Raw genomic sequence first — 113,535 nt, 5'->3', positions numbered from 1 at the left:
AGACTTCGGACAGCGCCCGCAATTGCGAATTCGATCCGAAGGCAAGGTCGGTGCGGGTGGCGGTCCATTTCTGGGCGCCTGTCGCCCGGTCGCTGCCGGCATAGACTTCGTCGGCACTGTCATCGACCTGTTTCCACGCCGTGTTCATGTCGAGCAGGTTGACGAAGAAGTCGTTGGTCAACTGGCCCGCGCGCTTGGTCAGCACGCCATGCGGCGATCCGCCCGCATTGGCGCCCAGCACCCGCAGGCCGCCGACGAGCACGGTCATCTCCGGCGCGCTGAGCCCGAGCAGCTGGGCCCGATCGACCAGGAGTTCCTCGGTCGGCACGTTGAACCGCACCTGCAGATAGTTGCGGAAGCCATCGGCCCGCGGCTCAAGCGGATCGAAGCTGGCGGCATCGGTCAGCGCATCGGTCGTGTCCACGCGCCCGGCCGCGAACGGCACGGTGATGCGCGAACCGGCGTCCGCCGCCGCCTTCTCGATCGCGGCGCTGCCACCCAGCACGATGAGGTCGGCCAGCGACACCTTCTTGCCCTTGGCGGCGCCGTCGAACTCGGCCTTGATCTCGCCCAGCTTGGACAGGACCGTCGCCAGTTCGGCGGGATCGTTGACCGCCCAGTCCTTCTGCGGGGCCAGCCGAACACGCGCGCCGTTGGCGCCGCCGCGATGGTCCGATCCGCGATAGGTGGCGGCCGATGCCCACGCCGCCTTGACGAGTTGGGAAACGGAGAGGCCGCTGGCGAGGATCTTGCCCTTGAGCGCGGCAACATCCGCATCGTCGATGGCCGGATAGTCGGCCTTGGGCAGCGGATCCTGCCAGATCAGGTCCTCGGCCGGAACATCGGCGCCCAGATATCGGACCTTCGGCCCCATGTCGCGGTGCGTCAGCTTGAACCAGGCGCGGGCGAAGGCATCGGCGAATGCGTCGGGATTGTCGCGAAAGTGTTCGGACACCTTGCGATAATCCGGGTCGACCTTGAGCGCCATGTCGGCCGTCGTCATCATCGTCGGCACCCGCTTCGACGGATCGTGCGCGGCCGGCGCCATGTCTTCCGGCTTCTGGTTGACCGGCTGCCACTGGCGCGCGCCGGCGGGGCTCGTCACCAGTTCATAGTCATAGTCGAGCAGCATCCGGAAATAGTTCATGTTCCAGGTCGTCGGCGTAGGCGACCAGGAGCCTTCGAGCCCGCTGGTGATGGTGTCGTCGCCAAAGCCGCTCTTGTGCCCGCTCTGCCAGCCAAGGCCCTGCATCGCGATGTCCGCGCCTTCGGGTTCGGAGCCGACGAGCGAGGCGTCGCCCGCGCCATGGCATTTGCCGAACGTATGGCCGCCGGCGGTCAGCGCCACCGTCTCTTCATCGTTCATCGCCATGCGGGCGAAGGTTTCGCGAATATCCTTGGCGGACTGCACCGGATCGCAATTGCCGCCGCGTCCCTCGGGATTGACGTAGATCAGCCCCATCTGGATGGCGGCGAGGGGGTTTTCGAAGACATTGCCGGGATCGTCGGTCAGGCGGGTCTTGTTGCCTTCCTCGCCCACCCAGGTCGTTTCAGTGCCCCAATAGACGTCCTTCTCGGGTTCGAAGATATCCTCGCGGCCGCCGCCGAAGCCGAAAATCGGGCCGCCCATGGATTCGATCGCGACGTTCCCGGCCAGGATCAGAAGGTCGGCCCAGGAAAGCTGCTGGCCATATTTCTGCTTGATCGGCCAGAGCAGGCGGCGTGCCTTGTCGAGATTGGCATTGTCCGGCCAGGAATTGAGCGGCGCGAAGCGCTGGTTGCCGGAACCCGCGCCGCCGCGCCCGTCGCCGGTGCGATAGGTGCCCGCGCTGTGCCAGGCCATGCGGATGAAGAACGGGCCGTAATGGCCGTAATCCGCCGGCCACCAGGGCTGGCTGTCGGTCATCAGCGCCGTCAGGTCCGCCTTCAGCGCTGCGAGATCGAGGGCGAGGAACGCCTTGCGATAATTGAAGTCCGCATCCATCGGGCTCGGGCTGGCGCCACCCTGTTGCAGGATGTCGAGCGAAAGCTGGTTGGGCCACCAATCGCGATTGGTCCGCCCCAGCAGGGACCGCAGAGCCTCGGATTCCAGCGCCGGGTCGGACAATGGGCTGCCGGTTACCGGGCAACCTGAGGTCTTCTGGTCCATATGCTCTCTCCTTGCGCAACGATGGATGTTTATAATGCCTATCCAACGGCCGAAGATGACATGCGTTCGATCAAATCATGGGCGCAGCCAGCAAAAATTCCGATCACGGCGACAAGGAAATCCAATCATGATCGTGTGACAATCGACGGCGCTCCCAAAGGACATTCCGGCTTGTCGGGCGCCACGCGCGGGCGCGGGGCGAGCTTAAGCCGGGCAGGCGTGTCACCGCAAGCCTGAAGCGGGGCCGGCGCGCCGGTGCGTTTGGCGCCGTGCCGCCCGCCTAGATCTCGATGAAGCCCCGCCTTGCCGCGATCGCCACGGCGTGCGTGCGATCGGATGCTTCCAGCTTGGCGAAGATGCTTTTCATATGCGCCTTCACGGTGTCCTCGGATATCGAAAGCTGCCACGCGATCTGCTTGTTGGCGTTGCCCCCGGCCGCGAGTTGCAGGACGGAAATTTCGCGCTCGCTCAGTTCCTCGTCGCCGATATGCGCGGCGATCTTGCAGGCGATCTCCGGCGGAATCCGCCGCTGCCCGGCATGCACCGCGCGGATCGTATCGAGCAGTTCGCGCCGCACCGCATTTTTCAGCAGATAGCCGACCGCCCCGGCCTTGAGCGCGCGGACCGCCTTGGCCTCGTCGGCATAGGTGGTGAGCACGATGATGCGTGCGGTGGCGAACTCGGCCCGGATCGCCCGGATCGCTTCATGGCCGCCGCCATCGGGCATTTGCAGGTCCATCAACGTCACGTCGGGCCGGAAACGGCGGAAATGATCGAGCGCTTCTTTGCCGTCGGCCGCTTCGGCGATCAGCTCGATATCGGGCTGCGGGCGGATCAGCGCGGCAAGGCCATCGCGCAGCAGCGGATGATCATCCACCGTCATCAGGCGGATCGGGGCGATGGAGGTCGGCGGCAGCATCAATCAATCCTCACCCGGCATCCATCGCCGGAACAGGCCCTTTCGCGGGCGTCGTTCCGCACCATAAGCGATCGACGCCGGCACGGTGAGCGTTACCTGCGTCCCGCCGCCCGGCCGGCTGGCGATCGAGAAATCGGCGCGGATCACCGCCGCCCGTTCGCGCATTCCGGTCATGCCGAAATGGTTGCGGCGGCCGCCGGCGATCATATCGGCACTGATGCCAATGCCGTTGTCGGCAATCTGCAACAGCAGTTCGCGGGCATGATAGACGATGTTCACCTCGATCTTCGTCGCCCGCGCATGGCGGATCGCGTTGAGGATCGCCTCGTCGCCGATGCCGGTGATTTCCGCGCGCACGACGGGGTGGAGGGTGCGCGGCTGTCCTTCGGTGATGACCCGGAAGGCCGATGCCCCCGGCGACCCGCTTTGCGCGGCGGTGTTCGCGAAATGCTGGGCCAGATCGTCGTCATCGCTGCCGCTGCGCAGATCGCGAACCCGGTCGCGCCCGTCGGCCAAGGCGGCATCGGCGAGGTCCAGCGCCTGCTCCAGATCGGTCCGCGCCGCGCTCGATGGCGGAAGCCGGTCGATCGCGGACTGGAAGCGATAGACGAGACCCTGAAAGCCCTGCAGCAATGTATCGTGGAGTTCGCGGGCGATGCGTTCGCGTTCGCGCAGGCGCTCCTCCAGCTGTCCGCGAATGCGCGACGCCAACTGGCGCATGCGCAGCGAATAGAGCAGCCAGCCGGCGGCGAGCAGCAGGCCGGCGATGATGATCTTGAACCACATGCTCTGGCCGAAGGTGGGCGGAATGACGAAATCGAGCGTCGCGCCTCGTCTGTTCCAGACACCGTCATTGTTCGCGGCAAGGACGCGGAAGCGATATTGGCCCGGGCCGAGGCCGGTATAGAAGGCCTGCCGCCTCTGGCCGGGATCGACCCATCCGCCGTCGACCGTTTCGAGCTGGTAGCGGAAGCGGACGCGTTCGGGGATCGACAGGCTGAGCGCCGTATAGTCGATCTGCAGGCTCCGCGTGCCGGCCGGCAGCGCGATCATGGCGGAGGCCGGATAGGCCCGGCCAGCCGCGACGAGCCGGGTGATCGATACCGGCGGCGGCAGGGGATTGCGCATCAGCCGGCGCGGATCGATCCACGCGATGCCATGGCTGGTGACCAGCCAGAGCCGGCCGTCCTTCGTGGTGAGCGCGGTTGGCGTATTGGCATCCTGCTGGGCCACGCCGGGCAGCCCGTCATCCAGATCGAGCAGCGTCGCGCGCAGCGGGCGGGCGGGATCGGCGAAGGCGGCGGCAAGGGCGGCGGATTCGATGCGCACGACACCCTCGATCCCGTTCAGCCATAGGGCGCCGTCCACGCCCCGGCTGATGCCCGACAGACGGCTCAACAGCGGATGGCGTTCCGATCGCAATGTGCGAAAGCGGTTGCCGTCGAATCGTGCAAGGCCGAAATCGCCCAGCGCGTAGATGTCGTCGCCGATCGCGGCGATCAGCTCGACACCGCCCACGTCCAGCCCCTCACGCCGGGCGAAGCGCGTCTGGCGCGCGCCATCGATCATCAGCAGGTGGTCTTCATAATTCAGCCAGAGACGGTGCTTGCTGTCGGCCGCCATCTGCACCGGCGCTTCGCTTAGCGTGCCGAGCGGCGCTGGCGCGCGCGACCATGTGGCGCCGTGCCGGCAGAAGACGCCCTGACCGGGCATGGAGGCGCAAAGCCGCCCATCGGCCAGTTCGATCCAGCCGGCGACACCGCCTTTGGCGCCGCCGGGCAATGCCACCGGCTGGAAACGGGCGCTGTCGAGCTGGGCGATGCCATGTTCGAAACCGGCCCAGACCATGCCGGAACGATCGACGTGGAGCGACCGTGGAATAGCGTCAAACCGTGCGATCGCATCCGCCGGCCGATCGGCATAAGCGCGAAACAGGGTGTCGCCGGTCAGCACATAGACGGCGCCATCCCGTTCGGCCGCGATCTGGAAGCCCTGTCGCGATGTCGGCGGCAGGCCGGGCGCGGCGACGGCATTCGCCTCGCGAAAGCGATCGAGGCCGAGATTGGTGCCGATCCAGATATTGCCTTCGCGATCCTCCAGCAGCGGATTGGCGATGTTGGAACTCAGCCCTTCGCTCAGCGTGAAACGTTCGACAGGATCGCGGTGCGCAGACGGCTTCGCGCTGCCGATGCGGAAGATTCCGCCCTTGCTGCGCGCGCCCCACAGCACATTGTCACGATCGATGAGAATCTTTTCGCCGCTGGGTTCGATGGCGGGCGGCACCGGCCCGATCCCCGCGCGGCCCGTTCCGCGTGGTTGCAGGTGTTCGGCGATGGCATGGATGGGGTGGGGCGCGCCGGGGGACAGCCAGATGCGCCCGTCGCGCGCCTGAACGATGCGCGCGCGCTGGGATATTGCCTCGGCCGTCCGCTCGAAGCGCGGCGCGCCCGGCCGGCGCACCCACAGCCAGCCGCCCGTCGCCGCCCAGATCGCGCCGTCATGCGCGGCGAGGACGCTGGAAACGCTGCCGGGCGGAAGGCCGGCGTTCGCGCCGACGACGGTCCAGCGATCGTCTGAAAAATGCGCAAGCCCGCCCTGCCGACCGGCCAGCGCCGCCCAGACGCCGCCGTTCCTGTCGCCCGCGATCTGGAGCACCGATACGCCGGGTGCGCCGGGCGTGAATGTTTTCAGCCGCCCGCGCCGCAGGCGCGATATCTGGCCCGCTTCGAAACCGATCCACAGATCGCCACGGACATCGGCGAACAGCGCGTTGACGTTGGCCGATGGCAGGCGATCGCCCGCCAGCGGCCGGAATTTTTCGAACCGCACGCCATCGAAGCGATAGAGGCCGGCGCCCGTGCCCAGCCAGAGATAGCCGTCGCTCGATTGCGCCAGCGCCCAGATATCGGGGGGCGCGCCGTCAGCGATGGTCCACGCGCTATGATGAAGCTGGCCGATGCCGCGCGCGGGGTCGAGGGCATGCGCCGGCGTGCCCGCCAGAAGCAGCGACGCGCCGATCATCCCGCTGATCGCCCCCAGGCATGATCGTCCGCCTCCACCCATCGCCTTGTCCTACTTTTCCTCCCGCTTCGTGTCGATTGGACGCGGCGATGCATCGGCGGCTGGCCTCGCGCAAACCCGAAAGGGGGATCGCGCGCCTACACCATCCGGCGTGGCGAAGGCGGGGCGACCTCCATAGCCTTGATGCGTGACGAAGAGCTTCTTCCAATATCCGACAGGCACGGTGGGATGGGCGCTTTTGCTCCTCCGCTGCTCGGTCGCGGCCGCGCTTGCGGCAGGGGCGGCCATCAGCGCCGTGCCCTGGATCGAGGCGCCCGTCTTACTGGTGGCGGCGGCGCTGATCCTGGGCGTGCTGACCCGCGCCGCAGGCCTCGCCGGCCTTGTCGCGGCCGGGCTGATCGGCGCGGAGATCGGTGGAACGGCGGGGCTTGCCGTGGGGTTGCACGGCATCGCCGCGCTCGCGCTCTCGATGATCGGGGCGGGGGGATATTCGATCGACGCGCGGCGGTTCGGCCGCCGGGTGATCACGCTTGATTAGGGCGCCGGGGCGAAGGCCGGTGGCGCCGCAATGGAACGCACATGACGGGCAGGCCGGCCGCGCCGGCTTCAGCAAGGAGATGCTTCGATGAGCCAGGATTTCGTCACCACCCGCGACGGCGTCGCCATCTTCTACAAGGATTGGGGCCCCAAGTCCGCGCCGCCCATCGTCTTTCACCATGGCTGGCCGCTGTCGGCGGACGACTGGGACAATCAGATGATGTTCTTCCTGCTGCAGGGATATCGCGTCATCGCCCATGACCGGCGTGGCCACGGCCGATCGACCCAGACCGATCTGGGCAACGAGATGGACACCTATGCCGCCGATGTCGCGGCGCTGACCGATCTTCTCGACCTGAAGGGCGCCGTCCATATCGGCCATTCAACCGGCGGTGGCGAGGTTGCGCGCTATGTGGCGCGGGCCACGCCGGGGCGCGTTGCCAAAGCCGTGCTGATCGGCGCGGTGCCGCCGATCATGCTGAAGACGCCGGCCAATCCCGGCGGCTTGCCGATCGAGGTGTTCGATGGTTTCCGCGCCGCGCTGGTCGCCAACCGTGCCCAGTTCTTCCTCGATGTGCCGTCGGGGCCGTTCTACGGCTTCAACCGCCCCGGGGCCCAGGTGAGCCAGGGCGTCATCGAAAATTGGTGGCGGCAGGGCATGATGGGCGGCGCGAAGGCCCATTATGATTGCATCAAGGCCTTTTCGGAAACCGACTTCACCGAGGATCTGAAGGCGATCACGGTGCCGACGCTGGTGATGCACGGCGATGACGATCAGATCGTCCCCTACGCCGATTCCGCGCCGCTCGCTGCCGCGCTGCTCAAGCACGGTACGCTCAAGACCTACAAGGGCCTGCCGCACGGCATGTGCACCACGCATCCCGAGATCATCAACGCCGACCTTCTCGCCTTCATCAAGTCCTGAACAGGAACAACGACATGACCGATCCCAGGCTCGAACTGCTCTTGCCCGCCAATTGCCAGCTGATCTTCATCGATCAGCAGCCCCAGATGGCGTTCGGCGTCCAGTCGATCGACCGGCAGGCCCTGAAGAACAATGTCGTCGCGCTGGCCAAGGCGGCGAAGCTGTTCGGCATCCCGACGACGATCACGACCGTCGAGACGCTCGGCTTTTCCGGCCACACTTATCCCGAACTGCTCGCGGTTTTCCCCGATCACCCGATCCTTGAACGGACGTCGATGAACAGCTGGGATGACCAGAAGGTGCGCGATGCGCTGGCCGGCAACGGCCGCAAGAAGCTGGTCGTTTCCGGCCTGTGGACCGAGGTGTGCAACAACAGCTTCGCGCTGTCCGCCATGCTGGAGGGCGGATATGAAATCTACATGGTCGAGGACGCGTCCGGCGGCACCAGCCAGGCTGCGCATGATTATGCGATGCAGCGGATGATCCAGGTGGGCGTCGTGCCGGTCACCTGGCAGCAGGTGATGCTGGAATGGCAGCGCGATTGGGCGCGCAAGGACAGCTATGACGCGGTCATGGCGGTCGTGCGCGAACATAGCGGCGCCTACGGCATGGGCGTCGATTATGCCTATACGATGGTCCATGGCGCGCAGGAGCGCGTGGTCCACGGGCCGCGGCTCGATCCCGTTCCGGCCTGATCGCCAGCCCCGCGCGGGCGCATGACGGAGGCCGTTTATGGCTGACTTCAAATCCTATCTGGTCGCGCTCGGCGTGGGGCTTCTCGTCGGCGGGATCTACGGTTTCCTCAACGTCCGCTCGCCCGCGCCGCCGGTGGTGGCGCTGGTCGGCCTGCTCGGCATCCTCGTCGGCGAACAATTGGTGCCGGTTGCCAAGCGGTTGATGCAGGGACGCGAGGTCGCCGCCGCCTTCATCCGCAATGATTGCGCCGAACATGTGCTGGGCCAGCTGCCATCGGCGGGCAGCCCATGCGCTGGCGCCGAAGCCGTTGAACGGGGGGCGCAGTCATGATCCGGCTCGATCGCCGCCAGACCATCGCCGGCGCCGCCGCGACTGCGATCACCGCACCGCTACTTGCCGCCAAAGGACATGCCGCGCCGATGACCGATCTGATCCTTATCAACGCCAGGATCACCACGCTCGACCGGGCGAATCCGCAGGCGCAGGCGTTCGCGATCCGCGACGGCAAATTCCTGGCGGTGGGCGATGAAGGCGAAGTCCGCGCGGCGGCGGCACCCGATGCGACGGTGGTCGACGCGCGCGGGCGGCGCATGATTCCGGGCCTGATCGACAGCCACATGCACATCATTCGCGGTGGCCTGAACTACAATATGGAACTGCGCTGGGATGGCGTGCCCAGCCTTGCCGAAGCGATGGCGATGCTGAAGCGGCAGGTGGACAGGACACCCGCGCCGCAATGGGTGCGCGTCGTCGGCGGTTTCACCGAACACCAGTTCGCCGAAAAGCGGCTGCCGACCATCGACGAACTGAATGCCGTCGCGCCCGCTACGCCCGTCTTCATCCTCCACCTTTATGATCGCGCGCTGCTGAATGGCGCCGCGCTCAGGGCGGTGGGCTATACCAGGGACACGCCGAACCCGCCGGGCGGCGAAATCGTGCGCGATGCCAAGGGCAATCCCACCGGCCTGCTGCTCGCCCAGCCCAATGCGACGATCCTGTATGCGACGCTGGCCAAGGGGCCGAAGCTGCCGCCCGAGTATCAGGTCAATTCCACCCGCCACTTCATGCGCGAAATGAACCGGCTGGGCGTCACCGGCGTGATCGACGCCGGCGGCGGCTATCAAAATTACCCGGACGATTATGCGATTATCGAGAAGCTGCACGCCGACGGCGAGCTGACGTTACGGATCAGCTACAATCTGTTCACCCAGAAGCCGAAGGAGGAGCTCGCCGATTTCGCCGGTTGGGCGAAGGCGGTGAAGCCCGGCGACGGCGACGACAGCTATCGCCACAATGGCGCGGGCGAGATGCTGGTCTATTCCGCTGCCGATTTCGAGGATTTCCGCGTCGCGCGGCCGGACATGCCACCAAATATGGAAGGCGATCTGGAACCGGTAGTGCGGCTGCTGGTGGAAAACCGCTGGCCGTGGCGATTGCACGCCACCTATGACGAAACGATCGGCCGCGCGCTGGACGTGTTCGAAAAGGTCAACCGCGACATGCCCTTCGATGGGCTGCACTGGTTCTTCGACCATGCCGAAACGATCAGCGACCGCAATATCGATCGGATCGCGGCGCTGGGCGGCGGCATCGCGGTCCAGCACCGCATGGCCTACCAGGGCGAATATTTCGTCGAGCGTTATGGGGCGAAGGCCGCAGAGCGGACGCCGCCGATCAAGCGGATGATGGCGGCCGGCCTGCCGGTGGGCGCCGGCACCGATGCGACGCGTGTCGCCAGCTACAATCCATGGGTCTCGCTGTCCTGGCTGGTAACGTCGCGAACGGTGGGCGGCCTCCGGCTCTACCCGCAGGCCAATCGCCTCGATCGCGAGACGGCGTTGCGGCTGTGGACCGAGGCGAACACCTGGTTTTCCAACGAACAGGGCAAGAAAGGCCAGATCAAGGTTGGGCAACTGGCCGATCTTGCGCTGCTTTCGGACGATTATTTCACCGTGCCGGAAGACGAGATCGCGCATCTGAACGCGGTGCTCACCTTGCTCGGCGGCAAGATCGTCCATGGGGAGGGCGATTTCGCGGCGCTTGGGCCTGCGCTGCCGAAGCCCATGCCCGATTGGTCGCCCGTTGCCACGTTCGGCGGCTATTACCGGCGGCCGGAACAGGCGGCAAAGATGGCATCCGCCTGCGGTTGCGCCAGCGCCTGCAACGTCCACGGGCACGATCATGCGGCGGCATTGGGTGCGAATGTGCCGACCGCCGATGTCCAGACGTTCTGGGGAGCACTGGGCTGCGGTTGCTGGGCGGTCTGAACCATGACGCCGCAATCCATTGCCCGGCTACTGCAGGAACGCCGGTTCGCCACGGGCGCGATCGCGCTGCTCACGCTGCCTTACTGGAGCAGCGGCTTGGCCAAGCTTGCCGATCTGCCGGGCGCGCTGGGCGAAGCGCGCCATTTCGGATTGGAACCCGGCTGGCTGGTCGTCGCCGCCACGATCCTGGTCCAGATCGGCGGGTCGGCGCTGCTCCTGCTGCGGCGTTCGGGCTGGCTGGGGGCAGGGGCATTGGGCGTCTTTACGGCGGCGGCAACGCTGATCGCGCATCCCTTCTGGCGCATCGCCGATCCGGTGGCGCGCTTTCACGAACGGAATATCTTCATTGAACATGCCGGGCTGATCGGGGGGCTGATGCTGGCCGCGATCCTGGCCGAACGGCGCGAAGCATGACGGAAGAGGCCACCCCGTCGCCACTCGCCAGCCGGGTGTTCCGGGCGTTGTGGGTCGCGACCATCGTCTCCAATGTCGGCACCTGGATGCACGATGTCGGCGCCGGCTGGCTGATGACCTCGCTGTCGGCCGAGCCGCTGATGGTGGCGCTGGTGCAGGCGGCAACCACGCTCCCGATGTTCCTGCTGGCGCTGCCCGGTGGCGCGCTGGCCGATATCGTCGATCGGCGCAGGCTGCTGATGGGCGCGCAATTGTTTGCGCTGCTGGCCACTGCTTTGCTTGCGGTGACGACCTTCAGTGGAGGGGTAACGCCCGTGCTGCTGCTGAGCTTTACCTGCGCCATCGCCTGCGGGGCGGCGCTGTCCGCCCCCGCCTTTCAGGCCATCGTGCCGGAACTGGTGCCGCGCGCGGCACTCCAGCAGGCGGTGGCGCTCAACAGCCTGGGCATCAACATCGCGCGCGCCATCGGCCCCGCGCTCGGCGGGCTGGTGATCGCGCTGGCGGGGCCGGCGGCGGTGTTCGCGCTCAATGCGGTGTCCGGCCTCGGCGTCCTGCTCGTCCTTGCCCGCTGGCGCCGGCAACCGGCCGGATCGGGCCTGCCGGCCGAACATTTTCTGGGCGCGCTGCGGGCAGGCGCGCGTTATGCGGCGCGGGCACCGGCACTGCAGGTGGTGCTTGTCCGCAGCATCGGTTTTTTCCTGTTCGCAAGCGCCTTGTGGGCCTTGCTGCCGATCATTGGCCGCCGCGAACTGGGGCTTGGCCCGGCCGCTTATGGCGGGTTGCTGACATTGATGGGGCTGGGGGCGGTGGCGGGCGCGGTGCTCTTGCCCCGGCTGCGCGGCCATGTTTCCGCCAACGGCATCACGGCCGGCGGTTCGCTGCTTTTCGCGGCGGCGATGTTCGGCCTGGGCCATGCGGGCGGCTTCGTCGCGGCGGGCGCCGCGCTGGCCGTCGCCGGCCTCGCGTGGATCGCCATGATGTCCTCGCTCAACGGCGCGGCGCAGATGTCGGCCCCGGCCTGGGTGAAGGCCCGGGCGCTCGCTATCTATCTCGTAACTTTCCAGGGCGCGATGACGGCGGGCTCGATGCTCTGGGGTGCGCTGGCCGGCAAGATCGGCATTCCGGCGACGCTGATGGTCGCCGCGATCGGCATGGCTGCGGTGCTACCTCTGCTCGGCTTTCGCTTTCGGCTGGGTGCGGAAGCCGCGCTCGATCTCTCACCCTCGCTCCATTGGCCAGCGCCGATCGTCGCGGGCGATGCGCCGGCCGATCGCGGCCCGGTGATGGTGACGATCGAATATCGCATCGATCCGGCACGTACGGCGGAATTCCTCGCGGCGATGCAGGACATGCGGCGGATTCGCCGGCGCGATGGCGCGATCCAGTGGCATCTGCTGCAGGACGCCGCGACGCCCGACGTGATCGTCGAAAGCTTCATGCTGGCCAGTTGGCTGGAACATCTGCGCCAGCATGAACGCGTCACCCATGCCGATCGCGAAAATCAGGCGGTGGTAAACGCCTTCCATCTCGGCCCCGAGCCGCCATTGGTGCGCCACCTGATCCAGCCGGCATGATCGGGCGGGCGATCCTCGCCTTCATCGTCGCGTTGCTGTTGCCCCGCGCGGCGGCCGCCCAGGTCGATCAGCTCAACTGGCGCTATGACGAGGACTGGACGGTCCTGCGCGATCGGCAGCAGCGGGATCATTGGTGGCAGGCGGCCAAATATCAGCCGCTCGATGGTGCGGGCGATGCCTATGTCAGCGCCGGGCTGGAGGCGCGTGCGCGCTACGAAGGGTTCGACAACAACCTCTGGGGCGGGGCCGACGCGCCCGACGACGGCTATCTCTGGCTGCGCCTGATGCCGCATGTCGACGTGCATGCCGGCCCGGCGCGGGGCTTCGTCCAGCTTATCGCCGGTTTTGCGCGCGGCGTGGCGGGCGGCGCGGGGCCAGCCGACGAAACCGGGCTGGATCTGTTGCAGGGCTTTGGCGACCTGCGCCTGCCGATCGGCGATCGTGGCGGGCTGACACTGCGTGGCGGGCGCGAACTGGTCGCGCTCGGTTCCGAACGGCTGGTCGGCCTGCGTTACGGCCCCAATATTCCCCAACCCTTCGATGGGGTGCGCGGCATTCTCCAGTCCGGCGACACCCGGATCGATCTGATCCGCCTGCGGCCGGTGGCGATCGGCCGGGGGGATTTCGACGACGAGACGTCGGACGTGAAGCGGCTGACCGGCGTTTATGCGACCACCAGCATCGCCGGTGTCACCGGGCTCGACATTTACATGCTGGATTATCGCAACCGCGCCGCGCGCTTCGTGCAGGGGGTGGCGCCGGAACATCGCCGCAGCATCGGCCTCCGCCTGTTCGGCAAGCGGGGCGATTGGGCGTGGAACTGGGAAGCGGTGCTCCAGCGCGGGCATTTCGGCAACGCGGATATCCGCGCCTGGACGGTGGCGACCGAAACCGCCTACCGCTTCGTCAGGGCCCCGTTGCAGCCGCGTTTCCGGCTGCGCGCCAATATCGCGAGCGGGGACGGCGACCCCGCCGATGATGTGCTCGGCACGTTCAATCCGATGTTCCCCAAGGGCAAATATTTCGGCGAACTCTCGCCCATCGGCCCCTATAACATCATCAACCTGCACCCCAGCCTCGATGCCGATCTCGGCCATGGCGTGGCGGTCGAGCTGTCGGCGGTAGCCTATTGGCGCGCGCGCCGGGGCGATGGGATCTATGATATTCCCGGCCAGTTGATCCGCGCGCCCAACGGCTCCCGCGCGCGCTTCATCGGCACGCAGGCAGAGGCGCTGATCGAATGGCAGGCCAACGAAACATTGTCCTTCGCGGGATCGCTGTCGATCTTCCGGCCGGGCGCGTTCATAGCCGAAACCGGCCCGGCCAAAACGATCCGCATGGCCGGGCTGGAGGTCATGTATCGCTTCTGAGCCCGCGCCCTCCGGCTACCGTCCCACGCTGGCCAGCGCGGATGGCGCTTCCGTCAGCGCCCACATGTCGAGGCCGGTGGGTCGTTGAAACAGGCGCAGGCCGAATTCGGGCAGGATGGCGATCAGATGATCGAAGATGTCCGCCTGAATGCCCTCATAATCGGACCAGGCGGTCGTCGTCGCAAAGGCATAGATTTCCAGCGGCAGGCCATATTCGCCGGGGGCGAGCTGGCGGACCAGCAATGTCTTGTCGTCGGCAATGTCCGGTCGGGCCTGCAGATAAGCGAGCACATAGGCGCGGAAGGTGCCGATATTGGTCAATCGCCGACGATCGACGATGTGGCACCCGGCTTTGCGCCCGTTCCAGCTGCGAATGTCGTTCTGCTTCGTTTCCAGATAATCGCGCAGCAGGCCGAAGCGCGACAGGCTGGCCGTGGCGTCGTCCGAAAGGAACTGCACGCTGTTCTGGTCGATCATCAGTGATCGCTTGATCCGTCGCCCGCCCGATTCCGCCATGCCGCGCCAGTTGCGGAAACTTTCGGTGATCAGCCGGTGGGTGGGGATGGTGGTGATTGTCTTGTCGAAATTCTGGATCTTCACCGTGTGGAGCGCGATGTCGATCACGTCGCCATCGGCGTTGAGCTGCGGCATCTCGATCCAGTCGCCAACGCGCACCATGTCGTTCGAACCGATCTGCACCGATGCGACGAGCGACAGGATGGTATCCTTGAACACCAGCATCAGCACCGCCGCCATCGCGCCCAGCCCGGAAAGCAGCAGCAGCGGCGATTGATCCATCAGCGCGGCGATGATCAGGATCGCGGCCGCGGCATAGACCAAGAGCTTGCCGACCTGCACATAGCCCTTGATCGGACGGCTCACCGCATCGGGGCGCCGTTGGTAAAGTTCGTTGAGCAGGTTGAGCCCGCCACTCAGTGCGATCGCGATCGTCAGGATGATGAACGCGGCGCACAGGCTTTGCACGAAGCCGGCCGCCCAGGCCGGCAGATGGGGCACCGCGCCGATGCCGATCTGGATCACCAGCGCCGGCACGATGTTCGACAGGCGCGCGACGATCGCGCCGATATGGCTTGCCCGGATGTCGAAGGGCAGGTGGCCCAGCACGCGCAGGATCAGGCCGAGCACGATCCGCTTGGCGATCCAGTTGGCGATCCAGCTGATCGTGGCGAGCAGCAGGATGGCGATCCCCGCCTGCATCCAGGGTTGCAGGCTATCGGCGCCGACCAGCGCGTCGATGCCGTGGGATGCCGTATCGAAACCGGGAATCATGGCCGCGTCTCCGTCGCGAAGGGATCGTCACGCAGCGAACGGCCGGCGGTTTCCGGCATGAAGCGCAGCGCCGCCAGCCCGATCATGCAGGCCAGCATCATGTAGAAGGCCGGCATCAGTTCATTGCCGGTGATGGTGATCAGCCCGCTGCCGATCGCGGGTGCCGTGCCCCCGAAGATCGAGGTCGAGACATTGTAGGCGATGGCGAAACCCGCGAAGCGCACCGACGTCGGGAACAGGGCCGGGAAGGTGGCGGAGATCGTCGCTAGCTGCGGCACATAAAGCAGGCCGAGCAGGATGAAGGCGGCGATCGCGCCGGGCAGCCCCGTCGCCATCAGCATGTAGAGCGGGACGACCGCGACGATCAGCCCGATCAGCGACCATCGCCACATCGGCCGGCGGCCGATCCGATCGGAAAGGGCGCCGGCAAAGGGCAGCAGCGCCATCATGAACAGCATGCCGATGATCGGCACGATCAGCGCCTCGTCCGCCGAAAGGCCGATGCGCCGTTGCAAATAGGTCGGCATGTAGCTGAGCAGCGTATAGTTGACGACGTTGAGCGCCACGACCAGCCCGCCGACGACGAGCAGCGGGCGCCAGTGGCGTTGCACCAGCAAAGCGAGCGACGGGCTCGCCGTGCCTGTCTTGTGCTGGTCCAGAAAGACGGGCGTGTCCTCCATCCGCGCGCGCAGATACATGCCGATCAGCCCCATCGGCGCGGCGACCAGAAAGGGAATGCGCCAGCCCCATTGGTGCATCGCGGCGTCACCCAGCAGCAGCGAGAAACCCAGCATCAGCAGCGCACCGAGCGAGAAACCCGCCAGCGTGCCGAATTCGAGGAAGCTGCCGTAAAAGCCGCGCCGGTCGTCGGGGGCATATTCGGCCATGAAGGTGGCCGCGCCGCCATATTCTCCGCCGGTCGAAAAGCCCTGCACCATGCGCAGCAGGATCAGCAGGATCGGCGCCCACATGCCGATGCTGGCATAATCGGGGATCAGCCCGACGCATAAGGTGGCGCCGGACATCAGCAGGATGGTGAGCGCGAGCACCGATTTGCGGCCCAGCCGATCGCCCATCGGCCCCCAGAACAGGCCGCCGAGCGGCCGGACGAGAAATGAAATGGCAAAGGTCGCCAGCGCGAACAGCACCGCATCGTCGACGTCGCCGGGAAACAGAGCCGCCGAGATATAGGTCACGCCATAAGCGTAGATCCCGTAATCGAACCATTCGGTGGCGTTGCCCAGCGCGGATGCCGTGATCGCCCGGCGCAGCGTGGCATGGTCGGTCGCGGGCCGTGGCGTGGCGGCGGGGGAGCGGGCGAGAGCGGTCATGTGGCTTGTCCTGCGGGCGGATCGCCGTCGGGCGTGTTGGGATCGAGCAGCGATGCCATCGGCGTGGTGCGCGGCACGATCTGGAAGTCCTGCTGGTCGGCGGGCGGCACCGCGTCCGTGGCGGTCTGCCGCCACAGGCCGAAGCCCAGCGCCGCGCCGGCGCATAATGCGATGAACAGGAAAAGCCCGCCGGTGCCCGCCACCGTCATGGCGAAGGCCGCGCCGACCGGGCCGATCGCCGCACCCACCGAATAAAGCAGCACCAATCGCCCGCTTGCGGCGACGCGTTCGGCGGCGAGCAGCCGATCGTTGCAATGGGCGACGCAGAGCGGATAGAGCGCGAAGCTCAACCCGCCGAACAGCGCGCCGAGCGCCAGCAGCGTCAGGCCGCCTTCCGTCAGCAACGCCAGCAGCAGGCTCACAACCAGCGTCGCAGCGAAGCTCAGCACGATCACGCGGCGGCGATCATAGAGATCGGAAAGGCGGCCCAGCGGCCATTGCAATGCGACGCCGCCCAGGATGACGATCGTCATGAAATGCGCGGTGCGCGGCAGATCGAGGCCGAGCCGGCGGACATGGACGGCGGCCAGCCCGTAAAAGGCCCCCAGCATCAACCCCGTGGCCACCGCGCCGGCGACGCCGAGCGGCGAAGCGGCGAGCAGCGCGCGGATCGAAAAGGCGCTGGCTTCGCCGGGGGCGGGGGCGGCGCTGCGGGTCAGGCACAAGGGGATGATCGCCAGCGAAATCAGGATGGACGCGATCTGGAAGGGGATGGCCGGCAGGCTGCCGCTGGCGCCCAGCAGCAATTGCCCGATCGCCTGGCCGGAATAGAGCGCGACCATATATGCGGCGAGCACGCTGCCCCGGCTGTGCGCGTCGGCGCGGTCGTTGAGCCAGCTTTCGAGGCACACGAACACGCCCGCCACGCAGACGCCGTCGATCAGCCGCAGCATCGCCCACAGCAATGGACGATCGAGCAGCACATAAGACAGGGTGCTCGCCGAAAGCAGCGCGACGAAGGCGGCGAAGGCGCGGATATGCCCGACCCGGCGGACGATGCCGCCCGCCCGCAGCGCGCCGATCACCAGCCCCGCGAAATAGCAGGTGGCAACCGCGCCGATCATCATCGTGCTGTTGCCCGCGCGCTCCAGCCGCAGGCTGATCAGCGTTGCTAGAAAGCCGCTGCCCGCCATCAGCATGAAGATGGCGAGCAGCAGGCTTTGGACGGGTTGGACGGCCGACAGCATAAGGGACGGGATAGGGGCGGCGGTGGCGTTCAGGCCGCGCGCCGGCCCTGCGCCATGGGTGCGTCTTCCACCAGCGCGCCGTGCAGCGCCTTGATGGCGGCATCGAACCGTTCGACATCGACGACGAACTGGATGTCGACGTTGCGGATCTGGTGCTGCATCGCGTTCACCGTGATCCCTGCGTCGTCCAGCGCTCGCAGCGCATCGGGCATCAGCCCCGGGCGGGCGATATCGCTGCCGATGGCGGACACCATGGCGACGGGATGGGCCGAAATCGCCGCATCGGGATAACGCGCCTGCAGATCGGCGATCACGCGCTTCATCGTCGCCACGTCGGTCGACAGATAATGGGTGATCGTATTGGCGTTGGATGATTTGCTGACGATCCACGCGCCATGCCGGGTCAGCGCTTCCAGGATCGCGGCGTCATAACCCTTCACGCCCACCATATCCTGTTCGAAGAACTGCAGTGCCTGCGCGTGGCGGATGCCGGTTACGATCTCCACGCGCGGGGTATCCGATACATAATCGCCGCAGATCAGCGTGCCTTCATCCTCGCGGTCGAAGGTGTTGCGCACGCGCAGCGGAATATCGGTCTGGCGCAGGCCGCGCCCGGCGCCGGGGTGGATCGCCTCCATGCCAAGATTGGCGAGCTGATCGGCGACGTCATAATTGGTGCGTCCGATCTTGCGCGCCTTGCCGGTGCCGACCAGCTTGGGGTCCGCGCTGGAAAGGTGGAATTCCTTGTGGATGATCGCCTCGCGCGCCTGCGTCAGCACGGCGATGCGCGAAAAGGTCATCTCCGAATAACCGCGCGCGTAACGGCGCACCATGCCCTCGCTGCACCCGGCATAGCCGGTCACGATCGGAAGCGTGGTGGCAAGGTCGATGGTTGCGAAGGCCTGCTCGATCCGCTCGTCCAGATCGCGCATGTCCTCCTGATTCCACAGGCTCAGGTCCACGAAGCGCGCGTTGACGCCGCGATCGCGCAGCAGCAGCGCGGTGCTGTGGGCGCTGTGCGCCTCGCCCGCGCCGGCCAGCAGTTCGCGCACGGTGACAAGCTGTTCCTTGACGCAGAAACGGCCATGGCTGCGCAGGCGCGCCAGATCGTCGAGGCAGGCGGCGATCGTGTCGAGCCGCCGGTCGACGAAGGCATTCGCTTCCGCCAGACTTTCGGGCCGCGCGAACATCTCCGCATTGCGATCGTGCATGGCGGTGCGCACGGCGGCCATCGCATGGCGCCAGCCATCGCCGTCATCGTCGGCCACGAAACGGGCATAGACGCCCGGCTCGCCGCTCTTCTTATGTTCCAGCAGCAGATCGGTGATGCCGGCATAGGCCGACACCACGAAGATGCGGTTGTAGAGATCGGCGCCTTCGCGCCCGGCGATCAGCACATTGTCGAACAATGTCGCGGTGGCGGCCATGGAGGTGCCGCCGATCTTTTCCACGCTATGCGTTCCGGTCATGCCGCGACCCCCGTGATCAGCGGGCCGGCAATCGGGGCGATCGCCGCCGGTTCGCCGCGCGCCGCGATGAAGGACGGGCGTGGCTTGTCGACGCCAAAGGGAGCGGCCAGACGATTGCTCACCGCGTTATAGACCAGAAAGGCGTTGGCGCGCGGGAAGGGCGTGATGTTGCCGTTCGATCCGTGCATGATGTTGCAGTCGAAGATCACCACCGATCCGGGCTTGCCGGTCGGCGCGACGATGCCATGCCGATAGGCCAGCTCGGCCAGGCTGTTCTCGTCCGGAACGCCATATTCCTGCTTCTTCAGCGACATGCGATAATGGTCTTCGGGCGTTTCGCCCACGCAGGTCAGGAAGCTCTGGTGCGATCCGGGGATCAGCATCAGCGGCCCGTTATTCGGCGTGTTCTCCGCCAGCAGGATCGACATGGAAAGCGCGCGCATGCGCGGCATCCCGTCCTCGACATGCCAGGTTTCGAAATCGCTGTGCCAATAGAATTCCCTGCCCTGGAAGCCGGGTTTATAGTTCAGCCGCGACTGGTGGATATAAACCTCGTCGCCCAGCAGGAAGCGGGCGACGTCGGCCAGCCGCCGGTCGGCCGCCAGCCGCGCCAGCGCGTCACTCTGCGCGTGGATCTCGAAGATCGAACGGATTTCGCTGCCGCCCGGCTCGGTGATGATCGTCTCGGCATCGAGCGCATTGGGATCGGCAAGCAGCTTGCCCGCCTCGGTCTGCAGGAAAGTGATTTCCGCGTCCGAAAAAATGTCCTCGAGAACGAGATAGCCGTCGCGGTCGAACTGATCAGCCTGATCGCGGGTCAGCGGCGCGTCCGCGCTCCAGGTGCCATGGACGACCGGATCGTGGCGCGGCAGGAATTCCGCCTCGCCGGCCTTTCGGGACGGGTAGATGTCTTGCAAGGGTAGCTCCCCTTTTCAGTCGGTCTCAATTGGCGAGTTCGGCGGTGCGAACCATGTCGGCCTCCGCCGGATAGGCGCCGTTCTCGTCATGCACCTCGCGGCCGGTGACGGGCGGGTTGAACACGCAGGCCGTCAGAATGTCCGTTTCGGGGCGCACGATATGCTTGTCGTTGGCGTTGAGCGCATACATCACGCCGGGCGCGAGCTGGTGGGTCAGCCCGGTGCCCAGATCCTCGATCGTGCCCGTGCCCTTCAGCACCAGCACGGCCTCCAGATGGTTCTGGTAATGCATGTGCAGTTCCTCGCCCGCGAACATGGTCGTGACGTGGAAGGAAAAGCCCATCGCGTCGTCCTTCAGCAGCAGGCGGGCGCTTTCCCATCCGTTCGACTTCACGTTGCGATCGGATTTGCGGATGTCCTGGAGTTTGCGAACGATCATGGTGTCAAATCTCCTTATTCTGCGGCCACGCCATAGGTGACCGTCAGGGCGGCGCGGATGCACTCCTCCAGGATGTCGAGCCCGGCCGAAAAGACGGCGTCGTCGATCACGAGGGGGGCGAGCACCTTGACGATCTCGTCATGCGCGCCGCTGGTTTCGATGATGAGGCCGCGCTCGAAGCAGGCGGCGGTAACGGATGCGGCGATTTCGCCCGAACCCATGTCGATGCCGCGCATCATGCCCCGGCCGCGCGTGGTGAGGCCGTACTGGCCGGCAATCGCGTCGAGCCGCCGTTCCAGCATGGTGCCACGGCGACGGATGTCCGCCAGGAACTGGCCATCGCTCCAGAAATGGCGGAGCGCCGCCGTGGCCGTCACGAAGGCATGGTTGTTGCCACGGAAGGTGCCATTATGCTCGCCGGGCGCCCATTGGTCGATTTCCGGGCGGAACAGCGTCAGTGCGAAGGGCAGGCCCATGCCCGACAGTGATTTGGCGAGCGTGACGATATCGGGCGTGACGCCCATGCCTTCGAAGCTGAAGAAATGGCCGGTGCGCCCGCAGCCCGCCTGGATATCGTCGACGATCAGCAGCGCGCCGTGGCGCTTGGCGATCGTGGCGATCTTGCGCAGCCATTCGGGCGATGCGGCGTTCAGCCCGCCTTCGCCCTGCACGGTTTCGACCAGGATGGCGGCCGGCGCGTCGAGCCCGCTCGACGGATCGGAAAGCCGGCGTTCCAGCAGATCGGCCGTGTCGACGTCGGGGCCGTAATAGCCGTCATAGGGTTCGTGGGCGACATGGCTCAGCGGCACGCCCGCGCCGCCGCGCTTGGCGGCGTTGCCGGTGCAGGCGAGCGCGCCCAGCGTCATGCCGTGAAAGCCGTTGGTGAAGGCGATCACCAGTTCGCGGCCAGTCACCTTGCGGGCCAGCTTGATCGCCGCTTCCACTGCGTTGGTGCCGGTCGGCCCGGTGAACATGGCGCGATAGTCCAGCCCGCGCGGCTTCAGGATCACATCCTCCAGCGTGCGCAGGAATTCCGCCTTGGCGTCGGTGTGCAGGTCCAGCCCGTGGGTGATGCCGTCGGCGGCGATGTAGTCGAGCAGCGCCTGCTTCAGCACCGGGTGGTTGTGGCCATAGTTCAGCGTGGAGCAGCCCGACAGGAAATCGAGATAACGGCCGCCCTTATTGTCGTGCATCCACACGCCCTCGGCGCGGTTGAACTGGCGAGGCATCGACCGCGCATAGCTGCGCACGGCGGATTCACGGCGTTCGTAAATCGACGTGTCGGGCATCTGGCCCGTGGGCTGGGGAAGGGGGGTGGTCATGTCGCTATGTCTCCGGTCAGGCCAGGTCTGGTCGGGTGTCCCGCGTGGGCAGGCCCGCATGGACAGGCATTGGATCGGCCGGCGCGGATGCCGGCCCGGAAGGTCCGCGTCAGAAGGGCAGCGGGCCGATGCGTGCCTGCCACTCGGTGGCGTGGGCGCCGCCGAAATGCGCATCGCGATCGAAGCGCGTGCTCTTTTCCATCGGCGCGCGCCACCGCCGCGCGAGCCCGTTGAACAGGGCCCAGGATGCGCGATTATCGTCGGTGATCGTGGTGGTGAGGTGCGTCACGCCGGCGGCGGCCGGACGCTGCACCAGCGCCTCGATCATGCGTTGCGCAAGCTTCCGCCCGCGCGCCGCCGGGGCGACCGCAACCTGCCAGACGAAGAAATTGGCAGGATCAGATGGCGGCCGATAGCCGGATACCCAGCCAAGCAGTTCGCCATCCCGTTCCGCGAGGATGCAGGATTCAGCGAAGTCGCTGCATTGCAACAGGTTGCAATAAGCGGAATTGGCATCAAGCGGGGGGCAGGCGGCAATCAGCGCGGTGATCGCGGGGCCGTCTGTCGCGACGGGCCGGCGGAGTGTGAAGTCCTGCCCCTCGCCCTCGATTGGGCACGCAGAAGCCCGTGGCGACCCTGCGGTCGCTGTAGCTTGGGTGTCGAAGATTATTCATCTCCCGAATTATATTCTGGCCGATGTCACGCGGATTGCGGCAAGGGCGGGCGCTATATGCCTGCATGAGCGGTGATCTTCAACCCCCGGCGCCTAAAATATATTTCATTCATCGAAATATATCGGTCGCGGGAATGCGCTGTCGCTCCCTCCGCGATGGCGTCGTTCTGGCAATCCGGCTATGCCGCGCGCCATGGATTCCGAGATCGCATCGCTCACCCTGCGCGCGCTTCGCCGCGTGCTGCGCGCCACCGAAATCGGCAGCCGTCATCTCGCCGCGTCGACGGGGCTCACGCCGTCGCAACTGCTGGTTCTGCGCGAAATCGACGCCAAGGACGCGACCACGCCCGGCGCGGTCGCGCAGGCGCTGCAGTTCAGCCAGGCGACGATCACCACGATCGTCGATCGGCTTGCCGCGCTCGGCTTCGTGCAGCGCCAGCGCAGCGCGCGGGACAAGCGACAGTTCCACCTCAGCATCCTGCCCGCCGGCAAGGCCGCGCTCGCCGATGCGCCGGATCCTTTGCAGACGCGCTTCACCGATCGCTTCGTGCAATTGCCGCCATGGGAACAGGCGATGATCCTGGCTTCGGCCGAACGGCTCGCCACCCTGCTCGATGCCGAAAATATCGATGCCGCGCCGCTGCTGGACAGCGGGTTGATCGATCGGGCTGGGCCAAACTGATCGGGATCAATCAGGTCAACCGTGTGGACGGGCAAGTTGCGATGCAGGTGGTAATCCGGGCGTGCTAATTGTGCGCCCCCTATATTTATAGTAATAGATCCGCCTCAACAGGGGGCGAAATCCTGTTTGATTTCGCAATTTCGGGTGCGCCGCGTTCGTGAACGGGATCGGTTGGCGTGTGTCCGCAAGGTCGGCGATCGCCATCGGTCCAGCTTTATGGGGGGGGACAGGATGGCACGCATTTCAGCGCTGATGGTGATGATGTCTTTCGGGCTGACGGCCGGCTGCGGCAATGCCGGGCCGGGGGATACGACGCTGCGTTACGCGCAGACGGAGGATCCGAAGCAGAGCCTGCTGGTCGAGGCGGCGGCCAATGGCGACATGCGTATCGAGGATGGCGACGGCCGCGCCGTGTTCGTCCGCGATGGCGTGGCCTATGTCGTCGTCACGACGCCATCGGGCGGCAGCGCGGTCGCCAATGTCGATGATTATATGGCGGTCGGTGCCGAGGTCCGCGCCCGGATGATCGCGGCGGGCGTGATGACCGGCGATCGCGATGACACGCGCTATGAAGCGCGGGTCGAAGGTGCGCGGAAGATCGGCGAATGGCAGGGCGATGTCGTGGCGATATCGCCCGTCGACGCACCCGGCGTCACCCAGACGATCGTCATGTCGCCCGATCCCGCGCTGGCCGATGTGCGGGGCGTGGCGGTGAAGGCGCTGGAAACGTTCGAACGTCCGTCGCGCGCGGTGCTCGTCTATCCCGAACAGTTCGTGCAACTGACCACCGCGACGCTCGCGCGCGGCATGCCGATCTCGTTCGATCGCATGGATCTAAAGGAAATCGGCCGCCAGCCGATCGCGGCCGATCGCTTCGATCTCCCGCAAAAGCCCGTGTCCCGCGCCGAACTGCGCGAGGTGATGGCGAATAACTGAGCTTTTGATCGAGTTTCCGATCGCGCGATGCCAGCCGGTCAGCGCTGGCGTCGCGCAACGGGCGCCGCCGGGCAATGTGAACGAAATCGATCACTCTGAGCAGAATCATCGGTTTTGCTACGAGACCGCAACAAATTAGGCCGGCTGCGTCCAAAATGAGCGTGGGAGGCACTATGCGCAAAACATCTACATCCCTGATGGTTCTGATCGCGGCGGCGGGGCTGGCCTCGGCGCCGGCGTTCGCGGCCGAAAAGGCTGATGCGGCGCCCGCAGCCGCTGGCGCGAAGACGGCCGGCATGTCGAACAGCGACTGGTGGCCCCAGCGTCTCGACCTTTCCGCGCTGCGCCAGCATGAAGCGCAGTCCAATCCCTATGGCGCGGATTATGATTATGCCAAGGAGTTTGCGAGCCTCAATCTCGACGCCGTGAAGGCCGATATCCGCAAGGTTCTCACCACCTCGCAGCCCTGGTGGCCCGCCGATTATGGCCATTATGGCCCCTTCTTCATCCGCATGGCCTGGCATAGCGCGGGCACCTATCGCGTCGGCGATGGCCGCGGCGGTTCGGACGGCGGCGAACAGCGTTTCGATCCGCTGAATTCCTGGCCGGACAATGTCAGCCTGGATAAGGCCCGCCGCCTCGTCTGGCCGATCAAGCAGAAATATGGCCGCAAGCTCTCCTGGGGCGATCTGATGGTGCTGACGGGCAATGTTGCGCTGGAGGATATGGGCTTCAAGACGATCGGCTTCGCCGGCGGTCGCGTCGACGCGTGGCAGCCCGATCTGGTGTTCTGGGGCCCCGAAGCCAAGATGATGGGCGATCAGCGCCGCGACGCGAAGGGCAATCTCAAGGGTTCGCTCGCCGCGACGCAGATGGGCCTTATCTACGTCAATCCCGAAGGTCCGAACGGCAATCATGATCCGCTTTCGGCCGCCACCGATATCCGCCGCGCGTTCGGCAACATGGCGATGAATGACGAGGAAACGCTCGCCCTGATCGCGGGTGGCCACACCTTCGGCAAGGCACATGGCGCGCACAAGCCGGACGCCTGCGTGGGCGCCGAACCCACCGTCGCCGGTATCGAGCAGCAGGGCCTCGGCTGGGCCAACAAGTGCGGCAAGGGTAATGCCGAAGACACGGTGACGTCGGGGCTGGAAGGGGCGTGGTCGGCCAATCCGATCCAGTTCACCACCCAGTATCTCGACAATCTGTTCGCCTTTGAATGGGTGAAGGCCAAGAGCCCGGCCGGCGCGACGCAGTGGATCCCCACCGATCCCGCGGCCGCCAACATGGTTCCCGACGCCCATATCAAGGGCAAGACCCATGCGCCGATCATGTTCACCACCGATATCGCGATCAAGGAAGATCCCGGTTTCCGCAAGATCGCCGAACGCTTCCACGAAAATCCCGAGGAGTTCGCCCAGGCCTTCGCGCGGGCGTGGTTCAAGCTCACCCATCGCGATCTCGGCCCGCAGGCCCGCTATGTCGGCAAGGACGTGCCGAGCCAGACCTTCGCCTGGCAGGATCCGCTGCCGGCGGCGAACGGCGCGCCGGCCACCGAGGCGGAGGTCGCCGATCTCAAGCGTCGCGTGCTCGCATCGGGGCTCACCACCGATGAACTGGTGCGCACGGCCTGGGCCTCGGCGTCCACCTTCCGTGGCACGGACATGCGCGGCGGCGCCAATGGCGGGCGCCTGCGGCTCGATCCGCAGCGCGGCTGGGCGGTGAACGATCCGGCGGAACTGGCCAAGGTGCTCACCCGGCTTGAAACGGTCCGCAAGGATTTCGCCAAGGCCGGCAAGCAGGTGTCGATGGCCGATCTGATCGTGTTGGGCGGCAATGCCGCGGTGGAACAGGCGGCCAGCAAGGCCGGCTATGCCGCCAAGGTGCCCTTCACGCCGGGCCGCGTCGATGCGGATCAGGCGCAGACCGACGTCACCTCCTTCGCGCATCTTGAGCCGAAGGCGGATGGCTTCCGCAATTATTATGCGGCGGGGGCGGATGTGTCGCCGGCCGAGGCGCTGGTCGACAAGGCCGACAAGCTGAACCTCACCGTGCCGGAAATGACGGTGCTCGTGGGTGGCATGCGGGTGCTCGGCGCCAATGCCGGGCGGTCGCCGAATGGCATCTTCACCAGCCGTCCGGGCCAGTTGTCGAACGACTATTTCGTCAATCTGCTGTCGATGGACACGGTGTGGTCGAAGTCGGCGTCGGCCGGCCTTTATGACGGCAAGGACCGCGCCAGCGGCAAGGCGAAGTGGACGGCGACGCCGGTCGACCTGATCTTCGGGTCGAATTCGGAACTGCGCGCGGTGGCCGAGGTCTATGCGGCGGACGATGCGAAGCAGAAGTTCGTCGACGATTTCGTCGCCGCGTGGGGCAAGGTGATGAACGCCGATCGCTTCTAAGCGGCGGGTCGAATGAAGGACGGCCCGGCGGCAGCATCACGCTGTCGCCGGGCTTTTCCTTATGGGCCGTAGGTCCGTCCGGTCAGAAACGGGTGCGGATGGTCAGGCCGTAGGTGCGGGGATCGGCGGGCTGCCCCACCACCAGGCCGGTGCTGCCTGATTGGGTTGCCAGTACCTCGTAATAATCCTCGTCAAAGGCGTTGCGGACCCAGAAGGAGGCATCCCAGCGATCATCCGCGCGGAAGCCGATGCGGAAATTGGCGACCGAATATCCGGCGATGTCGGTATAGGCCGATCGCGACGCGTTGGACGAGAATTTCGACCGGTAATTGCCGTCGAACGCGGCATAGGCCTCGCCATCCAGTCCCAGCAGGGCAACCGGCAGGCGATATTCCGCGCCATAGGAAAAGGCCCATTTCGAGATACCGGGCAGCCACTGGCCGGAAATGTCGCAATTGGCCGGGCTGATCCCGCCGGGCGTGCCCGGCGCGCTGGGCGTCTGGCCCGGCTGCGCGGCGGTGCCGCCGGCCAGTTCGGGCGGGCAGGGGGCATCGACGAACTTCACATATTCGTGATCGGTGAAGGCGCCGCTGGCATAAAGCGAAAGGCTGTCGACCGGCCGTACCGAGAAGTCGGCCTCGATTCCGCGCACGCGCACCTTGTCGGCATTGGCGAGGTAGCCGCGCAGCACGCCGAGCTGGCCGTTGGTCACGGTCGCCTGATAATCGCTGATCTCGGTCCAGAAGCCGGCGACGTTGAATGTCGCGCGGCGATCCCAGAACTGGGTTTTCAGGCCGATTTCGAAATGGTTGACGTCTTCGGGCTTCACCGTTTGGGCGCTCAATATCGGCGTATTGTTGGCGTCCAGCGGCAGGCCGGCCAGGTTGATGCCGCCCGATTTGAAGCTCTTGGCATAGGTCGCATAGCCGAGCACGTCGTCGGCGATCTCGTAGGACAGGGTGAAATCGCCCGAGATGTTCCAGTCGCTGAACTTGGGCGAATAGCTTTGCGGCGGCAGCGTGGCGCACTGGTCGCGCGTGACGCTGTTCGTCGGCGCCGGGTTGCAGACCAGCAACTCACCCGTGCCCGTATGGACGACGGCTTCATAGCTGCCCGATTTCCTGTCGTAATTCACGCGCACGCCGGGTTGCAGCTTCAGCCGGTCGGTGACGTGCCAGCTCAACTGGCCGAAGGCGGCGAGGCTCGTCGTCTTCAGCAGGATGTCGTTTTCCGAGCGCAGGCCGTCCAGCACCGCCGGGTTGTTCGCGTTCGCGCTGGTCGGGTTGAGCAGCCAGCGGCTCGCCGCCGGGCCCTGTTCCTGCGCGCCCGTGGTGTGCTGGCGCTGGTGATAAGCGAACAGGCCGACGACATAATCGATCCGATCGCTCGTCACGGCGTAACGGAATTCCTGCGAATATTGATCCTGTTTCGATGGGTTGGCGGAAATGGTGGTGATCGGCAGGCCGGTGAAGTCGCGGTCGTTCGAAGGCCCCCAGTTCCAGAAGCGCCAGGCCGAAACCGATGTCAGCGTGCCGGGGCCGAGATCCCATTCCGCGCGCAGCGATACGCCGCCGATTTCCTGATAGGCGTCCAGCGCGGAATCGAGGTCGGTCAGCCGGTCGAACGCGTTGGTGCTGGGCGGGGCGTAGTTGAACGCTGCGGCCAGCGCGGCGAACTGGCGGCTAAGCGGCCGCTGCGTCGCGCCGGTGCGGACATAGATCTGCGCGCAGCATTCGGGATCCTGCCGGTTATAGTCGGCCGAAAGGGTCAGGTCCAAAGCGTCGGTCGCGCGCCACAGCAGCACGCCGCGCAGGCCCAGATTGTCCTGTTCGTTCACCCAGCGATCGGTGGCGACATTGTAGATCGTGCCGCGCCGGCTGCCTTTGGATGCGGCCAGCCGCACCGCCAGCCGGTCTTCCACCAGCGGGCCGGAAACCGACGCCTTGGCCTGAACGAATTCCAGATTGCCGACGGTGATTTCGGCGCGTCCCTCGAAGTCGAAGCTGGGCGCGCGGGTGGTGATGTTGATCGCGCCCGCCGTCGTGTTCTTGCCGTAAAGCGTGCCTTGCGGGCCGCGCAGCACCTCCACCTGCTCGACATCCAGGAAGTCGAACGTCGCGGCGGCGATGCGGCTGTTATAGACCTGATCGATATAGACGCCGACGCCCTGTTCGATGCCGTCATTGGTCAGGCCAAATGGCGCGCCCAGGCCACGGATATTCGCGGCGGAATTGCGTGGATTGCTCGAATAGAATTGCAGCGATGGCTGCAGCTGCGTGATGCGGCTGACATTGAAGCTGCCCGTCCCCTCGATCGCGCGGGAATCGAGGACGGAGATCGCCAGCGGCACATCCTGCGCGGCTTCCTGACGGCGGCGCGCGGTGACCAGGATATCGCCCGGCAAAGCGGGGTCGGCCGCCGCGTTCGCCGCCGCGTCTTCCGGCGCATTGTCCGCCGTGGCGCTCCACGCCGGGGTCGCCGGCGCCGTCGTCGCCAGCAGCGCGCCGATCAGCAGGGATGTCGGATTGGATTTTCGCATGATTCCCCCTTGAAAACTCTTTCAAAAAAGTAGACAAAAAGCCCGCAATTCTCGCGATTCCAGCGGGCGAGGGTGCGTGCTCGCATCCCCCGCCGTCGGGCCGCGCCACCCGGCGGAACCGGGCGACCGGGGAGGAGCTTATTGTCTATTAAAATGATAGTCTATTCGGTGGGGCGGTGCTCTCGACCGTGATGCGACATAAATAATAAGAAAAACAATATATTATGGCGCACTCATACTTATTGTTTGGATGCGACGTGGTCAGCTTTAGCGCCGGTCAGTGCAGCCGCGCTGCGAGGAAATCGACGAATGCGCGCACCCGCGCCGGTGTGCCGGGACCACCCATGAACAGCGCGTGGATCGGCTCGACATCGCCGGGGTTGAAGGCTTCCAATATCGGCACCAACTGCCCGTCGGCGATCTCGCCCGCGACGCCGAACGTGCCGACGCGCGCAATGCCGACGCCGGCGGCGGCCAGTTGCCCCAGCGTCTCGCCGTTATTCGCCTCGATATTGCCCTTCACCGACAGCGCGAAATCCTGGCCGTCACGACGGAAGGGCCACACCGGCTCGGCGCGGCGGAAGTTGAAGTTCAGGCAATTATGGTGGTGGAGGTCCTCCGGCTGCTGTGGCGTGCCGTGGCGGGCAAGATAAGCGGGCGATGCCACGATCACGCGGCGGCTTTCGCCCAGCTTGCGCGCCGTCAGCAGACTGTCGGCCAGCGGGCCGAAACGGATGGCGACATCGGCCTGGCCGCCGGCGATGTTCACCAGCGCGTCGCTCAATGCGATGTCGATCAGGATGTGCGGGTAGAGCGCGGCGAATTCGCCGAGCAGGGGGACGATGCTGAGCCGACCGTGCGAATGGGCGGCGCTGATCCGCAGCCGGCCGCGCGGCGCGCCCTGATCGGCGATCTGCTGTTCGGCATCGTCCAGGTCGTTCAGGATGCGGCGGGCGGCCTGAAGATAGGCCTGGCCCTCGGCGGTCAGCGAAAGCGCGCGCGTCGTGCGCAGCAGCAGGCGCACGCCCAGCCGTTGCTCGATCCGGTCGATCGCGCGGCTGACGGCGGATGGGCTGAGATCGAACAGTCGTCCGGCGGCTGAAAAGCTGCCCTGTTCAGCCACCGCCGCGAACAGCGCCATCGCACGCGCGCGATCCGCGCCACTGGCAACCTTTGCATCCATTGCAAAAATCCTTCGCTTCATGGGGCGCTAGTTAGGTCATGCATCCGCATCCATCTGTGCGCCCGCATAGCAATGGAAGGGTGGAACATGGAATATCGGCAACTCGGATCGTCGGGGCTGCGCGTCTCCGCGCTCAGCTTCGGCACGGGGACGTTCGGCGGCAAGGGCCCGCTGTTCAGCGCCTGGGGCCAGAGCGACGCGACCGAAGCACGGCGCCTGATCGACATCAGCCTGGATGCCGGCATCAATCTGTTCGACACCGCCGATGTCTACTCGGCCGGCGCGTCGGAGGAGATTTTGGGCCAGGCCATTCGCGGGCGGCGCGATGCTGTGCTGATTTCCACCAAGACCGGACTGCCGATGGACGATGGCCCGCTGGATTGGGGCGTTTCGCGCGCGCGGCTGGTGCGCGCTGTCGAAGATGCGCTGCGCCGGCTGGGCACGGACCATATCGACCTGCTTCAGCTCCACGCCTTCGATGCGTCGACCCCGGTGGAGGAGCTGATGGCGACGCTCGACATGCTGATCGCGGCCGGCAAGCTCCGTTATGCCGGCGTCTCCAACTATCCCGGCTGGCAGCTGATGAAGGCGCAGGCGGTGGCCGATCGCCATGGATGGCCGCGTCTTGTGGCCCATCAGGTCTATTATTCGCTGATCGGCCGGGCCTATGAGGCGGATCTGATGCCGCTCGGCCGGGATCAGGGCGTCGGCGCGCTGGTGTGGAGCCCGCTTGGCTGGGGGCGGCTGACCGGCAAGATCGGCCGCGATCGGCCGGTGCCCGCCGGCAGCCGGCTGCACGAAACCGAACAATTTGCGCCGCCCGTCGAAACCGAACTGCTCTACCGCGTCGTCGATGCGCTAGAAGCGGTGGCGGCCGAGACCGGGAAAAGCGTGCCGCAGATCGCCATCAACTGGCTGCTCCGGCGTCCCACGGTGTCCTCGGTCATCATCGGTGCGCGCAACGAGGATCAGCTGCGGCAGAATCTGGGCGCGGTCGGCTGGGCGCTGACGGGCGAACAGATCGCCGCGCTCGATGCGGCCAGCGACGTGCTGCCCGCTTATCCGCACACGCCCTACCGCCAGCAGGCGGGTTTCGCCCGCCTCAACCCGGCGATGGTGTGAGGACGGCCGCGATGAAGCTCAATCCCGGATTGATCGCGCTCGCGGTGGGCGCATTCGGCATCGGCGTCACCGAATTCGCGCCGATGGGCCTGCTGCCGGTGATCGCCGCCGATCTCGGCGTTTCGATCCCCACGGCCGGCCTGCTGATCAGCGCCTATGCGCTGGGTGTCGTGCTCGGCGCGCCGCTGGTCACGCTCACCACCGGCTCCGTGCCGCGCCGGACGCTGCTGATCGGCCTGGCGGGCATCTTCACGCTGGGCAATCTGCTCGCGGCGATGGCGGATGGCTATGCGATGCTGCTCACCGCCCGCATCATCACCTCGTTCAACCATGGCGCGTTTTTCGGCGTCGGATCGATCGTCGCGGCGGGGCTGGTGGCGCCGGAACGCCGCGCGGGCGCGGTCGCGGCGATGTTCATGGGGCTCACCATCGCCAATGTCGTCGGCGTCCCGCTGGCGACATGGGCGGGCGAACATCTCGGCTGGCGTGCATCCTTCTGGGGCATAGCCGGGCTCGGCGTGGCGACGATGGCCGCGCTCCGGCTGACATTGCCTGATCTCCGCGCGCCCGAAGGCGGGGATCCGCTGGCCGAGTTGCGCGTGCTGGCCCGCCGCGACGTGCTGGGCGCGCTGGGGCTCACCATCGTCGGGTCGAGCGCCATGTTCACGGTGTTCACCTATATCGCGCCGATCCTGCGCGAAGCGACGCACGCATCGCTCGGCTTCGTCACCACGATGCTCGTCACCTACGGTCTTGGCCTCACCGTCGGCAACTGGCTGGGCGGGCGCTTCGCGGATCGTTCGGTGGATCGCACGCTGATCGTCACGCTGGGTTCGCTGGCGACGATCCTCGTCGCCTTCGCGCTGCTGATGTCGCACGCCGGGGCTGCGGCGGTGCTGATCTTCCTGTGGGGCGTGGCGAGCTTCGCGTTGGTCCCGCCGCTGCAGGTGCGGGTGATGCGCGCGGCGGCCGATGCGCCCAATCTGGCCTCGTCGATGAACATCGGCGCGTTCAACCTTGGCAATGCGCTGGGCGCGGCGCTGGGTGGTGGCGTCATCGCGGCCGGGCTCGGCTATCCGATGGTCGCGCTGGCGGGGGCGGCGACCTCGGCGATCGGGCTGGTCGCCATGCTCGTCACCGTCCGCCGCGCAGCCGCTGGGGAAGGGCGGCTGTGCAGCGCGTCCGGCCCGGCGCTCGACGGCTGAACACCGCCGGACGCCGGGCGGTGGCGTGGCGTTCTATGCCGCCAGCACGCGGCCCACGGTGGCATGGCCGCGCAAAGTGGACCGGTGGACGATGCGCAGCACGTCCACCGGATGTCCCATCGCGCAGTGCATCATGCGGTAATTGTCCCACAGCACGACATCGCCTTCCTGCCAGTCATGCTGATAGATGAAGCGCGGCTGGACCACCGCGTCGATCAGCGTCCGGATCAGCGCGTCGCCTTCGGCTTCGTCCATGCCGATAATGCCCTGAATGTTGAGCGGGCACAGGTTCAGGATCTTCGCGCCGGTGATCGGGTGCTGCCACACCAGCGGCCGGGCCAGCGGCGGATAATCGGGGAAGGCGGCCTTCGTCTCGCCCACCCGCGTGCCGCCGGGATTGCCGAACTTCATCTGGGCCAGATCGGCGCAGAAGGCGAACCGCGCCTCAAGGCCGTCGATCCGGCGCTTCAGCCCTTCGTCCAGCGCGTCATAGGCCAATGCGGTGTCGAGCCAGGCCGTGCTGCCGCCGGTTTCGGCCTTGTGCACCATGTTGAGCAGCGCGCCCGCATTCGGCACCGGCTGGAAGGCAAGATCGGTATGCCAGGGGATACGGCCATAGGTCGGCACGCCGTCAAAGGCATAGACCGGGCCGCGCAGCCCGCCCTGATTGGTCAGCAGGATCAGTTCATCATGTCCGTGCAGCCGCAGCGCCTCGATCGGATGGGGTTCCAGTTCGCCGAAGCAGCGGCTCAGCTTCAGCAGCGCCTCCGGCTCGGTGCCGACGCCGCGAAACAGCACGACGCCCGCCGCGCGCCAGATATCGACCAGCCGTTGCCTGGTCTCCTCGCCGATCTCGCCTGCCAGATCGAGTCCCAGCACTTCCTGCCCGATCGTCGGCAGTGCCTTGGTGTGCAGCATGGCGGTCGCTCTCCTCTTTTTATGCGACCATCATGATCGTGGCTGCCGCCCGGCGAATGCTCCATTTGGACGGCGAACGCCGCCGCTATGACGCTTTCAGCATCCCGTTCATGGCGAGCCACAAGCGGAAGCTTTCCAGCCAGCCTTCGGTCGTCGTGCCCGCAATGCCGACACCATAGCCGTGGCCGCCGCGCTGATAGGCATGAAGCTCCACCTTGCCGCGCGCGGCGATCCAGCTTTCGACAAGGCCGTAACCCATGCGGCCGAGCAGCGGATCGTCGACGGCGAGCGCCACGAACATCGGCGGTGCATTGGCCGGCACCTCAACTCGCCCCATCGACGGGTAGATCGGCGCGATGAAGGCGGGCATGGCGGCGGCATCGGCCTGCTGGGCGGTGGCGATGGTGGTGATCGCCCCGGCCGAAAAGCCCATCATGCCGACGCGCTTGGGATCGACGCCGAACTCTGCCGCGCGTGCCCGGATCAGGCGGATCGCCGCCAGCCCGTCGTCCACGGCATATGGCGGCGTTGGCAGCGCGCGGTGCTGGTCCGGACCGGGGGCAGCCTTGCGCATCACCTCCGCCATTTCCCGGCCGAACTCCGGCCAGGATGGCGATGTCGGCACCAGCCGATATTTCAGTACGAAGGCGGCGATGCCATGATCGGCCAGCCAACGCGCGACGGGCCAGCCTTCCTGATCCATGGCGAGCGTGCGGAACGCGCCGCCCGGTGCCACCACCACGGCGGCCCCGGTGGCCTTGTCCTTCGGCGGCAGAACCGGGGTCAGCGTCGCTTCGGTCACGTTGCGTACCGAAAGCTTGCCGCCCTGGCGCGACCAGATTTCCGGCCCCTTGGCATTGGGAACGCCGCCGGTCCCCAACTTGATCGCTGCCGGATCGTTCGGCGCGGGCACGGTCTGCGCAACGGCCGGGGCTGCGATGTGGAAAAGCAACGCGGCGAGCAGCAGTGCCATCGGGCCTTTCGTGCGCGCGGCATTGGCATCATGCGACATGCTATCGGCTCCCATAAAAAAACAGGGCGACGCATCGCGTCGCCCCAGTGTCCGGGTGGCCGCCCACTCCGATTGGAGGAGAGGAAGGCGGGCGCCACCCGCCCCGGATCAGAATTTGAAGCTGGTCGTCACGCCGAACTCGCGCGGGTTGGTGGCGTTGATCAGGCGGTAGCCGGAATCATAGGGCGTGCCCGAAAGCGTCGGCTGCAACGCATTGCCCTGCGAAATGCTGGTGATGCGCTTCTGGTTGAGCAAGTTCTTGGCGAACACCGTCACTTCCCAGCGCGCATCCGGGCCGCGCAGGCCGGTGTAGAGGTTGAGCAGCTCGCGGCTCTGATAGTCGAACGCCGCCCGTTCGGAGAAGACGCCCGGCCGATAGGTGAACAGCGCGCGGACGAACGGTTGCAGGTCGCCCGTGCCGAAGCGCAGCTCGCTGTTCGCGGTCAGGCTGAAGTCGGGCGTGTCGGCCAGCCGGTCGTCGCTGGCGCAATAGCTGATATTGCCGCCCCCGGTGATCGCGGGCGCCCCGTTCGAATCCGGCGCGCCGTCGCCGTTGAAGTCGTTGCAGGGCAGCAGCGCGTCGTCATAGCGCGCCTTGATGTAGGACGCGCTGACCGAGAAGTCCCAGGCGTCGACCGGCCGGCCGGCCAGCGTCGCCTCGACGCCCTTCACCGTGGCATCGCCATTATAGTTGAAGTCGAAGGCGCCATCGACGATGCCGTCGGGCGGACCCGAAGGCACGCCAAAGGCATCGCGCGTGCCGAAGTCGTAATTGATGCCGGGGAAGCGCGCGATATAGCCGTCGAACTTCTGGTAGAAGGCCGAGATGTTGAACGTCAGCCTGCGATCGAGGAAGGCGGTCTTGACGCCGATCTCGAAGGCGTCCGACTTTTCCGATCCGGTCTTGATCAGGTCGTTGCTGATGTTGGCCGGCACGCTCACGCCGGCCGTGCCCGCGCGGAAGGATCGGCCATAAGCGGCATAGGCCGTCACGTCGTCGGAAAATTCGTAGGTCAGCGTCGCGCCGCCGGTCAGCGGATGGTTGACCGTCTTGGCCAGTTCCGGCGGGATCAGGTCGGTCGGCGGCGGCGATGGGAAGGCCGGCGACGACAGGTTCAGGATACCCTTCTGGATATTCTTGAGATTGCCGTAGCGCGCGGCCACTTCCAGCCGCAGCGCGTCGGTGAACTGGAAGCTGCTGCTCGCCGCGATCGACCAGGTGCGGTTGTTGACCGGCACCAGCGTGTTGGCGGTGATCGGCAGGAACAGGCCCATCGACGTCGGGAAATTGCCGAAGAATTGGTCGGACTGCTGCGTCACCGTCACGTCGCCGGTCTGCTTCGAATAGAAGGTTCCGATCGACCAGTTCCAGAAGCTGTTGCCGTTCGATGCCAGCCGCAGTTCGGCGGTGTCGACATTATAGGGCGTCCGCACACTCTGGATGTTCACATAGTTCGGCACCTGATTGGCCGAATCCATGTCGCCCATCTGCTTCAGCACCGTATATTGGTGCGCGCCGGTGAAATAGAGCGTGGCCGGGCCGAGATCCCAGTCGAACGCCAGGTTCACGAAGTGCGATTCATTCTGGTAGCGGCGAATGCCTTCCGCGACGGACAGATAATCGTCCACGTCGGCGGGCGGGCCGCTCAGCGTCGGGTCGAACTGCGCCGGCGCGTTGCCGGGCCCGAACACCTGCTGCTGCTGGCGGTTGTCGGCATGCAGATACTGGTAGGTCAGGGTGGTGTTGAACGTCTCACCCGGCTGCCAGCTCAGCGAGATACGGGCGCTTTCGGTCCTGCTCCGCGATTTCTCGTCACGATTGACATTGTAGAGCTGGTTGAGGCGGTTGCCGTCGACCAGTGCTGCAACGCGCACGGCCAGCTGGCCGGGGATCAGCGGAATCGAAACGCCGCCCTGCACGTTATAGGCAGCATCGTCGGTCGCGGTGGCCTGCGCATAGCCGTTCACTTCGTCCAGATCGGGCCGGCGGGTGCGGAAGGTGATCGCGCCGGCGGGCGATGTGCGGCCGCGCAGCGATCCCTGCGGCCCGCGCAGCACTTCGATCTGTTCAAGATCGTAGATCGCGGTGAAGGCGGTCTGCGCGTCGATCGGAATGTCGTTGAGATAGATGTCGACCGCGGGCGACGTGCCCTGATCGGGGGTGAAGGTGATGCCGCGCAGCGTGGCGGCATTGCTGCGGCCGTCGCTGTTGGTCAGTTCCAGGCTTGGCGCGAGGCGCTGGATGTCCTTGGCGTCGAACAGGTTGAGCTGTTCGATCTGCTTGCCGGTGACGACGTTGATACTCATCGGCACGTCCTGCAGCGCGCGCGCCTCGCGCGTTGCGGTGACGACGATCTCGTCAAGCTCGCCGGCTGTCGGGGGGCTGCTGGCGGATTGCGCCGCGGCGGCCATCGGAACCATCGAAACACCGGCGCTCAGCGCCGCGAACAATACGGACTGCGTACGGAACCTCATCCAATCCTCCCCAGGTGGAAGGACTCGTCGCCCTCTCTTTGCGTCCGCGAACGGCCGAGGCTTAGCGAGTCCTGACTAACTTATGGCGTGGCACTCAAAACATGACAACAACCAATCGTATTCGATCAAAACTGTTCATTGGGTTGCCGCCGCCGCGCCGTGGCGCGGGCGGCAAGTGTCAGAAATCGAGTTCGAAGCTCTGGTCGAACCGAACGAACCGGCGGGCGATCTTCCAGCCGTCGGCAGTCTTGACCACCGTGTCGCTCATCCGGCCGCTGGTCACCATCTGCGCGGTCAGCGCCTTGGCGCCGGCATTGACGTTGAGGAAGCAATATTGGGCGACGACCGCGCCTGCGCGCTCTTCGATGTAGAGGTTGAAATTATAGTGGCGGTTCTTGCCGGCGGTCTGCGCGGCGGATTCCTGGGCATGCGCGATCTGGGCGGGGATGCCCTGATAGCTGATCGCCAGCCCATCCAGTTCGGTTTCGATTTCCGGCACGTAGAGCTTTTCGAGCGCGGCCCAGTCGGCATAGTCCGAACAATGGGCGAAGCGGGCGATAAGCTCCGCGATCGCGATCTTGTCGTCGGCGGTCAGGTTTCCCATGGCTTCTCCTCTCTGGTCCTGCCGCTCACGCCTTCAGGCGCGGCGGGGCGATGCCGGCCCGTTCGCACGCGAAATCGAGCAGGGCGGAATAATCCTTCGTGGCGAAATCGGTGGCGCGCGCGCCGCCGAACACGGCGTGGGCGGCAGCGCCGACAGGCAGGCCGATCCGTTGCTCGGCCGCCGCCGTCATCGCCAGCGACATGTCCTTGAAGGCCAGGTCGATGGTGAAGCCAGGGGTGACATCGCCCTTCAGCACCTTGTTCACCATCAGCGTATGCAACTGGCCGTTCTGCGCGGTGGTGGCGCCGGTCACGTCGCGCATCGTTTCGATGTCGAGGCCGAGCTTGGTGCCCAGCGCGATCGCCTCGGCACACACCTCCGCCACCGTCAACAGCAGGAAATTGTTGATCACCTTCATGCGCGATCCCATGCCAGGCGCGCCGCAGCGATGGATGGCGGTGCCCATCGCGTCGAGCAGCGGCTTCACCCGATCGAACGTCGGGTCGTCTGCGCCGACCATGAACAGGGATTCGCCGCGTTCGGCGTGCAGCACCAGCCGGCCGACCGGGCAGTCGGTGAAGGCGATGCCGCGTTCCGCGCAGGCGCGCGCCACGCGATCGGTGCCGTTGGCGTCGATGGTCGACATATCCATCAGCACCGCGCCGGCATCGATATTGGCGAGCACGCCGTCCGCGCCCAGCACCACCGCTTCGACATGCGGGGTGGCGGGCAGCATCGTCACCACCACGTCGGCGCCGCGCGCGGCATCGGCGATCGAAGCGGCCTTGCGCGCGCCCAGCGCCGCCAGCTGGTCCATCCGCCCGGCATCGAGGTCGAATACGTTGAGGTCGAAACCCTTGCGTTGCAGATTGGACGACATGGGCAGCCCCATCGCACCCAATCCGATAAACCCTATCTTGATGGCCAATGCTCTCTCCCTCGCGTCAGTCGACGCCGTGATTGATGTATGCGGTCTTGATTTCGGTGTAGAATTCGGCGCTTGCCGTGCCCTGTTCGCGGCCGCCGAAGCCCGATGGCGCCCGGCCGCCAAACGGCACATGATATTCCACCCCGGCGGTCGGCGTGTTCACCGTCACCAGCCCGGCCGTGGATTCGCGGCGATACCGCTCCGCATGCTTCAGGCTGGTCGTGGCGATGCCGGATGAAAGCGCGAGTTCGCAATCGCGCGCGACCGCGATCGCTTCGTCGAAATCCTCGACCTTGATGACGCCGGCGACGGGGCCGAACACCTCTTCGCGGTTCAGTTCCATCGCATTGTCGGTGTTCAGGAACAGCGTGGGCGCCAGGAAATGCCCGCGCGTCCGCGCCTCGACCAGATGGCCGCCCGTGGCGAGTTCCGCGCCGTCCGCCTTCGCGCGCTGGATGAAGCCCATATTCTTGTCCAACTGCGCGGCATTGGCGACGGGGCCGATCTGCGTCGCGGCATCCAGCGCATGGCCGACGCGATAGCCCGAAACCGTCTTCACCAGCCTGTCGACGAAGGCGTCGTAAATGCCCTTGGTGACGATGATCCGTTCGGATCCCGTGCAACGCTGGCCGGTCTGCCCCCAGGTGCCCTGCGCTGCGGCTTCCACTGCAACGTCGAGATCGGCGTCGTCCAGCACGATGAACGGATTCTTGCCGCCCAGTTCCAGCTGCACCTTGGTCATCGTCGGCGCGGCCATCTGCAGGATGCGGCGGCCGGTGGGCGTGGCGCCGGTGAAGGTCACCGCATCGGCCCCGTCGACAAGCGTCTGGCCGATGGCGCGGCCGTCGCCCAGCAACAGGTTGAACACGCCCGCCGGCACGCCCGCCTCGGCCAGCATCTCGGCCAGCAGGATCGCGCAGCCCGGCGTATATTCGGACGGCTTCAGGATGATCACATTGCCGTAAGCGAGCGCGGCGGCGACCTTCCATGCCGGAATGGCGATCGGGAAGTTCCACGGCGTGATCGCGACGACGACGCCCACCGGCTCATAGCTTACGATCACATTGTGGCCGGCGCGCAGCGATTCATGCCACTGGCCGGGATGGCGCAGCGTCTCGCCGGCGAAATAATGGAACACCTGTGCGGCACGGATCGTCTCGCCCACGCCCTCGGCCAGCGTCTTGCCTTCCTCGCGCGCCAGCAGCGTGCCGACCTCGGTCGATCGGGCGAGCAGCATGTCGCCCACCTTGCGCAGCATATCGGCGCGCTGCTGGATGTTGCTTCGCGCCCAGCCCGGCAGCGCCTTGCGCGCGGCAACCAGCGCCTCCTCGGCATCGGCCAGGCTCGCCTGCGGATATTCGCCTACCGTCTCGTCCAGGTCGGACGGGTTGATCGTCGGGATCAGCGCCCCATCGGCCCGCCAGCTACCGGCGATATAATGTCGGCCACGCATCACAAAGTCTCCGCTACGATGCCGTCGGTCTTCAGCCGGGCAATCTGTTCTTCGGTCAGCCCCAGCCGTTCGGCGAGCACCTCGGCCGTGTCCTCGCCCGAACGGGGCGGCGCGCGGCGATAATCGACCGGCGTGCGCGACAGCTTGGCGGGGTAGCCGAGCACGCTCACCTCGGTGCCGTCGGATCGCGACAGGCGGTGGATCAGGCCGCGTGCGGCGATCTGCGGATCGGCCAGGATTTCGGGGATTTCGTTCACCTTGCCGCCCGGCAGCTTGGCGGCTTCCATCGCGGCGATCAGGTCGGCCGATTGCCAGCGCGCGATCGCGGGGCGCATGGCGTCCTGCAATTCCTTGCGGTGCCGGTTGCGGCCGGCATTGTCCACGAAGCGGGGATCGTCCGGCAGGTCGGGCAGGCCGATCAGCGCGGTGAAGGCGCGGAACTGCCGGTCATTGCCCAGCGCCACCAGCACGTCGCCGTCGGCGCAGGCGAAATCCTGATAGGGCACGGTGTTGGGATGCTCGTTGCCCAGCCGGCGGGGCATCAGCCCGCCGTTGAGATAGTTGGATGCCTGATTGGCAAGCAGCGAAACCTGCGTGTCGAGCAGCGCGCAGTCGATATGCTGGCCCAGCCCGGTGCGGTGGCGGTTCTCAAGCGCGGCGAGCATCGAGATCGCGGCATAGAGCCCGGTCACGAGATCGCTGATCGGGATGCCCACCTTCATTGGGCCGCCGCCGGGTTCGCCATCGGCGCGGCCGGTCACGCTCATCAGGCCGCTCATTCCCTGGATCAGGAAGTCGTAGCCGCCCCGATCGCGATAGGGCCCGTCCTGGCCGAAGCCGGTGATCGAACAATAGATCAGGCCGGGGTTGGTCGCGCTCAGCGACGCGTAATCGAGGCCGTATTTGGCCAGCCCGCCGACGCGGAAATTTTCGACCACGATGTCCGACTGGGCGGCCAGCTGGCGGATCAGCTCGGCCCCCTCGGGGTTGGCGAGGTCCACCGCGATCGACCGCTTGTTGCGGTTGGCGCAGAGGTAATAAGCGGAATCGCGCGATCCGTCCTCCAGGAAGGGTGGGCCCCAGCGCCGCGTGTCGTCGCCCTGGCCGGGCTGTTCCACCTTGATCACTTCCGCGCCCAGATCGCCCAGGATCTGGCTGGACCAGGGGCCCGCCAGCACGCGCGAAAGATCAAGCACCTTGATGCCGGCCAGCGGGCCGGACGCCGTGTCCGTCATTGCCGAAACCCCTGCGAGCGTTCTGATGGCTGGTGCAGGCGCGACCGGGACGGGCACGAAAGGCGCAAGTCAGTTCTCCGTTTGATGGGAAGGGAAGGGCGGCGGGCCATGTGCAGGCCCGCCACCATCGCGCCCGGGATCAGGCGGCGAGTTGTTCCTGATGGGGCCCAGGGGCTTCGGCGGGATAGATGCGCGGCGTGCCGAGATCGTAGATCCCGGTCAGCAGCTTGATGAAATCCCGGTCGCGCAGCGGATCGGTCGGCACTTCAAAGCTGTGGCCGCGCGCGCGCATGTCGGCGATGAACATGTCGAACACCTGATCGTGGGTCAGGTCGTCGCTATGTTCCATCACCATCTTCAGTTCGTCGAAGTCGGAATAGACCTCGGCGCCCCAGTGGACCAGGAAGCGCATCTCGCTCGCCGGGATCTTCTGGATCACATCGCCGGCGGTCGTGATCTGCCAGCCATCGGCCACCGCCGGATCGGCTTCGAAGAGCGATTCGAAGGCCAGCCCCTTGGGCAGCCGCTGGTCGATCGGGCCGTTGGCCTCGCCCCGGTGGTACATCATCTCGTTCTGGACGACGACGGCGCGGTTCCACATCGGCGCGGCTAGGCGCTTGGGTTCGGCCAGCGGCCCCTGCGGCCAATAGGTAAAGCCGCCGCCGATCGTGCCCTTGTAGAACCAGGCGATCACCTGCGCCTTCTTCATCAGCCAGTGCTGGAACAGGCCCGATTTGGTCATCGTGTTCATCAGCCAGATCGGCGTGTTCTTCTGGTCGATGCCGCGAAACTGGGTGGCGTCCAGATGCGCCGGATCATAGCTGTGCGCCGGGCCCTGGATGTTGAACAGCATATTATCCGGCCGCGCATAATCGGCATTCCAGTAGGAACGCGCCCGCGCCAGGAAATCCGAATTGTGGAAGCAATCCTCCAGCTCGGGGTAGAGGCAAGTGCCATATTTGGCGAAATAGCCACGGAAAGTCGGCGTCAGGAACATGTCGAAGGTCGGCGTCACGCCCTCGGGCATCGCGCCGGACATGGTGGCGATCACTTCTTCGGCCGATGCGAAATGCTGCGCCAGGATCAGCTGCCACGGGCCTTCGCGGCGCACGACGTCGATCATGCGGGCATGTTGGTCGTCGCTATAGGCGCCGTCGACGACGCGCGGTTCGGATACGGGGCGGATAACGGACGCAAGATCGGTGGGCATTTCCGGTTTCCTCTCGATCTGATTTATGAGTGAGTGAATACTTACCATAAGCGCCGCTGCCCGCAAGCGCATCCGCGCCCGCGCGGCCGATTATGCGATCAACCGTCGGTCCACGGGTAGAATGGCGGCATTGCCGAAGCCGCGCCGGCAAATCGGGGTTTGCGCTTTTCCAGGAACGCGGCCACGCCTTCGCGTCCGTCGCCGATGCTGGTGTAGAACATCGCAAGGGATTCCACGCGGTGCGCCTCCATCGGATGGCCGGCGCCGATATTGTGGTAGAGCATCTGGCGGATCAGCGCGACGCTGATCGGCGAACGATCCGAAATCAGCGTCCGGGCAAAGGCACTGGCGGCCTCCACCAGTTCGTCGGCGGGATGCACCGAACGCACCAGCCCGCCGGCCATCGCTTCCTCGGCGGTCAGGATGCGCGCGCTATACAGCCATTCCAGCGCCTTCTCGAGGCCGACGATGCGCGGCAGGAACCATGTCGAACAGGCTTCCGGCGTGATGCCCAGCCGCCCGAAGACGAAGCCGATGCGCGCGTCGGCCGATGCCAGCCGGAAATCCATGGGCAGCGTCATCGTGGCGCCGATGCCCACGGCGGCGCCGTTGATCGCGCCGACGATCGGCTTCAGGCATTCGAACATCGCCAGCGCCACGCGCCCGCCGGTATCGCGCACGCCGCGCGCGATCGCGGGATCGTCCAGCCGTTCGCGCATGTCGGCCATGTCCGGCGCCAGCGCCTCGTCCAGCCCGAACACATTGCCGCCGACCGAAAGGTCCATCCCGGCGCAGAAGGCGCGGCCGCTGCCGCTTAGCACGATCGCCTTGATCGCATCGTCGGCGCTGGCCCGGCGATAGGCGTCGACCAGTTCGTCGGCCATCTCGACGGTAAAGGCGTTCAGCTGCGCCGGGCGCGATAGGCGCAGTTGCAGCAGCCCGTCGTCGATCTCGTAGCCGAGCGTGTTGTAGCGCACATCCGCCATGTCAGGCCGCCATGCGCGCGGCGGCGCCCAGCGTGGCGCGGCATTCGGCGACGATGCGTTCGATCAGTTCGGCGCAGGTCGGCAGGTCATCCATCAGCCCGATCGCCATGCCCGCCCACAACATGCCGCCATCCACGTCGCCGCTTTCCAGCGCCGCGCGGCCGCGCGCGCCGGCGGCAAGCGGCTGGATATCGGCGAAGGTGGCGCCGGGCACGCGTTCGCTGGTCGCGATCTCCTCCGAAATCGCGTTGCGGAACACGCGCGCGGTGTTGCGGAACGGCTTGAAGATCACCTTGGTGTCGCGCTCGCTGCCCGCGACGATCGCCTCCTTGATGCGATCGTGGATCGGCGCCTCGCGCGTCAGCATGAACCGCGTGCCCATGTTGATGCCGTGCGCGCCCAGGCTCAAAGCGGCGGCCATCCCGCGCCCGTCGGCAAGGCCGCCCGAAGCGAGGATCGGGATGCGAAGCGCCCGCGCGGCGGCCGGGATCAGCACCAGGCCGGGAACATCATCCTCGCCCGGATGGCCGGCGGCTTCGAACCCGTCGATGCTGACGGCGTCGACACCGTTGCGCTCGGCCGACAGGGCGTGGCGCACCGACGTGCATTTGTGGACGATCGTCACGCCCGCCTCCTTGAAGCGGGCGATGAACTCCTTGGGGTTGTTGCCCGCCGTCTCGACGATCTTCACGCCGGAATCGATGATCGCGGTCACATAATCGGCATAAGGCGGCGGGTTGCTGCTCGGCAGGAAGGTCAGGTTCACGCCGAACGGCTTGTCGGTCATCGTCCGGCAGCGCGCGATCTCGTCGGCCAGCGCGGTGGGGGTCGGCTGGGTGAGCGCGGTCAGGATGCCGAGCCCGCCGGCATTGGATACCGCAGCCGCCAGTTCCGCGCGGCCAACCCACATCATGCCGCCCTGGACGATCGGATATTGGATGCCGAGAAGCTCGGTGATCGGCGTATGCATCAGGCTGTTCCCGTGGCTGTGATGTGCGTGCGAACGAAATCCACGCTGGTCAGGCTGGCGGCGGCGAGGCGCAGGCGGCCCAGCCGTTGCGCCCAATAGGTTTCGCCGCCACCGGCCAGCCGCCACTGGCGCAGCCGGCGCGTGTAAAGTTGCAGATCATATTCTTCGCTGATGCCGATCGCGCCGTGCACGGCATGGGCGGTATCGGCCACGATCACGGCGGCCGCGCTTGCGATCCGCTTGGCGACGGCGGCGCCCGCGGCATTGCCTTCCAGCCCGGCCGCGCAGCCGATTTCGGCGGCCATGCGCATTGCCACCACCTGTTCGGCCATCACCGCAAGCTGCTGTTGCAGCGCCTGCTGCTTGCCGATCGGCTTGCCGAACTGGATACGTTCATTGGCATAAGCGACGGTCATTTCGAGCAGTCGGTCGCCGGCGCCCGCCATCGCCGCCGCCCGCGCAATGGCGATGAGCGCGGCAAGATCGACACCGCTTGCGGGCCATCCGGTGGCGCCCGGCGCCTCCGGCCAGCCGACGAGCTCCGCCAGCGAGCCCGGATCGCCCGACGGCGCACGCGCGCAATCATTCAGGCGGATCAGCCGCAGCACGCCGCCTTGCTCGATCAGCGCATGAACCGCGACAGCGGCAAAGGCCACGGGCGCCGAAGCCGCGCCGGCGACAAGGACGATCGGCCCGTCGGGGCGTTCGCCGCCGGTGCGGGCGATCAGCGCGCGGGCGATCATCGTGTCGGCCACGGGCAGGGGCACCGCGTGCCGGCCCAGCGCCATCAGCAAGGGCGCAATCTCGGCCAGCGTCAGCCCGGCGCCACCCGAGGCTTCCGGCACCAGCGCATCCAGATAGCCCGATGCCTCAATCTCGGCCCAAAGATCGCCCCAGTCTCCACCGCTTTCGATCGCGCGCACCACGGCCGGCGGGCATGCGCCTTCCAGCAGGCGGTGAAAGGGGTCTGCAAGTTCTTCCCGTGTCATCAGCGAAGCCCCAGTCCGCGCGCGATGATCCCCCGCAGGATCTCACGCGTGCCGCCGCGCAGCGAAAAGCTGGGCGCGATCTGGCCAAGATAGGCGATGGTGCGATGGAGGTCCGGCGACACAGGCTCGTCGGGATGCGCGGCCAGATCGTCACCGATCCACGCGGGCACCGCCTGTTCGAACGTGGTGCCAAGATCCTTGACCAGCGATGCTTCCACCACCGGGCTCTGCCCCGCCGCCAGCAATCCCGTAACGGCGAGTGACATGGCCCGCAGCGTCGCGATTTCGGCGGTCATCCGCCCGGCCAGCGCGGCGGTGGCGCCGTCCAGCCGGCCCATCGCCGCAACATGCGCGATCCACGCGTCGATCAGCACCATGCTCGAATAGATGCGTTCCGGGCCGGATCGCTCGAACGCCAGCTCCGCCGTCACCTGTTTCCAGCCCTGGCCCTCGGTGCCGATCAGCGCATCCTCGCCGAGTTCGACATTGTCGAAGAACACCTCGGCGAAGTGCGCGTCCCCGGTCAGGTCCACGATCGGGCGGATGGTGATGCCCGGCGCCTTCAGGTCGACGATCAGTTGCGACAGGCCCGATTGCCGGTCCTCCGCCGTGCCCGATGTCCGCACCAATGCGATCATATAATCGCTGTGCGGCGCGTTGGTGGTCCAGATCTTCTGGCCGTTGAGCCGCCAGCCATGGTCGGTCCGTTCGGCGCGGGTGCGCACGCTGGCCAGATCGGAGCCGGAACCCGGCTCGCTCATCCCGATGCAGAAAAAGGCTTCGCCCCGGCAGATGCGCGGCAGATAGAATTGGCGCTGGTCCTCATTGCCGTAATTCAGGATCAGGGGCGCGCTTTGCCGGTCGGCGATCCAGTGGGCCGCCACCGGGGCGCCGGCCGCCAGCAGTTCCTCGACGATCACGAAGCGGGCGAACGGCCCACGTTCGGCACCGCCATAACGCTTGGGCAAGGTCAGGCCCAGAAAGCCGGCCTGTCCGAGTTTGCGGCTCAGCGCGGCGTCGAAGCCCTGCCAGGAACGGGCGCGCCGATCCAGCGGCAGGTGCGCCACGGCCTCGGCGATCAGGGTGCGGACAGGTTCGCGCAACGCCTCATCGGCGGCGGGAAGCTGGGTAGGGGACAGGCTTTCGAACAAGGGGGCTCACTTGGCTGTTGTGATGGCCATCCGGCTGCGCCCCTGTTTTTGCGCGCCCCTCATTCAAGTCCAATATTATCCGGTGCCAAAGTGATAGCGATCAGCTATCGGATGTCGCCATCGTCAGGAAGTTGATCGCCGCGGGGCTGGCCTGATCGGGGATGGCGATGCCCGCCTCAATCCGTGGCGGATTTTCGAGCCGCACCAATCGCACGCCATCGGGCACCTGCCGCGTCGCGCGGGCGGGCACCAGCGCCACGCCCAGCCCGCTCTGCACAAGGCTCAGGATGGTGTGCACCTGCGTCGCTTCCTGCGCCACATTGGGGGTGAAGCCCGCTTCATGGCAGGCCATCAGCGCGACCATGTTGAGCACGCTGATCCGCGTGTGGAGGATGAACGGCTCGCGGGCCAGGCTGGCCAGCGCCATGCGCGACGATGCGGCAAAGGCGCTCTTCGCGGGCACGGCGGCGATCAGCTCATCGGTTTCGACCACCTTGATGGTCAGCCCCTTGGCGTCCAGCAGCGGCAGCCGGACGAGGCCGACGTCAAGCTCCCCGTCGCGCAGCCCGCGCGCGATGTCGACGCTCGTCGAATCCTCCAGCACCAGATCGACCAGCGGAAAGCGGTGGCGATAATCGGGGATCAGGCGTGGCAGCATGGAATAGATGGCCGATCCGACGAAACCTATGCGCAGCTGGCCGCGCTCGCCCGTCTGGCCCTGCCGCACCGCGGCCCGCACATCCTGCGCGCGGGCCAGCGCGGCGCGGGCGGGTTCCAGCGCGGCCTGCCCGGCGGCCGTCAGCGCCACGCCGCGCGGCCCGCGCACGAACAATTGCGCGCCCAATTGCTCCTCCAGCTTGCGGATCGCGACGGTCAGCGGCGGTTGCGATATGTTCAGCCGCTCCGCCGCCCGATGGAAATTGAGCGTATCGGCAAGCGTGGTGAAATACAGCAGCTGGCGCAGATCCATGATAGTTCCGATGTATCGCCGTTCTTTTAATTGATATTAGATGGCGTGACGCCATCCGCCTAGCCATGATCGCGTCATCCCGCGCAAGATGGAGTGCAGCATTTTGGAAAATTTCCTTCTGGTCGAACGCGACGGCGCGGTCGTTACCGCCACGCTCAACCGGCCCCAGGAACGCAACGCGATCTCCGAACAGAGCCATATCGAGGAGATCGAGGATTTCTGCGCGTCGGTCGCCGCCGACGCCAGCGTGAAGGCGGTGGTGCTGACGGGCGCGGGATCGTCCTTCTGCGCGGGCGGCAATGTAAAGCATATGCGCGATCGCAAGGGCATGTTCGCGGGCTCGCCCTTCGATCTGCGCAACAAATATCGCTCGGGCATCCAGCGCATACCGATGGCGCTATATGAACTTGAAGTGCCGGTGATCGCCGCCGTCAACGGCCCGGCGATCGGCGCGGGGCTCGATCTCGCCTGCATGTGCGATATCCGCGTTGCGGCCGACAATGCGATCTTCGCGGAAAGCTTCGTCAAGCTGGGCATCGTCCCCGGCGATGGCGGTGCTTGGTTGCTGCCGCGCGTGATCGGCATGGCGCGTGCCTCGCTGATGACGCTGACCGGCGATGTGATCGACGCGGCCAAGGCGCTCGAATATGGTCTGGTGAGCGAAGTCGTGCCGGCCGATCGCCTGCTCGATACGGCGAAGGCGATCGCCGCGCGCGTTGCCGCCAATCCGGGCCATGCCACGCGGCTTGCCAAGCGCCTGCTGCGCGAAGGTCAGGATATGAAGCTCGCGCCGCTGCTCGAATTGTCGGCGGCCTATCAGGCGCTCGCCCACCATACGGCGGATCATGAAGAGGCCGTGGCCGCCTTCCTGGAAAAGCGGCCGCCGTCCTTCGGCAATAGCTGAGCGCAACAGGCGGGGTTAGCCCGGCTGGCGGACCAGCAGCCAGACCAGCCCCGCCACCACCGCGAGCGTCAGCAGGGCGAGCCAGTTGGGCGCAAAGCCGATCTCGCCTTGCGCGCCAGCGCCGTCGGGGCGGGGCGCGCGGCCGTGTAGCATCGGGCCGATCAGATCATGTCGGCCGTGGATGCGGTGGAACAGGATTGCGGCCAGATGCAGCCCGATCAGGCCGAGCAGCAGGTTGAACACCAGATCATGCGTTTCCGCCGCAATCCGCCCCGTATCGAAATCGACGAGATAGGATAAGGGCCCCGATTCCATCCCGTCGACATCGACCGCGAACAGGCCGAGCGTTACCTGCGCGACCAGCAGGCCGATCATCGCCACCACGCTCAATCCGCCCATCGGGTTATGGCCGACATGGCAATGCGGCCGCCGGTGGATCAGATCGGCGCCATGGCGGATCACCGCGCCCGGCCCCTTCACGAAATGGCGGAAACGCGCGGTCGTGCTGCCCCACAGGCCCCAGCCGATGCGGAACAAGAGCAGCGTCAGGATCGCATAGCCCGCCAGCCGGTGCCATTCGAGCATCCGTTCCTCGGCCGTCCACCAGGCCGCGGCGATCAGCGGGACGAGCGTCCAGTGGAACAGCCGCACGGGCAGATCCCACACGCGGATGCGCTCCCGCGGCGGCGCGGCGGCGGCGGGATCAGTCACTTTCGCGATATCGGTCATGGCAGGTCTTGCAACTGTTGCCGAGCACCTTCTGCGCCTGGGCGATCTGCCCGGCATTGCCGCTGGCGATCGCGGTGTTCAGGTTGTTCGCGGCCGTGACGAAGCCGGTGTGGGCGCGATTGAAACCCGCCATGTCGGTCCAGATGGTCGCCTTGGCGCGCGTCTTTTCGCCCGATTCCGGGCCGCTGCCCTTGGGGAACCATTTCATCTGGCCTGCCGCCCGGTTGGCGATGTCGCGCGCCAGCGGGCGGATCGTGGCGATGTCGGGGCTGCCCGTCTTCACCTCGTCGTTGATTGTTTTGAAGGCGCCACCGATCTCCTTGTAATTGGCCTTGCGGGCCTTCACCGCCGCCGCGATCGTCGGCGCCGCTGCGGTGACGGGCGTGGCAAAAACGGCAGCGGCGGCCATCCAGGCAAGCGCATGTGCGATCCGTTTGGGGGGCATTCCAGACCTTTCCTTGGGGTGTCGGGGCTCAGGCGATGATCTCGTTGATCGGGCGGTTCGTGCGCATCGCGTCCGTGCCCCAGCTGTCGACCGGAACGCCCATCAATTGCTGCGCGGTCAGCCCGACGCGGGTGATCGGTTCGCCCGCGCCGCGCACATGAAGGCCGGGCTTCACCTTGCCGCCGGCGCGGCCCGCCAGCATCACCGGAATGCCGGCGACATCGTGGTTCTTGGCGTAGGACACGTCGGAATGGGCGACGATCAGCATATTATCGAGCAGGCTGCCGTCGCCCTCGCGGATCGCCGCCATCGCCGCCACGAACTCCGCCCATGCCTCCATGTTGCGAACGGCGAAACTGTCCACCACCCGCTGATAGCCCACCGAACGGTCAATCAGTTCCTCATGTGTGGTCTGGTGATAGCCGGTGGTATCGCCGGCGGTGCGCAGGTCCGACGCTGCCGTGGAAAAGTTCATGTTGAAGGCGCGGGTCTGGTTGCAGGCCAGCGCCATGGCGAGCAATTCGGCCATCAGCTTGTGATTGGCCTTGCGCGTTTCAAAGTCGGTGAGGTCCGCCGATGCGCGCAGCGGCGCCGGGGCATCGGGCCGCACGCAGGCTTCGGCCGGCGGCGGCTTCTGCAATTGCAGAGCGAGCTTGCCCTCCATCTCGCGCACCGAGGTGAAATATTGGTCGAGCCGCGCGCGGTCCGCGCTGCCGACGCGGGCGAGCAGCGCGGCGCGCTGTTCCGACACGCCCGAAAGCACGCTCCTGCGCACGATGAATTTGGGATCGGGGGTGAAGCTCGCGGCATTGGGGTCGCGGAAATCGGGGCCGAAGATCCGCTGGTAAAGCTCGGCCGCGCTCGGGATCGTCGCGTTCATGCTGCTGCCGTTGCGGAACGAATGGCTGGTGCGCGGATTGCCGTCGGCGCTCAGTTCCAGCGATCGGAAATAGGATCCGCCACCGATCTGGTCGGCGATCAGCATGTCGAAGGTCGGCCCTTCGATCGCCTGCCACGTGTCCGCCGGCGCGCCGGTACGCGCCGCCGTATTGCCGGAAATGTGCGGCAGATTGCCCTTTCCGTCGAGCATCACGTCAAAGCCGGTCAGCACGCTTACATGCTGGCGCACCGGCTCGATCGGGGCGAGCTGCGGGGGCAGATCGTAATTGGCGCCGTCGCTTTTGGGTTCGAACCGCGCGGGGATCATCCCGCACCCCCAGAACCATGTGCCGAAGCGGACGGGCAGGGGCGCACCACCCAGCGTCGCGGCGAAGGCGGTGCCGTTTTCGTTCAGCATCGCATCCAGGATCGGCAGGCCCAGCGTCACCGATGCGCCGCCCAATATGCCCTTCAGCATGAAGCCGCGGCGGCTGAAATCCTGCGCCATCACATCGCTCCCTTGGTGGCAAGCGCCGGCCAGCCGGCCATGCGGGCAGGCGGGCTTGCAGGTTCATATTCGTAGAATTGGGGGCTGAGCGCGATCGCGCGGATCAGATCGACCATGCGATAGCCCGTACCGGCGAAATCGGCGTTCAGGCGCGCCACGACCGGCTTGTCGAACGCCGCCAGCCTGCGCCCCATCGCATAACGCCAGGTCGATTGGACAAGGCAATCGATAGGCTGCGGGTTGCGCTGGAACAGCCGGCCGAGCGCCGCCGCGCCATCGAAATGGGTGTCGGCGAAGCTGCCGGTCGTGTCGATCGCTTCGCCATGTTCGGTCGTGCGGAACTGGCCCGCGCCGTCGAACTTCTCCAGCGCCAGCCCCATCGGGTCGGTCAGCTTGTGGCAGCTAGCGCATTCCTCGTCGTCGAGATGCGCCTGCAACCGCGCCCGCGTCGTCTTCAGCGTGGGGTTGTCCACATCCTGCACCACCGCGAAATTCACATTGGCGGGCGGCGCGGGGATCGTTTCGCACAGCAGGATTTCCTGGATGGCCTTGCCGCGCAGCGTCGGCGATGTCCGCCCCGGGTGCGAATGCTGCGCCAGGAAACTGATCTGGGTGAACAGACCGGCACGCGGATCGCCGTCGGGAAACTGGTGGAACGTCCAGCCGCGCTCGGCGACCGGCACGTCATATAGCGGGCCCAATGTCCGGTTCATGGCGATGCGCCGGGTGGTGAACAGGTCGCGATAATCGCCCTGCCGGTCGACCAGCAGGTCGGTGATCGTGCGCAGCGTCTGTTCGCGCGCATCGGCGGCGACGGCGCTCGAAAAGGCCGGGTAGATGCGCGCATCCTTGGCCAGCAGGTCAATGTCATCCAGGTGCAGGAAATCGCTGAAGAAAGCGCGCACGCCATCGGCGAAGCGCGGCGACGCGATCATCGTCGCCACCAGCCGCGCGCGTGCCTCGGGCCGGTCCAGTTCGCCCTTCGCCGCTGCCGCCAGCAGCATTTCGTCGGGCGGCGCATTCCACAGGAAGAAACTGAGCCGGCTCGCCTTGCTCCACCCGTCCACCATGCGGCGGCCTTGTTCCGGCGCGCCGGGCCGGTCGATGCGGAACAGGAAATCGGGGCTGGTCAAAAGCCCGGTCAACGCCGCCGCCAGCCCGGCGTGGAAATCGCCCAGCGCGCGCGCGCTTTCCAGCGTCGTTGCCACCAGCGCGGCGCGTTCCGCCGGCGCCAGCGGCCGGCGCAGCATGCGCAGGCCGAGCCGATCGAAGACCTGCCCGGCGCAGGCGGAGCCCGCCGGATCGGCGGCAGCCGGCGTGCAACCGATCAGGCTGGCGCGATGATCGGGCGCCACCACCTGTTCGGCGATGTTGCGGGCGATCGTCTCATATTGCTCCAGCCCGCCGCTGGTGATCGAAACCGCGCTGGTGCCGACCGCCAACAGGCCGTCGACCCGCAGGTCGGGCTCGAAGCGGCCGACCACCTTGATATCGGCCCCGAATATGTCGGTGATCGCGCGACGATATTGCGGTTCGGTGATCCGCCGGACGGTCGATGCCTCGTCCGCATGGCTCGCCGGCACCGCCGCGATCGACGGGCGGTCGGCACCCGCCAGAACCAGCGGCACGGTTGCGGCGGCTGCCAGCAGGATGGCGATGCCACGGCCGGTCTTCATCGTGAATGTCCCTTTCATCGCGCAGCCTGCGCGCCGTCGTTGACGAATGCCGCCACCCCGAAAAAGCCGAGCGCGGAGGATATGGCGGTGAAGCGGCCGGTGCGTGGATCGCGATAGCCATCGGCCAGCTTGTCGATCGCCTGCCGCACGCCGGGGCAGGAAACGCGCGACAGATTGGCGCCATTGACCGTCATCTGCTCGATCGAGCTGTAGAAGCTGGCCAGCGTGTAATAGCCGTAAAAGCCGCCTTCGATGCCGCCATCGTCCTGCAAGGTCGCGCGGATGCGCGCACCTTTCAGAATGCGTGGCGCGTCGAGGATCTGTTCCTTGTAGTTCAGGCGAATGTCGAACGGATCGGTGGTCAGAACACCGTCCACGATCCGCCCCCGCGTCGTGGCGCGCAGTGCCGGGTCGGGGTCTGCATCGAAAGTGGCGCGGGCCAGCGCGCCGCCGACGGCATTCTTGGTGATCGCGTCGGCGCTGGCCATCACCGTCACCGTCACGTCGCTGTCGTTGCGCGGATCGTCGATGCCCGAAATCGCGATCAGCGTCGGTGCGCGGGCGGAAAACATCGTGCCCTTGGCGGTCGCCGGGTTGCCGGATTCACGGAAGGCCGCAACGCAGCCAATTGCCCGCCACAGCTGGTTGTCGACGCCGCTTTCCCCGTCCGGCCCGGTAAAGCCCGCACGGCCGGCCTTGTCATCCAGGTTCATGCCGAAGGCGGTGGCGCCGTCATAGGTGCGATAGCCCTTGGCGAGCTGCGGAAAATCCTCGGGATTGGTGCAGCTGTCATATGCGATGACGTGGTTCTGGAAGGCCAGCGCCCCGCGGCCCTTGGGAAAGTCGTTGAGCCTGGCGATGGCGCGCACCTGTTCGGGCGTCGGCGTGGCGCCGGGCGCCAGATCGGCCGGCAGCCTGGCCGATGCCGATCGTCCGCCGGAATTGCCGGCACGCAGCGCCATGCGCCGGAAGCCCAGCCTTTCACCCATCAGCTTTTCCAGCTCGGCCCGCTTCCCCGGCGCGGACAGGGCCGCTTGCTCGTCCGCGCTCAGCGATGCGAGGAAGGATTCCAGGGCCCCCGCAGCGATGGGCTGGCACACGCCATCTTCGGGCGCGGCCGCGAAATAGATGTTGCTCAGCACGAAGGCGCGCTGGTGCGGATCACCCCCGGTAGGGCCGCTCGCCCCGGTCAGCGCGATCGCCGCGATCGGCAATGCGGCCAGTTGTAGTGGCCGGGCCAACGCTGCTCTGCCGATGGTTCGCCTCATGCTCGCCTTGCGCTCCCCTCGCGCGTGATGTGTTTATGAGTGATTACTTGCTTATGATGTTCGATTGCGGGATTCAGAGATCGCGGACCACCCATTTTTCGATCAGGCGGCCCGGTGATGCTGCCCAGATTGCGGCAGTATTCCCAAGGATCGCGGCGGATGGCGGGGGGAGCGGATTGAGCGGAAGATGGAGGGTGGTTTGAACGGCGATGCACCCGCAAGCAGCCAGCGCTTTGCCCGGCAGATGCTGGCCATGGTGCAGTCGCTCGGCCTGTCGGTCGCGGAGGTCGTCGAAACCTCCGGGCTCGACGCGGCGGATGTCGAAGGTTTTGTTCTGCCCGCGCTCGATACCGCGCAACTTGGCCGGCTCGGTTCTCGGCTGGCCGGCCTGCTCGCGCGTCATGCCAATATGGCCGAAGGCCGCGCACCGCTCCGGCCGGGGGACTGGCGGGTTTTCCTATATTGCCTGCTCGCCGGTCGCACGTTGCGCGATGCGCTGCTCCATGCCGGCGATGCCTTTCAGGCGCTGGATGGTCGGTGCGGGCAAATCGAACTGCGGCAAAATGGCGCCATCGCCGAAGTGCGGATCGATTCGCTGCGCTCCGGCCCGTCGCTCGTCGGCTGCGCGGTCGATCTCAACGGCGTTGCCAGCATCCATGGGCTGCTCGGCTGGCTCATCGGCCGGCCGCTGCCGCTCCGTTCGATCCAGATCGCTTATGATGATGGGCTCTATCGCCGGCTGGATCTCGGCGATCTGCCTTATCCGGTCATCACGGGCGCGGCATGGACGGGGTTCAGCTTCGCCGCCGCATGGCTCGATCTCCCCGTCCTTCGCGCGCTCGACGAACTGGCCGGGCGCGGGCCGCAAAGCTTCCTGTTCGATGTCGATGGGACAAGCGCGGGCCTGCCCTTGCCCGAACGTGTCCGTCGCTTCGCGATCCGCGCGCTGCGCAGTCGCGGGCGGCTGCCATCCTTCGCCGATGTCGGCGCGCATCTCGGGGTCAGCGAGCCGACGTTGCGCCGGCATCTGGCCGGGCAGGGGGCGTCCTATCGCAACATCAAGGCCAGTTGCCGGCGCGAACTCGGCCTCGAACTGCTGGGCCAGCCGCAGCTCAGCATCGAGGACATCGCCGCCCGCCTCGATTTCTGCGACGCCGATGCCTTTCGCGGCGCTTTCCGCGAATGGTTCGGCAAGCCGCCCGCCGCCTATCGCCGCGAATTGGCCGTGTCGGCCAGTGTTTCACAATATCCCGATCCGGCGGGCTGAGCGGGCGATGGCCGCCCCGGTCAGGGGCGGATCGTCGATGCCTTCAACGTGGTGGTCGCGGTTAGGCCCTTGTCCTCGGCATGGTCGGCCGCCTTCACCACGATCTTGCCCGCAGCGACGCGCCAGGCGTGGCTATTGGTGTCGAAGCTCGCCAGCAGGCGCGGGTCGGCGCTGATTTCGGCGATGGCGGACTGGCCGGGCGCCAGTTCCAGCCGTTGCCAGCCGATCAGGCGCTGCACCATCTCGCCGCGCACGGGCACGGTCGCATAGAATTGGGGCACCGCCACGCCGACGCGATCGCCGGTGTTGGTCACCCGCACCCGCGCCTTCACCGTATCGCCGCCCGACAGCTTCAGGCCAGACATGCGGAAGCTGGTGTAGGTCAGCCCGAAACCAAACGGAAACAGTGGCTTGGCCTGTTTCAGCAGATGCCATTTGTAGCCGACATTGGCGCCGTCCACATCATAATCCACGTCGAACGATTTGACGTCGGCGGCCAGCCCATAGGTGACGGCGCCGGTCGCGCTCTGCGCTTCGGTGATGCCGTCCAGCTGCGGGCGCGGCAATTGCGCCAGCGAGGCGGGGAAGCTGATCGGCAGCCTTCCGCCCGGTGCCGCCTCGCCGGTCAGGATCGCGGCGATCGCGTCGCCGCCGCGCTGGCCGGGAAACCAGGCTTCGACGATCGCGGCGGGCTTGTCCGCCCACGGCATCAGCACCGCGCCGCCGGTCTGCAGCACGACGATCGTTTTCGCATTGGCGCCGGCGACGGCATCGACCAGCGCATCCTGCGCGCCGTCGAGCGACAGGGCGGGCACGTCATCCGCCTCGGTTCGCCATTGTTCGGCGAACAGGATCACCGCGTCGGCCTGCTTCGCCGCCGCCACCGTCGCGGCGACATCCTTGCCGTCGAGATAGTGGATGCGTGCTTCCGGCAGCCGCTTCTGCAGCGCGGCCAGCGGCGGGGAGGGCATGTAGGTGCGGCGCGCGAACAGCGCGGCCGGCGTCTTGGCGGTCAGCCTTTCCTCCAGCGCCGGCCCGCCGACCGGGCGCACCTGCGTCGACCCGCCGCCGGAAAGCACCCCGATATCGGCATGGCCGCCGACGACGAGGATCGAGCGGACCTCGCGAGCAAGCGGCAGGGCGCCGCGCTCGTTCTTGAGCAGGACGATGCCCTGTTCGGCGCTTTTCCGGGCGATCGCCGCGTTGCGCTCGAAATCGATCGGCCGGGCGGGTTCGTCGGTCCGGCCCTGAACGCCATGCACGATCAGCGCGCGCACGATCCGCGTCGCCATGTCGTCGATGCGTGCCAGCGGCACTTCTCCGGCCTCGACGGCGGCCTTCAGCGGCGCGCCGAAAAAGGGCTGCTTGTCGATTTCGGCACCCGATTGCTGGTCCAGCCCGGCATTGGCCGCCTTGGTCGTCGAATGGACATTGCCCCAGTCGGACATCACCCAGCCCGGATAGGCCCAGTCCCGCTTGAGCACGCCGTTGAGCAGCCAGTCGCTTTCGCTGGCATAATCGCCATTCACCTTGTTGTAGGCGGTCATCACCGATCCGGGCTGGCCGCGTTCGATGGCGATCTGGAAGGCCAGAAGATCGGATTCGCGCGCCGCCGCCTCGCCGATCTTCACATTCAGCACGTTGCGCCCGGTTTCCTGGTCGTTGAACGCGAAATGCTTGACGGTGGAGACGATCTGGTTGCTCTGCACGCCGCGAATATGCTCGCCGGCCAGCACGCCGGAAAGCAGCGGATCCTCGCTGAAATATTCGAAATTGCGGCCGTTGCGCGGTTCGCGGATCAGGTTGACGCCGCCGGCCAGCATCACGTTGAACCGCTTGGCACGGGCCTCGCCGCCGATCAGCGCGCCGGCCTCATATGCGGCCTCGGGCGACCAGGTGGACGCTAATGACAGGCTGGATGGCATCGCCGTCGCCTCGTCGTTGCGCCGCAGGTTGAGCAGATTGGCGACGCCCAGGCTCGCGTCGGTCTCGCGCATCGGTGGCAGGCCCAGCCGGGCGATGCCGGGCACATGGCCGGCGCCGATGATCACGTCGGCCGGCCGGTTGCGCATCAGCATCGGCATATGGCCCTTCACCAGCGACAGCTTCTCGTCGAGCGTCATCTGCGCCACCAGCGCGGCGGCTTTCGCCTTGGCATCGTCGGTCCGGGGCGCGGCGGTCGGCTCGGCCATGGCAGGCACTCCCGTGGCAATCGTGCTGGCCAGAATCGACGCCGCGATCCAGCGCGTCATGTGGTGCGATGCCCCAGATTTCATACCATCCTCTCGCTTGTGCCCGGTCCGGATTTTCTCGGCCGGCGCTTTGCTAGCCCGGCCGTGCCGCCCGATCAAATAAAATAAACGTCGTCGTTCTTTTATGGTCTTGAGCGGACGGCCACGGCCATGGATTGCATTGGCGCGGGCATCGACCTAATGGCATGTGAGTAACGACTCACTTTAAGGGAATGCCGGGCCATGCTCGATCAGGCAGCGCGCGAACATCTGTCCAACGTCCTGCGGCCGGCCGCGCCGCCGCGTGAACTCGATGGCGTCTACACGCCGGATCAGCTGGCGCGGCTGCTGGACGTGGTGCGCAGCGAAGGGCCGTGGAAGCTCATCATCGCGCAGCATTTCGCCTCGGCGGAAGAGCTGGTGGCCACCCTGTCGGGCGGCTTCCCGGAAGGCTTCACGCCCACGCTGGACATGTTCCTCACGCCCACCTTCCGCGGCTTCTACGCCAATTACTCGGCATGCCTTTATCCCGAGATCAGCGACTGCTTCTACAACGACAAGTTTCTGGAACTCGCCAAGGGCTATTGGGGTGCGCAATATGCCAAGCCCCAGATGATGCTGTTCAACGTCAACGGCCCCTGCGCCAACACCGATCCGGGCCATCTCGATTCGCCCAGCTTCCGTGGCATCCGCTACGAAAATTCGCCGACCTGGCTGTGTTCGGTGATGGGCAAATCGGGCCTGTTCACTGATTATCTGATCAAGATGGCGCAGGTCATCACCTGGTTCTCGCATGATGGCGCGTCGGGCTTCACCTATTGGCCCAACGGTCCGCTCAAGGCGCCGGCTCGCCTCCAGCCGCCGATCTACAATCGCGGCGTGCTGGTCCAGAACGAGATGATGATGCATCGCGGCGAAGCCAATGGCCCGCTCGATCAGCAACGTCCCGCCGGCCTTGGTTTCGATACGCTGTTCTCGGGCGATCCGGCCAGCAAGGATCATTGGCTGCTCAAGACCGGCGATCAGGTGATCGCACGCCACCATACCGATGAACTGCGCTTCCTCGTCCACTGGTCGGCCGAGGTGTTCGAGGATTTTGCCGAGCTGAAGAAGAACATGGACGGGTCGGACGATCTGACCCACGATCAGGTGTTCGATACGCTGATCCGCGATGTCCGTTCGCGCGGCATCGCGATCGAAACGCCGACTGATCCGATGCGCGATCCGGTTTTCATCCGTGCGCTGAACGCCGCTTACGATATCGGCACGCCCAGCCAATATCCGGCGGAAGCCCCGGTTTCGCCCTTCGCGCTGCAGGCGGCCTGATCCTCGCCGCGGCCGGCGGGGGTGCCCTGCCGGCCGTGGCCCGCCACATCCCCCTTGCCCCGCGCGCCGGCCGGGGACACTAAGGTCGCGCCCGCATGGTCGGGCGGTGTGACGATCAGGGTGGTGAATGGCGAAGGTAAATCCCGCGTCCAAGCGTGGGCGGCCGACCAAGGCGCAGGTGGCGGAAATCAACCGCGCCATCACGGCGGCGGCGGTCGGCCTGTTTCTGGAAGAAGGCTATTCCGCGACGGCGATGGAAACCGTCGCCGCGCGGGCGGGCGTTTCCAAGGTCACCGTCTATAGCCGCTTCGCCACCAAGGCGGATCTGTTCGCCGCCGTCGTTGCGGATCGCGTCGCCGCCTGGTCGGTGGAAGCGGGCAAGGCCGACGTGCACCTGCCGAAAACGCCGCGCGGCCGGCTCGAACATCATGCTCTGGTCATGGTGGAAAGCCTGGCGCATCCCGAAGTGGCGGCATTCAGCCGGCTCATCGTGGCCGAACAGCGCCGCTTTCCCGAACTCGCCCGCATCTATCGGGAAGGGGCCTTTGCCGTCGAACTCGATCTTCTGACGCGCGAAATCGCGGCGATCGGGCAGGAACGGGGGCACCAGGTCGCCGATGCCAATGCCGTCGCGCTCACGCTGGTGCAGGCGCTTACCGGCTGGGCCAATCTCCAGTCGCTGTTCGAAGAAGCGACCGGGCCTGACGAGCGTCGCGCGGTGGTGCGCCGCACGATCGACCTGCTGGTCGATGGCGTTGCGGCTTGGTGATCGGCCCGATGATCGGTCGGCCGATCCATTTCATCCCGTTGGCGATTGCGAATTGAACGACGACGTGCATTATGCGCCCGCCGCACGATTCCGCGGCTCAGGAGATTGTCTGAAATGCTGAAACTGATCGCGGCCTCCGCCGCGCTGATTACCGCGCCGATCATGGTCGTCATGCCCGCGCAGGCCCAGGCCCAGGCTGCCGCCCCGGCCGCGCTTTCGACCGCGGCCACCACCATTGGCGATCTGCTGGACAACCCGGCGGCCAAGGCGGTTCTGGTGAAGCACATTCCGGAAGTCGTCGCCGGCGATCAGATCGAAATGGCGCGCGGCATGACGCTGGTCGACATCCAGCAATATGCGGCGGACGTGATCACCGACGCCAAGCTCGCGGCGATCGACGCCGATCTCGCCAAGCTCGGCAAGTGATCAAAGCGGGCCTTCGGGCCCGCTTTTTTCGGCGGCTTGGTCGGGTGTTCGACGGGCCGCCGTGCTCCCGATGCCTTCGCAGGGCTGGCTTGGCCGCGAACTTCGCGAAGTGCGTGGGGCAGGCTTCGGCCGCCGCATTGGCGGCATGAAGCGAACCTCGGGTCCGCGGACCAGCTTGCTTCAGTTTTTCGGGCGTGACGCGCCGGCGCGTGAGGCGGATGGCGTTTGGCCTCCAACGCAAACTTCCTGCCGCCGCTTCCTTTCCGAATCGGGCATCGCGGCCTAGGTTGGCTGGATGACTCACGCCGGTTTCGTTCCCCTCCGCATTTTTTCGTCTTTCACCATGCTGGATGGCGCGATCGAGCCGAAGGCGATCTCCAAACAGGCGCGAAAGCTGGGCTTTCCGGCGGCCGCGATCACCGATCGCAACGGCCTTTACGGCTCCATGGCCTTTTCGGACGCTGCGAAGAAGGATGGCGTGCAGCCGATCGTCGGCGCGATGCTGGCGGTGCTGCGGCCGGGCGTGCCCGAAGGCAAGCCGATCATCATCGACTGGCTGGCGCTCTATGCACAGGACGAGCAGGGGTACGACAATCTTTGCGAACTGGTTTCGGCCGCGCATCTCGAACGGCCGGGCCATGAAGACGCGCATGTTCCGCTCGATCGCCTGGTCGGCAAGACCGACGGGCTGATCGCGCTCAGCGCGGCCGGCGAAGGGGCTGTGACGCGGCTGCTGGCCGAAGAGCAGGCCGATGCCGCGCGCGCTTATGTGGAACGGCTGGAAGGCCTGTTCCCCGGCCGCCTCTATATCGAGGTGGCGCGGCGCAACGATCCGGTGGAAGAAGCTGCCGAGGACGCGCTGATCGATCTCGTTTATGCGCGCGATCTGCCGTTGGTGGCGACCAACCCTGCCTGTTTCGCCGAACCCGATTTTCACCCCGCGCACGATACAATGCTGTGCATCGCCGGCTCGTCCTATGTGGAAAGCGACGATCGCAAGCATTCGTCGCCCGATGCGTGGATCAAGCCCGGCGACGAGATGATCCGCCTGTTCGAGGATCTGCCCGAGGCGATCGCCAACACGCTGGTCGTCGCCCAGCGCTGCGCCGCGATGGCGCCCTGGCGCAAGCCGATCCTGCCCAGCCTTGCCGGCGATCGCGAGGGCGAGGCCGAAATGCTGCGGCAGGATGCCCATGCCGGGCTGGAGGCGCGGCTGGCGAAGATCGACGAACCGATCGACCGGCAAGCCTATTTCGACCGGCTCGAATTCGAGATCGACATCATCATCCGCATGGGTTTTCCCGGCTATTTCCTGATCGTTGCCGATTTCATCAAATGGGCGAAGGACCATGATATTCCGGTGGGGCCGGGGCGTGGATCGGGCGCGGGTTCCGTCGTCGCCTGGGCGCTCACCATCACCGATCTCGATCCGCTGCGGCTGGGGCTTCTGTTCGAACGCTTCCTCAATCCCGAACGCGTGTCGATGCCCGATTTCGACATCGACTTCTGCGAAACCCGGCGTGGCGAGGTGATCAGCTACGTCCAGCAGAAATATGGCCGCGACCATGTTGCCCAGATCATCACCTTCGGTCGCCTGAAGGCGCGCGCGGTGCTGAAGGACACCGGCCGCGTTCTCCAGATGAGTTACGGTCATGTTGATCGTTTAGCCAAACTGGTTCCGAACCACCCGACCGATCCGTGGACGCTGGACCGCGCGCTTAACGGTGTGTCGGAGCTGGCCGCCGAATATAAGGCCGACGAGCAGGTGAAGCGCCTGTTCGATCTGGCGATGAAGCTGGAAGGGTTGCCGCGCCACAGTTCCACCCATGCCGCCGGCGTGGTGATCGGCGATCGGCCGCTGGACCAGCTGGTGCCGCTCTATCGCGATCCGCGATCGGACATGCCCGTCACCCAGTTCGACATGAAGTTCGTCGAGGGCGCCGGGCTGGTGAAGTTCGACTTCCTTGGCCTCAAGACGCTGTCGGTGCTGCAAAAGGCGTTGCATTTTCTAAAGTTGAAGGGCGTCGAGGTCGATCTGGCCGCGCTGCCGTGGGATGACGAGGAGGTCTACAAGCTCCTCCAGAGCGGCAACACGGTGGGCGTGTTCCAGCTCGAATCCGAAGGCATGCGCCGCACGCTTTCCGCCGTGCGGCCGACCTGTTTCGAAGACATCATCGCGCTCGTCTCGCTCTATCGTCCCGGCCCGATGGACAACATCCCGCTGTTCGGCGATCGCAAGAATGGCCGGGCGGAGATCGAATATCCGCACCCCCTGCTCGAAGGTATCCTCAAGGAAACCTACGGCATCTTCGTCTATCAGGAACAGGTGATGCAGGCTGCGCAGATCCTGGCGGGCTATTCGTTGGGCGATGCCGATCTGCTGCGCCGCGCGATGGGCAAGAAGATCAAGGCGGAGATGGACGCACAGCGCACGCGCTTTGTGGAAGGCTGCGCCGACAAGGATATTTCGGCCGAAAAGGCCAATGAGTTGTTCGACTTGATCGACAAGTTCGCGGGCTATGGCTTCAACAAGAGCCACGCGGCGGCCTATGCGCTGGTCGCCTATCACACCGCGTGGATGAAGGCGCATCACAAGCCGGAATTCTATGCCGCGTCGATGTGTTACGACATGGCACTGACCGACAAGCTGTCGATCTTCGTCGATGATATGCGCCGGCTGGGCGTGCCCTGCCTGCCGCCGGACATCAACACCAGCGAGGCGGAATTTTCGGTGGAAGGCGAAAGCGTCCGCTATGCGCTCGGCGCGCTGAAGGGCGTGGGCGAAAAGGCGATGGAATTGCTGGTGGACGAACGCCAGCGGACCGGCCGTTTCAAATCGCTCGACGATTTCGCCGATCGGGTGGACCCGAAGCTGCTCAACCGCCGCCAGCTGGAAAGCCTGGCGGCCGCAGGGGCATTCGATACGATCGAAGGCGAGCGCGCGGGCGTGCATGCGGCGGCGGAAACCATCCTCGCGCACGCGGCCACAGTGGCGGCCGCGCGCGACAGCGGCCAGGGCGGGCTGTTCGGCGACGCGAGCGTCGGTGCGGCGCCGATCCGGCTGCCCAAGGATGCGATGTGGACGCTGATCGAACGGATGGCGGCGGAGAAGGAGGCGTTCGGCTTCTATTTCTCGTCGCACCCGGTCGATCGCTTCCGCCATCTGGCGCAGGCCAATCGCGCCAAGACCTATGCGGAGCTGGTGCAGCTGCCGGTGGCCGAACCGCAGCGTTCGCCCGAAGGCCGGCGGATGCCCGCGCCGACGGTGACGTCAGCCGCGCTGATCGAGGATGCCCGCTGGCGCACCTCCGCACGCGGCACGCGCTACATGATGGCGACCTGTTCGGACGCCACCGGCCAGTTCATCGCCACCTGCTTCGACGAAATGGTGTCGGAGGAGATCGAGAAGATGGCGCGCGCCGGTGCCTGCGCCTTGCTGACCGTCGAGCTGGATCGGCGCCCGGGCGAGGATACGCCACGCGTGACGATCCGGTCGCTCCAGCCCTTTGACGGGCTGGCGGGCAAGACGCGGCTGCGGCTCGACATCGAGACGGCGGACCCGATGGTGCCGCCGGCGGTTGCGGCGCTGCTGGGCGAGGCACGCGGCGGGCGCGGCGAACTGCACTTACGCGCACGCACGCCCGAAGGCGGCAGCGCCGACATCCTGCTAGGCCGCGATTTCATGCTCGACGCCGAACTCGTCGCGCGGATTGAGCGCGTGCCGGGTATCGACCGGGTGGAACTGGGCGCGGTCGAACCGCCAAAACTCGCGCTGGTCAGCTAGAGCAGTTTCCGATTCAGCAGGTGATTCCACCTGCTTGGAAAGCGCTCTAAGCTGCCGCTGACGCGAGGGACGCTTTGGACGAAATTTCAAAGCGGTTCCGGCCATTATGCTTGGCGTGATAGAGCGCGGCATCCGCCAGGCCGAGTGCATTTTCGAGATTGGGTTCGCTTCGTTCAACGTGCACGCCGATGCTGACGGTGGTCTGGATTGATCGGCCATCTTCAAGGCCGACGGGGCCGGAACGAAGCGCGGAGTTGATGCGCTCGGCGATGGCGCCGGCATCGACGAGGGTGCAATCCGGCAGCACGACTGCAAATTCCTCACCGCCGAGGCGGCCCACCACATCCTGCGCGCGGACAAGGTTCTTCAACGTGCTCGCAAAGGCGGCAAGGACCTCGTCTCCGGCCCTGTGCCCATATTGGTCGTTGATGGATTTGAAATGATCCAGATCTAGCATCATCACGGCGGCCGATTGACCAGCGTCCAATGATCGGTCGAGGGCGGCTCCGCCAGCATCAAGGAAGGCGCGCCGATTGCGCAGGTTGGTCAAGGGATCATAGTCGGCCAGAAGCCGGTATCGTTGCAGCAGGTCGTTGCGGGCGGCCACGACGCTTCCGACGGCGATTGGCGTCAAGGCGACAAGGCTGACCCCCAGGCGAACACTGATCACGTCCGATCGGGCTGCCAGTTCCGTCGGCGACCACATCAAACCCGTTCGAAGCGCGAACAGCGTCCATAGCGCGAAGCCAAGGCTGACGCAGGCTGTGAGGAACAGATCATAAGCGAGCGCGCACCAGAGCAGCGCAGGAATGGGAAATAACGCTGCGCCCGGCCGGCCACCAACCAGCACGGCCCCGGCGATCGAACCGATCAAGGCTAGCAATGGCAACAGATTTCGCGGGTTGGAACGCGCGATCCATTGGCGGGCCGCCACTACCTTCCATGCGGTTGCGCGCGGAAGTGTCAGGAGTACGGGAAGAAAGGTGACATAGTTCACCATTTCCGTCGCTGTCCAGAAAAGGAAGCCCTCCTTGCTCGATCCGCCAAAGAGCAGCGGATTGGCAAAAATGCCGAACATGCCCGCAACCAGCGATGCGACCAGAATCGCACGCAGCACATGGATGGTCGATTTCCGCCCCTTCAAAATGCGGTCATATTGCGACAGGGGGCGAAGCAGATAGCAAGCCGTGGCGACAGTCGCCAGATTGCCGCCATTGAGCGTCAGATTGCGGACGAGGCTGGTCCCCATCAGCAAATCGGCCAGGAAGAAGGCCAGTGCGCAGTTAAGCCAGACGGAAAGGCGGTTCGCCCCGGGAAAGCGCACCAACATGCCGAGCATGAAGGCGTTTGCCGGCCAAAAGGTCGAAAGGCCGAGATAAGGCTGGCTCAGGATGCCGGCCAGACAAACGAGAAACAGGCCGGGGGCGAGGGCCATGCTGGCTAAGCGGCCCTGATGCGCGCCATCCGCGTGCCTCGCATTCTGGTCCGCCAGCCGCACTCTACCCCCGTGTTTCGTCCGCTATCGCGAGTACCCGTTTCGTCCGGTCTAGTGACTGTAAGTGAATAAAATGCGTGGTGCGAACTGGCCGGGCAGCGGGCTGTACGGCAGGCAAAAGCAGATCACCGCCGGCATGGCAATGTGTAAGGCGGGGAGGGCGGCCGGCGCCCTCCCGTCGGCCGTCAATCCTGGAACGGATCGCGGACGAGGATCGTGTCCTCGCGTTCGGGGCTGGTCGAAACCAGCGCGACGGGGCACTGGATCAGTTCTTCCACGCGGCGGATATATTTGATCGCCTGCGCCGGCAGATCGGCCCAGCTGCGTGCGCCGGCGGTGGACTGGCTCCAGCCTTCGATCGTCTCATAGACGGGCACGGCGCGGGCCTGATCCTGCGGGTGCGGCGGCAGATAATCATAATGGCGGCCGTCGAGCGTGTAGCCGGTGCAGATCTTGAGCTCGTCGAACCCGTCGAGCACGTCGAGCTTGGTGAGCGCGATGCCGGTGATGCCCGAAACCGCGGCGGACTGGCGCACCAGCACCGCGTCGAACCAGCCGCAGCGGCGCTTGCGGCCGGTGACGGTGCCGAATTCATGGCCGCGCTCGCCCAGCCGCTGGCCGGTTTCGTCCTCCAGCTCGGTGGGGAAGGGGCCGCTGCCGACGCGGGTGGTGTAGGCCTTGACGATGCCGAGCACGAAGCCCGCCGCCGATGGGCCGAGGCCCGAACCGCCGGCGGCGGTGCCGGCGATGGTGTTGGACGAGGTGACGAAGGGATAGGTGCCGTGATCGACATCGAGCAGCACGCCCTGCGCGCCTTCGAACAGGATGCGGTCGCCGCGCTTGCGCGCTTCGTCCAGCGTCCGCCACACCGGCTTGGCATAAGGCAGGATGAATTCGGCGATCTCGGCCAGTTCCTTCATCAACCGGGCGCGGTCGATCGGCGCCTCGCCGAAGCCGGCGCGCAGCGCATCATGGTGCGCGCAGACGCGATCGAGCTGGAGGTCGAGATCGTCGAGATGGGCAAGGTCGCACACGCGGATCGCGCGGCGGCCCACCTTGTCCTCATAAGCCGGGCCGATGCCGCGCCGGGTGGTGCCGATCTTGCCGGCGCCGCTCGCATCCTCGCGCAGGCCGTCAAGGTCACGGTGGAAGGGCAGGATCAGCGGGCAGGTTTCGGCGATCTGCAGATTTTCGGGCGTCATCGTCACGCCCTGGCCGGCCAACTTCGCTACCTCGTCGCGGAAATGCCAGGGATCGAGCACCACGCCGTTGCCGATCACCGAAAGCGTGCCGCGCACGATGCCCGACGGCAGCAGGGAGAGCTTGTAGACATTTTCGCCCACGACCAGCGTGTGCCCGGCATTGTGCCCGCCCTGGAAACGGACGACGCAATCCGCGCGCTCCGCCAGCCAGTCGACGATCTTGCCCTTGCCTTCATCGCCCCACTGGGCGCCGATGACGGTGACGTTGGCCATTTCACTCTTCTTTCTAAAGCGTCATGCCGAGCATGTCTCAGCATCCATCGCGCTGCTTGCGCCTAGCGCCGAAATGGGCCCTGAAACAAGTTCAGGGTGACGGTTGCAGTGGTTCGGGCGTCGTGCCCGTCAGGATATAGGCGCAGTTGGCCTGCGCGGGATCATCGGTTTCGCTGAGCGCCGCGATCGTCGTCCAGCCTTCGCCCCGCAGCGCGGCGGCGGCGGCGGGGTCCGATCCCAGCGGCACGAACACGCGGCGGCTCGGTTCCTGGCCCAGCCCGGCATCGACCAGCGGGTCGATATAGAGCGAGAAGCCCGTCGCCGGTTCCTCGCGCCCGTCGGCGTGGAGGATGGTGTAGCTGCCGCCACGGCCGATTTCGCCCGACAGTCCTTCACCGAACAGCGAAAAGCCGATCCAGCTCTGATATTCGAAGCCCTGGCGCTCGGTCGGGTCGAGCGTGATGGTGGCGCGGCCGGCAAAGGCCGCCACGATCTGTTCCACCGCGTCCAGCCGCTGGCAGAGCACGGCGATGCCGTCCAGCGCGCGCAGCTTGGCGATCGCGGGCGCCACCGGGCCGGCGGCGGCCACCAGCGGCAGATAGGCCTGCGCCTCCAGCCCGGCGAGCGCGCCGACATCCTTGGCATCCAGCCGTTCGCGCACGCGTTCCAGCCGTGCGGCCGTCAGCGGCATCGGGCCGGCGGCCAGCGTCTCGATCAGATCGGGCAGGGTGAGGTCGACGGTGATGCCGGTCACGCCGGCGGTTTCCAGCGCCTCGATGGCGACGCCCAGCACCTCGATCGCGGCGGCGACCGAATCGCTGCCGATCAGCTCCGCGCCGGCCTGGGTCAGTTCGCGTTCGGGGCGCAACTGGGTGGTCTTGAGCTTCAGCACCGGGCCGCCATAAGCCAGCCGCAGCGGGCGCGGGCGGTGCGCCATGCGCGTCGCGGCGATGCGGCCGGCCTGCGCGGTGATGTCGGGGCGGAGCGCCAGCGTCTTCTGCGAAATCGGGTCGACGACGCGCAGCAGATCGTGCGCGCGGGCCGATTTCAGGCGGCCGACCAGTTCGTCCTCGAACTCGGCCAGCGGCGGGGCGACGCGTTCATAGCCGTTGCGGCCGATCGCCACGATCACCCGATGCAGCAGCCGCGACGCCGCCTCCGCCTGAGGTGGCAGCCGATCGCGAAGCCCAACGGGCAGAAGGCCGGGAGTCGTGGTCATGGCGCAGGCTCTTAGCGTGGTTTTCGCGGGACGCCAGCCCGCAAGGGCGGCGCGCCACGCCGGCAAGGCCGGTCGCAGCGCGCCGATTGCGGTATCAGAACCGCAGCGACTTCACCGTCTTCACGCCGGGAAGGCGGCAGATGTCCCACATCGCCGGTTCCGGCGCGGGGGTGTCGAGCGAGAGCAGCAGCACCGCTTCGCCACCCGCCGTGCGGCGGCCAAGGTGGAAGGTGCCGATGTTGACGCCGGCTTCGCCCAGCTTGGTGCCGAGGCGACCGATGAAGCCGGGGGCGTCTTCGTTGACGACATAGAGCATCGTGCCGACGAGATCGGCTTCCACCTTCACGCCGAAGATTTCGACGAGGCGCGGTTCGGAATTGGCGAACAGCGTGCCCGCCACGGACTTTTCGCCCTGCTCGGTCGTCACCGACACGCGGACCAGCGTGTGATAATCGCCCTCGCGATCATGGCGCACCTCGCGCACGTCGAGGCCGCGTTCCTTGGCCAGGAACGGCGCGTTGACCATGTTCACGGTGTCCGAATAGACGCCCATCAGGCCCTTCAGCACGGCGCCGGTGATCGGCTTCTGGTTCAGTTCGGCGGCAGCGCCTTCCACCTCGATGGCGACATTCTTGATCGCGTCGCCCTCAAGCTGGCCGACCAGAGCGCCCAGCCGTTCGGCCAGCGCCATATAGGGCTTCAGCTTCGGCGCTTCCTCGGCCGAGAGGCTCGGCATGTTGAGCGCGTTGGTGACGCCGCCGGTCATCAGGAAATCGGCCATCTGCTCGGCCACCTGGATCGCCACATTGACCTGCGCCTCGTTGGTCGAAGCGCCGAGGTGCGGGGTGGAGATGAAACCGGGGGTGCCGAACAGGGGGCTTTCCTTCGCCGGCTCGGTGACGAACACGTCGAGCGCCGCGCCCGCGACATGGCCGCTGTCCAGCGCGGCCTTCAGCGCCGCCTCATCGATCAGCCCGCCACGCGCGCAGTTGACGATGCGCACGCCCTTCTTGGTCTTGGCGAGGTTTTCCGCCGACAGGATGTTGCGGGTGGAATCGGTCAGCGGCGTGTGCAGCGTGATGAAATCGGCGCGCGACAGCAGTTCATCGAGCGTCACCTTCTCGACGCCCATGTCCACGGCGCGTTCCGGCGTCAGGAACGGATCGAAGGCGACGACCTTCATGCGCAGGCCGATGGCGCGATCGGCGACGATCGAGCCGATATTGCCGGCGCCGATCAGGCCGAGCGTCTTGCCCGTCACTTCGACGCCCATGAAGCGGTTCTTTTCCCACTTGCCGGCCTGGGTGGACTTGTCGGCTTCCGGCAGGTCGCGGGCCAGCGCAAACATGAGCGCGATGGCATGTTCGGCGGTGGTGATCGAATTGCCGAACGGGGTGTTCATCACCACCACGCCGGCGGCCGAGGCGGCGGGAATGTCGACATTGTCGACGCCGATGCCGGCGCGGCCGACCACCTTCAGGTTGGTGGCGGCGGACAGGATGTCCTTGGTCACCTTCGTCGAGCTGCGGATGGCGAGGCCGTCATACTGGCCGATGATCGCCTTCAGCTCTTCGGGGGTCTTGCCGGTGATCTCGTCCACCTCGACCCCGCGATTGCGGAAGATCTGGGCGGCCAGCGGATCCATTTTATCGGAAATCAGAACCTTGGGCATGTCGTTGCCTTTCGATCAAGGCGTCATCCCGGCGAAGGCCGGGATCGCTTTCATCTCGTAAGATCAGTGCGATGCCAGCCTGCGCTGGCATGACGTATTCAAGGGAGGATTAAGCGCGCGCCTGCTTCCAGGCCCAGTCGAGCCACGGGCCGAGCGCCTGGATGTCGGCGGTGTCGACGGTGGCGCCGCACCAGATGCGCAGGCCCGGCGGGGCATCGCGATATCCGGCCACGTCATAGGCCGCGTCCTCGGCTTCCAGCGCCGACGCGATCTTCTTGACGAGCGCCAGCTTGCCCTCGTCGTCGAGGCCGGTGACGGCATCGTCGGCGAACTTCAGGCAGACGGACGTGTTCGAGCGCGAGGTGGGATCGGCTGCGAGATGATCGATCCACGGCGTCTGCTGCACCCACGCGTCGAGCGCGGCGGCATTGGCGTCGGCGCGCTTGATCAGCGCGGACAGGCCACCGATCGACTTCGACCATTCCAGCGCGAAGATATAATCCTCGACCGCCAACATCGACGGGGTGTTGATCGTCTCGCCCTTGAAGATGCCTTCGATCAGCTTGCCGCCCTTCGTCATGCGGAAGATCTTGGGCAGCGGCCAGGCCGGGGTATAGCTTTCCAGCCGCTCCACGGCGCGCGGGCCGAGGATCAGCACGCCATGCGCGCCTTCGCCGCCCAGCACCTTCTGCCAGGAGAAGGTGACGACATCGAGCTTGTCCCACGGCAGGTCCATGGCAAAGCAGGCCGAGGTCGCGTCCGCGATGGTCAGGCCTTCGCGGTCGTCCCGGATCCAGTCGCCATTCGGCACGCGAACGCCCGAAGTGGTGCCGTTCCAGGTGAACACGATGTCGGTCGACTGGTCGAGCGCGGCCAGATCGGGAAGTTCGCCATAAGGCGCCTTCACCACATCGGCTTCGATCTTCAGCTGCTTGACGACATCGGTGACCCAACCTTCACCGAAGCTTTCCCAGGCGACCATCGTGGCCTTGCGCGCTCCCAACAGCGACCACAAAGCCATTTCGACGGCGCCCGTGTCCGATCCGGGAACGATGCCGATGCGGTGGGTGGCGGGCACGCCCAGAATCTCGCGCGTCAGTTCGATCGCGTGGACGAGGCGGCTCTTGCCGAGTTTCGAGCGGTGTGACCGGCCCAGCGATCCTGTCGCAAGGTGGTTGGCAGCCCAGCCGGGAGGCTTGGCGCACGGGCCGGAAGAAAAATGGGGGCGCGCCGGCTTCGTGCCGGGGCGAGCAGTATCAGTCATTTAGTCTCTCCTCACAGAGAGCGCGCGCCGCGTTGGGACGGCGTGGCCCGCCGGCGCTTCTAGAGATGGCGGCGGACGAGTCAACCGTCTCGTGATGACACACTGTCATGCTGCGTTGCGGGGTAGGTCCGTTTTACCCCCATTCGTGGGGCAAAATTGGCTAAAAGGGGTGACCGCGTAGCGAGTCGGATTTGTTCTGACCAGAATTTCCGGCTCTTGTTTAAGGGGTTGGCAATGAAAAAGTTGCTTACTGCTGTCGCCGCATTTGCGGCTATCGGCCTTTCTACTTCGGCATCGGCCGCCATCACTTTCTTTCTGGATGATCCGGGTGCGGTGCAACCGGATGAAAACGTTCAGTTTAATGATGGCCTGCCCAATCCGGCCAATCCTTTGCTTGCGCTGACCAATCAGGGCACCAGCGTCACTTTCACCTCGAACGAGCTGCTTTTCTCCGAAGCGGGCGGCCAGGCGAGGATCACCGGGGATGATGGCGGGCTGACCTCGCTCACCTTTTTCCTCACCGATCTCGGCAAGGCGATCAGCGAGGTCGAGTTCGACCTGACCGATCCGAATCAGGGCGACCATGGCTTCGTCACGGTCGATTTCTACGATCTGTCGGATGCGATCACCTCCACCGGCGCCTTCCAGCTCGGCCAGGGCAGCGACTGGGTATCGGCGATCACCAGTGGTGGTTCGCTGATCAGCAAGGTCGTGATCACCTCGACGCTCGATCTGGAAGATGTCCGCCAGATTCGCGTGTCGACGGCGGATCGGCCGATCTCGGAACCGCCGCCCGTGCCGGAACCGGCCACCTGGGCGATGATGATCGCGGGCTTCGGCCTTGTCGGTGGGTCGATGCGCTGGCGCCATCGCAGCTACCGGCTGGCCTGACCCGGCGGCCTTCGGGCCATCGGAATCCAGCCACGATCAGACTCATGCAGCCGCCGCCGTCCGTTGACGGCGGCGGTTTTGCCTATCACCCTCGCGCACATGCGTATTCGGGGGGCATGGCTGTTGCTGATGGTGGCGCTGGCGGGCTGCGTCGGCGGGCCAAAGGGCAAGCCTTCCCGGCCCACGCACCGCCCACCACCCGCCGCCAAGGCGGATGATCCGCGCGAACTCAAGCAGTGCCTCGTCGATCTCGGCAAATATGGCGCCACCTACACGCAACTGCCCGATCGCTGGTTCGGCAATGGCTGTTCGGCCACCGGCGCGGTCCAGCTCAACGCCATCGGCATTCCCGTCACCAATCTGGGCGCGATGAAGTGCCGGACGGCCGAACGCCTGTCGGCCTGGACGAACGAGGCGGTGCAGACGGCGGCGATGGCATGGCTGGATAGCCGGGTGGTGAAGATCGAAAGCTTCGGCACCTATAATTGCCGCCCGCGCAACGGCGTGGCCGGCGCCAAATTGTCCGAACATGGCCGCGCCAATGCGGTGGACATCGCCGCCTTCCAGTTGGCCAATGGCCGCCGGATCACGGTGGAAAAGGGGTGGAATGATTCCGATCCCAATGTCCGCAATTTCCTGCGCGCGGTGCACAAGGCTGCGTGCCGGCGCTTTGCGGTGGTGATCGGCCCGGCGGGCGATGCCGCCCATTACAACCATCTCCATTTCGATATGGGCGGCGACGGGCCTTATTGCCGATAGGCGCGGCCTTTCCCATCTTGGCGCGGCGCCCGGATCCCGCGTCGTCCCGTGGCCGCAGCGGCAGGCGGGGCGGCGACACGGGTTCAGGCGCGCCCGGCTTTATGCTAGCCATGGCTGGCCCGTTGCATTGCCGGTTGCCGCCTATGCGGGGCCGGCCCGATCGATAACAGAACAAGGCTGATTGCTTTTCCATGAGCGACCGTGATCTCCCCAAGCGCGTCTTCCCGCCGGCCAAGGAGGACGCGGCGTCCGCGCGCCATGTTTCGCCCGCGCCGCAGACGACGGACCCCGCCTATCGCCTCGCCTTTCAGGACATGGATTTCCTGCTGCGCGACGATCTTCGCCCCGTGCGCTTCCAGCTCGAACTGCTGAAGCCTGAATTGCTGCTCGACGAAGCCAATATCGGGTCCACCTTCGTCATGTATGGTTCGGCGCGCATTCCCGAACCGGGCAAGGCCGATCAGCTGGTCGATGCCGCCGTCACCGATACCCAGCGCCGCATTGCCGAAAGCCTGAAGGCCAAGGCGCATTATTATGATGAGGCACGCGCGTTGGCCGAACTCGCCAGCCAGTGTCCACTCGATCAGGATGGGCGGCGGCAGTTCGTCGTCTGCTCGGGCGGTGGGCCGTCGATCATGGAAGCCGCCAATCGCGGCGCGGCCGATGTCGGCGCGGATTCGATCGGGCTCAACATCGTGCTGCCGCACGAACAGGCGCCGAACGAATATGTCACGCCCTCGCTCAGCTTCCAGTTCCACTATTTCGCGCTCAGGAAGATGCACTTCCTGCTCCGCGCGCGTGCCGTGGCGGTTTTCCCGGGCGGCTTCGGCACCTTCGACGAGACGTTCGAACTGCTTACCCTGATCCAGACCGGCAAGATGAAGCCGTTGCCGATCCTGTTTTTCGGCAAGCAATTCTGGTCGCGCGTCGTCAACTTCGACGCGCTGGTCGAGGAAGGGGTGATTTCACCCAATGATCTGAAGCTGTTCCGCTTCGTGGAAACGGCCGACGACGCGTGGAACCACGTCAGCCGCTTCTGGGCCAAGCGCGCGGCGGATGAGCGCCGGATCCAGCAGCAGGCGGCCGAATAAACCGGCGTCAGCCGGGATAGCTCGCCTCGACGAAGAACAGCCCGTCGGGCGGGGCGTTCAGGCCCAGTTCGTTGCGGTCGCGCGCGGCGAGGGCGGTGGAAAGGTCGTCGGCGCTCCATTTGCCGCGGCCGACCAGCATCAGGCAGCCGACCATCGAACGCACCTGATGGTGCAGGAAAGATCGGGCGGCGGCCTCCACCTCGATCTCGTCGCCGTAGCGCGAGACGTTGAGCCGATCGAGCGTCTTGACCGGGCTTTCCGACTGGCAGTGCACCGATCGGAAGGTGGTGAAATCATGGTGGCCGACCAGCCGTTGCGCCGCGGCGTGCATCGCGTCGGCGTCCAGCGGCGCGGCGACGTGCCAGGCGCGGCCGGCGTCCAGCGCCAGCGGCGCGCGGCGGTTGATGATGCGATAGGAATAGCGCCGGCCGGTGCAGGAAAAGCGGGCGTGCCAGTCGTCCGCCACCGCCTCGCACGCCAGGATCGCGATCGGGTTCGGCCGCAGGTGCGCGTTCAGGGCTTCCATCAGCCGGAAGGGCGGGATCGGCTTGGCGATGTCGACATGCGCGGCCATCGCTTCGGCATGCACGCCGGCATCGGTGCGCCCGGCGGCGTGGACGCCGGCTTCCTCGCCGGTGATCCGGGTCACCGCCTCCTCGATCGCCTGCTGCACGCTGGGGCCGTGATTCTGGCGCTGCCAGCCCATGAACGGGCGGCCGTCAAACTCCACGGTCAGGCGGAAGCGGGTCATGCCAGCACCGTGCCCTTGGCGATGGCGAAGCCGCGCAGCAGTTCCGCCGTCGTCATCACGCCGCGCCCGGCACGTTGCACGGTCGTTGGGCGGATCGCCCGGTCGCCGCCGCAGGCGATGGTCAGCGCGTCGTCCAGCACCGTGCCGGGCGCGCCGGCGCCATCGACGATCGCGCAGGCCAGCACGCGGATGCGTTCGCCCTCATGTTCGAAAAATGCGCCCGGCACCGGGTTGAACGCGCGCACCTGCCGCTCCACCGCCATGGCCCCTTGCGCCCAGTCGATCCGCGCCTCCGCCTTGTCGATCTTCGCCGCATAGGTCACGCCGGCTTCGGGCTGCGGCGTGGGCTTAAGATCATTCAATGATACCAATGTCTTGACCATAAGGTCGGCGCCCAGATCGGCCAGTTCGGCCGTCAATTCGCCCCCGGTCTTGCCGTCCACCTGGGTCTCAACCACCGAGACGACTGGCCCGGTATCCAGCCCCCGTTCCATCTGCATGATGCCGACGCCCGTCACCGCGTCGCCAGCCAGGATCGCGCGGTGGATCGGCGCCGCCCCGCGCCAGCGCGGTAGCAGCGAGGCGTGGACGTTGAGGCAGCCCAGTCGCGGCGCATCGAGGATCGCCTGCGGCAGGATCAGCCCATAGGCCGCGACGATCGCGACATCGAGATCGAGCGCGGCGAACGCCGCCTGTTCGTCCGCGCTCTTCAGGCTCACCGGATGGCGCACCTCGATCCCCAGCGCTTCGGCGCGCTTCTGGACGGGGGAGGGGGCCAGCGCCTTGCCCCGGCCGGCCCGGCGGGGCGGCTGGCAATAGACGGCGACGACATCGTGCCCGGCCGCCACCAGCGCGTCGAGCGTCGGCACGGCAAAGTCGGGGGTTCCCATGAAGGCGATACGCATGGCCTGCGCTTTGCGGGCTGGATTGGTTCAGCGCAAGTTTCTATCTGTCGCGCATGGCATCTCCCGAAATCGAGGCGTTGACGCAGGCGCTGTCCCGGCTGCCCGGGCTTGGCCCCCGATCGGCGCGCCGCGCCGTGCTCCACCTGATCAAGAAGCGGGAGGTGGCGCTGGTGCCGTTGCTGCGCGCGCTGGAACAGGTGAGTGAGCGGCTGTCGACCTGCGGCACGTGCGGTAATGTCGATACGACGGACCCTTGCGGCATCTGTGCCGATCCGCGCCGGGATTCGCGTTCGCTGTGCGTGGTCGAGGAGGTCGCCGATCTCTGGGCGCTCGAACGGTCCCACCTCTTCCCTGGCCGCTTCCATGTGCTGGGCGGCCGGCTGTCGGCGCTGGAAGGCGTGCGGCCGGAGGATCTGGCGATCGACCGGCTGGTGAGCCGGATCGCGGCGGGCGGCATCGACGAAGTGGTGCTCGCGATGAACGCCACGCTGGAGGGCCAGACCACTGCGCACTACATTGCCGACCGGCTGGAAGGCTATCCGATCCGGCTGACCCAGCTGGCCCACGGGCTGCCCGTGGGCGGCGAACTGGATTATCTGGACGAAGGCACGCTGGCCCAGGCGCTCCGCGCGCGGCGCCCGGTGGCTTGACGATCCGCCATCGACTTCCTAGCTCACGCGCATGGCCATTCTCCCGATCCTCGAGGCGCCCGATCCGCGCCTGCGCACCATTTCCACGCCCGTCGAGACGGTGGACGACGATCTGCGCGCGCTGATCGCGGACATGTTCGAGACGATGTATGACGCGCCCGGCATCGGGCTTGCGGCGATCCAGGTGGGCGTGCCCAAGCGCGTGCTGGTGATGGACCTGCAGGAAGAAGAGGATGCGGAAGGCAAGCCGATCCGCAATCCCCGCGTATTCATCAATCCCGAACTGTTCGATCCGTCGGACGAGATGTCGGTGTATAATGAGGGCTGCCTTTCGGTTCCCGACCAATATGCCGAGGTCGAGCGGCCGGCGACGATCCATGCCCGCTGGCTGGACGAGAAGGGCGATCGCCACGAGACGCAGCTCGATGGCCTCCTCGCCACCTGCCTCCAGCACGAGATGGATCATCTGGAAGGCATTCTATTCGTCGACCATCTTTCCCGCCTGAAGCGCGAGATGCTGCTGAAGAAGCTGGACAAGGCCCGCCGCGCTCGTCGCGCCGCCTGACGACGTTCCGCTGATGCCAACCGCCGTGCCGCGCCCCCGCTAACGGGGCGCGTCAATGCACGGTGGGCAGCGCGCGCCGGCAATCGTCGGCACATTCGCGGCACATTTCCGCGCAGAGCTGGCAATGTTCATGGTCGTGCCGTTCGCATTCGGTGGCGCAGCCGTCGCACGCCGCAATGCAGGTTTCGAGCATCGCGCGGATGATGGCGACATTCTGGCCGGTGCGCCGCGCCGCGACGCGTGCCGTGGCATCGCAGATATCGGCGCAATCGAGGCAGGCGCGGACGCACTGGCGCATGTCCATCGCTTCGGCCACGCAGGCATCCGCGCAGGACGTGCAGAGCAGCGCGCAGAACATGCTGTGGCGAACGGCGGTGGCCAGTTCCTCGTTCAGATGATCCACATCGGGGTGGGCGGCGATCATCTTGTGAATGGACATGCATCCTCTCCCGTCGGCAAAACGGGGGAACGGGTATCGGCCCGGCTGTGTTCCCGATGCCGCGTCGCGTTGCCGCGCCCATTCGACAGGGCGTGAGCCCGTGCTTGCAATTCGGACGTGCGGCGGGCAAGGTTCGCTATCTGTTCCGCTAAAGGGCTGTCATGGACGCTTTGTTGATCGCCGCCATTCCCATCATGCTTGCGGCTGGCCTGGCCGTTGGCTGGCTGTTGCGGGGGACGGGCGTCGCCGATCTGCGCCGCGAACGGGACGGGCTCGTCCAGCGGCTCGCCGGTGCCGAATCGGCGCGCGCGGTTGCCGAGGCGCGTGGCGAGGAACTGCCGCCATTGCGCCAGATGCTGGATGCCGTGCGCGAAGAACGCGATGCCGCGCAACGCGATCTGGCCGGCGCCCGCAAGGAAGCCGAGCGGGTGGCCGGGCTGGAGCGCGATCTGGCCGGTGAGCGCGCCCGCGCGGCCGATCTGGCGGCGGCCAAGGCCGCGTTCGAACGCGGCGAGCTGGAGCGGCAACAGGCGCACGAGACGCAGCTGGCCCAGCTGAAGGATATGGAAGCCAAGCTGGAGGCGCGCTTCGGCGATCTGGCGGGCAAGGCGCTCGATGCTGCGCAATCCAGCTTCCTCAAACGCGCGGAGGAGCGTTTCGCGCAAGCAGGGCAGGCGGGCGAGGCGAAGCTGAAGCTGCTGCTGACCCCGGTCGAAACCACGCTCAAACGCTATGACGAGAAGCTCGAGAAGATCGAGAAGGATCGCGTCGGCAGCTATGGCGAGTTGCGCGAGGCCGTGGCGCAGCTGGCGCAGGGCAATGATATCGTCCGCAAGGAAACCGCGCGGCTGGCCAATGTGCTGCGATCCAGCCCGAAGGCGCGCGGGCGCTGGGGTGAGGAGCAGCTGCGCAACATATTGGAAGCCGCGCAGCTTTCCGAAAATGTGGATTTCACGCTGCAATCCTCGGTCACCGATGGCGAGCGCCAGTTGCGGCCCGATTGCGTGATCAACCTGCCCGGCGGGCGTTCCATCGTCGTCGATGTCAAATGCCCCCTCGTCCATTTCGAACAGGCCTTTGACGAGGAGGATGAGGAGAAGCGGCAGGCGCTGTTGCTGCAACATGCCGCCGCGATGAAATCCTATGCCGCCGATCTCGGCCGCAAGGGTTATTGGCGGCAGTTCGATCTTTCGCCCGATTTCGTGATCATGTTCATCCCCGGCGAACATTTCCTGTCCGCCGCGGCTGAACGCGCGCCCGATTTGATCGAAACCGCCTTCCGCAACGGCGTGATCGTGGCATCGACGATCAACATGCTGGCGCTGGCCAAGGTGATGGCGGGCATGTGGCGGCAGGAGCATCTGGCCGAGCAGGCCAAGGACATCGCCGAGGCCGGCAAGGAACTTTACAAGCGCCTCGCCACCATGGGCAGCCATGTCGAAAAGCTTGGGCGCAATCTCAACCAGGCGACGGGTGCCTATAACAGCTTCGTCGGCAGCCTCGAAAGCCAGGTGATGACGCAGGCCCGCCGTTTCGAGGCGCTGAAGGTCGATACCAGCGGCAAGGCGATCGATCTGCTGCCGATGGTCGATACGACGGTGCGGCCGCTGACCAAGCTGGCCACGGCGGCGGGGGATGACGAGGAGGCCGAGGCGGCCGAATAGTCGCGACTTCCCGCCCGTGGCTATGCCGCGATCGGCCCTAGGCCGCGCTCAGCCTTGCGAGCGCCGCCGCTGGTTGAGCACTTCATAGGCCATGACGGCGGTGGCGACGGCGGCGTTGAGGCTGTCGGCCTTGCCGAGCATCGGCATCTTGACCAGCAGGTCGCACTGGGCGGCATAATCGTCGGGCAGGCCCTGCGCCTCGTTGCCGACGAGGATGAAGGTGGGCGCGGCATAATGCGGCGCCTGATAATCCACATCGGTGTCGAGGCTCATGCCGACAAGCTGGCCGGGGCCGGCGCGCAGCCAGGCGAGGAAATCGGGCCAGCGGGCATGGGCGATCTGCTGCGTGAACAGCGCGCCCATCGACGCGCGCACGGCTTCCACCGAGAAGGGATCGACGCAATCGTCGATCAGGATCAGGCCGCCGGCGCCGACGGCATCGCCGGTGCGCAATATCGTGCCGAGATTGCCGGGATCGCGGAGCGACTGGGCGACGAGCCAGATGCCGGCGCGATCACGATCGACCGCGTCGAGCCCGGTGGCGAATTCGTCATAGACGCCCACCACCGCCTGCGGATTATCCTTGCCGGACAGCTTGTGAAGGATGTCGCGATCGGTTTCAATCGCTTCGCCGCCGGCCTTTTCGACGGCGTCCACCAGTTCCTGCACGAGCCGGTGATGCGCCGATTCGGCCGCGAAAAAGACGTAGCGGGGCAGGCGCCCGGCTTCGCGCGCTTCGGTAAGGATGCGCAGGCCTTCGGCGAGGAACATGCGTTCCTCCTTCCGGTGGCGCTTTTCGCGCAGGCCGCGGATGCGCTTTACGAGCGGATTGGAAAAGGCGGTGATCTGGCGGGGCATATGGCTATCAAATTCTCTCCCACAGGTGGGAGAGCGGGGTCATTCCTCGCCGAACTTGGCTTCGACGAGTTCGCACAAGGCGACGAGCGCGCGTTCGGCATCCTTGCCGGCGGCGAAGATGGTGATGTGGTCGCCCATCGCGGCGCCCAGCATCATCAGCCCCATGATCGACGTGCCGGCCACTTTCGAGCCGTCCTTCTCGACCTCGATCGTCGCGGCCTGGCCGCTGGCCAGGGTGACGAACTTTGCGCTGGCGCGCGCGTGCAGCCCGCGCTTGTTGGTGATCTGTACGGCGCGCTGGAGCAGCGCATCGCCGTTCATGCGGCCTCGCCCAGCACTTCGGAGGCGACCGAGATATATTTCCGTCCCGCCTCGCGCGCGGCGGCGACGGCGGCCTTGACCTTCATCATCTTGCGGGCTCCTTCGAGGCGGATGAGCATGGGCAGGTTGATCCCGGCGATCACCTCGATCCGCCCCGGCTCCATCAGGGAAATGGCAAGGTTGGACGGCGTGCCGCCGAACAGATCGGTCAGCAGGATGACACCCGAACCGCGATCGACGCGCTTCACCGCCGCCGCGATATCGGCGCGGCGAACCTCCATGTCGTCATCAGGGCCGATGCAGATCGCTTCGATCGCATCCTGCGGGCCCACCACATGTTCCATCGCGACGATGAACTCGGCCGCGAGCCGACCATGCGTCACCAGCACCAATCCGATCATTCAACCACCCGAAGACTGATTTTCCGAGCCATTATTTGGCTTCCCCTCCAACGAGTCGTGCGGCGCTGTTGCGAGGTCACGATGCGCCACATTCGGAGAAAAAACCTCGCGGTGCAACCTCGCCGCGACACGCTCGGCCACATGCACCGATCGATGCCGCCCGCCGGTGCAGCCGAAGGCGATGGTGACATAGGATTTTCCCTCGGCCGAATAGCGCGGCAACAGCAATAGGATAAGATCCTCGATCCGCGATACCGCGGCCTCATAGGCAACATCCTGCGCAACATAATCGCCGACTTCGGGATCGAGCCCGGTGAGCGGCCGGAGGACCGGATCCCAATGCGGATTGCGCAGGAAGCGCATATCGAAGACGAGATCGGCATCGCGGGGCAGTCCGCGCGCGAAGCCGAAGGACATCACCACCAGCGTCGGCTGGACGGGATCGATGCTGTCGAAACGCAGGCGAAGTTCGCGCTGGAGGGCGTTGCTGGTCGTCTCGGTCGTGTCGAGGACATGATCGGCATAGCGGCGCAGATCGGCGAGCAGTTCGCGTTCGCGGGCGATGCCGTCGGCGGCGGGACGATCGAGCGCGAGCGGGTGACGGCGGCGCGTTTCGGAATAGCGGCGGCGCAGTTCCGCCCCGCCGCAATCGAGGAACAGCGTCTCGATGTCGTGGCCGAGATCCTCGCGCAGCTGGCGGATGCTGCGGACGATCGCTGCGCCGTCGAACCCGCGCGTCCGGCTGTCGATGCCCAAGGCGAGCGGCCGGCCGCTATCGTCCGATCCTTCGGGCAGCGGCGTGCCGAGTAGGCGTTCGAGCAGCGAGAGCGGGAAATTGTCGACGACTTCCCAGCCCATATCCTCGAAAGTGTTGAGCGCGGTCGACTTGCCGGCGCCGGACATGCCGGTGACGAGCAGGATGCGCCGGGGGTGGCTGGCCTTGCTCATGCCGTCACGGGCAGCCCGAATCGGGCGAGCGCCAGTTCGAGCTTGATCGGCGCCGAAGCCTCCAGCGCGGCGAGGGCGATGACCGGCAGGCGCAGGCCGGCGACCGGCCGGGTGGGGGCGGTATCGTCGGGCATGCGTTCAACCAGTTCGTCGAGCAGCGCCATCAGCGCGACCGGCGCGCTGGCAAGCGCGTCCATCGGCACGATGCCGATGCCGCGCACCTCGATGCGGCCGGCGATGTTGGAGGGCGCGCTGGCGATCAGCCGGTCGCCGGTGCGCCGGACGACGGTATAATCGTCGCTGACCAGGTGGGCGCCGCGATCGATGAGGCGGAGCGCGAGATCGGACTTGCCGGCGCCCGAGCGGCCATGGAGCAGCACGGCGCGGCCGCCGATTGCGATGCAGGACGCGTGCAGCGTCTCAGAAGAGAGCGGGGGGATATTCATCGCTCGGCCACCGGCAAGCGAATGATGAAGCGGGCGCCCCTTGGCGCGTCGTCGCGGTCTTCCACCATGATCGTCCCATTATGGGCATCGACGATCGCCTTGGCGATGGCGAGGCCGAGGCCGCTATGTTGCCCGAAGGCTTCCCCTTCGGGACGAATGCTATGAAAACGCTTAAAGATCGCTTCACGGACGTCGGGGGCGACGCCGGGGCCTTCATCGTCCACACGAACCACCACTTCGTCTCCGTCGCGCGTGGCGGCGATTTTGACGAGCGCGCCGGGCGGCGAGAAGCTGATCGCATTGTCCACGAGATTTTCGATGACGCGGGTCAGCCGTGCGCCATCGCCATGGACGACGGCGGTGCCGGCATGGGGCCGGGCAAAGGCCAGGCGGACGCCCGACGGGATGCCGCGCCGTTCCCGTGCCTCGATCAGCCCTTCGATCATCTGGCCGAGATCGATGGTTTCGAACCGCGCGCGCGACAATTCGGCGTCGAGGCGCGAGGCATCGGCAATGTCGGTGATCAGGCGATCGAGCCGGTGGACGTCATCGTGGACGACATCCAATAGCTGCTTCTGAAGCGCGGGATCCTTCACCCTCTCCAGCGTCTCGACGGCGGAGCGCAGCGAGGCGAGCGGGTTCTTCAGTTCGTGTGTCACGTCGGCGGCGAAGGCCTCGGTCGCGTCGATTCGCTGGCGCAGCGCGAGGCTCATGTCGGACAGCGCGCGGGCGAGCAGGCCGATCTCGTCGCGCCGATCGGGCAGGCGGGGCACCTGCACCGCGCGCGCGCGGCCGAGGCGGACTCGATGCGCGGCGCGCGCCAGGCGGCGGAGCGGGCGGACGATGGTGCGCGCCAGGAACAGCGAAAGCAGCACTGACACCGTGATCACCATGGCGAGCACGATGCCCAGCCGGAAGCGTTCGGCGCGCACGATCCGCACGATATCGCGCGCATTGGTGGTGGCCAGCAGCGTCATTCCGCTATCGTGCATCGGCGCGGCGGCGGAAATGACGGGGGTGCGATCGGGCGCGCGGCGCAGCTGGGTTTCGGGCTTGCCCGATTCGGCGGCCGCCAGCGCTTCCGGCCAGGCGGAAAGGATATCGCGCTCCGGCTCGGCAAAGCGGGCGGGCTTGTCGGCGCCGACGACGATGTCGATCATCCGGTCCAGCGTCCGCGCGGCCTTGCGCTCCCAGCTTTCCTGATCGGGATCGCGCAGCACATAAGTGGGGGCGCCGGTGGACCAGCTGTCGAGCACGCGATCGCCGCTGCGATCATAGACGCGCAGGCGCAGTTCGCTGGTCCGTTCCAGCTTGTCCATCAGTTCCTGCCGGCGATCGGCGGGGGCGGCATCGAGGGCTTCGGCAATCAGGCTGGCCTGCGTCGCCGCCTGGGCAAGACGGGCGTCGTTGAGCTGCGAACGATAGCTGTCGAGATAGAAGAAGCCGCCGGCCAGCATGGCCAGCGCGAAGATGTTGACCGCGAGGATGCGTGTGGTGAGCGACCATCGCGATGACCACACCAGCGCAAGATCGCGCTCGTCATTCCTCCGCAAAGCGATACCCCACGCCATAAAGCGTCTCAATCGCCTTGAACTCCGGGTCGACCTGGCGGAACTTGCGTCGGAGGCGCTTGATGTGGCTGTCGATGGTGCGGTCGTCGACATAGACGTCGTCCTGATAGGCCGCGTCCATCAACTGGTCGCGCGATTTTACGAAGCCGGGGCGCTGGGCGAGCGCCTCCAGAATAAGGAATTCGGTGACGGTGAGCGTCACTTCCTGGCCCGCCCACTGCACGCGGTGGCGGGCAGGGTCCATGGCGAGCCGGCCGCGGACGATCTTTTCCGCAGGCGTGGTTTCTTCCTCCGGCTCAGGCTCGGCCCGGGCATCGGTGCGGCGAAGGATGGCGCGGATGCGCGCGATCAGCAGCCGCTGCGAAAAGGGCTTGGTGATGTAGTCGTCGGCACCCATGGCGAGGCCGAGTGCCTCATCAAGCTCATCATCCTTGCTGGTCAGGAAGATCGCCGGGACGGCGCTTTTTTCGCGCAGCCGACGGAGCAGTTCCATCCCGTCGAGCTTGGGCATCTTGATATCGAGCACGGCAAGATCGGGCGGATTATCGATCAGGGCCTTCAGTGCGGCTTCGCCGTCGGAGTAGACGCGCACCGTAAACCCTTCGGATTGCAGGGCGATCGAAACCGAAGTGAGAATGTTGCGATCGTCATCGACGAGCGCGATCGTTGCCGGCATTGACCCTTCATCCCACTATCTGGCCGGCCCCATGACTAGCCCAACCGTTTCCGCCCGGCAACAAAGCCGAACCGCCTGCCGCGTTGCAGCGCATTCCCGCCTTTGACCGTAGCGATCTTGTCCTATATGCGCGCCCGGGACAGGGGCGGTCGCCCCGCTCGGCCAAAACCGAGACAGAGAATTTGCCCGGTTTAAGGAGATCGCACGTGTCCAGCCGCATTCCCGCCCACGGCCTTGCCGCCCAGGGCATCAATGTCGCCGCGGAGATTAAATGGAATCTGCCGACTGCGCCGCTGGTCGAGGAAGCGGTTCGCCGCGGTGAAGGCGTCCTCGCCAAGGACGGCCCGCTGGTCGTGAAGACCGGCAAGCACACCGGCCGTTCGGCCAACGACAAGTTCATCGTCCGCGATGCCGAAACCGAAAACACGGTGTGGTGGGGCAAGACCAACAAGGGCATGACGCCCGCGCATTTCGCCGCACTGAAGGAAGATTTCCTCAAGCATCTCGGCACCAAGGAAACGCTTTTCGTTCAGGATCTGTTCGGCGGTTCGCAGCCGGAACACCGCGTCAACGTGCGCGTGATCAACGAATTCGCGTGGCACAACCTGTTCATCAAGACGCTGCTGGTGCGTCCGGACGTGGCCGAACTGGCCGCCTTCGTGCCGGAATACACCATCATCGACCTGCCGAGCTTCAAGGCCGACCCGGAACGCCATGGCTGCCGTTCGGAAACCGTGATCGCGGTGAACCTGAGCGAAAAGCTGATCCTGATCGGCGGCACCGCTTATGCCGGTGAAATGAAGAAGTCGGTGTTCGGCATCCTCAACTACAAGCTGCCGGTCGATGGCATCATGCCGATGCACTGTTCGGCCAATATCGGCCCGAACGGCGACACCGCCGTGTTCTTCGGCCTTTCCGGCACCGGCAAGACCACGCTTTCGGCCGATGCCAGCCGCACGCTGATCGGCGATGACGAACATGGCTGGTCGGACACCGCCGTGTTCAATTTCGAAGGCGGTTGCTACGCCAAGATGATTCGCCTGTCGCCCGAGGCGGAGCCGGAAATCTACGCCACGACCAAGCGTTTCGGCACGGTGTTGGAAAATGTGGTGATCGACCTCGACACGCGCGAGATCGACCTCGACGATGACAGCCTGGCCGAAAACAGCCGTGGTTCCTATCCGATCGATTTCATCCCGAACGCGTCGGAAAAGAATCTCGGCCCCGTGCCGAAGAACATCATCTTCCTGACGGCCGATGCCTATGGCGTGCTGCCTCCGATCGCGAAGCTGACGCCGGATCAGGCGATGTATCACTTCCTGTCGGGCTACACCGCACGCGTTGCTGGCACCGAAATCGGCGTGACCGAGCCGACCGCCACCTTCTCGACCTGCTTCGGCGCGCCGTTCATGCCGCGTCACCCGTCGGTCTATGGCAATCTGCTGAAGGAGCGGATCGCCAAGGGCGGCGTCGATTGCTGGCTGGTCAACACCGGCTGGACCGGTGGCTCGTATGGCGTCGGCAACCGTATGCCGATCAAGGCGACCCGCGCGCTGCTCAACGCCGCGCTCGACGGTTCGCTCAACGGTGCCGAGTTCGTGACTGACGCCAATTTCGGCTTCCAGGTGCCGCAGGCGGTGGCCGGGGTCGATTCGAAGATCCTCAACCCGCGCGACACCTGGGCCGACATGGCGGCCTATGACGCGACGGCGAGCAAGCTGGTGAACCAGTTCATCGAAAACTTCGCGCAGTTCGAAGAGCATGTCGATGAGAGCGTTCGCAAGGCGGCCCCCAAGGCTGCCTGAACCACGGCTCGATAGCTGATCGAAGGGCGCGTCCGGCAACGGGCGCGCCCTTCCTTTTTGGGCAATGCGGGAACGGCATGACGAACACGCAGCATGAACCGCGCCTGTTTGCGGACGAGGCCGCGATCCGGCGGGTCGGTGAGGGGCTGATCGCCCGCACGCTTCCGCGCGAGGACTGGACGCATGAAGCGCATCTCGCCGCCTGTGCGTGGATCGTCCGCATGCGGCCGGACATCGCGCCCGAACGCGATCTGCCCGCGATCATCGCGGCCTATAATGAGGCGGTGGGCGGCGTGAATGATGACGCGCAGGGCTATCATGAGACGATCACTCAATGCTTCATCCGCGCGGTGCGCCTGCATTTGGCGCGCGCGGGGCAGGCTGATCTGCCGACGCTGGTCAACGGCCTGCTGGCAGCGCCCGAGGGGCAGCGCGACTGGCCGCTCGGCTTCTACAGCCGAGCGCTTTTATTCTCGGTCGCGGCGCGACGGGGATGGGTGGAGCCCGATCTCGCGCCGCTCCCAACTGTCATGGAAGCGTGATAGCCTCGGCGCTTCCAGCATGGAGGAGTCGATCATGGGCCTTCTCGACGGATTGCTCGGCCAGGCCGGCAATGTGGATATCGATGCGCTGGCCGGCCAGCTCGGCATGTCGCCCGACGAACTGCGCACCGGTGGCGAAACGCTGCTCGGCAAGCTTGCCGGTGGCGGGCAGGATAATGCGCAGGCGGCGATGAGCGCCGCTGCCGAGACGGGCCTGCCGCTCGACAAGTTGCAGGCGCTGCTGCCGGCGCTGGCATCGCAACTGGGTGAGGGCGGTATCGATGGCCTGCTGGCGAAGCTGGGCGGGGCCGACGGGCTGCTCGGCATGCTCGACCGCGATGGCGACGGCAATCCGATCAACGATATTGCCGGGATCGCCAAGGGCCTGCTCGGCGGCCGCTGAAATCAGGTCGTCGGGCCGGCCATGATTGCGTCGTAACGGGCGCGGGCCGGCGCATGGCCGCTTTCCGACAGCTCTTTCAGTATCTTCATGCCTTTGGCGTAGGACGGGCGGGCGGCGCGGCCCTCGATATGCATCAGGGCGCGGGCGAAAGCGGCCGCGGGCAGGCCGGGTTCGTCCGGGCCGGTGCGGATCGGCATGACGCGCCCCGGCTGGCCGCCGACGCCGGGGGTATAGACCCACAATGTCCCGAGCTTGGGCGTGGCGGCGGCCTTGTAGAGCTCCTCCGCGCGTTCGGCGTCGCGCGCAATGCCGTCGCCATGTTCGAGCCGGCGGCCGAGTTCGACCATCATCTTGCGATCGCCGGTCGCGGCCCAGCAGCGCACCTGATCGGTGGTCATGCGGCCCCGGATCGTCGCCAGGATCAGCCGCACATTGCCATCCGCATCGCGGATCAGCGCGCTGAAGCGTTCGACCTCGGCGGGTGGGCAGGATTTGGCGGCGGCGGGTGTTGCGGAAAACAATATCAGCGCGGCCGCGACCACCAGCCTCACAGCGACCGCACGAATAGGGGCTCCACGCTCACAGGACCTTCGCGATCACAGGGGCTCCACGATCAGCGTCGAACCCTGCGCGCCGGTGATGCGGGCGCGGGCGCCGCTGGGAATATCGGGTCCGGTCGCGTTCCAAACCCCATCGCCCACCTTCACCCGGCCATGGCCTTCGCCGATCGGCTCGACGACGGTGACGATTTCGCCCACCAGCCGCGCGGTGCGATCGTTGAGCATGGGATCGGGCGAATAAGCGGGGTAGGCGGCCATGTAGCGGCGCCCGGCATAGACCGCGACCAGCGCGGCGATCGCGAAGACGAGCGCCTGAACCGGCACCGACAGATCGAGCAGGAAGGCAACCGCACCCGTGGCGGCGGCGGCGGCGGCCAGCCAGATCAGGAAGAAGCCCGGCGCGATAATCTCCGCGATGGCAAGCACGATCGCGGCGATCAGCCAGAGCCAGTGCGGATCGAGATCGAAGGGCATGGGATCAGGCCTGTTCGAACGGGCCGGGGCGGCGGGGCGGGGCAGGCGGAGGGGCGGTTTCGTCGGCCTTGCCCAGCGCTTCCTTGGCCAGCGCGCCGATGCCGCCGATCGTGCCGATCAGCTGTGTCGCCTCGACCGGGAACAGGATCGTCTTGGCGTTGGCCGACGTGGCGAACTGGCTGACCGCATCGACATATTTCTGCGCGACGAAATAGTTGATCGCCTGGACATTGCCGCCGGCGATCGCGTCCGAAACCACCTGGGTTGCCTTGGCTTCGGCCTCGGCGGAGCGTTCGCGCGCTTCGGCGTCGCGGAAGGCGGCTTCGCGACGGCCTTCGGCCTCCAGGATCTGCGATTGCTTCTGGCCTTCGGCGCGCAGGATTTCGGATGCACGCATGCCTTCGGCTTCGAGGATCGAGGCGCGCTTCTCGCGCTCGGCCTTCATCTGGCGGGCCATGGAGTTGACGATGTCCTGCGGCGGGCGGATGTCCTTCACCTCGACGCGGGTGATCTTGACGCCCCAGGCCGTGGTGGCGTGATCGACGACGTTGAGCAGGCGGGCGTTGATCTCGTCGCGCTTGGAAAGCGTTTCGTCGAGGTCCATCGACCCCATCACCGTGCGAAGATTGGTGGTGGTGAGCTGGAGCAGCGCGAACTGGAGGTCGGACACTTCATAGGCCGCCTTGGCGGCATCAAGCACCTGAAAGAAGACGACGCCATCGACCGAAACCATCGCATTGTCGCGCGTGATGATTTCCTGGCCCGGAATATCGACAACCTGTTCCATCATGTTGATTTTGCGGCCAACGCGATAGAAAAATGGGATGTAGAAATTGAAGCCGGGCTGGGCGACGGCAACGAACTTGCCGAAATATTCGATCGTATATTGATAGCCCTGCCGCACCACGGTGACACCGGCGGCAACGAACATGATCGCCAGAACCAGCAGAACCAGTGCAAGCGTGCCCATCAGCCCAATCCCCCCAGTCATTTACGGGCGGGGATTGTGCCTTGGATGGGGGCGCCATCCAAACGGAATCGACATTGGCGGCTTGTGCAATCGCCGCGATGCTGCCAATGCGCGCCATGGGCCGCCTTCTTTCCACGACTCCGCCGCTCCTCCTTTCCGCACTCATCGCCACTCAACCGCTTGCCGCGCGCGCGCCCAGTGACGCCGCCGTCGAGGCACGCCTGCGTGGCCATGTCGAGACATTGGCGGCGGACGCGATGGAAGGCCGCAAGCCTGGCACCGAGGGCGGAAACATGGCGGCCGCCTATATCGCCCGCGCATTCGCGGCGGTGGGGCTGAAGGCCGGGGCGACCGACGGCAGCTATTATATGCCTGTCGCGCTGGTCGAACGCCGGCCGGCGGACACGAAGGCGGAATGGCGCATCAGTGGCGCGGTGGTGCGCGTGGATGCCGACACGGTGGCGCTGCGCGCTGCCGCGCCCGAAACGCGGATCATGGACGCGCCGCTGATCTTCGGCGGCTATGGCATCGATGACGAGAAGGCCGGCATCCGCAGCTTCGATGGTGTCGATGTGCGCGGCGCCGTGGTGCTGATCTTCGGTGATACGCCGCCCGGCCTGGACCATGCCCCTGGCTATACGGCGCGGCGCGACGCGCTGATCGCATCGGGCGCGGCGGCGGTTATCCGCATCGCGCCGGATGACAAGAAATGGGCGGATTTCGACAAGGCGCTGGCCGAACCCGAAAATGATCTGGCGGACGGCACGCCCGAGCCGACACGCGGGGCCATGGCGCCGGCCGCCTGGGCCAAGCTGGCGAAGGCGGGCAAGCTGGACGGCATCACCGCAGCCGATATGGCCCGGCCCGAATTTCGCGCGGTGCGGATCGACGGCACGGCATCGCTGAACATCGCCACCAGCCTGCGGCCCTATCGCAGCTGGAACGTGGTGGGGCGGCTGGCCGGCAGCGATCCGGCGGCGGGCGCGCTGCTCTATCTGGCACATTGGGATCATCTGGGCATTTGCCGGCCCGAGGGCGCGGCGGACCGGATCTGCAACGGCGCGGTCGACAATGCCAGCGGCGTGGCGATGATCATCGAAGTGGCGCGCGGGCTGGCGGCAGCGAAGAAGCCGCCGGTGCGCGACATCTATTTCGTGGCGACGACGGCGGAGGAAATGGGCCTGCTGGGCGCACACGCGCTGGCCAAGGCGCCGCCGGTTCCGGCCGAAAGGATCGCGGCCGTGCTGAATTTCGATACGGTGGCGATCGCCCCGCGCGCCACGCCGGTGGCGACGCTGGGGCGCGGGCAGACGCCGCTCGACCCGTTGATCGACGCCGCCGCGCGGCGGCAGGGCCGGCGGATCAATGCATCCACCGACGCCAATGCGCTGACCCCGCGGCAGGACGGCTGGGCCTTCACCCAGATCGGCGTGCCGGCGGTGATGGTGGGTGGATCGCTCAACCTTGACCTGCTGAAAGCCTATCTGGGCGGCGAATATCACAAGCCCGGCGACGATCTGGCCCAGCCGATCGTGCTGGACGGCGTGGCCGAAGATGTGCGCCTGCATGTGACGCTTGGCCAGATGATCGCCGATCCCAAGCGGTATCAGCCGCCGCCGCGCTAGAAATCACCTTTCGCCATCCCCATAAATCAGCCTCGACCACCCGGAAAAGACCCATGGAAATCAGCCTCGGCCTCACCTTCGACGACGTTCTGCTCATCCCCGGCGCATCGGAGGTCCTGCCCAGCCAGGCCGATACGCGCACGCAGGTGACGCGGGACATCAGCCTCAACATCCCGATCCTTTCCTCGGCGATGGACACCGTCACCGAAGCCGACATGGCGATCGTGATGGCCCAGCTGGGCGGTATCGGCGTGCTCCACCGCAATCTGACCGTGGAGGAACAGGCCGCCGCCGTGCGCGCGGTGAAGCGGTTCGAAAGCGGCATGGTGGTCAACCCGATCACCATCACGCCGGACGCCACGGTGGGCGACGCGCAGGCGCTGATGGCGCGGCACAAGATTTCGGGCATTCCGGTGGTGGAATCCTCGGGCAAGCTGGTCGGCATCCTCACCAATCGCGACGTCCGCTTTGCCGAGAAGCCGGACCAGCCGATCGCCGGCCTGATGACCCACGAAAATCTGGCGACGGTGCGCCCGGGCGTGAGCCAGGAGGAAGCCCGCCGGCTGCTGCACCAGCGCCGGATCGAAAAGCTGCTGGTGGTCGACGACAATTATCGCTGCATCGGCCTGATCACCGTCAAGGACATGGAAAAGGCCGTCACCTACCCGGATGCGACCAAGGACGCGAACGGCCGGTTGCGCGTGGCTGCCGCGACCACGGTGGGCGACAAGGGCTTCGAACGCACCGAGGCGCTGGTCGAGGCCGAATGCGATCTGATCGTGATCGATACCGCCCACGGCCATAATGCCGATGTGGCGCGCGCGGTGGAACGCGTGAAGCGCCTGTCCAATTCGGTGCAGGTGGTGGCCGGCAACGTCGCCACGGCCGAAGCGACGCGCGCGCTGATCGACGCGGGCGCGGACGGCGTGAAGGTGGGTATCGGGCCGGGCTCGATCTGCACGACGCGCGTCGTGGCGGGCGTCGGCGTGCCGCAGCTTACCGCGATCATGGATGCGGCGGCGGAAGCCGCGAAGTCGGGCGTGCCGGTGATCGCCGATGGCGGCCTGCGCACTTCGGGCGATCTGGCCAAGGCGATCGCGGCGGGCGCTTCCACCGTGATGGTCGGCTCGCTGCTCGCCGGCACCGAGGAAGCCCCGGGCGAGACGTTCATCTATCAGGGCCGCGCTTATAAGAGCTATCGCGGCATGGGATCGGTGGGCGCGATGGCGCGCGGTTCGGCCGACCGCTATTTCCAGCAGGACATCAAGGACCAGATGAAGTTGGTGCCCGAAGGCATCGAAGGCCAGGTGCCCTATAAGGGGCCGGCCAAGGACGTCATCCACCAGCTGGTTGGCGGCGTGAAGGCGGCGATGGGCTATACCGGCGCGCCGACCATTCCCGACCTGCAGAAGCGCGCCCGTTTCGTGCAGATCACCAATGCCGGCCTGCGTGAAAGCCATGTCCACGACGTGACGATCACGCGCGAGGCACCGAACTACCCGACGCGCTGAGGCGGGGCGATGACCCCCGCCGGCCGGGCGCAGGCGGCGATCGATCTGCTCGATGAGATTATCGCCGCCGCGCGCGCGGGCGGGGCGGCGGCGGACACGCTGATCGCGCGTTATTTCAAGGCGCGGCGCTATGCCGGGTCGAAGGATCGGCGCGCGGTGCGCGATCTGGTTTATCGCGCGATCCGCCGGGCCGGGGAGCCGCCGGTGACGGGCCGGGCAGCTTTGCTTGGCCTGGCGCGCGAGGATGCCGAACTGGCGGCCGCCTTTGACGGATCGCCCCGTGGGCCGGCGCGGATTGAGCCAGACGAAGCGGTCGCGCCGGCCGGTGTCGTGCCCGATTGGCTGGCGACGCGGCTGGCCGGCACGCTCGATCCGGCCGAACAGGCGACGCTGCTCGATCGCGCCCCGCTCGATATCCGGGTGAATGGCCTGAAGGCGACGCGCGATCAGGTGTTGCCGATGATCGCCGACGCCGTGCCGACCCCGCATGCGCCGATGGGGCTGCGCTTGCCGGAGGGCACGAATGTCGAGGCGCTGCCGCTCTTCGCGGACGGGCTGATCGAGATTCAGGACGAAGGCAGCCAGATCGTCACCGAGGTCGCCGGCGCGCGGCCCGGAATGACCGTGGTCGATCTCTGCGCGGGTGCCGGCGGCAAGACGCTGGCGCTTGCGGCTGCGATGCGGGGCGAAGGGCGGCTGATCGCCTGCGACGCCGATCGCGCACGCCTCTCCCGCTTGGGCCCGCGTGCCGAACGGGCGGGAATCGGCGCGGTCGAGACCCGATTGCTCGATGGCGGGCGCGAAGGGGAGGCGCTGGTCGACATCAACGGCATGGCGGATGTTGTGCTGGTCGATGCGCCCTGTTCCGGCACGGGGACGTGGCGGCGCAATCCGGAGGCGCGCTGGCGGCTGACCCCGGCGCGGCTCGACCGGCTGGTGGCGTTGCAGGCACGGTTGATCCGTGTTGCGGCGGCACTCGTGCGTCCGGGCGGATCCCTGACATACATCGTCTGTTCATTGCTGAACGACGAAGGTGCGGATCAAGTGGCGGCTTTTTTGAAGGATTATCCCGAATGGGTGGCCGCGACCGAAGCGCCTATGGCGGGGCGGCAACATGGCGCCGGATTCCGTTTGACGCCCGCAGCGGACGGGACGGACGGGTTTTTCGTCGCTAGACTGCAACGGCCATGTTAGAAGCGCGTCACGAGACCTTCACGGAGTTGTTCATGCGTCTCTCTCCGATCGCCCTTGCCATTTCGCTGGCGTTGGCCACCGCCTCCAGCGTGGGATACAGCCAGAAGCCCGACGACCAGATCAACCCCCGGTCGCAGGCGCTGCTGACGCAGGGTGAAGCCGCGCGCGTGGCCGGCAATTACACGCTTGCCAATGATCTTCTGGAAAGCGCACTCGCGGTCGATCCGCGCAACCGGGCGGCGTTCGTCGCGCTCGGCAAGGTGGCGCAGGCCCAGGAACTGCCGGGCAAGGCCATCCGCTTCTACAAGGAAGCGCTGGCGCTGGAACCCAATGATCTTGCCGCGCTGACCGCGCAGGGCGAGGCCCTGGTGCAGAAGGGCGCAGTGGACCGTGCCAAGGCCAATCTCGCCCGCATCCGTACGCTGTGCAAGACGGAGTGCGCGCCGGCGACCACGCTCGCTTCGGCGATCGCCAAGGGCCCGCCGCCCGCCGTGGTGACGGCGCAGGCGGCGCCGGCGGTCGCGCCCAAGGCGCAGGAACCGCCGGTCAAGCCCTGATCGCCCGGCCGCACCGGGGGGCCTGATCGTTGATCGTTTAAGCTGTCCGCGCCGTCAGGCGCGGATGGTGCGGGCGATCGCCACGAAATCCGTTACCGACAATGTCTCGGCGCGGCGCTGCGGATCGATTCCGAGCGTTTCGAGCGCATCGAGTGCGCCCGCGACACCCTTCAGGCTTTGGCGCAGCATCTTGCGGCGCTGGCCGAAGGCGGCGGCGGTAATGCGTTCCAGGTCGGCGAAGCGAACGCCTTCGGGCTGGGCCGCCGGCACGATGTGCACGACGGCGGACATCACCTTGGGCGGCGGCACGAAGGCCGAGCGGTGGACGGTAAAGGCGAGCCGCGCAGTCGAGCGCCACTGGGCGAGCACCGCCAGCCGGCCATAAGCCGAACTGCCGGGCGCCGCGACGATGCGTTCGGCCACTTCCTTCTGAAACATCAGCGTCAGCGAGCGCCACCAGGGCGGCCAGACCTCGCTGCCGAGCCAGCCGACGAGCAGCGCGGTTCCCACATTATAAGGCAGGTTGGCGACGATATGGGCGCCTGCGCCGGCCTCTGCGGCGGCATCGACTTCCAGTGCATCGCCTGAAATCACGCGCAAGCGGCCGCCGGAAGCGGCGTTCAGTTCGTCGAGCGCGGGCAGGCAGCGGCGATCGCGTTCGACCGCGACGACATTGGCGCCGGCGCCCAACAGCGCGCGGGTCAGGCCGCCAGGGCCGGGCCCGACCTCGAACACGGTTTCGCCGGCGAGCGAACCGGGGACGCGGGCAATGCGATCGAGCAACTGGCCGTCGAACAGGAAATTCTGGCCGAGCGCCTTCGATGCGCTCAGCCCATGCTTGGCGATCACCTCCCGCAAAGGAGGCAGCGCGCTCAGGCCTTCGTTGCTCACGCCTGGCAGCGGAAGCCGGCGGCTTCGCCCGCCATGCGGATCGCGGCGATCATCGCACCCGGCTCGGCGACATTCCTGCCGGCGATTTCGAACGCGGTGCCGTGATCGGGCGCGGTGCGGACGATGGGCAGGCCGAGCGTCATGTTGACGCCTTCATCGAAATGCAGCGTCTTCAAGGGGATCAGCGCCTGATCGTGATAAAGGCAGATCGCCGCATCATAATGGGCGCGCGCGCGGGCATGGAACATGGTGTCGGCGGCCAGCGGGCCGACGATATCTATGCCTTCGCCACGCAGGATTTCGATGGCGGGGATGATGTAGTCGATCTCCTCCCGCCCCAGCGCGCCGCCTTCGCCGGCATGTGGGTTGAAACCGGCAACGGCGAGGCGCGGCTTTTCGATCCCGAAATTGCGCACGAGGCCGCGTTCGGTGGCGCGCGCCTTGGCGACGATCAGGTCGACGCTGATCAGGCCGGGAACGTCGGCCAGCGGCACATGGGTGGTGACGGGCACGGTGCGCAGCGTCGGCCCGGCCAGCATCATCACCGCATTGGAGCCCGAGATGCCGCAGCGTTCGGCGACGAATTCGGTCTGGCCGGGATAGGTGAAGCCGATGGCGTAGAGCTGCGCCTTGGATACCGGCGCGGTGACGAGCGCGCCGGCGGCGCCCGAACGGGTGAGGCCGACGGCCAGTTCGAGCGAATCGAGCGAACAGCGGGCACCCGCCATATTCGGATCGCCGGGAATGATCTCGCCCGCATCCTCCATCTGGATCAGCGGCAAGGCACCTGCAAAGACGGTCGCGGCTTCGTCGGGCGAATGGATGCGCTGCAGCGGCCCGTTCCAGACGGACGTGATCGAGCGCGCATCGCCCACCGCGAAGAAGGGCGGCAGGCAATCCCGATCCCGTGCTTCCCAGGCCTTGGCGACGATTTCTGGCCCGATCCCAGCCGGATCCCCAAGCGCGACCGCAAGCGGCGCGATGGGGGAGGCATCAGCGATAGTCGACAACCGCGTCTCGGCGAAGATCGCGCAGGTAGCGGCGGGCGCGGCGGTTGATCCGCTCCTCTTCCATCTGGGCGAGAATCTGATCGAACGACGGGCCCGACGCCGCCTGGGCATCATCGCGGCCGCACAGCACCAGTGCGCGCACGCCATCTTCCAGCGAGCCGAAGGGCTGGGTGGCCTGGCCGACCTGCAGGTTGATCATCATCTGCTGCAGCGGCGCCGGCAGATCGCGAATGCGGATCTGATCATTGTCCACCACTTCGGCGCCGATCGACTGGGCGATCTTGTCGACCGTGCCGCAGCCGGTGATGCTCTTCATCATATTGGCGAATTCTTCCACCTTCGGCGCGGCCTGGGCCTGCGTCATGCCCTTGGGGAAGCTGATCGCCACCTGCTTGAGCGCGAGCTGCGCGTCACGCGGATCGGCGGTGAGCACCTGGCGCTTGTCGACGAGCGCGATGATCGAATAGCCGCCGGGCACCGCGACCGGCTCGCTGATCTGGCCGCGTTCCAGCGTCGCAGCGGCACCGGCGAGCGATTCGGGCAGCTGTTCCGGCCGCACCCAGCCGAGATCGCCACCGACGGCGGCGGTCGATGCTTCGGAGAATTGGCGGGCATAAGCGACGAAGGACGCGCCCTGCTTGATCTGGGCGACGATTCGCTGCGCGTTCTGCAGCGTTTCACCAGCGTTTTCGGGCGTCGAGGAGAGGTAGATTTCCGCGATGTGCAGCTCGACCGCGCCCTTGGAGGCGTTGAGCCGCTGGATGACCGCGTTCACTTCCTCCTCGCCGACATTGACGAAGGGTTCGACACGGCGGCCGAGCAGGCGGCGCCATGCCAGTTCGCCCTCGATCTGGCGACGCAGCGACGTATCCGACGCGCCCTGTTCCCGCAGATAAGCAGAAAATTGTTCGGGGCTGCGCTTGAAGTTGCCGGCCACGCGATTGAACGTCTGGTCGATCTCCGCCTTGGTGATCGTGATCTCGTTGGCCTTGGCCTCCTGGATCTGCAGTGTTTCGTCGATCAGGTTGCGCAGCACCTGCAGGCGCAGCCGCTCACGCTCCTCGTCGCCGACCTTGCCGCCATTGGCCGCAACCACCAGCGCAAGCCGCTGATCGAGATCGGTATCCGTGATGATCGTGCCGTTGACGATCGCCGTCGCCTTGCGGACGGACGGATCGCTCGATCCGAAAATGGTCAGATCCTTGGGCAGGTTGAGCGCCGAGGCGGGAGCCGCGGCATCGTCTTCCACCGTCTGTGCCGGCAGGGCCGACATCGAAAGGCCCGCAAGGACGATTGTGGCCGCACCAAAACGTGCCAGCGCCCTGCGATTGTTCCTGAACTGCGCCTTCACTCTCACCCCATCGGAAAATTGGCCGCTGAACGGCGCGCTTCGGTGCACCCTTGCGGCTGAACGCAGGCTTAGCGGCCCAAATTCTTTAGCGCCACCCGCAACAGAAACGTGTTGCCGCGCTTCGCGTCGCCGGTGTCGTCATAATCGCGCCGCCACGTCACGCCAAGCTCAATGCACTCGTCGTCATACAGGAAGCCCAGGCGGTGCCGCACCGGCTGATAGCCATCGGCCAGGGCCAGCGGGTCTTCCTGATTGCCGGTCAGGTCGATCACGGTCGATCCGAACACCGACCAGTAATTGGCGAACTGGACACGGGCGCCGAGGCGCAGTTCCTCGCGATCGCGCAGGTCCTCGATCGTCCGGTCGACATCGCGGTTGAGGCGCAGATAGGCGGCCGTGACATAGGTCTTGCTGCTGCCCACCGTCGCGTCGATCTCGTTCCGGCGGATGGCGAGATTGTCCTTGTCGAGCCGGAAGCGGTGGGTGAACTGGACGAAGCTGCCATATTTGATCGTCGTGCGGCCGACGATATCCGAATAGCGGCCGGACAGGCCGGTGCCTTCGGGCAGGATCGAGGGGCGGCTGTCGAGTCGGTAGCTTTGCCCGATGATGCTGCTCAGCGAGAAACGCGGCAGATCGACCGCCCATTCGAGGCCATAGGTGGCGCGGCTGCTGTCCTCCCACCGATCATAGCCGGCGAAGCGGTTGAGCGCGAAGAGGTTGGAATCCTCAAGATCGACGGCGCGCGCGTCCTCATTGGGGACCGAGAGATTCTTGGTGCGCGGCGTTGCCACCAGTTGCAGGCGCGGCGTGATCCGCTGCGTGCCGCCCATGAATTCGCCGACGAACGGCCAGCGCATGTCCGCCGCGAGCGCCGCGATGCCGCGCGCCGTCCAGCCTTCGTCGCCACGATAGGTGGGGGTGAGCGTCGCGAGCACTTCATCGGTATGGTAGACGTCGCCACGGGCATAGGCCGTCAGGGCCAGTTCCTGCCCGAAGCTCGTATAGCGGCGGAGATCCCAGCGCGCGGCGGTGAAGGCGCGCTGCGTGTCCTGCCCGTCGGTGCGGATGATGCCGAGGCTGTTGGCCTGCAATTGCACCTTGCCGCCCAGCAGCGGATCATCGAGCCGCAGGCGATAATCGATTGCGGGCAGCGCGATCGGCTGCATGCCGCCGCGATCCTCGGTGCGCAGGCCCTGCACGGCCCAGCCCGCGATCGACAGATAGCTGTCGGCGTCGATGCGTTCGACGTTGAAGGTCGAACGCAGGCGATCGTCGCGCGAAATGTCGTAGCGGCGCAGGAAGGTCTTGTCGGTCGTCACCCGGGTCGACGCGCTCAGGCTCCATTCCGGCGTGAACTGGAAGCGGCCATTGGCTTCGAAATAGCCGCGAATGTCGCGGCTGCTTTCCGCCGGGGTGGTGCCGGGCAACAGCGTCGCCGGCTGGCGGGTGCCGTATGTCAGGAAACCGCCGACCTTATAGGCGCCGAGGGAGGTCAGTTCGCGATACTCGGCCTCCATCGCCGGCAGCACCTTGGAATAAACGTGCGGCGTCAGCGTAAGATCGCGATTGGGGGCGAGCTGGATGTAATAAGGCAGGGCCAGCTCGAACCCGTTGGTGCGGCTATATTGCACATCGGGCATCAGGAGGCCCGATCCGCCACCTTCGCTGCCGTCCGGGTGCGACAGGCCGGGCAGCCACAGCAGCGGCAGGCCGAACAAGTTGAGCCGGGCGTTATTGTACGAAATGCGGCGGCGCACGGGATCGTGGACAACCCGCACGGCAGTGATCTGCCAGGACGGCGTTTTCGGGCAGTTCGACGAATCGGTGACATTACAGGGCGTGTAGGCGGCATGTTCCAGCGTCGACACGCCATTGACCCGCGTCGCCCGATCGGCGGCGAGGCGGCCGCCATCATCGAGCACCAGCAGCATATTTTCGATCACGCCGTCCTTCAGCGTATCGGTCAGCCGCACATTTTCGCCATAAGCGGTGTCGCCGGCGGGGTTGACCACCGCGACGTCGCCTTCGGCCGTCACTTCGCCCGTCTTGCGATTCCACACCACCTTGTCGGCGCGCAGCCGGTTGCCGGCGCGCAGCATGCGGACATCGCCCGTGGCGGTAACGATTTCGGCATCCTGATCATATTCCAGCGACGTTGCGCTGAACGTGATCTCTTCGTCATTGTCGGGCACCGGCGCGCCACCGGCGGGCGGCGGGCCTTGCGGGCGATCCTGCAGATCCTGGGCGAACGCCGGTTGCGCCAGCGCAAGGGCCAGCGGCAGGGCGGTCAGGCATATCGGCTTGAACTGGATCACAATCCCCCACAGGCAGGGCCGAGACGAACGGCAGACGCCGCCTATCGCACCGCCGCCCGTCCGCTGCAACGCCCGCATACGTCGATCCGTTTCACGCGCACGCTTTGCCAGCACGGCCCGGCTCGCCTAGAGGGGAAAGAAGAGTTCAGCAGAAGGATGCGTGTTCGATGCAGGTGCGTTTTGCCTCCGCCCGGCCCGAGGGTGATTATGTCCTGGCATTGCCGGTCAATTCCGGTTCCGGCGCGGCCGACCGCGCGGGGCTGGACGGGGCGGCGCTGGCGATCGTCCGGCGCGCGGCCGCCGGCGCGCGCTTCGAAGGAGAAGCGGGCGCGGTTGCCGAGGCGGTGGTGCCGGAAGGCGACGATGTTCGCCGGCTGCTGCTGGTCGGCACCGGCACGAGGGGCGATGCGGAACGCACCGGTTGCGAGCAGGCGGGCGGCGCGCTGACGGCGCGGTTGCTGACGTCGGGCGAAACCCGCCTCGTCGTCGATTTCGGCAAGGCGCCGGTTGGCGATGCGGCGACGGCGGCGGCCCATCTGGCTTTCGGTGCGCTGCTGCGCGGCTGGCGGCACGACACTTATCGCACCAAGCTGTCGGCCAAGGCGAAGCCCAGCCTGACGGAGATCGTGCTGGTCGGCGCGGACGACGCATTCGTGGCCCGTGCCGAGGAAAGCTGGACGGCGCTGAAGGCGCTGGCCGACGGTATCGACCTCACCCGCCAGCTGGTCAGCGAACCGGCCAACATCATCTATCCCGAAAGCTTCGTCGAACGCTGCCAGGGGCTGAAGGACCTGGGCGTCGAGATCGAGGTGCTCGACGAAGCGGCGATGACCAAGCTTGGCATGGGCGCGCTGCTCGGCGTGGCGCAGGGTTCGGCGCGTCCGGCCCGGCTTCTGGTGATGAAGTGGGACGGCACCGGTGGCGCCAAGCCGCCGATCGCCTTCGTCGGCAAGGGCGTGACCTTCGATACCGGCGGCATCTCCATCAAGCCGGCGGCCGGCATGGAAGACATGAAGTGGGACATGGGCGGCGCGGCGGCGGTTGCCGGCGCGATGAAGGCGCTGGCCGGCCGCAAGGCGAAGGCGCACGTGATCGGCGTGTGCGGCCTTGTGGAAAACATGCCCGACGGCAAGGCGCAGCGCCCGGGTGATGTCGTCACCAGCATGTCCGGCCAGACGATCGAGGCGATCAACACCGATGCCGAAGGGCGGCTGGTGCTGTGCGACGCGATCACCTGGGTGCAGAAGACCCATGGCGTGAAGACCGTGATCGACCTGGCGACGCTGACGGGCGCGATGATCATTGCGCTTGGCCACGAACATGGCGGGCTGTTTTCCAACAGCGACGAACTGGCCGATCACCTGCTCGCCGCCGGCAAGGCTTCGGGCGACAAATTGTGGCGGTTCCCGCTTTCCGATGTCTATGACAAGCTGATCGACAGCCCCATTGCCGACATCAAGAATGTCGGCCCGCGCGATGCCGGGTCGATCACCGCCGCGCAGTTCCTGCAGCGTTTCGTGGAGGATGGCGTCCGCTGGGCGCATCTCGACATCGCCGGCATGGTGTGGGCCGCCAAGCCCGGCGCGCTGTGGGACAAGGGGGCGACCGGCTATGGCGTGCGCCTGCTCGACCGGCTGATCGCCGACCGCTACGAAGGCTGATCGGGGCGGATCGCGTTGCAGGTCGATTTCTACCATCTCGCCGCGAGCCCGATCGAGCGGGTGCTGCCGCGCATTGCCGAACGCGTGCTCGCGGATGGTGGCCGCCTGCTCGTCATTTGCGAGGATGACGGGCTGGCGGCGCGGCTCGACCAGCAATTATGGACCTATGCGCCGGATAGCTTCCTGCCGCATGGCCGGGCGCAGGATGGCGACGGGGCAGCACAGCCGGTGCTGATTGCCGGCGCTGTCGATCCCGCCAATGGCGCCCGCAACGTGGCGCTGGTCGACGGGCTTTGGCGCGACGAGGCCCTGGCCTTCGATCGCGCCTTCCATTTCTTCGACGATGCGACGATCGATGCCGCGCGCATGGCGTGGAAGGCGCTGGCCGGGCGCGACGGCGTCGAGCGCAATTTCTGGAAGCAGGACGAAGCGGGGCGCTGGGCCAAGGCGGCCTGAATCGGACCGGTCATCGCCGTGCGGCAGATGGCCGGCGCGGGCGTGCGGTTCGGGCGTGCGGGCGCGCCTGTCCGCTTGCTTCGGGCGGGTTCAGAGAGTAGGGAGCCGCAACTTTTCCCATCACTCGAAATATGGAGCCCGCTCGGCCATGGCGACCGAACGCACCTTCTCGATCATCAAGCCCGACGCCACGCGTCGCAACCTGACCGGCGCGATCGCCGCCAAGCTGGAAGAAGCCGGCCTGCGCATCGTCGCGTCCAAGCGCATTCACATGACGAAGGATCAGGCTGAAGGCTTTTACGGCGTCCACCGTGAACGCCCCTTCTTCAACGATCTCGTCAGCTTCATGATCTCCGGCCCGGTGGTCGTGCAGGTGCTGGAAGGCGAGAATGCCGTTGCCCGCAACCGCGAAGTGATGGGCGCCACCAACCCCGAAAATGCCGAGCCGGGCACGATCCGCAAGGAATTCGCCGAATCGATCGAGGCGAACTCGGTCCATGGTTCGGACAGCCTTGAAAATGCCGGCATCGAAATCGCCTTCTTCTTCAAGCCGGAAGAAATCGTCGGCTGATTTTCCGATGGGGATCGCGGATATTGCCATCCGCGATCCCCATCCGGCTCTGCGCGGCCAGATCTGCGTCCTGCGATCGGGCCCATGATTTCCGATCGGTTAACTCTCTTCCTCTAGCCTTGCCCTGAATGATTTCGGCGGCATCGCCGGCTGTGGGGCAAGGGATTGAAGATGCTTGAGGTTGCAGGGCGCGAACAACTGACTATCGGCGAGCGGCTGAACCAGCAGCGCCGCATGTTCCTTGTCCTGGGCGGTGTCGTCCTTGGGCTGACCGCCGCCGGCGCGGCGGCCGATCTCTACACCATCAAGCGCGGCAATGCCGTTTCGAACAGCACGCTCGGCGTGGCGTTGCTGGAGAAGGACTTCGCGTCGCTGGAGCGCGACATCTATCGCGCGGCGACCATCCCCACCAAGCAATCGATCGCCGAGGTCAACAGCAATGCCGGCGATTTCGCCGATGCGGTTGCGGCGATGCGCGGCAATGTGGCGGCGCGCGACCAGAATGTGCTCGATCGCATCGACACGTCGACCGATGCCTATGTGGCGCTGTCGTTGAAGATGGCGGACCCGGCGCAGCGCACACCGGAGGGTCTGGCCGAAATGAGCCGGCTGGGCGGCGAGATCGACGACGCGATCGAAAGCCTGCGCAACCCGTTCGTCGAGGCGATGGCCGCGAACGAATCCACCCAGTTCTGGACCAAGATGGGCATGGCACTGGCCATGATCGCGGCACTGGCCGCGCTGAGCTGGCGGCTGATGGCGCTGCTGAAGCGCACCCGCACGGCGATTGCGGACGATCTGGCCTCGGCCAGCAACGCGCTGAAGGACATTGCCGAAGGACGGTTGGACATCACGATCGGCGGCGCGGGGCGCAGCGACGAGATCGGCGATCTTGCGCGCGCGGCGGTCGAACTGCGCAATGTGAGCCGGGCCAAGCGCGACGCCGATCGCGGCATGACCGAAATGGTGGATACCGTCGGGTTCGGCCTGCGCCGCATGGCGGAGGGCGAGCTGGACGTGCGGATCGACACGCTGCCCGAAGGCTATGAAACGCTGCGCCATGATTTCAACGCGGCGGCCGAGCAATTGCGCGACGCGATTTCCGGCGTGCTGCAGAGCGCGGACAGCATCCACACCGGTGCGGGCGAGATCAGCCAGGCATCGGACGATCTTTCGCGGCGGACCGAGCAGCAGGCCGCGTCGCTGGAGGAAACCGCCGCGGCGATGGACCAGATCACCTCCGCCGTGCGCGAGACGGCGAAGGGCGCGGCCCATGCCAATCGCACGGTGGCCGAAGCGCATGACGATGCCGAGCAGGGCGGTCGCATTGTTCGCGAGGCGGTGGTCGCGATGGGCGAGATCGAGCGGTCGGCGCAGGAAATCGCGCAGATCATCGGGGTGATCGACGGCATCGCCTTCCAGACCAACTTGCTGGCGCTGAACGCCGGCGTGGAAGCGGCGCGCGCGGGCGATGCGGGCAAGGGCTTTGCCGTCGTCGCGAACGAAGTGCGCGCGCTGGCCCAGCGATCGGCCGATGCCGCCAAGGACATCAAGGGCCTGATCGGGGCAAGTTCGAAGCAGGTGGAATCGGGCGTCCAGCTTGTCGGCCAGACCGGCGAGGCACTGGATCGCATCGTCGCCAAGGTGGCGGAGATCGCGACGCTGGCCACGCAGATTTCGGCATCGGCCGAGGCACAGGCGGCCAGCATGCAGCAGGTGAACACCGCCGTCGCCGATATGGACAAGATGACGCAGCAGAACGCCGCCATGGTGGAAGAATCCACCGCTGCCGCGCGCAGCCTGGCGTCGGAGGCGGATCAACTGGCCGCGCTGGTGCAGCGCTTCAAGGTCGGCGCGGTCGCGGTGGCGACCAGGCCGAAGCCGAAGGCCAAGCGTCGCGGGGTGCCGATGATGCAGGGCAATCTCGCCATCGCCGCCGCCCACGACGACGACTGGACGGAATTCTGAAGCGGAGCGGCCGGATGAGGCGCATTAACTTGCTGCCGGTGATGGACCGGGAGGCGGTATCGCTGCTCGTGCCCGAACTGCGTGAAGCGGTGCAGGCCGACGCCGGTATCGCGCTGCTGGCGGACGGGGTGGAGCAGATCGGCCAGGCCGGCATCCAGCTTCTCCTGAGCGCCCATCGCTCGGCCATTGCGGCCGGCATCGATCTGACGATCGCCGCGCCATCGGACGCATTGAAAAACGCCTGTGCGCTTGCCGGCGTGGCCGCCAGCCTGCCGTTCGCGATGGCCGATGGAGAGGCCGCATGACCAACGAGGAAATCCAGGGGATCTTCTTCCAGGAGTGCGACGAAGGGCTGGCCAGCGCCGAAGCCGGGCTGATGGCCTGCCGCGCGGGCGAGCATGATGGCGAGACGATCAACACCGTCTTCCGCGCTGTCCATTCGATCAAGGGCGGGGCGGGGGCCTTCGGCTTCGCCGCGCTGCAATCCTTCACCCATCATTTCGAAACCGTGCTTGATCTTCTGCGTGGCGGGGAACTGGCGCTCGAAGCCGATCTGATGACCACGCTTCTGCGCGCCTTCGATGTCCTGTCCGATCATGTGGCGGCGATCCGTGGCGCCGGGTCGGCACCCGATGATGCCGAGGTTCTGGCGATGTTGCAGGCGATCGGATCGGGCGAGCGGCCCAGGCCGGCGGTGCAGGCGCCGCCCGAGCCGCTCGCGGTCGCCGAGGCCGCGCCGGGCGTGGACCTCAGCTTCGATCTCGATGCGTTGCTGGGCGGGCTGGAGGCAGGCGATCTCGACCTTGGAGAGCCGGCTGCGCTGCCGGCCACGTCGCCGTGGCGCGTGACGTTGCGCCCCGCGCGCGGCGCGCTGCACAATGGCGGGGAGCCGCTGCTGCTGCTGCGCGAACTGGTTGCGCTGGGTGGCGAGATGCAGTCGGCCGACACCTCGCAGATCCCCACGCTCGATCGCTTCGAGGCGGAGGGCGCCTATCTGGGCTGGACCCTGACTGTGCCCGGCCATGTCAACCGGGCGGCGATCGAAGAAGTGTTCGAGTTCGTCGCCGAAGATTGCGAGCTGCGGATCGAACAGGACGGGGTCGAACCGGAGGAGCCGCCAGCTCCGGCAAATGCGCTTCCGGTCGATCCGCCGCCGTCTTCGCAGCCCGAAGCGGCGACCAATGTCGTGCCGATCAAATCGGCCGTGCCGGAGCCGGTGAAGCCGGTGCAAGCTCCGGTCGCTGCGGCGACCGCGGGGCAGACCATTCGCGTCGATCTCGACAAGCTCGACCGGCTGGTCAATCTGGTCGGCGAACTCGTCATCACGCAGGCGATGCTTGCCCAGCAATTGCAGGATTGCGGCCAGTCCGCGATCCAGCAACTCACCGATCTCGATCATCTGACCCGCGAATTGCAGGACAGCGCGATGTCGATCCGCGCGCAGCCGGTGAAATCGGTGTTCAGCCGCGTCCCGCGCATCGTGCGCGAGCTTGAGGCGCAGACCGGGAAGCGGGTGCGGCTGGAACTGGAGGGCGAGGCGACCGAGCTCGACAAGACCGTGATCGAGCGGATCGGTGAGCCGCTGACCCATCTGATCCGCAACTCGGTGGATCATGGCATTGAAAGCCCGGCCGATCGCATCGCGGCGGGCAAGGATCCCGAAGGCATGGTGCGGCTGGCGGCGGAGCATCGCAGCGGCCGGATCATCATTACCGTGGAAGATGACGGCAAGGGCATCGACCGCGAACGCGTTCTGGCGCTTGCCGTGGAGCGCGGGATCGTCGCGCAGGATGCGCGGCTGACCGACGAGGAGATCGACAATCTGATCTTCGCGCCGGGCTTTTCTACCGCGAAGGCGGTGTCCAACATCTCCGGGCGCGGCGTTGGCATGGATGTCGTGCGCCAGAATGTGCAGGCGCTGGGCGGGCGGATCGCGATCGCGTCGACGCCGGGCAAGGGATCCGTCTTCACATTGGCGCTGCCGCTGACGCTGGCCATTCTGGACGGCATGATCGTGTCGGTCGGCGATCAGACCTATGTCATTCCGTTGACCCACATCATCGAAAGCCTGCGGCCGAGCCATGGCGAGGTGAAACGGATGGGGCCGGGCCAGCATGTGCTGGATGTGCGTGGCGCCTATTTGCCGGTGCTGTCGGTCGCGGATCAGTTGGGGCTTTCCGGCGCGGCGGACGATCCCACCCAGGCGGTGCTGATCGTCGTCGAGACGGAGGAGTTTGGCCAGGCCGTGCTGATGGTCGATGCCATCGTCGATCAGCGGCAGGTGGTGATCAAAAGCCTGGAGACGAATTACAAGCCGGTGCCCGGCTGCGCCGGCGCAACCATATTGGGTGATGGCCGCGTCGCGCTGATCCTCGACGTCGAAACGCTGGTGGCGTTGCAGATCACGGCGGACGAACCGCCGCTGCTGCGCCGGGCCTGAGCGCATGTTCACGGGAGAAACCGGCGGCAGCGGCGAAGGGGCGTCCGATCAATTTCCGTTCACGCGGGCGGATTTTCAGGCGATCGCGGGGCTTGTCCACAGCCATGCCGGGATCGTGCTTGCCGATGGCAAGGCGATGCTGGTCTATTCGCGGCTGACCAAATTGGTGCGGGCACGCGGGCTCGACAATTTCCGCGATTATGTCGCGCTGCTGCGCAACGACCGCGAAGAACGGGTGCAGGCGATCGAGGCGCTGACCACCAACCACACCAAATTCTTCCGCGAAAACCATCATTTCGAGCATTTCGCGGCGCATGTGCGGCCGGCGCTGGTGGAAAAGGCCGCGCGGCGCCAGCGGGTCCGCTTGTGGTCGGCCGGCTCATCGAGCGGGGAGGAGGTGCATTCGCTGATGCTCACCCTGCTCGGCACCGACATGGACGATGCGCGCGCAATCCGCAGCGGCGATGTCGTGGCGCTGGCCAGCGACCTCAACAGCCAGGTGCTCGAAATCGGGCGTCGCGGCCTTTATCCGGCGGCGGTGGCGACGGATATTCCGCCGGCGATGAAATCCGCCTGGATGCGGGCCTCGGCGGATGGTGTGCAGATGGGCGATGTGGTGCGCGGACTGATCCGCTTCCGCCAGCTCAACCTGCTCAACGAATGGCCGATCCGCGGGCAGTTCGATGTCATCTTCTGCCGCAACACGATGATCTATTTCGACGAGCCGACCAAGGAACGGCTGATCGCGCGGCTGTCTGCCCAGCTCGTTCCCGGTGGTTATCTCTATATCGGTCACAGCGAGCGGCTGGTGGGTCCGGCGGCGGACGATTTCCTGTCCGTCGGCCAGACTATCTATCGAAAGGCCGCGGCATGACGGTGCGCACGCTGATCGTCGACGATTCGCCGACGATGCGCGCCCTGCTGTCGGGGCTGCTGCGCCGCGATCCCGAGATCGAGGTGATCGGCACGGCGGACCGCGCCAGCACCGCGCGCCAGATGATCAAGGATCTCGATCCCGATGTCGTGACGCTGGATATCGAGATGCCCGAGATGAACGGGCTCGATTTCCTCGACAAGATCATGCGGCTGCGCCCGACGCCGGTGGTGATGGTTTCGACGCTGACGCAGGCCGGCGCCGATGCCACGCTCCGCGCGCTCGAACTGGGCGCGGTGGATTGTTATCCCAAGCCCGAAGGCGGCATGGCCGATCTGATGTGCATCGACGATGGCGTGCTGGCCAGCAAGGTGAAGCAGGCCGCCCGCAGCCGCCGCCGCCCGCGTCTGGAGGCGCCCGTGCCCGTCGTCCCGCCGACGGACTTCGCGTGGAACGGCCGCTATGTCGCGATCGGCGCGTCGACCGGCGGGGTCGAGGCGCTTGGTGCGCTGCTCGCGCGCTTTCCCGAAAATTGCCCGCCGACCGTGATCGTCCAGCACATGCCGGCCTTGTTCACGAGTTGCTTCGCCACGCGGCTGGACAACAGCATCGCGCCGCGCGTTGTGGAGATGCGGGACGATGATCTGCTGGAACAGGGCAGCGTCTATATCGCCCCCGGCGGCGCCCGCCATGCCATGCTGCGCGGCAGCCAGAAGCCGCATGTGCGCCTGATCGAGGCGCCGCCGGTCAACGGCCATTGCCCCGCGGTGGACGTGCTGTTCCGGTCCGCTGCACAATGCCTTGGTGATCGGGCGGTGGGCATCATCCTGACCGGCATGGGCAATGATGGCGCGCAGGGGCTGCTGGAGATGCGCCGCGCCGGCGCCTCCACGCTCGGCCAGAACGAGGCGAGTTCGCTGATCTACGGCATGCCGCGCGTCGCAGCGCAGATCGGCGCGGTGGAGGAGGAACTGCCGCTCGACCGGATCGCGCGTCGCGCGCTTGAGCATTGCAGCCGATGAACGCACCGGCCGCCACGACCCTGCACCGCCCGCCCGAACAGCGCATCAACGTGCTGCAGGGCACGAGCTTCGTGACCGACGATCCCGCCGTGGTGCTGACCACGGTGCTTGGCAGCTGCATCGCCTGCTGCCTGTACGATCCGCACGCGCGGGTGGGGGGCATGAACCATTTTCTGCTGTCGGAGCCTCGGCACGGCCGGATGCGCGATGATGGCGAGGCCGAACGCTACGGCCTCTATGCGATGGAACTGCTCGTCAACGAGATGCTGAAGAGGGGAGCCAGTCGTTCGTGGCTGCGCGCCCATCTTTATGGTGGCGCCAATCTTCACGCCGGCATGCATGCGATCGGCACGGACAATGGGCGGTTCGCGCGGGATTTCCTGATCAAGGACGGCATCGAACTCAGCCAGGCCAATATCGGCGGCAACACGCCGCGCCGTGTCGATTTCCGCGCGGCGCTCGGCCAGGTGCGCTGCAGGATCGTCCAGGCGGACGCGCGGATCGATGAAAACCGTGCACCTCAGCCCCCGCGAAGCAGCGGCGACGTAGAGCTTTTTTAACCACAATGGGGCGACGACGATGACGGTCGGCCCGGAGAAGAGAGATGTCCAAGACGATATTGGCGGTGGACGATTCCCCCAGCATGCGCATGCTGTTGCGCGCGGCGTTGACCGAGCGCGGCTATGCCGTGGCCGAGGCCGAGGACGGCGTGGCCGCGCTGGAGTGGCTGGACAGCAACGCCCCGCATCTGGTGATCACCGACATCAACATGCCCCGCATGGATGGCTTCGGCCTGATCGAGGAACTGCGCACCCGCCCGCGCTTCCGCGACATGCCGATCCTGGTGCTCACCACCGAAAGTTCGGACGAGAAGAAGGCGCGCGCGCGCCAGGCCGGGGCGACGGGTTGGATCGTCAAGCCATTCGACCCGGAAAAGCTCGCTTCCGCCATCCGCCGCGTTTCCCACTGACCGACAGCCAAGGAGCAAGGCCCATGTCGCGCCAGCTCATCACCTTCCAGATCGGCGAGCAATATCTGGGCGTCGATATCATGGCGATCCGCGAGATCCGCGCCTGGACGCCGACGACCATCCTGCCGCACGCCGCGCCTTATGTGCGCGGTGTCGTCAACCTGCGCGGCACCGTGCTGCCGGTGCTCGATCTGTCCGCCCGGCTGGGCTGGGGGCTTGCCGAGCCGACCGCACGCCATGTCATCATCGTCGTCCAGATCGCCGATCAGTTGCAGGGGCTGATCGTCGACGCGGTGAACGACATCGTTTCGATCGACGAGGCGGAACTGCAGCCCGCACCCGCGCTGGGCAACGAAACGGCCGGCGCCTTTCTCGACGGGCTGGTGCCCGTGGAAGGCCGCATGGTGATGGTGCTCAATCTGGATCGTTTGTCCGGCGAGGCGGCCGAGCCGGTTGCCGACGCCGCCTGAATTTGATTTCAAGTCCCAAGGAATAAAAGAAAATGTCGCAAGTCCGTGTGCTGGTTGTCGACGATTCGGTAACGATGCGCGCCCTGTTCAGCGGCGTGCTGGAAAAGGCCGATGGTATCGAAGTGGTGGGCCATGCAGGCGATGCCAATGAAGCGCGGGACCAGATTGCCGCGCTGAAGCCCGACGTCATGACGCTGGACGTCGAGATGCCGGGCATGAGCGGGCTGGAGTTTCTGGAAGAGGTGATGCGCGACCGGCCGATGCCGGTGGTGATGCTGTCGACGCTGACCCAGAAGGGCGCGTCGGCCTCGCTCCGCGCGCTCGAACTGGGCGCCGTCGAATGCTTTCCCAAGCCGACGCAGGCGACGATGGAGGAGTTCACCCGGCTTGCGCCCAAGCTGACCGCGCTGGTGCGGGCCGCCGCATCCGGCAAGGTGCCGTCCGGCGAACGGCGCAAATATGCGCGCGCGGCCGAGGAGCAGTTCGACTGGAACGGTCGGATCGTCGCGATCACCGCCGGCACCGGCGGCGTCGATGCGCTGTTGCAGATCCTGCCCGAATTCCCCGCCAACTGCCCGCCCACGCTGATCCTGATGCAGCTCGATCCCGATTTCGTGGAGCCGCTGGTGGCGCGGCTCGACGATGCGACCAAGGCGAAGGTGCAACTGGCGCAGGATGGCCTGTCGCTTACCCAGGGCAATATTTATGTCGCGGCCGATCCGCGCTTCCATGTCGTGGTCGATCGCTGGCCGGATGCGTCGATGCGGATGATCGCGTCCGATCCCGTCGCTGGAAGCCGGCCGTCGGCCAGCCTGCTGTTCGCCACGCTGGCCAAGACCGCCAAGGCCGATGCCGTGGGCGTGATGCTGACCGGCATGGGCAATGACGGTGCAGCCGGGCTGAAGGCATTGCGCGCGGCGGGTGGCATGACGATCGCGCAGGATCCGGCGAGCGCGATGGTGCGCGAAGCGCCGGCTGCCGCCGTGGCTGCCGGCGCGGCCATTCAGACGGTGGTGCTGGACGATATCGGTGGCGTTCTGCTGGGCGAATGCCGCCGCGCCCAGGCGGCCGCCTGACATGGCGAACAGCGACGAAAGCCGCATCCTCGGGCTGCTGGCCGACGAACTGGATGCGGCACGCGCCACGCTCGAACGGCTCGGCGTTGCATTGTGCGGCAACCCGGCGGTGGCGGGGCAGCATATCCACGAGCTTCAGGCGCTTGATGATATCGGCCAGCGGCAGGCGGCGATCGCGGCGATTCTGCGGGCGCCCGATATCGGTGTGGCGGCGGCTGGCGCCACGCTGGAGAGCATCTGCCGCCGCCTTGGCACGGCCTGACGCGTGGTTGTTAATTCGGCTTAACCGACCTTTATGACTCTGCCGCAGAAATCCGGCATCATTTCCTCCTGTTTTCCAGAGTTTTCCGGTTCACCTTATGTCCCTCCCACTTCAGGATGGCGGCAGAACCCATGCGGACGTTGGCCCGACGCTTGGCGTAATGCTCGACGACGGCGAGGCTTTGCCCGCTGATCGCCGAGGTTTCGCCGGTGCTGCACCCGGCCTCCAGCAGCGAGTTGACGGCGTTCTTCCGTAGGCCGTGGGGGACGATGCGATAACTGCGCTCTGCCGCAAACGCCTGTAGCCAGTTGCGCACGGTGGAGACGTGGAAGGGCTTTCCTGCCGCGCTCGCCATGATCGTCAGCCCGGTGCGCGGCGTCGTGGCAAGGATGGCCGCGAGTGACGCATGGACGGGGACGCTCATCATCCGCCCGGTCTTTTGCTGGGTGAATTCGAAACGCCCATCGCGGATATCGCTCCAGCGCATCAGGCACACATCACCGATCCGCTGCGCCGTGAAATAGAGCATGGCAGTCGCGAGGCGAACCCTGTCGTCATCGGACGCCAGCGCTTCATCTAGCAGCGCCTCGGGCCATGGATCATGCTCGCCCACGTCGAATGTGTCGATCTCGGCTGCCGGATCTATGGTGACGTGCCCGCGATCCCGGCCCCATTTGTAGAGCGCGCGGAGCACGGCCAACACGACATTCGCAGTCGCCGGCTTGCCCGCCAGGCTGTCGAGCAAGAGTACGGTGTCGCGGCGCTCAACGGCATTGGCCGGGGCGCCTCGGAAGGCATCGTCGATCTTGCGAAGTTGAATGTCATAGAGTTTCTTGGATGCCGGCTTCATGGCCCCATAGGTCGCGCCGCGCTGATAGAGGTCGATCATCCGCGAGAGGGTGATTTCGGTCCTGATGTTCGCGCGCTGGGTGACGTGCGCCATGAGCGACGCATAGACCGCGCCGAAGTTGCGCTCCTTCGGGTCCGGCAGCCGCTTGTAGACGGGCTTCCCGGCCTCGTTCAGCGTGCCGGTGTCGAAATAGTAATAGTCGCGCCCCTTCGCGCGGACCCGCTTGACGCGAGGATGGCTCTTACCGCGCATAGATCGGGGCATTGGCGCGCCAGTCCTTCGGTGCATCACCTTCCGCGCGCGCGATCCATGCGTCGATCTGCTCCCGACTCCAGCGATCGCGGTCGCCGAAGCGGACGGGCATAGGGATCACGCCGCTTGCGATGGCGCGCTCGAACTCGGCTATGCTCATGTCGCAATATTGGGCGGCGGTGTCCCGCTTCATCATGCGCGGCCAGTTCGGAAGCGCGGTTTTGGCCATCATTTCCTCTCCGCCATTTTGCGCAGGGCCTCCAGCGCGTCGGCAATGCGCGCGGCCTGCCGGGGCACGAACGTCTGCACGGCCTTGGGCTTGGCCGCGCCGGCCTTCCAGCGAGCGACGTCTTCATTGAGTTCGCGTGCCTTGTCGATCGCCACACCGATATCGTTGCCGAGGGCCTGCGCCTCCCAGCCTTTGGCGCGCAGCGTATCGGACGGCTGCCAGTAATAGGCCCAGGCGCCGCTGCGCAGTTGCTTGGCGCGCATGTTGCGCACCTTGAAGGGGTTGGATGGATTGGCGCTTTTGCGGGCCATGGCGGGGGCTTCCGTGGCGGTGGGCTGTGGAGGGTGAGTCCACCGCCCGGGAGTGTCAAGGTTCAGGCGACCATGCGTTCATGCGCGCCGCGTTCGATGCAGGCGGCCGACAGGACATGGTGGCGGGCTTTTTCGAGCTCGATCAGCTGAACGCGCTGGTCGCGTGCTGCATTGGCGGCCTGGCCGCAAAGCCGGGCCTGTTCACGATGCCAGGCGATGATGGCCTTGCGCTCGATGGTGGCGGCTGCCTGAGCATGCTTAGCCGGGGCCTCGGCTTCGCTGGCCACGGCGAGACACGCGGCCTTGAATTGCCTTACCCCTTCGGCCTGATCTGCGAATGGAACCCCGCCCTTGGTGACGATGAGTTCCGGCAGCTTCCGATCTTCCGGCGCGGTCATGGGCGGGGTTCCTTGGGATCAATACGTGGGCGCCGGTCAAATTGAGCGTCGATACTCTGAACGATTTCGTAGTCGCCCAACACCGACCCGTCGCGATGAAGGTGGTAGCCATCGTCTCGAAAATTCAGATGGCTGATGTAGAAATAATCTTCCACACCCTTCCCGAGCTTCTGCTCACGCATCACCTGCTTGAACATGAAATGGTGTTTGTTGCGGCGGCCGATGAAGTGGAACACCTTCAAAATATCGCCGACCATAATCTCGCGGCCGTGCTTGTCATAAAGTGCGGAGCGGGTTGCCGAGGCCATCTTCGCGCCCATCACTTCGCCCCTCCCGCGTTGAGGGCGGCCATCGCGTCCCGCGAGCGAACCACAAGGGCGTCCGCATCCGCCCAAGCATCCTCATTCAGATACTCGCAATCGTCGTCCACATTGACTTTCGTGTGCCACGCCAGCCAACCGAGCAGCGCCTCGCGCAGCGCGTCCTCCCGGCTCTGGATGGTCGAGAGTGCGGCGCGGGCCGCTGACCTTGCTTCATCTTCATGGATGAAGGTTTCGAACGTAGCATTGCGCGTGGCGGCTCCCATAATAGATCGCGCCACCGACTCCACCTGATCCTCGCTCGCCTCGCGCGAGGGGGTGGGAGGGGAGAGAATGTCGCCTTCCGGGTGATCGCGCAGAACCTCAAGCGCGATATCGGGATAAT

General features: G+C 66.3%; 105 protein-coding genes (1 of these 105 only partly in view). 45 read left to right on the top strand and 60 right to left on the bottom strand.

The window, feature by feature from the left end:
* The 3 genes from katG (CHB74_RS05565) to CHB74_RS05555 form a co-directional block, all read right to left on the bottom strand.
* Window positions 1-2,149: the 5' portion of a catalase/peroxidase HPI gene (katG, locus tag CHB74_RS05565; protein ID WP_089218637.1), read on the bottom strand. It extends 95 nt beyond the left edge of the window; only the first 2,149 of its 2,244 coding nucleotides appear in the window; it begins with the start codon at window positions 2,147-2,149; the stop codon falls past the left edge of the window.
* A gap of 280 nt (window positions 2,150-2,429) precedes the next feature.
* A complete protein-coding gene (locus CHB74_RS05560; RefSeq protein WP_089218726.1) occupies window positions 2,430-3,068 on the bottom strand; it encodes a response regulator in 639 nt (212 codons plus the stop codon).
* A 3-nt stretch (window positions 3,069-3,071) separates the two neighbouring features.
* Window positions 3,072-6,089, bottom strand: coding sequence for a sensor histidine kinase (locus CHB74_RS05555; protein ID WP_179220732.1), 3,018 nt, complete (start codon window positions 6,087-6,089; stop codon window positions 3,072-3,074).
* Between the two features lie 187 nt (window positions 6,090-6,276).
* Between CHB74_RS05555 and CHB74_RS05550 the strand changes: the two genes are divergently transcribed.
* From CHB74_RS05550 to CHB74_RS05515, 8 genes are all read left to right on the top strand, one after another.
* Window positions 6,277-6,627, top strand: a complete 351-nt coding sequence (locus CHB74_RS05550; RefSeq protein WP_089218635.1) for a hypothetical protein — start codon at window positions 6,277-6,279, stop codon at window positions 6,625-6,627.
* A gap of 87 nt (window positions 6,628-6,714) precedes the next feature.
* The gene (locus tag CHB74_RS05545; protein WP_089218634.1) at window positions 6,715-7,551 is read left to right on the top strand and encodes an alpha/beta fold hydrolase; all 837 of its coding nucleotides are present in this window, start codon (window positions 6,715-6,717) and stop codon (window positions 7,549-7,551) included.
* 14 nt (window positions 7,552-7,565) lie between these two features.
* Complete coding sequence (locus tag CHB74_RS05540; protein ID WP_089218633.1) at window positions 7,566-8,246, top strand: hydrolase; 681 nt, start codon at window positions 7,566-7,568, stop codon at window positions 8,244-8,246.
* 37 nt (window positions 8,247-8,283) lie between these two features.
* Window positions 8,284-8,577 carry a XapX domain-containing protein gene (locus tag CHB74_RS05535; protein WP_089218632.1) on the top strand — a complete coding sequence of 98 codons (294 nt, stop codon included), beginning with the start codon at window positions 8,284-8,286 and terminating at the stop codon, window positions 8,575-8,577.
* Entirely contained in the window at window positions 8,574-10,514 is a 1,941-nt protein-coding gene (locus CHB74_RS05530) for an amidohydrolase (RefSeq protein WP_089218631.1), read from the top strand. The genes CHB74_RS05535 and CHB74_RS05530 overlap by 4 nt, the downstream gene beginning before the upstream one ends.
* Window positions 10,515-10,517: 3 nt before the next feature.
* Window positions 10,518-10,928, top strand: a complete 411-nt coding sequence (locus tag CHB74_RS05525) for a DoxX family protein (RefSeq protein ID WP_089218630.1) — start codon at window positions 10,518-10,520, stop codon at window positions 10,926-10,928.
* Window positions 10,925-12,502 carry an MFS transporter gene (locus CHB74_RS05520; RefSeq protein ID WP_089218629.1) on the top strand — a complete coding sequence of 526 codons (1,578 nt, stop codon included), beginning with the start codon at window positions 10,925-10,927 and terminating at the stop codon, window positions 12,500-12,502. The genes CHB74_RS05525 and CHB74_RS05520 overlap by 4 nt, the downstream gene beginning before the upstream one ends.
* Window positions 12,499-13,872, top strand: coding sequence for an alginate export family protein (locus CHB74_RS05515; RefSeq protein WP_089218628.1), 1,374 nt, complete (start codon window positions 12,499-12,501; stop codon window positions 13,870-13,872). The genes CHB74_RS05520 and CHB74_RS05515 overlap by 4 nt, the downstream gene beginning before the upstream one ends.
* Before the next feature lie 15 nt (window positions 13,873-13,887).
* On the opposite strand, the gene CHB74_RS05510 is transcribed toward CHB74_RS05515, so the two are convergent.
* The 8 genes from CHB74_RS05510 to ectA all read right to left on the bottom strand — a co-directional run bounded on the left by CHB74_RS05510 (window position 13,888) and on the right by ectA (window position 22,497).
* The gene (locus tag CHB74_RS05510) at window positions 13,888-15,162 is read right to left on the bottom strand and encodes a mechanosensitive ion channel family protein (protein WP_089218627.1); all 1,275 of its coding nucleotides are present in this window, start codon (window positions 15,160-15,162) and stop codon (window positions 13,888-13,890) included.
* Window positions 15,159-16,493 (bottom strand): MFS transporter, encoded by a 1,335-nt coding sequence (locus CHB74_RS05505; protein WP_089218626.1) that lies wholly within the window; start codon window positions 16,491-16,493, stop codon window positions 15,159-15,161. Before CHB74_RS05505 ends, CHB74_RS05510 begins: the two co-directional genes overlap by 4 nt.
* Window positions 16,490-17,740 carry an MFS transporter gene (locus CHB74_RS05500; protein ID WP_089218625.1) on the bottom strand — a complete coding sequence of 417 codons (1,251 nt, stop codon included), beginning with the start codon at window positions 17,738-17,740 and terminating at the stop codon, window positions 16,490-16,492. Before CHB74_RS05500 ends, CHB74_RS05505 begins: the two co-directional genes overlap by 4 nt.
* Before the next feature lie 29 nt (window positions 17,741-17,769).
* Window positions 17,770-19,209 carry an aspartate kinase gene (locus CHB74_RS05495; protein WP_089218624.1) on the bottom strand — a complete coding sequence of 480 codons (1,440 nt, stop codon included), beginning with the start codon at window positions 19,207-19,209 and terminating at the stop codon, window positions 17,770-17,772.
* Window positions 19,206-20,126, bottom strand: coding sequence for an ectoine hydroxylase (thpD, locus tag CHB74_RS05490; RefSeq protein ID WP_089218623.1), 921 nt, complete (start codon window positions 20,124-20,126; stop codon window positions 19,206-19,208). Before thpD ends, CHB74_RS05495 begins: the two co-directional genes overlap by 4 nt.
* Before the next feature lie 25 nt (window positions 20,127-20,151).
* Window positions 20,152-20,565, bottom strand: a complete 414-nt coding sequence (locus CHB74_RS05485; RefSeq protein WP_089218622.1) for an ectoine synthase — start codon at window positions 20,563-20,565, stop codon at window positions 20,152-20,154.
* A gap of 14 nt (window positions 20,566-20,579) precedes the next feature.
* Window positions 20,580-21,887: a diaminobutyrate--2-oxoglutarate transaminase gene (gene ectB, locus CHB74_RS05480; protein WP_089218621.1), complete on the bottom strand. Its 1,308-nt coding sequence runs from the start codon at window positions 21,885-21,887 to the stop codon at window positions 20,580-20,582.
* Between the two features lie 109 nt (window positions 21,888-21,996).
* The gene (gene ectA / locus CHB74_RS05475; protein WP_089218620.1) at window positions 21,997-22,497 is read right to left on the bottom strand and encodes a diaminobutyrate acetyltransferase; all 501 of its coding nucleotides are present in this window, start codon (window positions 22,495-22,497) and stop codon (window positions 21,997-21,999) included.
* A gap of 256 nt (window positions 22,498-22,753) precedes the next feature.
* Between ectA and CHB74_RS05470 the strand changes: the two genes are divergently transcribed.
* The 3 genes from CHB74_RS05470 (at window position 22,754) to katG (CHB74_RS05460) (ending at window position 26,586) form a co-directional block, all read left to right on the top strand.
* On the top strand, window positions 22,754-23,242 hold the full coding sequence (locus tag CHB74_RS05470; protein WP_089218725.1) for a MarR family winged helix-turn-helix transcriptional regulator: 489 nt from the start codon (window positions 22,754-22,756) through the stop codon (window positions 23,240-23,242).
* 231 nt (window positions 23,243-23,473) lie between these two features.
* Entirely contained in the window at window positions 23,474-24,178 is a 705-nt protein-coding gene (locus tag CHB74_RS05465; RefSeq protein ID WP_089218619.1) for a hypothetical protein, read from the top strand.
* Between the two features lie 197 nt (window positions 24,179-24,375).
* On the top strand, window positions 24,376-26,586 hold the full coding sequence (katG, locus tag CHB74_RS05460; protein WP_425442239.1) for a catalase/peroxidase HPI: 2,211 nt from the start codon (window positions 24,376-24,378) through the stop codon (window positions 26,584-26,586).
* 82 nt (window positions 26,587-26,668) lie between these two features.
* Here the strand turns inward: katG (CHB74_RS05460) and CHB74_RS05455 are convergent, their stop codons facing one another.
* Both CHB74_RS05455 and CHB74_RS05450 read right to left on the bottom strand, forming a co-directional pair.
* A complete protein-coding gene (locus CHB74_RS05455) occupies window positions 26,669-29,125 on the bottom strand; it encodes a TonB-dependent receptor (protein ID WP_089218617.1) in 2,457 nt (818 codons plus the stop codon).
* Window positions 29,126-29,402: 277 nt separating this feature from the next.
* Window positions 29,403-30,308, bottom strand: coding sequence for a LysR family transcriptional regulator (locus CHB74_RS05450; RefSeq protein ID WP_089218616.1), 906 nt, complete (start codon window positions 30,306-30,308; stop codon window positions 29,403-29,405).
* 87 nt (window positions 30,309-30,395) lie between these two features.
* On the opposite strand from CHB74_RS05450, the gene CHB74_RS05445 reads away from it, so the two are divergent.
* On the top strand, window positions 30,396-31,430 hold the full coding sequence (locus tag CHB74_RS05445) for an aldo/keto reductase (protein ID WP_089218615.1): 1,035 nt from the start codon (window positions 30,396-30,398) through the stop codon (window positions 31,428-31,430).
* 11 nt (window positions 31,431-31,441) lie between these two features.
* On the top strand, window positions 31,442-32,635 hold the full coding sequence (locus tag CHB74_RS05440) for an MFS transporter (protein ID WP_089218614.1): 1,194 nt from the start codon (window positions 31,442-31,444) through the stop codon (window positions 32,633-32,635).
* A gap of 33 nt (window positions 32,636-32,668) precedes the next feature.
* Here CHB74_RS05440 and CHB74_RS05435 read toward each other — a convergent pair whose 3' ends face one another.
* The 13 genes from CHB74_RS05435 to CHB74_RS05375 all read right to left on the bottom strand — a co-directional run bounded on the left by CHB74_RS05435 (window position 32,669) and on the right by CHB74_RS05375 (window position 47,536).
* On the bottom strand, window positions 32,669-33,553 hold the full coding sequence (locus CHB74_RS05435; RefSeq protein WP_089218613.1) for a TauD/TfdA dioxygenase family protein: 885 nt from the start codon (window positions 33,551-33,553) through the stop codon (window positions 32,669-32,671).
* Window positions 33,554-33,638: 85 nt separating this feature from the next.
* Window positions 33,639-34,565 carry an alpha/beta hydrolase gene (locus CHB74_RS05430; RefSeq protein WP_089218612.1) on the bottom strand — a complete coding sequence of 309 codons (927 nt, stop codon included), beginning with the start codon at window positions 34,563-34,565 and terminating at the stop codon, window positions 33,639-33,641.
* Between the two features lie 108 nt (window positions 34,566-34,673).
* Complete coding sequence (locus tag CHB74_RS05425; protein WP_089218611.1) at window positions 34,674-37,040, bottom strand: TonB-dependent receptor; 2,367 nt, start codon at window positions 37,038-37,040, stop codon at window positions 34,674-34,676.
* A gap of 178 nt (window positions 37,041-37,218) precedes the next feature.
* A complete protein-coding gene (locus CHB74_RS05420; protein WP_089218610.1) occupies window positions 37,219-37,644 on the bottom strand; it encodes a nuclear transport factor 2 family protein in 426 nt (141 codons plus the stop codon).
* A gap of 25 nt (window positions 37,645-37,669) precedes the next feature.
* Window positions 37,670-38,572 (bottom strand): NAD(P)-dependent oxidoreductase, encoded by a 903-nt coding sequence (locus CHB74_RS05415; RefSeq protein WP_245842651.1) that lies wholly within the window; start codon window positions 38,570-38,572, stop codon window positions 37,670-37,672.
* Between the two features lie 16 nt (window positions 38,573-38,588).
* The gene (locus CHB74_RS05410; protein WP_089218608.1) at window positions 38,589-40,025 is read right to left on the bottom strand and encodes an aldehyde dehydrogenase family protein; all 1,437 of its coding nucleotides are present in this window, start codon (window positions 40,023-40,025) and stop codon (window positions 38,589-38,591) included.
* Window positions 40,025-41,260: a CaiB/BaiF CoA transferase family protein gene (locus CHB74_RS05405; protein WP_089218607.1), complete on the bottom strand. Its 1,236-nt coding sequence runs from the start codon at window positions 41,258-41,260 to the stop codon at window positions 40,025-40,027. Before CHB74_RS05405 ends, CHB74_RS05410 begins: the two co-directional genes overlap by 1 nt.
* A 139-nt stretch (window positions 41,261-41,399) precedes the next feature.
* Window positions 41,400-42,470 (bottom strand): hypothetical protein, encoded by a 1,071-nt coding sequence (locus CHB74_RS05400; protein WP_089218606.1) that lies wholly within the window; start codon window positions 42,468-42,470, stop codon window positions 41,400-41,402.
* A gap of 98 nt (window positions 42,471-42,568) precedes the next feature.
* Complete coding sequence (locus tag CHB74_RS05395) at window positions 42,569-43,456, bottom strand: crotonase/enoyl-CoA hydratase family protein (RefSeq protein ID WP_089218605.1); 888 nt, start codon at window positions 43,454-43,456, stop codon at window positions 42,569-42,571.
* Window position 43,457: 1 nt separating this feature from the next.
* Window positions 43,458-44,426 carry an NAD(P)H-dependent flavin oxidoreductase gene (locus CHB74_RS05390; protein ID WP_089218604.1) on the bottom strand — a complete coding sequence of 323 codons (969 nt, stop codon included), beginning with the start codon at window positions 44,424-44,426 and terminating at the stop codon, window positions 43,458-43,460.
* Entirely contained in the window at window positions 44,426-45,415 is a 990-nt protein-coding gene (locus CHB74_RS05385) for an acyl-CoA dehydrogenase family protein (RefSeq protein WP_089218603.1), read from the bottom strand. The genes CHB74_RS05390 and CHB74_RS05385 overlap by 1 nt, the downstream gene beginning before the upstream one ends.
* Window positions 45,415-46,566, bottom strand: coding sequence for an acyl-CoA dehydrogenase family protein (locus CHB74_RS05380; protein WP_089218602.1), 1,152 nt, complete (start codon window positions 46,564-46,566; stop codon window positions 45,415-45,417). Before CHB74_RS05380 ends, CHB74_RS05385 begins: the two co-directional genes overlap by 1 nt.
* Before the next feature lie 100 nt (window positions 46,567-46,666).
* On the bottom strand, window positions 46,667-47,536 hold the full coding sequence (locus CHB74_RS05375; RefSeq protein ID WP_089218601.1) for a LysR family transcriptional regulator: 870 nt from the start codon (window positions 47,534-47,536) through the stop codon (window positions 46,667-46,669).
* A gap of 103 nt (window positions 47,537-47,639) precedes the next feature.
* Between CHB74_RS05375 and CHB74_RS05370 the strand changes: the two genes are divergently transcribed.
* Window positions 47,640-48,440 (top strand): crotonase/enoyl-CoA hydratase family protein, encoded by an 801-nt coding sequence (locus CHB74_RS05370; protein ID WP_089218724.1) that lies wholly within the window; start codon window positions 47,640-47,642, stop codon window positions 48,438-48,440.
* A 15-nt stretch (window positions 48,441-48,455) separates the two neighbouring features.
* Here the strand turns inward: CHB74_RS05370 and CHB74_RS05365 are convergent, their stop codons facing one another.
* Genes CHB74_RS05365 through CHB74_RS05345 form a run of 5 tightly spaced genes read right to left on the bottom strand, consistent with a single transcriptional unit; the run spans window position 48,456 to window position 53,945 of the window.
* Window positions 48,456-49,169, bottom strand: coding sequence for a cytochrome b/b6 domain-containing protein (locus CHB74_RS05365; RefSeq protein WP_179220731.1), 714 nt, complete (start codon window positions 49,167-49,169; stop codon window positions 48,456-48,458).
* Window positions 49,144-49,614 carry a c-type cytochrome gene (locus CHB74_RS05360; RefSeq protein WP_089218600.1) on the bottom strand — a complete coding sequence of 157 codons (471 nt, stop codon included), beginning with the start codon at window positions 49,612-49,614 and terminating at the stop codon, window positions 49,144-49,146. The genes CHB74_RS05365 and CHB74_RS05360 overlap by 26 nt, the downstream gene beginning before the upstream one ends.
* A gap of 28 nt (window positions 49,615-49,642) precedes the next feature.
* Window positions 49,643-51,001: a DUF1552 domain-containing protein gene (locus CHB74_RS05355; RefSeq protein WP_089218599.1), complete on the bottom strand. Its 1,359-nt coding sequence runs from the start codon at window positions 50,999-51,001 to the stop codon at window positions 49,643-49,645.
* A complete protein-coding gene (locus tag CHB74_RS05350; RefSeq protein WP_179220730.1) occupies window positions 51,001-52,677 on the bottom strand; it encodes a DUF1592 domain-containing protein in 1,677 nt (558 codons plus the stop codon). Before CHB74_RS05350 ends, CHB74_RS05355 begins: the two co-directional genes overlap by 1 nt.
* A gap of 14 nt (window positions 52,678-52,691) precedes the next feature.
* Window positions 52,692-53,945 (bottom strand): hypothetical protein, encoded by a 1,254-nt coding sequence (locus tag CHB74_RS05345; protein ID WP_144033729.1) that lies wholly within the window; start codon window positions 53,943-53,945, stop codon window positions 52,692-52,694.
* 187 nt (window positions 53,946-54,132) lie between these two features.
* Between CHB74_RS05345 and CHB74_RS05340 the strand changes: the two genes are divergently transcribed.
* Complete coding sequence (locus CHB74_RS05340; RefSeq protein ID WP_089218596.1) at window positions 54,133-55,212, top strand: helix-turn-helix domain-containing protein; 1,080 nt, start codon at window positions 54,133-54,135, stop codon at window positions 55,210-55,212.
* A gap of 20 nt (window positions 55,213-55,232) precedes the next feature.
* Here CHB74_RS05340 and CHB74_RS05335 read toward each other — a convergent pair whose 3' ends face one another.
* Window positions 55,233-57,404, bottom strand: coding sequence for a beta-glucosidase family protein (locus tag CHB74_RS05335; protein ID WP_245842649.1), 2,172 nt, complete (start codon window positions 57,402-57,404; stop codon window positions 55,233-55,235).
* Between the two features lie 282 nt (window positions 57,405-57,686).
* On the opposite strand from CHB74_RS05335, the gene CHB74_RS05330 reads away from it, so the two are divergent.
* From CHB74_RS05330 to dnaE, 4 genes are all read left to right on the top strand, one after another.
* Window positions 57,687-58,769 (top strand): hypothetical protein, encoded by a 1,083-nt coding sequence (locus tag CHB74_RS05330; protein WP_089218594.1) that lies wholly within the window; start codon window positions 57,687-57,689, stop codon window positions 58,767-58,769.
* Window positions 58,770-58,896: 127 nt separating this feature from the next.
* Window positions 58,897-59,538, top strand: a complete 642-nt coding sequence (locus tag CHB74_RS05325) for a TetR/AcrR family transcriptional regulator (protein ID WP_089218593.1) — start codon at window positions 58,897-58,899, stop codon at window positions 59,536-59,538.
* Window positions 59,539-59,652: 114 nt separating this feature from the next.
* Window positions 59,653-59,964 carry a hypothetical protein gene (locus tag CHB74_RS05320; RefSeq protein ID WP_089218592.1) on the top strand — a complete coding sequence of 104 codons (312 nt, stop codon included), beginning with the start codon at window positions 59,653-59,655 and terminating at the stop codon, window positions 59,962-59,964.
* Between the two features lie 295 nt (window positions 59,965-60,259).
* On the top strand, window positions 60,260-63,748 hold the full coding sequence (dnaE, locus tag CHB74_RS05310) for a DNA polymerase III subunit alpha (RefSeq protein ID WP_089218590.1): 3,489 nt from the start codon (window positions 60,260-60,262) through the stop codon (window positions 63,746-63,748).
* Between the two features lie 46 nt (window positions 63,749-63,794).
* Here dnaE and CHB74_RS05305 read toward each other — a convergent pair whose 3' ends face one another.
* From CHB74_RS05305 to CHB74_RS05285, 5 genes are all read right to left on the bottom strand, one after another.
* The gene (locus CHB74_RS05305) at window positions 63,795-65,183 is read right to left on the bottom strand and encodes a GGDEF domain-containing protein (protein ID WP_089218589.1); all 1,389 of its coding nucleotides are present in this window, start codon (window positions 65,181-65,183) and stop codon (window positions 63,795-63,797) included.
* 245 nt (window positions 65,184-65,428) lie between these two features.
* On the bottom strand, window positions 65,429-66,718 hold the full coding sequence (locus tag CHB74_RS05300; RefSeq protein ID WP_089218588.1) for an adenylosuccinate synthase: 1,290 nt from the start codon (window positions 66,716-66,718) through the stop codon (window positions 65,429-65,431).
* Window positions 66,719-66,809: 91 nt separating this feature from the next.
* Window positions 66,810-67,937 (bottom strand): ATP phosphoribosyltransferase regulatory subunit, encoded by a 1,128-nt coding sequence (locus CHB74_RS05295; RefSeq protein WP_089218587.1) that lies wholly within the window; start codon window positions 67,935-67,937, stop codon window positions 66,810-66,812.
* 94 nt (window positions 67,938-68,031) lie between these two features.
* Complete coding sequence (gene serA / locus CHB74_RS05290; protein WP_089218586.1) at window positions 68,032-69,609, bottom strand: phosphoglycerate dehydrogenase; 1,578 nt, start codon at window positions 69,607-69,609, stop codon at window positions 68,032-68,034.
* A 109-nt stretch (window positions 69,610-69,718) separates the two neighbouring features.
* Window positions 69,719-70,873, bottom strand: a complete 1,155-nt coding sequence (locus tag CHB74_RS05285; RefSeq protein WP_089218585.1) for a phosphoserine transaminase — start codon at window positions 70,871-70,873, stop codon at window positions 69,719-69,721.
* 234 nt (window positions 70,874-71,107) lie between these two features.
* Here CHB74_RS05285 and CHB74_RS22375 point away from each other — a divergent pair, with 234 nt between their 5' ends.
* From CHB74_RS22375 to CHB74_RS05270, 3 genes are all read left to right on the top strand, one after another.
* Window positions 71,108-71,764, top strand: coding sequence for a PEPxxWA-CTERM sorting domain-containing protein (locus CHB74_RS22375; RefSeq protein WP_089218584.1), 657 nt, complete (start codon window positions 71,108-71,110; stop codon window positions 71,762-71,764).
* Window positions 71,765-71,863: 99 nt separating this feature from the next.
* A complete protein-coding gene (locus CHB74_RS05275) occupies window positions 71,864-72,523 on the top strand; it encodes an extensin family protein (RefSeq protein WP_089218583.1) in 660 nt (219 codons plus the stop codon).
* Window positions 72,524-72,714: 191 nt separating this feature from the next.
* Window positions 72,715-73,614, top strand: a complete 900-nt coding sequence (locus CHB74_RS05270; RefSeq protein WP_089218582.1) for an LOG family protein — start codon at window positions 72,715-72,717, stop codon at window positions 73,612-73,614.
* A 7-nt stretch (window positions 73,615-73,621) separates the two neighbouring features.
* Here CHB74_RS05270 and truA read toward each other — a convergent pair whose 3' ends face one another.
* Together truA and fmt are read right to left on the bottom strand one after the other, a co-directional pair.
* Window positions 73,622-74,365 carry a tRNA pseudouridine(38-40) synthase TruA gene (gene truA, locus CHB74_RS05265; RefSeq protein ID WP_089218581.1) on the bottom strand — a complete coding sequence of 248 codons (744 nt, stop codon included), beginning with the start codon at window positions 74,363-74,365 and terminating at the stop codon, window positions 73,622-73,624.
* Window positions 74,362-75,270, bottom strand: coding sequence for a methionyl-tRNA formyltransferase (gene fmt, locus CHB74_RS05260; RefSeq protein WP_089218580.1), 909 nt, complete (start codon window positions 75,268-75,270; stop codon window positions 74,362-74,364). Before fmt ends, truA begins: the two co-directional genes overlap by 4 nt.
* A 53-nt stretch (window positions 75,271-75,323) precedes the next feature.
* Between fmt and recR the strand changes: the two genes are divergently transcribed.
* The gene (gene recR / locus CHB74_RS05255) at window positions 75,324-75,920 is read left to right on the top strand and encodes a recombination mediator RecR (protein WP_089218579.1); all 597 of its coding nucleotides are present in this window, start codon (window positions 75,324-75,326) and stop codon (window positions 75,918-75,920) included.
* Between the two features lie 31 nt (window positions 75,921-75,951).
* Window positions 75,952-76,485, top strand: a complete 534-nt coding sequence (gene def / locus CHB74_RS05250) for a peptide deformylase (RefSeq protein WP_089218578.1) — start codon at window positions 75,952-75,954, stop codon at window positions 76,483-76,485.
* Between the two features lie 52 nt (window positions 76,486-76,537).
* On the opposite strand, the gene CHB74_RS05245 is transcribed toward def, so the two are convergent.
* Window positions 76,538-76,924 (bottom strand): four-helix bundle copper-binding protein, encoded by a 387-nt coding sequence (locus tag CHB74_RS05245; protein ID WP_089218577.1) that lies wholly within the window; start codon window positions 76,922-76,924, stop codon window positions 76,538-76,540.
* Window positions 76,925-77,085: 161 nt separating this feature from the next.
* Between CHB74_RS05245 and CHB74_RS05240 the strand changes: the two genes are divergently transcribed.
* Complete coding sequence (locus CHB74_RS05240; RefSeq protein WP_089218576.1) at window positions 77,086-78,588, top strand: DNA recombination protein RmuC; 1,503 nt, start codon at window positions 77,086-77,088, stop codon at window positions 78,586-78,588.
* A 48-nt stretch (window positions 78,589-78,636) separates the two neighbouring features.
* Here the strand turns inward: CHB74_RS05240 and CHB74_RS05235 are convergent, their stop codons facing one another.
* Genes CHB74_RS05235 through CHB74_RS05205 form a run of 7 tightly spaced genes read right to left on the bottom strand, consistent with a single transcriptional unit; the run spans window position 78,637 to window position 83,809 of the window.
* A complete protein-coding gene (locus tag CHB74_RS05235) occupies window positions 78,637-79,446 on the bottom strand; it encodes a TrmH family RNA methyltransferase (RefSeq protein WP_089218575.1) in 810 nt (269 codons plus the stop codon).
* Between the two features lie 39 nt (window positions 79,447-79,485).
* On the bottom strand, window positions 79,486-79,767 hold the full coding sequence (locus CHB74_RS05230; RefSeq protein ID WP_089218574.1) for an HPr family phosphocarrier protein: 282 nt from the start codon (window positions 79,765-79,767) through the stop codon (window positions 79,486-79,488).
* Window positions 79,764-80,168 carry a PTS sugar transporter subunit IIA gene (locus CHB74_RS05225; RefSeq protein ID WP_089218573.1) on the bottom strand — a complete coding sequence of 135 codons (405 nt, stop codon included), beginning with the start codon at window positions 80,166-80,168 and terminating at the stop codon, window positions 79,764-79,766. The genes CHB74_RS05230 and CHB74_RS05225 overlap by 4 nt, the downstream gene beginning before the upstream one ends.
* Entirely contained in the window at window positions 80,169-81,116 is a 948-nt protein-coding gene (gene rapZ, locus CHB74_RS05220) for an RNase adapter RapZ (RefSeq protein ID WP_089218572.1), read from the bottom strand.
* Window positions 81,113-81,562 carry an HPr kinase/phosphorylase gene (locus CHB74_RS05215; RefSeq protein ID WP_089218571.1) on the bottom strand — a complete coding sequence of 150 codons (450 nt, stop codon included), beginning with the start codon at window positions 81,560-81,562 and terminating at the stop codon, window positions 81,113-81,115. Before CHB74_RS05215 ends, rapZ begins: the two co-directional genes overlap by 4 nt.
* On the bottom strand, window positions 81,559-83,133 hold the full coding sequence (locus tag CHB74_RS05210) for a sensor histidine kinase (protein WP_089218570.1): 1,575 nt from the start codon (window positions 83,131-83,133) through the stop codon (window positions 81,559-81,561). Before CHB74_RS05210 ends, CHB74_RS05215 begins: the two co-directional genes overlap by 4 nt.
* Window positions 83,102-83,809, bottom strand: coding sequence for a response regulator transcription factor (locus CHB74_RS05205; protein WP_089218569.1), 708 nt, complete (start codon window positions 83,807-83,809; stop codon window positions 83,102-83,104). The genes CHB74_RS05210 and CHB74_RS05205 overlap by 32 nt, the downstream gene beginning before the upstream one ends.
* A 206-nt stretch (window positions 83,810-84,015) precedes the next feature.
* On the opposite strand from CHB74_RS05205, the gene CHB74_RS05200 reads away from it, so the two are divergent.
* The 3 genes from CHB74_RS05200 to CHB74_RS05190 all read left to right on the top strand — a co-directional run bounded on the left by CHB74_RS05200 (window position 84,016) and on the right by CHB74_RS05190 (window position 86,559).
* Complete coding sequence (locus CHB74_RS05200) at window positions 84,016-85,614, top strand: phosphoenolpyruvate carboxykinase (RefSeq protein ID WP_089218568.1); 1,599 nt, start codon at window positions 84,016-84,018, stop codon at window positions 85,612-85,614.
* Window positions 85,615-85,691: 77 nt separating this feature from the next.
* Window positions 85,692-86,156, top strand: a complete 465-nt coding sequence (locus CHB74_RS05195) for a hypothetical protein (protein ID WP_089218567.1) — start codon at window positions 85,692-85,694, stop codon at window positions 86,154-86,156.
* A 34-nt stretch (window positions 86,157-86,190) separates the two neighbouring features.
* Window positions 86,191-86,559 (top strand): hypothetical protein, encoded by a 369-nt coding sequence (locus CHB74_RS05190; protein WP_089218722.1) that lies wholly within the window; start codon window positions 86,191-86,193, stop codon window positions 86,557-86,559.
* Window positions 86,560-86,561: 2 nt separating this feature from the next.
* On the opposite strand, the gene CHB74_RS05185 is transcribed toward CHB74_RS05190, so the two are convergent.
* The 3 genes from CHB74_RS05185 to CHB74_RS05175 are packed head-to-tail and all read right to left on the bottom strand — an operon-like array spanning window position 86,562 to window position 88,566.
* Window positions 86,562-87,110, bottom strand: coding sequence for an SEL1-like repeat protein (locus tag CHB74_RS05185; protein WP_089218566.1), 549 nt, complete (start codon window positions 87,108-87,110; stop codon window positions 86,562-86,564).
* A 45-nt stretch (window positions 87,111-87,155) separates the two neighbouring features.
* On the bottom strand, window positions 87,156-87,593 hold the full coding sequence (locus CHB74_RS05180) for an NfeD family protein (protein ID WP_089218565.1): 438 nt from the start codon (window positions 87,591-87,593) through the stop codon (window positions 87,156-87,158).
* A gap of 4 nt (window positions 87,594-87,597) precedes the next feature.
* Window positions 87,598-88,566, bottom strand: coding sequence for an SPFH domain-containing protein (locus CHB74_RS05175; RefSeq protein ID WP_089218721.1), 969 nt, complete (start codon window positions 88,564-88,566; stop codon window positions 87,598-87,600).
* 95 nt (window positions 88,567-88,661) lie between these two features.
* Here CHB74_RS05175 and CHB74_RS05170 point away from each other — a divergent pair, with 95 nt between their 5' ends.
* The 4 genes from CHB74_RS05170 to CHB74_RS05155 are packed head-to-tail and all read left to right on the top strand — an operon-like array spanning window position 88,662 to window position 93,450.
* Window positions 88,662-90,188: a M20/M25/M40 family metallo-hydrolase gene (locus CHB74_RS05170; RefSeq protein ID WP_245842647.1), complete on the top strand. Its 1,527-nt coding sequence runs from the start codon at window positions 88,662-88,664 to the stop codon at window positions 90,186-90,188.
* Window positions 90,189-90,241: 53 nt separating this feature from the next.
* Complete coding sequence (guaB, locus tag CHB74_RS05165) at window positions 90,242-91,699, top strand: IMP dehydrogenase (protein WP_089218564.1); 1,458 nt, start codon at window positions 90,242-90,244, stop codon at window positions 91,697-91,699.
* A 9-nt stretch (window positions 91,700-91,708) separates the two neighbouring features.
* Window positions 91,709-92,893, top strand: a complete 1,185-nt coding sequence (locus tag CHB74_RS05160) for an RsmB/NOP family class I SAM-dependent RNA methyltransferase (protein ID WP_089218563.1) — start codon at window positions 91,709-91,711, stop codon at window positions 92,891-92,893.
* A 32-nt stretch (window positions 92,894-92,925) separates the two neighbouring features.
* On the top strand, window positions 92,926-93,450 hold the full coding sequence (locus tag CHB74_RS05155; RefSeq protein WP_089218562.1) for a tetratricopeptide repeat protein: 525 nt from the start codon (window positions 92,926-92,928) through the stop codon (window positions 93,448-93,450).
* 54 nt (window positions 93,451-93,504) lie between these two features.
* On the opposite strand, the gene rsmA is transcribed toward CHB74_RS05155, so the two are convergent.
* From rsmA to CHB74_RS05135, 4 genes are all read right to left on the bottom strand, one after another.
* Window positions 93,505-94,341 (bottom strand): 16S rRNA (adenine(1518)-N(6)/adenine(1519)-N(6))-dimethyltransferase RsmA, encoded by an 837-nt coding sequence (rsmA, locus tag CHB74_RS05150; RefSeq protein WP_089218561.1) that lies wholly within the window; start codon window positions 94,339-94,341, stop codon window positions 93,505-93,507.
* Window positions 94,338-95,351 carry a 4-hydroxythreonine-4-phosphate dehydrogenase PdxA gene (gene pdxA / locus CHB74_RS05145; RefSeq protein ID WP_179220728.1) on the bottom strand — a complete coding sequence of 338 codons (1,014 nt, stop codon included), beginning with the start codon at window positions 95,349-95,351 and terminating at the stop codon, window positions 94,338-94,340. Before pdxA ends, rsmA begins: the two co-directional genes overlap by 4 nt.
* Window positions 95,335-96,624 carry a peptidylprolyl isomerase gene (locus CHB74_RS05140; protein ID WP_144033728.1) on the bottom strand — a complete coding sequence of 430 codons (1,290 nt, stop codon included), beginning with the start codon at window positions 96,622-96,624 and terminating at the stop codon, window positions 95,335-95,337. Before CHB74_RS05140 ends, pdxA begins: the two co-directional genes overlap by 17 nt.
* A gap of 146 nt (window positions 96,625-96,770) precedes the next feature.
* The gene (locus tag CHB74_RS05135; protein WP_245842645.1) at window positions 96,771-99,020 is read right to left on the bottom strand and encodes an LPS-assembly protein LptD; all 2,250 of its coding nucleotides are present in this window, start codon (window positions 99,018-99,020) and stop codon (window positions 96,771-96,773) included.
* 167 nt (window positions 99,021-99,187) lie between these two features.
* Between CHB74_RS05135 and CHB74_RS05130 the strand changes: the two genes are divergently transcribed.
* The 13 genes from CHB74_RS05130 (at window position 99,188) to CHB74_RS05070 (ending at window position 110,790) form a co-directional block, all read left to right on the top strand.
* A complete protein-coding gene (locus CHB74_RS05130) occupies window positions 99,188-100,681 on the top strand; it encodes a leucyl aminopeptidase (RefSeq protein WP_089218557.1) in 1,494 nt (497 codons plus the stop codon).
* A 15-nt stretch (window positions 100,682-100,696) separates the two neighbouring features.
* Window positions 100,697-101,137, top strand: a complete 441-nt coding sequence (locus tag CHB74_RS05125) for a DNA polymerase III subunit chi (protein WP_089218556.1) — start codon at window positions 100,697-100,699, stop codon at window positions 101,135-101,137.
* A 148-nt stretch (window positions 101,138-101,285) separates the two neighbouring features.
* On the top strand, window positions 101,286-101,708 hold the full coding sequence (gene ndk, locus CHB74_RS05120) for a nucleoside-diphosphate kinase (protein ID WP_089218555.1): 423 nt from the start codon (window positions 101,286-101,288) through the stop codon (window positions 101,706-101,708).
* A gap of 171 nt (window positions 101,709-101,879) precedes the next feature.
* On the top strand, window positions 101,880-103,676 hold the full coding sequence (locus tag CHB74_RS05115; protein WP_245842643.1) for a methyl-accepting chemotaxis protein: 1,797 nt from the start codon (window positions 101,880-101,882) through the stop codon (window positions 103,674-103,676).
* A gap of 14 nt (window positions 103,677-103,690) precedes the next feature.
* The gene (locus tag CHB74_RS05110) at window positions 103,691-103,981 is read left to right on the top strand and encodes an STAS domain-containing protein (protein WP_144033727.1); all 291 of its coding nucleotides are present in this window, start codon (window positions 103,691-103,693) and stop codon (window positions 103,979-103,981) included.
* Window positions 103,978-106,116 (top strand): chemotaxis protein CheA, encoded by a 2,139-nt coding sequence (locus CHB74_RS05105; protein WP_089218553.1) that lies wholly within the window; start codon window positions 103,978-103,980, stop codon window positions 106,114-106,116. Before CHB74_RS05110 ends, CHB74_RS05105 begins: the two co-directional genes overlap by 4 nt.
* Before the next feature lie 4 nt (window positions 106,117-106,120).
* The gene (locus CHB74_RS05100; RefSeq protein ID WP_089218552.1) at window positions 106,121-106,990 is read left to right on the top strand and encodes a CheR family methyltransferase; all 870 of its coding nucleotides are present in this window, start codon (window positions 106,121-106,123) and stop codon (window positions 106,988-106,990) included.
* On the top strand, window positions 106,987-108,012 hold the full coding sequence (locus CHB74_RS05095) for a protein-glutamate methylesterase/protein-glutamine glutaminase (protein WP_089218551.1): 1,026 nt from the start codon (window positions 106,987-106,989) through the stop codon (window positions 108,010-108,012). Before CHB74_RS05100 ends, CHB74_RS05095 begins: the two co-directional genes overlap by 4 nt.
* The gene (locus tag CHB74_RS05090; protein ID WP_089218550.1) at window positions 108,009-108,572 is read left to right on the top strand and encodes a chemotaxis protein CheD; all 564 of its coding nucleotides are present in this window, start codon (window positions 108,009-108,011) and stop codon (window positions 108,570-108,572) included. Before CHB74_RS05095 ends, CHB74_RS05090 begins: the two co-directional genes overlap by 4 nt.
* Before the next feature lie 44 nt (window positions 108,573-108,616).
* Window positions 108,617-108,982, top strand: a complete 366-nt coding sequence (locus CHB74_RS05085; protein ID WP_089218549.1) for a response regulator — start codon at window positions 108,617-108,619, stop codon at window positions 108,980-108,982.
* 23 nt (window positions 108,983-109,005) lie between these two features.
* Window positions 109,006-109,452 carry a chemotaxis protein CheW gene (locus tag CHB74_RS05080; RefSeq protein WP_089218548.1) on the top strand — a complete coding sequence of 149 codons (447 nt, stop codon included), beginning with the start codon at window positions 109,006-109,008 and terminating at the stop codon, window positions 109,450-109,452.
* Between the two features lie 32 nt (window positions 109,453-109,484).
* Window positions 109,485-110,528: a chemotaxis-specific protein-glutamate methyltransferase CheB gene (gene cheB / locus CHB74_RS05075; protein ID WP_089218547.1), complete on the top strand. Its 1,044-nt coding sequence runs from the start codon at window positions 109,485-109,487 to the stop codon at window positions 110,526-110,528.
* A 1-nt stretch (window position 110,529) separates the two neighbouring features.
* The gene (locus CHB74_RS05070) at window positions 110,530-110,790 is read left to right on the top strand and encodes a hypothetical protein (RefSeq protein ID WP_089218546.1); all 261 of its coding nucleotides are present in this window, start codon (window positions 110,530-110,532) and stop codon (window positions 110,788-110,790) included.
* A gap of 58 nt (window positions 110,791-110,848) precedes the next feature.
* On the opposite strand, the gene CHB74_RS05065 is transcribed toward CHB74_RS05070, so the two are convergent.
* The 6 genes from CHB74_RS05065 to CHB74_RS21920 all read right to left on the bottom strand — a co-directional run.
* Window positions 110,849-111,892 carry a tyrosine-type recombinase/integrase gene (locus CHB74_RS05065; protein WP_179220727.1) on the bottom strand — a complete coding sequence of 348 codons (1,044 nt, stop codon included), beginning with the start codon at window positions 111,890-111,892 and terminating at the stop codon, window positions 110,849-110,851.
* Window positions 111,882-112,121: a helix-turn-helix transcriptional regulator gene (locus tag CHB74_RS05060; protein WP_089218544.1), complete on the bottom strand. Its 240-nt coding sequence runs from the start codon at window positions 112,119-112,121 to the stop codon at window positions 111,882-111,884. The genes CHB74_RS05065 and CHB74_RS05060 overlap by 11 nt, the downstream gene beginning before the upstream one ends.
* Entirely contained in the window at window positions 112,121-112,432 is a 312-nt protein-coding gene (locus CHB74_RS05055; protein WP_089218543.1) for a hypothetical protein, read from the bottom strand. Before CHB74_RS05055 ends, CHB74_RS05060 begins: the two co-directional genes overlap by 1 nt.
* 62 nt (window positions 112,433-112,494) lie before the next feature.
* Window positions 112,495-112,830 (bottom strand): hypothetical protein, encoded by a 336-nt coding sequence (locus CHB74_RS05050; protein ID WP_089218542.1) that lies wholly within the window; start codon window positions 112,828-112,830, stop codon window positions 112,495-112,497.
* Window positions 112,827-113,150 (bottom strand): hypothetical protein, encoded by a 324-nt coding sequence (locus tag CHB74_RS05045; RefSeq protein WP_089218541.1) that lies wholly within the window; start codon window positions 113,148-113,150, stop codon window positions 112,827-112,829. Before CHB74_RS05045 ends, CHB74_RS05050 begins: the two co-directional genes overlap by 4 nt.
* The coding region (locus tag CHB74_RS21920) for a hypothetical protein (protein WP_179220726.1) at window positions 113,150-113,535 on the bottom strand (386 nt) is incomplete at its 5' end. The genes CHB74_RS05045 and CHB74_RS21920, both read right to left, overlap by 1 nt.

The organism is Edaphosphingomonas laterariae (assembly GCF_900188165.1).
In the GTDB taxonomy this organism is placed as follows: Bacteria; Pseudomonadota; Alphaproteobacteria; order Sphingomonadales; family Sphingomonadaceae; genus Sphingomonas_E; species Sphingomonas_E laterariae.
This window is presented reverse-complemented; position numbering and strand designations above follow the sequence as displayed.

Excerpts from the sequence above, each read along its gene's own strand:
- CHB74_RS05350 (WP_179220730.1), bottom strand. The coding sequence starts at position 52,677 with ATGAAGACCGGCCGTGGCATCGCCATCCTGCTGGCAGCCGCCGCAACC.
- CHB74_RS05110 (WP_144033727.1), top strand. The coding sequence starts at position 103,691 with ATGAGGCGCATTAACTTGCTGCCGGTGATGGACCGGGAGGCGGTATCG.
- CHB74_RS05410 (WP_089218608.1), bottom strand. The coding sequence starts at position 40,025 with ATGCGTGGCCGACATTATATCGCCGGTAGCTGGCGGGCCGATGGGGCG.
- truA (WP_089218581.1), bottom strand. The coding sequence starts at position 74,365 with ATGACCCGCTTCCGCCTGACCGTGGAGTTTGACGGCCGCCCGTTCATG.
- CHB74_RS05535 (WP_089218632.1), top strand. The coding sequence starts at position 8,284 with ATGGCTGACTTCAAATCCTATCTGGTCGCGCTCGGCGTGGGGCTTCTC.
- CHB74_RS05065 (WP_179220727.1), bottom strand. The coding sequence starts at position 111,892 with ATGCGCGGTAAGAGCCATCCTCGCGTCAAGCGGGTCCGCGCGAAGGGG.
- CHB74_RS05420 (WP_089218610.1), bottom strand. The coding sequence starts at position 37,644 with ATGGGAAACCTGACCGCCGACGACAAGATCGCGATCGCGGAGCTTATC.
- CHB74_RS05045 (WP_089218541.1), bottom strand. The coding sequence starts at position 113,150 with ATGGGCGCGAAGATGGCCTCGGCAACCCGCTCCGCACTTTATGACAAG.
- CHB74_RS05525 (WP_089218630.1), top strand. The coding sequence starts at position 10,518 with ATGACGCCGCAATCCATTGCCCGGCTACTGCAGGAACGCCGGTTCGCC.
- CHB74_RS05395 (WP_089218605.1), bottom strand. The coding sequence starts at position 43,456 with ATGGCGGATGTGCGCTACAACACGCTCGGCTACGAGATCGACGACGGG.
- CHB74_RS22375 (WP_089218584.1), top strand. The coding sequence starts at position 71,108 with ATGAAAAAGTTGCTTACTGCTGTCGCCGCATTTGCGGCTATCGGCCTT.
- CHB74_RS05465 (WP_089218619.1), top strand. The coding sequence starts at position 23,474 with ATGGCACGCATTTCAGCGCTGATGGTGATGATGTCTTTCGGGCTGACG.
- CHB74_RS05365 (WP_179220731.1), bottom strand. The coding sequence starts at position 49,169 with ATGACCGATATCGCGAAAGTGACTGATCCCGCCGCCGCCGCGCCGCCG.
- CHB74_RS05195 (WP_089218567.1), top strand. The coding sequence starts at position 85,692 with ATGACGAACACGCAGCATGAACCGCGCCTGTTTGCGGACGAGGCCGCG.
- fmt (WP_089218580.1), bottom strand. The coding sequence starts at position 75,270 with ATGCGTATCGCCTTCATGGGAACCCCCGACTTTGCCGTGCCGACGCTC.
- CHB74_RS05470 (WP_089218725.1), top strand. The coding sequence starts at position 22,754 with ATGGATTCCGAGATCGCATCGCTCACCCTGCGCGCGCTTCGCCGCGTG.
- CHB74_RS05375 (WP_089218601.1), bottom strand. The coding sequence starts at position 47,536 with ATGGATCTGCGCCAGCTGCTGTATTTCACCACGCTTGCCGATACGCTC.
- CHB74_RS05555 (WP_179220732.1), bottom strand. The coding sequence starts at position 6,089 with ATGATCGGCGCGTCGCTGCTTCTGGCGGGCACGCCGGCGCATGCCCTC.
- CHB74_RS05520 (WP_089218629.1), top strand. The coding sequence starts at position 10,925 with ATGACGGAAGAGGCCACCCCGTCGCCACTCGCCAGCCGGGTGTTCCGG.
- CHB74_RS05330 (WP_089218594.1), top strand. The coding sequence starts at position 57,687 with ATGCTCGATCAGGCAGCGCGCGAACATCTGTCCAACGTCCTGCGGCCG.
- serA (WP_089218586.1), bottom strand. The coding sequence starts at position 69,609 with ATGCCCAAGGTTCTGATTTCCGATAAAATGGATCCGCTGGCCGCCCAG.
- CHB74_RS05095 (WP_089218551.1), top strand. The coding sequence starts at position 106,987 with ATGACGGTGCGCACGCTGATCGTCGACGATTCGCCGACGATGCGCGCC.
- CHB74_RS05320 (WP_089218592.1), top strand. The coding sequence starts at position 59,653 with ATGCTGAAACTGATCGCGGCCTCCGCCGCGCTGATTACCGCGCCGATC.
- CHB74_RS05180 (WP_089218565.1), bottom strand. The coding sequence starts at position 87,593 with ATGCCCTTCGATCTCGATCCGCACTGGCTCTGGCTGATCGCCGCGATC.
- CHB74_RS05430 (WP_089218612.1), bottom strand. The coding sequence starts at position 34,565 with ATGTCGCATGATGCCAATGCCGCGCGCACGAAAGGCCCGATGGCACTG.
- CHB74_RS05560 (WP_089218726.1), bottom strand. The coding sequence starts at position 3,068 with ATGCTGCCGCCGACCTCCATCGCCCCGATCCGCCTGATGACGGTGGAT.
- CHB74_RS05190 (WP_089218722.1), top strand. The coding sequence starts at position 86,191 with ATGGGCCTTCTCGACGGATTGCTCGGCCAGGCCGGCAATGTGGATATC.
- CHB74_RS05160 (WP_089218563.1), top strand. The coding sequence starts at position 91,709 with ATGACCCCCGCCGGCCGGGCGCAGGCGGCGATCGATCTGCTCGATGAG.
- CHB74_RS05355 (WP_089218599.1), bottom strand. The coding sequence starts at position 51,001 with ATGGCGCAGGATTTCAGCCGCCGCGGCTTCATGCTGAAGGGCATATTG.
- CHB74_RS05455 (WP_089218617.1), bottom strand. The coding sequence starts at position 29,125 with ATGCGAAAATCCAATCCGACATCCCTGCTGATCGGCGCGCTGCTGGCG.
- CHB74_RS05130 (WP_089218557.1), top strand. The coding sequence starts at position 99,188 with ATGCAGGTGCGTTTTGCCTCCGCCCGGCCCGAGGGTGATTATGTCCTG.
- cheB (WP_089218547.1), top strand. The coding sequence starts at position 109,485 with ATGTCGCAAGTCCGTGTGCTGGTTGTCGACGATTCGGTAACGATGCGC.
- CHB74_RS05360 (WP_089218600.1), bottom strand. The coding sequence starts at position 49,614 with ATGCCCCCCAAACGGATCGCACATGCGCTTGCCTGGATGGCCGCCGCT.
- CHB74_RS05050 (WP_089218542.1), bottom strand. The coding sequence starts at position 112,830 with ATGACCGCGCCGGAAGATCGGAAGCTGCCGGAACTCATCGTCACCAAG.
- CHB74_RS05100 (WP_089218552.1), top strand. The coding sequence starts at position 106,121 with ATGTTCACGGGAGAAACCGGCGGCAGCGGCGAAGGGGCGTCCGATCAA.
- CHB74_RS05275 (WP_089218583.1), top strand. The coding sequence starts at position 71,864 with ATGCGTATTCGGGGGGCATGGCTGTTGCTGATGGTGGCGCTGGCGGGC.
- guaB (WP_089218564.1), top strand. The coding sequence starts at position 90,242 with ATGGAAATCAGCCTCGGCCTCACCTTCGACGACGTTCTGCTCATCCCC.
- CHB74_RS05325 (WP_089218593.1), top strand. The coding sequence starts at position 58,897 with ATGGCGAAGGTAAATCCCGCGTCCAAGCGTGGGCGGCCGACCAAGGCG.
- CHB74_RS05085 (WP_089218549.1), top strand. The coding sequence starts at position 108,617 with ATGTCCAAGACGATATTGGCGGTGGACGATTCCCCCAGCATGCGCATG.
- CHB74_RS05405 (WP_089218607.1), bottom strand. The coding sequence starts at position 41,260 with ATGACGGACACGGCGTCCGGCCCGCTGGCCGGCATCAAGGTGCTTGAT.
- CHB74_RS05345 (WP_144033729.1), bottom strand. The coding sequence starts at position 53,945 with ATGAGGCGAACCATCGGCAGAGCAGCGTTGGCCCGGCCACTACAACTG.
- CHB74_RS05505 (WP_089218626.1), bottom strand. The coding sequence starts at position 16,493 with ATGACCGCTCTCGCCCGCTCCCCCGCCGCCACGCCACGGCCCGCGACC.
- CHB74_RS05235 (WP_089218575.1), bottom strand. The coding sequence starts at position 79,446 with ATGCCCCGCCAGATCACCGCCTTTTCCAATCCGCTCGTAAAGCGCATC.
- CHB74_RS05080 (WP_089218548.1), top strand. The coding sequence starts at position 109,006 with ATGTCGCGCCAGCTCATCACCTTCCAGATCGGCGAGCAATATCTGGGC.
- dnaE (WP_089218590.1), top strand. The coding sequence starts at position 60,260 with ATGACTCACGCCGGTTTCGTTCCCCTCCGCATTTTTTCGTCTTTCACC.
- CHB74_RS05300 (WP_089218588.1), bottom strand. The coding sequence starts at position 66,718 with ATGGCCAACGTCACCGTCATCGGCGCCCAGTGGGGCGATGAAGGCAAG.
- CHB74_RS05285 (WP_089218585.1), bottom strand. The coding sequence starts at position 70,873 with ATGACTGATACTGCTCGCCCCGGCACGAAGCCGGCGCGCCCCCATTTT.
- CHB74_RS05305 (WP_089218589.1), bottom strand. The coding sequence starts at position 65,183 with ATGGCCCTCGCCCCCGGCCTGTTTCTCGTTTGTCTGGCCGGCATCCTG.
- CHB74_RS05495 (WP_089218624.1), bottom strand. The coding sequence starts at position 19,209 with ATGACCGGAACGCATAGCGTGGAAAAGATCGGCGGCACCTCCATGGCC.
- CHB74_RS05225 (WP_089218573.1), bottom strand. The coding sequence starts at position 80,168 with ATGATCGGATTGGTGCTGGTGACGCATGGTCGGCTCGCGGCCGAGTTC.
- CHB74_RS05445 (WP_089218615.1), top strand. The coding sequence starts at position 30,396 with ATGGAATATCGGCAACTCGGATCGTCGGGGCTGCGCGTCTCCGCGCTC.
- CHB74_RS05155 (WP_089218562.1), top strand. The coding sequence starts at position 92,926 with ATGCGTCTCTCTCCGATCGCCCTTGCCATTTCGCTGGCGTTGGCCACC.
- CHB74_RS05545 (WP_089218634.1), top strand. The coding sequence starts at position 6,715 with ATGAGCCAGGATTTCGTCACCACCCGCGACGGCGTCGCCATCTTCTAC.
- CHB74_RS05230 (WP_089218574.1), bottom strand. The coding sequence starts at position 79,767 with ATGAACGGCGATGCGCTGCTCCAGCGCGCCGTACAGATCACCAACAAG.
- CHB74_RS05530 (WP_089218631.1), top strand. The coding sequence starts at position 8,574 with ATGATCCGGCTCGATCGCCGCCAGACCATCGCCGGCGCCGCCGCGACT.
- CHB74_RS05335 (WP_245842649.1), bottom strand. The coding sequence starts at position 57,404 with ATGGCCGAGCCGACCGCCGCGCCCCGGACCGACGATGCCAAGGCGAAA.
- ectB (WP_089218621.1), bottom strand. The coding sequence starts at position 21,887 with ATGACCACCCCCCTTCCCCAGCCCACGGGCCAGATGCCCGACACGTCG.
- def (WP_089218578.1), top strand. The coding sequence starts at position 75,952 with ATGGCCATTCTCCCGATCCTCGAGGCGCCCGATCCGCGCCTGCGCACC.
- CHB74_RS05485 (WP_089218622.1), bottom strand. The coding sequence starts at position 20,565 with ATGATCGTTCGCAAACTCCAGGACATCCGCAAATCCGATCGCAACGTG.
- katG (WP_425442239.1), top strand. The coding sequence starts at position 24,376 with ATGGTTCTGATCGCGGCGGCGGGGCTGGCCTCGGCGCCGGCGTTCGCG.
- CHB74_RS05210 (WP_089218570.1), bottom strand. The coding sequence starts at position 83,133 with ATGGCGTGGGGTATCGCTTTGCGGAGGAATGACGAGCGCGATCTTGCG.
- CHB74_RS05515 (WP_089218628.1), top strand. The coding sequence starts at position 12,499 with ATGATCGGGCGGGCGATCCTCGCCTTCATCGTCGCGTTGCTGTTGCCC.
- CHB74_RS05425 (WP_089218611.1), bottom strand. The coding sequence starts at position 37,040 with ATGAGGTTCCGTACGCAGTCCGTATTGTTCGCGGCGCTGAGCGCCGGT.
- CHB74_RS05070 (WP_089218546.1), top strand. The coding sequence starts at position 110,530 with ATGGCGAACAGCGACGAAAGCCGCATCCTCGGGCTGCTGGCCGACGAA.
- CHB74_RS05510 (WP_089218627.1), bottom strand. The coding sequence starts at position 15,162 with ATGATTCCCGGTTTCGATACGGCATCCCACGGCATCGACGCGCTGGTC.
- CHB74_RS05390 (WP_089218604.1), bottom strand. The coding sequence starts at position 44,426 with ATGCATACGCCGATCACCGAGCTTCTCGGCATCCAATATCCGATCGTC.
- CHB74_RS05400 (WP_089218606.1), bottom strand. The coding sequence starts at position 42,470 with ATGCCCACCGATCTTGCGTCCGTTATCCGCCCCGTATCCGAACCGCGC.
- CHB74_RS05450 (WP_089218616.1), bottom strand. The coding sequence starts at position 30,308 with ATGGATGCAAAGGTTGCCAGTGGCGCGGATCGCGCGCGTGCGATGGCG.
- CHB74_RS05060 (WP_089218544.1), bottom strand. The coding sequence starts at position 112,121 with ATGGCCAAAACCGCGCTTCCGAACTGGCCGCGCATGATGAAGCGGGAC.
- CHB74_RS05105 (WP_089218553.1), top strand. The coding sequence starts at position 103,978 with ATGACCAACGAGGAAATCCAGGGGATCTTCTTCCAGGAGTGCGACGAA.
- CHB74_RS05140 (WP_144033728.1), bottom strand. The coding sequence starts at position 96,624 with ATGTCGGCCCTGCCGGCACAGACGGTGGAAGACGATGCCGCGGCTCCC.
- CHB74_RS05055 (WP_089218543.1), bottom strand. The coding sequence starts at position 112,432 with ATGGCCCGCAAAAGCGCCAATCCATCCAACCCCTTCAAGGTGCGCAAC.
- CHB74_RS05245 (WP_089218577.1), bottom strand. The coding sequence starts at position 76,924 with ATGTCCATTCACAAGATGATCGCCGCCCACCCCGATGTGGATCATCTG.
- CHB74_RS05435 (WP_089218613.1), bottom strand. The coding sequence starts at position 33,553 with ATGCTGCACACCAAGGCACTGCCGACGATCGGGCAGGAAGTGCTGGGA.
- CHB74_RS05205 (WP_089218569.1), bottom strand. The coding sequence starts at position 83,809 with ATGCCGGCAACGATCGCGCTCGTCGATGACGATCGCAACATTCTCACT.
- CHB74_RS05440 (WP_089218614.1), top strand. The coding sequence starts at position 31,442 with ATGAAGCTCAATCCCGGATTGATCGCGCTCGCGGTGGGCGCATTCGGC.
- CHB74_RS05500 (WP_089218625.1), bottom strand. The coding sequence starts at position 17,740 with ATGCTGTCGGCCGTCCAACCCGTCCAAAGCCTGCTGCTCGCCATCTTC.
- ndk (WP_089218555.1), top strand. The coding sequence starts at position 101,286 with ATGGCGACCGAACGCACCTTCTCGATCATCAAGCCCGACGCCACGCGT.
- CHB74_RS05240 (WP_089218576.1), top strand. The coding sequence starts at position 77,086 with ATGGACGCTTTGTTGATCGCCGCCATTCCCATCATGCTTGCGGCTGGC.
- CHB74_RS05270 (WP_089218582.1), top strand. The coding sequence starts at position 72,715 with ATGAGCGACCGTGATCTCCCCAAGCGCGTCTTCCCGCCGGCCAAGGAG.
- recR (WP_089218579.1), top strand. The coding sequence starts at position 75,324 with ATGGCATCTCCCGAAATCGAGGCGTTGACGCAGGCGCTGTCCCGGCTG.
- CHB74_RS05170 (WP_245842647.1), top strand. The coding sequence starts at position 88,662 with ATGCTGCCAATGCGCGCCATGGGCCGCCTTCTTTCCACGACTCCGCCG.
- CHB74_RS05215 (WP_089218571.1), bottom strand. The coding sequence starts at position 81,562 with ATGAATATCCCCCCGCTCTCTTCTGAGACGCTGCACGCGTCCTGCATC.
- CHB74_RS05340 (WP_089218596.1), top strand. The coding sequence starts at position 54,133 with ATGGAGGGTGGTTTGAACGGCGATGCACCCGCAAGCAGCCAGCGCTTT.
- rapZ (WP_089218572.1), bottom strand. The coding sequence starts at position 81,116 with ATGAGCAAGGCCAGCCACCCCCGGCGCATCCTGCTCGTCACCGGCATG.
- CHB74_RS05115 (WP_245842643.1), top strand. The coding sequence starts at position 101,880 with ATGCTTGAGGTTGCAGGGCGCGAACAACTGACTATCGGCGAGCGGCTG.
- CHB74_RS05295 (WP_089218587.1), bottom strand. The coding sequence starts at position 67,937 with ATGACCACGACTCCCGGCCTTCTGCCCGTTGGGCTTCGCGATCGGCTG.
- CHB74_RS05385 (WP_089218603.1), bottom strand. The coding sequence starts at position 45,415 with ATGACACGGGAAGAACTTGCAGACCCCTTTCACCGCCTGCTGGAAGGC.
- CHB74_RS05090 (WP_089218550.1), top strand. The coding sequence starts at position 108,009 with ATGAACGCACCGGCCGCCACGACCCTGCACCGCCCGCCCGAACAGCGC.
- CHB74_RS05540 (WP_089218633.1), top strand. The coding sequence starts at position 7,566 with ATGACCGATCCCAGGCTCGAACTGCTCTTGCCCGCCAATTGCCAGCTG.